Consider the following 113,213-nt stretch of genomic DNA (forward strand, 5'->3'; position numbering starts at 1 on the left):
CCTAACAAGTTACCGTCCTTATACAAATGGGTAATCTTCTCATAATTAAACGCCACTTCCTCCATATGCCCCGTCCCCGGACAGCCTCGGGTGTCGTACATGACTGGACTCAAAGAAATGACCTTAACGTTCTCGAGCGTGATTCGGTAATACTCCTCCTCTTGCCCGGAATAGTTAATATGGTAAAACCTGAATTCTGCCGTTTTAAGGGTCTGACCTGTTGCTGCCGCTTTGAACAGATAGGGCGAAGAGCTGTCCAGTTCCTTGGTAAACTGAAACGGCGAGTGTTGGCGAGTGCCGGTGACCTTTCCCGTTGCCGAATCGGTTGGCAGGCTGAGGTTATGCTGTAATCCTCTTAGCTCAATGCTTCCTTCCCTTTGTGCAACGTCACAAGAACCACAAATCATTGTGCCGCCGTCATTGGTTAAAAAGAGATGTACAGGTACGGCCATTCTATTGCTCCTTGCGTTTTAGTCGTATAACCATTTGCCCGCTTTTGCGGATTCGATAAGCATTCCAATGGTGAAATCGGGAACCATCACCACTGGGTATTTTTTGAATGGATTCCATGAAAAAGGCTCATCAGGGTAGTAGGTGTTTATGCTAAAATTCCCTCTATCAACATCAAATTCTTTAAAAAATTCTTCCATTAAATCTTCTGCTTCAGTGACATCAAGCTGCATGTCAGTATCCAAATCAGTTTTTGCATTCAGTAATTTCTGCTTCGCTTCGTTATTCATCAGATAAACGCCGTTATAGCGTCTGGCTAAGGCGTAGATGCGCTGCTCAATATCCTCTACCATAGTTTGTCACTGCCCCGCGCGATTCGATTATAATCACGTATTGCAGCATAGGTGATTAATGATACGTCAGCGACTAATATCACCATGCCAACTAATGGAATCGTTCTTCCGATAAAGGTACTGATTTGTGAAACCATCCTACAGCGTACAGTCCATGGCGTGTACCCGCCAATCCATGTCGGGAGTTTGATGCCATACGGGAACTTTGCTTGTTTAAAATAACGCCTCATGGCTTTCGAGGCTCGAGACGTACCTTCTTTAGCTCCCGCGGGTTTCTTTCTGGTCTTCTGATTATTAGCACCGCTGTATAGCGCAGTAATTCCAGCGACATCGTCAATGCCAAAATGATCGGCAATTGATTCGCAGTAAATCATAAAGAAAAGGCCGCCAGCTGTGAGGTTTGTTCTACCAGCATAAAAATACGTTCCATTTAGTTCTTCGGTTGTGTCCATTCTTCCTCCGATGATTGCTCCAGGAAGAGATAATAAAAGCTGATAAAAATATATTTTGAGAGGCATATCTTATTTTAAAAAAATATAAAACATTCATCTGAACACAACTATTCGTAGCTATTATTCATATTTATTATATTATACACAAAAAAAGGACTGTGGTGCCGGGTGCCTCCCGGTGAGCAAAGCCCGCATAATGACGTTAACCCATAAATTATGCCCCACCGCACAGGGGGATTCACCACAATAAAAAGTATATGAAAAGGGGAACGATAAAAAAGCGGTTCAATGAGTCGATAACGCATCGGTTATTGAACTACTTTGCCAAATAAGCGCCAGCAACTCCCGTTTATCATTTCAGCCTACCTTTATTATCCCCGCAAATACCGCAATCAATGCCATTTTATTTACCCATCAATGAGTTGATGTATTTTGGTTTTATGCCAGGCTTTTTGAGCGAATAATAATCCCTGACTCTGGGGCTATTTCCCTTTCAGCGTGATGATGAAAAAGGACAAGATATGAACACCCTACACGCATTTCCCTGGCAGCAGGTTGTCAGTGCTCAAGGCTACACCGCGGAATCAAAGGACCGTGTGTCCCACTTTAGCGACACGCTGTTCTGTATCGATGGCAGCGGCACCATTGTCGATATTATACAGGGTGACAATAGCGCGTTCAGGCCCGTGCGGGATGCGGCCCGTAAGGCAGGTAAGCTTACCGAGCTCTCTTCAGACCAGTATCTGCTGCCGGGGCTGATCGATCTGCATGTCCACGCTCCGCAGTGGCCGCAGATGGGCAAGGCTCTGGATAAGCCGCTGGAAGAGTGGCTGAATGACTATACGTTCCCGCTGGAGGCTAAGTTCGCCGACATCGCCTTTGCCCGCCGCCACTACACGGAACTGGTCAATGCGCTGCTGGCGAACGGCACCACCACCGCCGTCTACTTCGCTACCCTGCACACGGAAAGCAGCGTGGAGCTGGCCCGCATCTGTCTGGAGCAGGGTCAACGGGCACTGATTGGCCGGGTGGCGATGGACGATCCCTCCCAGTGCCCTGACTACTACCGGGACGAAAGCGCGGCGACGGCCCTTGCCGAAACCCGCGAGTTTATTCGTGCCGTTGCATCGCTTCCCGGCAACACGGCAAAACGCGTGCTCCCGGTCATCACTCCACGGTTTATTCCGTCCTGTACGGATGCTCTGCTGGAAGGTCTTGGAGAGATTGCCACGGAGACGGGCTGCCACGTGCAGACCCACTGTTCGGAAAGCGACTGGGAACACGCTTACGTTAAACAGCGTTTAGGTAAAACGGATACCACGGCGCTGCGGGACTTCGGCCTGCTGACCAGAAAGACCGTACTCGCGCATTCAAACCATATCGAAGATGATGATGCTGACCTGATTAAGGAAACCGGGGCGGGCGTCGCGCACTGCCCTCTGTCCAACTTCTACTTTGCCAATGCGGTCTTCCCCCTGCGCGTTATGCTGGACCGCGGGCTTAACGTCGGCTTAGGCACCGATATTGCGGGCGGCCACAGCCCTTCGGTATTTGATGCCTGCCGCCATGCCATGACCGCCAGTAAAGCCCTGAATGACGGCGTCGATGCCCGTATCGCCGCGGAACAGCGCGGCAGACCTGGCTCGGCAGTCAGCTTCCGGGAAGCGTTCTGGCTGGCGACCGGGGGTGCGGGAGAGGTGCTTGACCTGCGCGTGGGCAAACTGGCGGTCGGCTACCAGTTCGATGCCATTGTGATCGATACCCGAGCCGCCGGCAGCGACATTTATATTGATACGGCCGAGGACACACCGGAAGACCGGTTGCAGAAAATTATCTATAACGCCAGACGCAATAATATCAGCCGCGTCTGGGTAGACGGCAGAGCCGTCAATATCCAATAGTCCGTCCACATAATAACCCCGCCCCTGAGAAAACACCTGTATTTTCTCAGGGGAATTACATCAGCTTTAATAATTACTCATTTATGAAAGAACCGTTTTTTGCCAACGCGAATTAACTCAGATTTATCTTAAAAGGATAATACACAAACCCAGGCCTGAACGGTTTTTAGCAAAATAACGTCCATCAATCCGTGATTTTTATATTTGCCGCCCCCGATAACCAACTCTACTCTGTCTACGTCACACGGTTGCATGCCGTTGATATCAGATGCCTATGATGACGCAGGAAATTATTAAGCATGCTGAAATACAATACACTGACATCCGAAGGGAGATAGAACATGTCTACAAAAAGCGCATGGTCTGGCGCAATTGATTCAACAAAAGAACAAGGTATCAATACCGGTCTGAAGGTCAACCAAGGCGATAAGATCACCATTATCGCTACGGGCCTGATCAAATATGGCAAGGAAGATCACGCATGGGCTTACCCGGGCGGTAATATTGGTAAGAACGGGCAAAAAAAGGATATTGCCATCCTCAAGGCGCGTTTTAGCGATTCCGGCAAAAGCTACGATATCGGTACCGGTGTATATCAACTGGCCGCACAGGAAAGCGGTGAACTGAGATTATTCATTAGCGACTCGTCCCACAGCGATAATACCGGTTCATTCCATGCGGATGTTTATCTGGGGAGTGATGAAGAACACGCGACACAAGACCCCGTTCAGTGGAAGGGCCACATTCCTGCAACCAACAGTGAATGGGTGAAGACCGGGATCACCGTTCGCCTGGGCGACAGCATTCTGCTGGTTGCTGCGGGGCAGGCCCAGTATGACAGCCGCGGGCGCACCTTCGGACCGGATGGCGACAGCCAGCATCCTTCCGCTAAGGCGCCTGACCCGTCGTTTGTTCTGCCGGGCGCCATTGCAGGCGCGCTGTTGATTAAAATTGGCGATAAAATCTATTCGGTCGGTTCCGGCGGCAAGCCGTTGAAAGCCCAGACGGAGGGTGAAATCGCCTTTATTTTTAACGATACCAACAAGGCATCGGAATACGCCAATAACACGGGCGGTTATGACGTGAATCTGATCGTGACGCGCTAAAGTGATGCAGGGTGAAAATGAATGCAGATTCACTTTCACCCTGCCGGGAAGATGCTCATGAATCGATGAAAGAATGATAGAAAAATTCAGTGAACTATCTCATGCCCGTTTCAGGCTGCATATCTTTCGGATGACGAACATCAGTAGTGCGGTAACGACGACCATCATCCCACCCAACACCCACAGGAATGAGGGGTCAGCTTCACCATCAGCAAACCCCAGACCGGTGCGATTTAAAAAATCATTGCTGGCTTGAGATAAGTAATCGAGCCAGCCTCCCAGGGGGAACAGGACGATAAAGAAGGAGGCAACAAGGCATGCCAGGCCAATCAGGATATTATTTTTTAACTTTGCATGAAGCATAATCAGCCCTTCCTGTCACATCAATACGTCCGTATGCCATCAACCCTTTACCACCAGGAACACGAATCTTCTTACGTGCAAGCAAAGATTGTCTGACCAGTTGGAAATCAGGGATATTATAGAACGTTATGCATCCCCACGATTCTCCCTCACCATTCGGCCTCAACGGATGAAGTCGAAATGAACCTCTGTCGACCCCATTCACAAATACGTTATCAGCCATGGTCGAAGCATTAAACAAGCCGAACCATTCAGAATGATTGGTACCGTTCTTGAAGTCTTTTACAAAACGCTCGACCCGATTAGCAATACTGCCTTCCGGCGCATCAACGATCCAGTACGTACCCACAGGTAATGCTGCATTCCTGATAAAGGCGCACTCAGCAATATTGGTTACGGGTTCTATCCCTGAAAAAACGGGAAACGTCCCAACGCCATAAACGTGTAGTTTCAGCCTTCTTCCATCGATGGAGACATCGTTGTAATCCATCCTACAAATCTGCATAGCAATCCTCCCTGTCGCTTTGCGGAGAATGTTACATCCGATTTATTGGGTGCACCAGCAGAGTTAGATAATTCATAAAAAAACAAAAAAATACGGACATGTGTATTCACGTCCGTATTAACTCATCCTTTTACAGGATTAATGAAAGGAGATTTTAGATATTATTCCGCCCGACCAGTTCCGCGCTTCACCACAGGTATATCTCCCGTATCATTCAGCGCCCCCGGAAACGTTTTTAACCACTGGGCGACTTTCTGCTTATTTATATTCACCACGCTCATACCTTCCAGGCATCCCCATAATTCTCTTGTATGCTGTGGGGTAATCACAATGCAGTCTTTCATGGCGCGGATTTTCACCGGCATACCGTTGATAAAGCCTGCACGGTTTAACCAGTCTCCGCCCAGCAGAAGATATTTCATGTCTATGCGCGCGTACAGTTCGCAGCAGGCGGCGCTGTCTTGCGGCGTTTCCGCGCGAGGATGAATGGGTGCCGCGTTGGGCTGGTTGCCGTGAAGACGGCGGGCGCTGTTTTTGCGTACCAGCTCGCGGTTTTCAATCATGCCGGTGAAAGCGTCTGATTCTGTTTTGCAAACAGTAAACTCTGGCTTAAAATTCGTCGCAGCCATTTTCAACTCCTGATTAGTTGGTTGTGGTTAGCGGTATGGAGGTGTTGCAGCACCTTCATATCGCGAATTCTTCGTTAAATATTCTTCGATATATCCTTTGCCGTTCGGCGTAATTTCTGGTGCTCATTATACAGGGCTGAATATAAATACAGCGTGTTTGGTGTGGGGTAAATTTGGATTTTGCGAGGGGGATTCAGGAAATAGAGCCGGGTGCGGTAAGGTCATGTTTTTGTTGATTGTGGGTTGATTGGTCTGGGTTTTGCGAGCATCATCGCAATTATTTACCTTCTTCCGTAACGCGATGGCTTCCAGCAGAACTCTCGAACAGGCAATTGCCGATATCACCATCTGGCGCAAAGGCGAACAGCGCGCGCCGCATAAACCTTTATTGCTTCTGTACGTGCTGGCGAACTATCAGCAGGGGCATGCGCGACTGTTTGATTATGGAACCGAGGTCCACGAGCAGTTGCTTAGCCTGTTAGAACGCTTTGGCCCACAGCGGAAGGCGCATTACCCGAATATGCCTTTCTGGCGGCTTAAGGGGGATGGGTTCTGGGATCTTCAGAATACTGAGCTCTGTTCGACCACGGGTAGCAAACAGCCACCAGTAAAAGAACTTGTGGAACATAACGTAGCAGGCGGGTTTGATGAAGAACACTTTGCGTTGCTGAGTAAGAACAAAAACCTGATCGGCTCGCTGGCGCAGCAGATCCTTGAAGCGCATTTTCCTGAAAGCATTCAGGAAGAGATCGCGGATGAGATGGGTTTTGATATTCAACAGATCCGTAAGGTTCGCGATCCGCTGTTCCGCCAGCAGGTGCTGCGAGCTTATAACTATGAGTGTGCAATCTGCGGGTTTAATATGCGACATGATAACGCCTCTGTTGGACTTGAAGCCGCGCATATCAAGTGGAAGCAGTTTGGCGGACCGTGTGAGATTACCAATGGCCTGGCGCTGTGTGCGATTCATCATAAGGCGTTTGATAAAGGATCGATTGGGCTGGATGAGAGTATGCGGGTGCTGGTGTCTGAGGCAGTGAATGGGGGCGGGATTGTTGGGCGGCTGTTCTGGGATTTTGCTGGGAAGGAGATTGCATTGCCGATGGTGAAAGGGAATTATCCTGAGGAAGGGTTTGTGGAGTGGCATCGGAGGGAGGTGTTTAGAGGATGAGTGCGAAGGCCGGACTCGAACCTAACTCTCCGTAACCTGCTGTAATCGCGTGCCAGAGCATCAAATAGAATGCAATTGTAGGACGCTTTCGTAATAGATCGCGAGCTGGATTGTATGATGGAAGAAGAAAGTGCCGATCAGAGTTTCACTTTCTCCTGCCATGACCTAAAGCTATATCTTGGTTCGCTGTATCACTCGAACCATCTTGCCATCCTTATCAAACAAAACCGCGATATGCGCCCCTGAGCCGCCAATCAAAGATCCCCGAGAATATATCCATTGCAATAGAGTTCCCCCACCAGGAGCCGCCGAAACCGATGTTGGTTTGCCAAGTGAGGTTGATGCATCCTGGAGCGTTGTTACCCCCGGTTGCATCGAATCCACGACATTAGGATCAAACTTAGTGCCTGCGGTCATACAGGCTGTAAGCGTCAGAGAAAGGACAAACAGGACTGCAAATCTCTTGATCATCATTTTGGTTTTCCTATTAATGCCATAAATCAACGAACTCATTAGGATTCAAATCAGCCCAAATAAAACACCTTACATAGACTATGTCCCACCTGATTAGACGTTTCCCCTGCAATCGTAAGTGCAACGAGCTATAAAAATACCACCATAACGCCTACGTAACGCACCCGCATTTTGCTGTTTTACTCACTCTTATAGAAACAAAATGCTGATGGAATGGGAGGCTATCTACATCGCACGAATACTGTTCATCCACACAGTTATGAAATTCTTAACCTTACATTTACCTACTTCCGCAGTTTGTCCCATCGCACCGCTGACACAATACCCCAATTGCCGCTAGGGTTGGGCCTGCGCCACTTTGCCGTCTCCATGCTACGGAGATACTCAAGCGCTTCGGAAAACGTGCCAAAACGCTTCTGGGAGGTCTTATCGCCCACTCCAAAGGAGCCATCGCGACTACTCGCCAGTTCGGGATTAAAGCACGTCCCATCCGCCGCATAGGGAACCAGTAGTTCTGGGTCGTTTTCTTCGGATGAGTCGAATACTAACAACTGCCACGGTTCAACACTGAGAGCGCTAGCAAGCACCTCAATGGCATCGAGAGACGCGTTGGAGCCACCACGTTCAATACGACTCATATAACTACGAGCAAACCCACACCGATCAGCAAAAGCTTCTTGGCTCATTCCTGTGGCAATGCGCAGTTCTTTTACCCGCTCGCCAAACTGTATTCTCAAGGTCTTTTTCATGCACTGAATGTGCAGTTTTGACCACTGTAAGGCCACGCTCCATATGAGACATTTTGAATCTATTCTCGCGTCAGTAGCTTAGTCACTCGCATTAGTCGCCTGTCTCGTGACCTCCTCAAAAGATTCAAAATAAACTCCAATAGTGACATTTAAAATCTACAAAGTATGATGATAGTCTTCGGTTTGGCATCACCAGCGTTCGCTATCAGGCGCGCTCTGGTTTGGAAAATGAGGGAATCATGGCAGGAGCAGACTTTTTATTACCGATGTCAGCGGGAGCCGCGCTTAGCTGGGCCAGTTATGTTGTATCAAAGCAGCACATCAGCACGCTACGCGCAATTGTATGGGGGGCTCTGGGCACTCTCTCATTGGTGCTGGGCGTATGCGCCTTTTCTGCTGTAGGTGCTGAGCATCAGGCAGCACGAAAAGATATCGTATGTGCAGATGACAACCCGGAATGCTATGCGAAAACGCACCATAACCCGGTCAGGGAGTGCAAGCAGGTAATGGATGAGAAAGCGAAGTTTCACCATGTGTGGCTGGATAGCGAAGCGCAACCGATTTTCAGCACCTACCTCTGGCACAACGAAAACAAACGAACTATACAAATGTTCGGACAACAGGCTAAAGCGATTAATAGCTTGGGGATGCATACCCCTCTGCAATATTTTTGTGTTTTTAACGCCAACACCGGGAAGGTCATCGCGGCTTCATTTGAATAATGTAAGGCAACAGTAGTTGTTGTTAAAGCTATCGCACCTGCCCAATGCCAGTAGAGATGAACTGATTCGATAATGTATACTGTTCAAGTAAGAACACATTCAAAATGGAGTGATCATGAAAAACGAACCACAAATCATCTCAACACAACTTGCTATTTTTCTCGATTCTTTTATTAAGAGACCGGATCTATTCTTTAATAAATTAAATTCTGACTTAGGGGGCCTAATAGATGCCATGCCACAGGTTCTGCCTCTTCCACCAGAAGCACCAGCAGAAATCCCTCGGGTTATGGCTGCATCTTCATATAATAAAAACACTATAAATATTTCTCTCAATCGTGTGGACTTCATTAGGCAATACAATCCTGCTGAGGACATAGAGCAATCAATCAAAGAGTTCAAGGCATTATGTAAAAATTTTATATTGTCTATCATAAGTGAGTATAAAATATCCAGATTTGGTAATGTTGGTTCATTTTATGTTAAATCCAACAATCCAGAGAAAGAAATAAGCGATCTATTTATTAATAAAGACGCAGGTTCTTTTGATGAGATCTCGCTGAGATTAAATAAAACAACCATCGATAAAGGTATTACTTTCAATAATGTCATTAGTATAAACCAAGGGCATATTGAATCCCCCAATTACAACGGCAATGGTATTGTAATTCAATTAGATAACAACAGCATTGCAAGAGCTGAGGCATTAAAAGAAGAAGAATTACTATCATTATTTGAAATTAAAAGTAATGCATTTAACCCAACCTATGCAAAAGAGGTGGGCAAAAAATGAGTTTTTTTGGTTCAAATCAAGGTGCTAAAGATGAGCAAATAAAAGTAACATTCTCCTCCAGCAGTAGTGTTACTGCCGCACCATCTCCGAGCGATACCAACCCTAATACATATGTAATGTTTAGGGCTGAATTAGAAGATATGATTAAGCAACATCGGCCTAAAACCGAAAAAGAGATTAAGGCTGAAAGTGATTCATCGCTAAGAAAAATTGCATTGTATGGTTTATTTCTTTGTATTTTTATATTACTTTGCATAGTAATCTACTTCGGCGCTACAAAAGATGAACTCCCTGGTTTTGCACAAGGGTTCGCTTCATTAATTACAACGCTGGTCGGTGGGATTGGCGGTTTTATTTACGGCTCTAAAAAATGACATTTAAGTAGTCAACATTGGGTGTTGACTACTTACCAATGAATTATTTAAATGATATTATCATGAATGTTTTTGAGGTTTTTTTTTATAATCCGGCTAATAGTTGTTCTCGCTACATTTGTTGCTTTCTGGATTTCTGTGTATGACCAGCCAGCATCACGTAACTTCAGCACGCGCTCATGCAAGCCGGTATCAATCTGACGGCCTTTAAATTTTCCTTCGGCCTTCGCAAGTTTAATACCCTGTGCCTGACGGCGTTTGCGGTCTTGGTGATCCTTTCGGGCAATAGCAGCCAACATATCGAGCATCATACTGTTTAGCGCCTGCATCATGCGGGTGGTGAACTCGTCACCGGAGTTCACCATCATGTGCGACGTTGGCAGATCGAGAGCGACAACACGCACTCCTTTCCCCTTAATCATCCCAGTCAGCTTTTCCCAATCTTCCGCATTAAGGCGTGATAGGCGATCTACTTGTTCAACTAGCAGAACATCACCGCTTTGCGCTATATCGAGCAACTTCATCAACTCAGGGCGAGCCAGTGATGCACCAGACTCGTTCTCAATGAACCACGCAGAGATAGCAACGCCATTGCTGGTGGCGAACTCCTGCAAATCCTGACGCGCACGCTCAGCGTTTTGGTCTTTGGTGGAGGCACGAAGATAGGCGTAGATGCGGTTGCTGTTCATGTTTTATTTCCCGTTGCTGGTAGCATTTAAGCGGTTCATCGAAACCGGTAGCTTTTAGGCTGTATCACTGACGATGCAACCGGGGTTTATGGTGTGCTCTCAATGGTAGCAATTTAGTATATTCATAAGCTACCAAGTTAAGAAAAGATTACCCCAACACACCACATAACACAATATTTATGAATGCTTATACGTGTTTTTGAGTGTTCATGCTATAAAGTTCTCATTAGTGACAACCGGAGTTAAAGATGAAAAAGACCTTCAAGACACGCACAGCCGATCTAACTGGAGCAGGCAGGGCCACATTCCGGTTTGAAAATACCACCTGGGCGGCGATTGATATGTTGTCAGCAAAGCAGGGCATTCGCTGGCAGGATTGGGCACGTAACGTGTTAGCTTCACAGCCTGATGCACCAAACAGAACAGCACTGTTACGTGCTGCGCTGGCCGACGAATTAATGACCGAACAAATTTTTGCTCTTGGTGAAGCGGGGCCAGTGGAAGCGAATATCCATCATGAAATTATCGGCAACGGCTACTGGCGGATTAATGACGAGCAACTACAGACCGAGTTGGATGGCGCAACTATCGTCACCCGTGATAACTCATTTGCGGCGTTCACGTTATTGACTGGTTACAGAGGCAAAAGTTACGGCGGCTCACCATTCGTAATCATCCAGAATGAGCTACGCGGCCAGCTACATCTCATGATTGCTCCAGACGTTGATATTTATTAAGGGGGATGGGGGCAATGAAAGTTCAAACGATTTCAGCTAGTGAGACGGCTTTCTTTTTGAGAGTCAAACTGGGCGACGTCAGAGCATGGGATGATTTATTAGCGGATATGCGGCGCGGGAAGACTAGCTATCACGGTGAGGTCTTACTTCCTGTCGGAAGGTATTCCGCCACTCGCCACCCTCGCCCGGTTTATCTATTTAGTGAAGTATGTAAGTTCGTCGAAAAAGTCTCACGCCTTTGCCCTCCCCCCGCCAAGCCGCACATGCTGTCTATGCTTGAGGTTGACATTGACCTCACCGATAAGCGCCATTGGAGCGTTCGCCCTCTAATAGCGACGAGCTGAAAGGCTGGCAATGAACAACTATCAACAGACAGAGGATTCAGCCTTGAAGCAATTCAGGGCTACCGCCGTCATCGACTGGCTCGACGTTGAGATTCGCACCGAACGCCCAACACAACACCAACACATCCGCAGAGCGCTGAGAGAGATAACGAGCGTTAATCGCTGGTGGGTTGAGGCAATCGACATGCAGCCAGGTGATGTTACTGACACATTCAGCATTCGCTTTCATGACGAGCTGGCGAACAACTATCAGCAGCTCCGTGCTGCGCTCCATGCGTTAGCCAGACGGTTCACGTTTGCAACCGAACCGACTATTGCCGGGATAGAGATCAGTTGTGACTTCTGGCACAAACAACAGTCAGTTGAAGCAACACGCGCCCTCACATACCGTATGCAAACAAGCCTATTCGCTCCGGGCACCAATCATCGCCAATACAACGGCGACAACAGCAGTAACCAATTTCTTGATAAGCCCGGCAATCGTATAAACCCGGCGCATAACCTACGGATTGGTAACGAAGATGATGCCATTTCATGGCAGTGCTATCACAAACGCACCGACAAGAAGCAGCCGCTGCCGCTTCGCCAGCAACGTGCTCGCATAGAGGTGACATTGCAGGGTGACGCGCTACAGCAACACGGATTCGGTCTTCTCTCCGGGCTGCAACACTTCCCGTTTGAAACGCTCGCCAGTCTGTTCACGTTCCGCCGTCCGATAGCTACGGCACAGATGGCAAAGGGGGATCTGTTCCGACTCATTTCAATCAACTGGATACGCTCATACAGGGATGCAACGACGGAACGCGGCATTCACTCGTTCAGCACTGTAGGACAACGCGACAAGAAAGGCAGAACGCGGACAGAGAGTAGTCACCTGACAGCAGACAAAGAATTGAGTAACCGGGTTAGGGCAGCGTTGCGGAACCTACACCCGTGAATATCCATTCCAAAAAAGTGTGCGGATTTTGAAGCAGTGATCCGCTTGCTGGCTGGGCTGGCGCACAGTGACCTAATAACTTAAATACATACAACCGCTAACCAACTACGTTTACACAAAACAACAGGTAACAGGGAAAACCGGAAGTGAGAAGCGGAGCCGCGAACTTCACCAAGAAGCTGTCAGGGATATGACCGCTGAAAAGTAAATATCTTAGGATTTGATAGCCCCCTTCTTGGCGAAGCAGTTAAAAACTTCGGAGTTTGAAAAACAAAACCTTATACTTGGATTACTGGCAATTATTCTCAGCCAGACGCATCACTATAGCACCACGGCTTTTTTACCGTAAAATATGCCATCCTGATAAAAAAACTCGCCAGAGAGCCTTACAGCGCGTTTGAACCACATATCGCGGCTTCTGCTTACGAATAGCTGTCTGATTAGTAGTAGCTTCATGGTCCAGTCCGGTTTACTTTATATTGCTATCAACAAGGGAGCCGTCCAGAGGCGACGCGGAGATAATGCTTTGAGAACCGTCGCGATACTGCAATACACCTTGCACAAAGGCACCGGAACTGCTTTTCACACCATAATGCAGGTCATCAGCGTGCCCCTACACCAACGCCACGGGATCGATGTAGTATCGTTTGGTAACTCACTGCATGACACGGATTGCTATTACCTGATTCGCGCCTTTGACAGCGCTGAAAGCATGGCTGCGGTTCTCAATGCTTTTTACGCAAGCGCAGACTGGCGCAACGGCCCACGCGAAGACATCATTGGCAGCATAGAGACCAGCATTAAAACAGTAGTAAACCTGCCACCGGAAAGCGTGGAAGGGCTGCGGGTGCAGTCGTAGGTTAACTGACTTCACCAGACACGTTTTGAGCGCCGCCAAATTTCGCACCATAAAATCCACTACCCTCAATAAAAAATGCGCTAGGGAGCTTCCCTGCGCATTCAAACATCACTCAACTGAATAGTAACTGACTCAACCTGTTTGTTTGCCACGCTTCCTTCGAAGCGCATCTCTGACAGCATCCAACCCGTCAGCAATGTTGAATTTCGCTATAACAGGTAACGAAAAATCAATTTTCTCGACAATTTCAATCATATGAACCGGTTTGAGGTCTTTGCTATACCGCACTTCTGTTTCAGTTTCACCTCGCACATGTCCGACTAGCTGCGCACGTAGTTCCGGGCTGACACCCTTCTCTTTAAGTAAGGTTGAGACAGTGTGGCGAAACGAGTGAAAAGACTTGGTTCTATTCCTCTCAAGTTTCAATCGACGTGCCAACAGCGATTCATTGAACCATGCGGAAACCGGTCTACCATAGCCTTTAGTTTTATGCGGCTTGAGTTCGGGGAACAGGCGGACATACCCGGCATCTTTTAAGGCGTTCACGTAGTCTATAAAACCGAGATCAATAAGCGTGGAGTGAATCGGAATTTTGCGACGAGCATTAGCGTTTTTTAGTTTCTTGCCGTTTTCACTATCGCTTTCAAGGTTCAAGTAGTAAACACCGTCTTCTGCCAGAACATCCTCCAGCAGCAATTGCGCAATTTCATTAACTCGCGCCCCCGTCAGCACCCCCAGTAAAGGTGTCCAAAAGTGAAACGGGCAATATTGATGGAATCGCCCTTGCACGTTACGTTCACCGGTTCCAGCCACAAACCACGGAAGTGAAAAAATCGCCTTAATTTCATGCGGTTCAAACACGTCAGTATGATCCTGGTCTCGCTCGTCTTTATCATCGCGCGGGAAAAAGTTTTCGCATGGCGATTTCAGTAGCTTACCGTCAGCAACAGCCCACTTCATTGCACCATAAAGGCCGTTGATATACTTCCTGACTGATTCCTCAGTCATCGATTTATCGCCGCATTCCGCCGCTTTAGTGATTAACTCATCCAGCGTTTTCACTCCATATTTAGCTTTGACTAAATTACGGTTTGCCGGGATCGTGCGCAGTTTGCTCTCATAAGCCCGGAGGAAATCGCGATCAAAATCTTCCAACTGAATGTCGCCCATCGCTTCAATCATAAAACCGAAGTAGTTACGGATATCACTTATAGCCGACTCTGATACCTTGCCCTTGCACCGATGCTTTACATACTCAGAACATAACCACGACAGGCTCTTGGTGTAATACTTTCGATTAACATACTCGTTATCGATAGTGGGGACCGGAGCAGTAAGATGCACGGAAGGAGGAACGCTAACGGCTGGTGGTGTGGTCTTAGCCAGCCAATCAAGTCGGAGGCTTTCTGCATGGACCTTATTGATCAACAGCGTATCAGGTTTAATTACCGGACAACTGGAGGTGAAAAACCAACCGCCTTTAGCTTCACTTCCGGTAGTTTTGAACACCGAAGCTTCTGAATAACCGTCGCTGATAATGTTACGCAAATGCGCTGGCTGCGCTGTCAGTTGCAGATAACCTTTAGCAACCCCCTCAATACCCTGCTCTTCGCCATAGTTAAGCACGTAGCTGCCATCAAGAGGGTCTAACTCGGCCTCAGAGAGGGTCTCAACATAAAAGCCAGCCTGCCCCGTCGCCAGCCAAAATACGGGCAAGTTACGGTTTATCACCGCCTGAATTAACTGAGCAACGGGCAGTTCAATTGCTTGGGAGAAGTTTGAAAGCGAGATCATCCCCTCACCAGCAAGCAGCGGGGCGCTGTCACTTAAAGCCTGATAATCCATTAGTTCATACTCATGTAAGGTCTGATACCAGACCGCCAACAGGAGCGCGGACTTCTGCTTTGCTTCATGAAGATCGTGAGTGCCTGTTGAAGTGTGAATCTCACACTGTCCTGCATATCGACGAAAACGTTGGGGAACACTAATGCGGACAACATAAATGCCGCTAGTTCGACGATAGAGTTTATATCGCTGAGACATCGCCTCGTATAGCCTTTTGTAGTAGGGCTACGCGATTACGAGCAGAAATATGGAAAAAGTTATTTAAAAACAACTAATTAGATAAGTCTTGGTGCCGAAGGCCGGACTCGAACCGGCACGTATTTCTACGGTTGATTTTGAATCAACTGCGTCTACCGATTTCGCCACTTCGGCACTGAAGGGGATGCGGAAACGTTGTGGATTATACCTGTCGCGCGCCGCCATGCAAGCGACGACGCGCGAAACCCGCGCTAAGTGCCCAAAAAACCAGCGCTACCGTCAGTCCAGCTCAGACACCGCCAGCCGAATTACCCTCGCCGCCTTCTGCTCCGGCAGCGCCAGCACCTTCGCCCACATCTCCTGCACCATATCGCAGGAGAGCTTCTCTTTGCCCACCGCCTTCTCGGGTATCTGCAGCAGCTGGATATCCTCGCCGTACTTATCGGCAAGTTGCTTCATAATCGGTCGCACATCCTCGACGGCCGCCTCGCGTTCGGCGGGGGTCACAGTGTGGCTGTTTTTGCCATAGGCCGCGCGCATCATGTCGGCGTCGGCCTGCATGCGCCGGGCCATCATCTCTTTATCCAGCACCCGCATCGGGTTAACGCCCCCTTTCACCGCCGGGTAGAGGAAGCGGAAACAGGCGTCGTCGCTCACCTTCTGGATGGCGGCGGTCTGCTCCATGTTGGCCTTCATATAATCCACCACGTTGGCGTCCGGGGCGTGCTGCAGGCGCGACATCTGCAGGGTCAAAATCTGCGGCTGGATAACGTCGATGATGTGCTGTTCAGACTCGCCCGCTTTCTGCATGGTGAGGATCTGCTCGCGGATGCGTTTCTGGAACGCTGGTTCCTGCTCTTTTATCACCTGCCAGGCGGGCATCGTGTTGAGGGTGGTATCAAGCTGCTGTTCAGGGGTGCGCTGCATACGCTGTTTGTCGAAGTACACCCAGAACGCCACGGCGGCAGCCGCAATGACGACAATCACAATACGGGTCCACGTTTTATTCATCTCGCATCCTTATCCTTTCGCTATGCCGGTTTACACCGGCACGCCGCTGTGGAAGCGAAACTCGTTGTCCGGTGTCGAGATAAGTGTGGCTTCAATTTCGCCAAAAAGCTTTATCCGCGGTGAGATATCGTCGTCGCTCACCTGCTGAGCCAGCGTCAGGTAGTCCTGATAATGGCGCGCTTCCGAGCGCAGCAGCGAGAGATAAAACTTCTGCAGGTCGTCGTCGAGGAACGGGGCCAGCGCGGCGAAGCGTTCACAGGAGCGGGCTTCGATGTAGGCGCCGCAGATAAGCTTGTCGATAAGCGTCAGCGGCTCGTGGGTGCGCACCTCCTTCAGCATCCCTTTGGCGTAACGGCTGGCGGTGATTTTGACGTACGGAATGTCGCGGGCCAGCATCGCCTCGCGCACCTGCCAGAAGTGGTGCAGCTCCTCTTTAATCAACAGCACCATGCTGTCGATGAGCGCCTGGCCCCACGGGTCGTCGGTTTTGGGCATAACGCTTTTGCCAATCTGCCTGTGCAGGGCGATGAAGTCCGGCTCCGGGCCGTCGCGGAAGGTGAACTGTTCGTAGGGTTTGAGCCAGTCGAGCAGCGCGTCGGCACCGCTTTCGTCGGCGACGTATTTACGCACCAGCAGCAGCGCGGTCTGGGCGGCCTTGAGCTCGCATACCATGTGGTCGGTGAGCAGCAGCGGCAGGTTCGCCGGGTCGCGGGCTTTATCAATCCATGCTTGCGGGGTCGGGCACTGGAGGAAGTTGAGTACGGGGGCGAGTATCTGCGGGTAATCCATGGTTCTGCCTTGAAAAAGCGGTGGCGCGGGCCACCGCCTGAAACGCTTAGTGACGCACGCCGTCGTCGTCTTCGTCGATGTAATCTTCGTCGTCGCCTTCTTCGCCGTCTTCACCGTTCGGATCTTCGAAGTAGGTTCCCCAGCCGTCGTATTCCACGTCAAACTTCTCGGCCAGGTTCATCAGCTGTTCGACCTGCGCATCAATTAGCTCCGCCTTCAGCGCGCCTTCGCTCAGGATGTCGCAGCAGATGACGGTGTCGCCCTCTTCCACTTCCAGCTCTTCCGGCTCGGTCACTTCGTAACCCAGCTTGAAGGCCTCTACCGCCATTTTTTCCAGCGCGTCGAAATCATCCGCAGAGAAATGGTGCTCGATGGTGTACAGCGCGTCCGGATCGCTACCGTCTTCCAGCAGTTCTTCAATAATCAGACGCGTCTCTTCGCGTTGCTCTTCCAGGTGTTCCGGGTTTGCCATGGCTCAATCCTCTTTAAAGTGCGGCAGATACTTCTATTTTCACACACGGACGGGTTTGCCTCCACCTTTGTTGGAAAGATTTGTGAAACGGGGTTGCAAATGAATAATTACACATATAAAGTGAATTTTAATTCAATAAGTGGCGTTCGCCATGTGAGGATAAAATGTCTGATCTGTACAAGAAACACTTTCTGAAATTGCTCGACTTTACCCCTGCACAGTTCACTTCTCTGCTGACCCTTGCCGCACAGCTCAAAGCCGATAAAAAAAATGGCAAGGAAGTACAAAAGCTTACCGGTAAAAACATCGCGCTCATCTTCGAAAAAGACTCAACCCGCACACGATGCTCTTTCGAAGTTGCCGCATTTGACCAGGGCGCGCGCGTTACCTATTTAGGGCCGAGCGGCAGCCAGATTGGGCATAAAGAGTCAATTAAGGACACCGCGCGCGTGCTCGGGCGGATGTACGACGGCATTCAGTATCGCGGTCACGGCCAGGAAGTGGTCGAAACGCTGGCGCAGTACGCGGGCGTGCCGGTGTGGAACGGGCTGACCAACGAGTTCCACCCGACCCAGTTGCTGGCGGATCTGCTGACCATGCAGGAGCACCTGCCGGGCAAGGCGTTTAACGAGATGACGCTGGTCTACGCGGGCGACGCACGCAACAACATGGGCAACTCGATGCTGGAAGCGGCGGCGCTGACCGGGCTGGATCTGCGCCTGGTGGCCCCGAAAGCCTGCTGGCCGGAAGAGAGCCTGGTGGCGGAATGCAGCGCGCTGGCGGAGAAGCACGGCGGGAAGATCACCCTGACGGAAGACGTGGCGGCGGGCGTGAAAGGTGCGGACTTTATCTATACCGACGTGTGGGTGTCGATGGGTGAAGCCAAAGAGAAGTGGGCGGAGCGGATTGCGCTACTGCGTGGGTATCAGGTGAACGCGCAGATGATGGTGCTAACCGGCAACCCGGACGTGAAGTTCCTGCACTGTCTGCCGGCGTTCCATGACGACCAGACCACGCTCGGCAAGCAGATGGCGAAGGAGTTCGATCTGCACGGCGGGATGGAAGTAACGGACGAGGTGTTTGAGTCGGCGGCGAGCATTGTGTTCGACCAGGCGGAAAACCGGATGCATACGATTAAAGCGGTGATGGTGGCGACGCTTGGGGAGTGATCCTCTCTCCCAGTTTATTGATTCGGTGCGCTCTTCTTGCCGGGTGGCGCTGCGCTTACCCGGCCTACACGACCCGTAGGCCCGTGCAAGCGTAGCGCCGCCGGGCGGATCAGGCCGGCTCCATTTCATTGATTTTTCCCCCCGAAAAAGGTACGTTTTCGCCTTAATTCCAGCGTGGACATGCCAGCATTATGCCGATTATTCAGTCTGTTGAACGTGCGTTGCAGATCCTCGACCTGTTCAACGAGCAGGCCACCGAGCTTAAGATCACCGACATCAGCAAACTGATGGGGCTGAGCAAGAGTACCCTCCACTCTCTGCTGAAAACCCTGCAGCTTCACGGCTATATCGATCAGAACCCTGAGAACGGCAAATATCGCCTCGGCATGAAGCTGGTCGAGCGCGGTCATTTCGTCGTGGGCTCCATCGATATTCGTCAGAAGGCGAAAGGCTGGCTGACGGAGCTGTCCCAGCGGACCGGGCAGACCACCCATCTGGGGATCCTGGACGGGCGTGAAGGGGTCTATATCGAGAAGATTGAAGGCAAGCTGGCCGCCATCGCCTATTCGCGCATTGGCCGCCGCCTGCCGGTTCACGCCACCGCCATCGGCAAGGTGCTGATTGCCTGGCTGGGCGAGGCCGAGCTTAACGCCCTGCTGGAGGGCTATCAGTACACCACCTTTACTCCCGCCACCCTCTCCTCTCGCGAAGCGTTAATGGCTGCCCTGGCGCAGACCCGCGAGCAGGGTTACGCCCTGGATAGCGAAGAGAACGAGCAGGGCGTGCGCTGCGTGGCGGTGCCGGTGTGGAACCATGAGTCCCGCGTGATTGCCGCCCTGAGCCTGTCGACGCTGACCTCCCGCGTGGACGATGCCGGGCTGGCGAGTTTCCGCGAGCAGCTTCAGCAGGCCGGGCTCCAGCTCTCACGCGCGCTGGGCTACCCGGCCTGAGCCGTTAGGCCGGCTCGTAGGTGAAGTAGTCGAAGTCCGCGTGGCAGCCGTCGCCGCTGATATCCTCGCAGTGCAGTCCCACAAACGCGCCGGTGAAGAAACCGCGCCCGCCGATGTAGTCGTCCGATAGCTTCCATGCCTCATAGGTGACCGGCACGGTATGCCACGTCTCACCGTCGAACGAGTAGCTGTAGCGGTAGACCAGCTTATCCACGTCCACCCGCAGCCAGACGCTCTCCGCATGCTCCGGCACCGCAATGGGTTGCTCATGCAGCGGCCACGACGGCACGTTGTGGTCGAGCTGAATCACCTTAATGGTTCTCCCCTGCCCCTCCTCGTAGTCCACAAAGCAGTAGCTCCAGTTTTTGCTGTTGTAGTAGCAGGTCAGCCCCGCGCTCTGCTGGAAGTGGACCGGCGAGAACTGCATCCGCGTCTCGGCCCGGAAGGTGAAGTGCTGCCAGCGGCGCGCCACGGTTGACTGGGTGAAGGTCGAGTTGAGCGAGTCGTTGCCGTAGAGCCGTAAGAAGCCCGGGCGCGCGGTGAGCGAGCCGAGGGTGTCGTCGAACGGAATGCGCAGGGTCTGCAGTTCCGGGTCGAGCGAACTGGCGTCGAAATCCTCCCGCCAGCTACCCTGAACGGCGGCAGGCTGCTCGGCCACCTGCGGGCCTTTCACGGTCAGTTGCGCGTGCTTGCCGCCTTCCACATACGGCCAGCCGTCGCGCCACGCAATGCGGGCGATGCCGGTCTCGCGCCCCAGCGGGCAGTAGCCGCGCCCGCCGGAGGCCAGCAGCGGCACGCCGGGCAGGCGCAGCGGGCGGCTGGTGAGGTAGGCCATGTACCATTCTCCGGTATGGGTCTGCAGCAGCGAGCCGTGGCCGCTCTTCTGCAGCGGATTCTCCGGCAGGTGCCAGCTGGTCATCATCGTCACGTCCGGGTGCAGCTCGTACGGCCCGTCGATATTTTTGGAACGCAGCACCACCACGGCGTGCTCGTAGCTGGTGCCGCCCTCGGCCACCATCAGGTAGTACCATCCCGCGTGGCGATACAGGTGCGCGCCCTCGGTGTAACAGAGCGGCGTGCCGGTAAACAGCGTTTTGCGCTCGGGCGAGAGCGTGCCGGTCTGCGGATCGAATTCCTGCAGCACGATGGTGTTGTGCGGGTTGCTGTGGTGGCGCGGCCCCCACGGGCGGTAGAGGTAGTACTTGCGGCCATCGTCGTCGTGGAACAGGGACGGGTCAAACCCGCCGTTGCCCATCGGGATCGGCTCGCTCCACGGCCCCTCGATGGACGGCGCGGTGACGAGGAAGTTACGGCCGTTTTTCCACGGCGAGTCGACAATCTTCACGTCGGTATAGAGCAGCCAGAATTTGCCGTCGGCGTAGCTCAGGCACGGTGCCCAGATGCCGCCGGAGTCCGGGTTGCCCTTCATGTCCAGCATCGACAAGCGGTCCAGCGGGGTGCTGACCAGCGACCAGTTTTTCAGGTCGCGGGAGTGATAGATACGCACGCCGGGGAACCATTCGAAGGTCGAGGTGGCGATGTAGTAGTCCTCGCCCTGGCGGCACAGGGACGGGTCCGGGTTGAAGCCGGTCAGGATTGGGTTAGTGATTTCCATATTGCCTCCGGTTAATGGGATGCGGCTGTCGCAGCGTCGGGAACGGCATCGCCCTGCGCCGCGCGGTGCTTGATCAGCTGCTGGCTGATGGCCTCCACGCGGGCGTCGGTGAGCTTGTAGAACGACAGCATGATGAACATGCCCGCGTAGAGCACCACCGGCACCACGCAGAACAGAATTTTGATGGTGGTAAGAACCTCGACCGGCTGCACGCTGCTGCTGGCGGAATAGTTGACGTACGCCAGGATCCAGCCCACCACCGCCCCGCCAATCGCCAGGCCAATCTTCAGGCTGAACAGGTAGGTGGAGAACACCAGCCCGTCGAGGCGGCGCCCGCTGCGGCTCTCCTCGTAATCCACCACGTCAGAGGCCATCAGCCACTGCAGCGGCGTGGTGGTGTTAAAGACGAACAGGAACAGGATGTTGAGGGCGAAAATCAGCGCGATATGCTCCGCCGGGGTGACAAAAATCAGCAGGCTGATCAGCGAGTAAGCGACGATGATCCACTTAAAGGCGGTGACGCGGTCGAAGCGGCCCAGCAGGCGGGAGGAGCAGAGCGAGCCGAACATGGTGGCGAGGCTGCCGTAGAGTAAAAACTGGGTCGCCATCTCCGGATGATCCATCACGTATTTCACGAAGTAGAGCGTCGCCCCGCCGCGCACCACGTTGGAGCAGGTCGCCATCATCTTGAACGCGCACATGATGCGCCACTGGCCGTTGCCGAGCAGCAGTTTGAGATCTTTTGCCACCGACGAGCCCGGCTGCACCTCAAAGGTGTAGCGCTCTTTGGTGGTGAAGAAGCAGACGTAGAGCAGCACCACGCCGGTCAGGCCCAGCACGCACATGGCACCGAAATAGCCCACCTGCTCGTCCCCTTTGCCGATGATGCTCACCAGCGGCAGGGCGATGCCGCTGATGGCGAGCGAGCCCGCCGCCGCCAGGAAGAAGCGCCACGACTGCAGGGCGTGACGCTCTTTCGGGTCGGCGGTGATGACGCCCGGCATAGCGCAGTACGGTACGTTAACGAAGGTGTAGACCAGGGTCAGGAGAATATAGGTCACGCAGGCGTAGATGATTTTTCCCTGCGCGGAAAAGTCCGGCGTGTAGAAGGTCAGTACGCAGACGATGCCAAACGGGATGGCGCCCCACAGCAGGAACGGGCGGAACTGACCGTGCCGCGTGCGGGTGCGGTCCACCAGCAGCCCCATTAGCGGGTCGGTCACCGCATCCAGCACGCGGGAGATTAAAAACAGCGTGCCCATAATGCCCGCCGACAGGCCGAAGACGTCGGTGTAGAAATAGGCCAGCAGGAACATGGTGGCCTGCCAGACGAAGCCACAGGCGGTGTCACCCAGCCCGTAGCCAATTTTGTCTTTCATGGTTAATTGCGTCATCAGAATTACACCCTTATGTAGTGTGCTGAATTACAACATCGTGTTAATGGAGTGTAATGAGCTGCTTAATTAACCAGCAATGGTCATATCTTATTTCCGAATTACGTTATTTTGCTTTTGTGACGCCAACGATATATCGCAACTTATTGTTTAAATTATTAAATTACAGACAAGCGAAAACCGTCCGCGGAATATTTTCCGCAGACGGTTTCATCTAAAAAATAATTAAATGCCGAGCGCTTTTTTACCGGCGTTAATTACCTCGATAATTTTATCAGTGTCATAAATACAGCCTTTCCATGTGCCGCCGCTTACCGACTGCAGTGCCGCCCACAGCCGGGTATCGTCCGGCAAAAAGTCGTGGGCGTGCAGGTCCGGGTGCGTCTGTCTTACTGCCAGCTCGCGCGCGCCCTCTTCCGGCGTCAGCGGGTTTTCTGCCGTGCCGATAAAGTTGACGCTGCCCGTCAGGGTCAGGCGGTCGACCACAATCTCGATGATGTCATTGTCGCGCAGCTTGCCAATCGGCCCGCCCGCCAGCGCCTCCGGCGACACGTGGCCGAAGCAGGCACCTGTCGATACCCCCGAGAAGCGCGCATCGGTGATTAACGACACCGTTTTGCCCCACGAGATATGCTTCAGCGCGGAGGTAAGCTGGTAGGTCTCCTCCATGCCGGTGCCGGACGGCCCGCCGCCGATCACCACCATGATATCGCCCTGCTTAATCTCTTCCCGCTTGATGGCCTTAATCGCCTGCGCTTCCGAGACAAACACCCGCGCCCTGCCGGTGTGGCGGTAAACGCCATCGTCACCCACTACAGACGGATCAATAGCCGTGGCCTTGATCACCGACCCCTCCGGCGCGATGTTGCCCGTCGGGAAGCAGACCGTCGAGGTCAGCCCTTTCGCTTTTGCCTTCTCCGGCGGCAGGATCACGTCATCCGGATCCACGCCGTCCTGCGCGCGCAGGCACTGGCGGAAGCGCGCCCGGCGCTCGGACGCCTGCCACCAGTCGAGGTTCTCACCTACCGTCTGGCCGGTCACGGTCATGGCGTCCAGGTGCAGCAGGCCGAGATCGCGCAGGTGGAGCATCACCTCCGGCACGCCGCCGGCGAGGAACGCCCGCACGGTCGGATGGTAGTCCGGGCCGTTGGGCAGCACGCTCACCAGGCGCGGCACCTTACGGTTGATGCGCGTCCAGTGTTCAACATCCGGAATAGTGCAGCCCGCCGCGTGGGCGATGGCCGGAATGTGCAGCAGTAAATTGGTCGAGCCGCCGAACGCCGCGTGGATCACCATCGCATTTTCGATGGCTTTATCGGTGAGGATATCCCGCGTGGTGATGCCGCGGTTATCCAGCTCGCTCACCGCCCGCGCCGACTGGCGGGCGATCTCCAGCCACACCGCCTGTCCGGACGGCGCCAGCGCGGAGTGCGGCAGCGCCAGACCCAGCGCTTCCGCGACCACCTGCGAGGTGCCCGCCGTGCCGAGGAACTGGCAGCCGCCACCCGGCGACGCGCAGGCGCGACAGCCCAGCTCGGCGGCCTCCTGCAACGAGAGTTCATGGTTGGCGAAGCGCGCGCCGATGGTCTGCACCTTGCCCGCGTCTTCCCCCACGGTCGGCGGCAGCGTCGCCCCGCCCGGCACCAGAATGGTCGGCAGGTCGTGCATCGAGGCCAGGGCAATCATGGTGGCGGGCAGCCCTTTGTCGCAGGTTGCGACGCCAATCACCGCCCGGCGCGTCGGCAGGGAGCGGATCAGGCGGCGAAAGACGATCGCCGCGTCGTTGCGGTACGGCAGGGAGTCGAACATGCCGTGCGTGCCCTGTGAGCGCCCGTCGCACGGATCGCTGACGAAGGCCGCAAACGGGATCCCGCCGTTGCGGGTGATCTCCTTCGCCGCCGCCTGCATCTGCATACCGATCTCCCAGTGCCCGGTGTGGTAGCCCAGCGCGACCGGGCGTCCGTCTCCGGCGCGGATGCCGCCCTGGGTGCCGATAATCAACACCTCTTTACCGGTCAGCTTGTTGGCATCCCAGCCCATCCCGGCGTTCTGCGTCATGCCGAACAGGTTGCCGCTGGGGGATTCCATCAGCATCTGCGGGGTCAGCGGCAGCGCCCCCTGCGGCCCCGCCGCATGGGTGATCACCGCATAAAACGCATCATCCTGCGGGGTGAAAATTTTCTCGATGGTCATGGTTATCGTCCGGCTCAGCAGAGCTTGAGCTGTTGCAGCAGGGTTTTCAGCTGCGCCTTACGCGGCTCGTCCAGCGGTGACGCGGGCGGCAGCACGTGCGTGGAAATCGGGCGGCCGCAGAGCACGATCGCCTCTTTAATCACGTTCACAAACGGCGTATCCAGCTGATACATCTGCGGAATTTGCAGTAAGGTCTGATGATACTCAGCCGCCTTCGCCACGTCTTTATCCCGCCAGGCTTTCAGCAGATTTACCGACACCTGCGGAGCAAAATTGCCGCTCGCCGAGATCGCCCCGTCGCCGCCGAGCAGCAGGGTATTAAAGAGATGATCGTCGTAACCGCATAGCACGGAGAAGTGCGGATGCGCCGCTTTGACAGTGTGGATCATGCTGCGCAGGTGGGCGACGGAGTCGATGGTGTCTTTGATGCCGATAATATTGCTGCGCGAGTCGGCCAGGGTTTTCACCAGCGCCGGGGTCAGATCCTGCCCGGTCAGCGCCGGGAAGTTATAGAGTATCACCGGCAGCGTCACGCTGTCGGCCACCTGTTCGAAGTATCGAATCAGGTTCGCTTCCGACACTTTCCAGTAGTAGGGGTTGATCACCACGATGCCGTCCGCACCCGCCTGCTGGGCGTGCTGGCTCAGTTCAATGGTTTCCCGGGCGTTGGTGCCGCCGGTGCCGATCAGCACCGGCACGCGACGATCGACATGATCAATAGCGAAGCGGGCAATGGTTTTACGCTCTTCGGCGCTGAGCTGGGAGAATTCGCCGCCGCTGCCGAGGAAGAACAGGCCGTCAACGCCTGCGGCGATCAGATCGTCGATCAGTGCGGCGGTGCCCGGTTTATCGAGCTGGCCATCGGCGGTAAATATGGTGGAGACAGGGGGAATGATCCCCGTGAACAACGCGGACTGCGGCATGAGATCTCCTTGCTGAATCATTTTGTTCTACATTATAGAACAGTGTTCATTAATTTAACGATCATACTATGACGCAGAAAAAGCGCAGGTAAATGGGAAGGGTTGAGGGAGTGCGGGAAATTTAAGCTGGATCACATTATGCGAGGGGATATGCCCCAGCGCATGTTTATCGGGCGCGGTGTTAATTTGCTGTTAATCCCTCGCAGGCATTTATGCAGTAGTTATGCATAACCTCAGCGCGGCGTAATGACACCGTGGCGCTAAGTTGCTGATCGTACTGCTTTCATCATAAAACTCGCGGCAGCTTCACACTTTATCATTTTGATAATTTGCTAATAAATCCCATAATTATTTATTGATTTTTCTTAAGTCAAAAATAGTTAATTGAAAATTATGCATAGTCATTCCACTGAGATAATTAAATCATTTAAAATCAATCATATAACAAATTATGTCAAAGCATTAAATTCTACAAAATAATAACAAACCCAAATAATGCCAACGGATCCTGCTTAGCTATTCACCCGCCAACAATATCAAATTAATCATTATCTGATGCGAATCATGCAAATGAAAACAAATCCTCCGATCGCTAATTTCACGTGAGCAACATCACAATACGGTTTATTTAAGCGCCTACTATTGACCACGAAATCAATTGAGCTTAGCCGCCATGCAATTAAGCAAATATGGCGCATGCCCTTTTTATTCTGAAAAACAGTTAAAGGAATAATTATGGAAAAGCATTATGTCGGTTCTGAAATTGGTCAATTGCGTAGCGTTATGCTGCACCGCCCAAATTTAAGTCTGAAACGGTTAACGCCGTCGAATTGTCAGGAGCTGCTTTTCGATGACGTGCTCTCGGTTGAACGGGCGGGTGAAGAGCATGACATTTTCGCAAACACGCTGCGCGAGCAGGGTGTGGAAGTCCTGCTGTTGACCGACCTTCTGACGCAAACCCTTGATATCGCAGAGGCGAAAGCCTGGTTGCTGGAGACGCAAATCTCCGACTATCGCCTCGGCCCCACCTTTGCTGGCGACGTCCGCGGCTGGCTGGCGGATATGCCGCACCGCGAACTGGCGCGCAGATTAAGCGGCGGATTAACCTACGGTGAAATTCCGGCGGCCATTAAAAATATGGTCGTCGATACCCACACGCCGAATGATTTTATTATGAAGCCGCTGCCAAACCATTTATTTACTCGTGATACTTCGTGCTGGATTTATAACGGCGTGTCCATTAACCCGATGGCCAAACCGGCGCGTCAGCGTGAAACCAACAACCTGCGGGCAATATATCGCTGGCACCCGGCATTCGCCGATGGCGAATTTATTAAATATTTCGGCGACGAGAATATTAATTACGACCACGCCACTTTAGAAGGCGGTGACGTATTAGTGATTGGCCGCGGCGCGGTGTTGATCGGCATGTCCGAACGCACCACCCCGCAGGGGGTAGAGTTCCTCGCCAACAGCCTGTTCAAACACCGCCAGGCCGAGCGCGTGATCGCCGTTGAGCTGCCAAAACACCGCTCCTGCATGCACCTCGACACCGTGATGACCCACATCGATGTCGACACCTTCTCCGTCTACCCGGAAGTGGTGCGCAAAGACGCCCAGTGCTGGACGCTCACCCCAGACGGCCGCGGCGGCCTGCTGCGCACCCAGGAAACCGACCTGCTGCACGCCATTGAAAAAGCCCTCGGCATTAATCAGGTGCGTCTGATCACCACCGGCGGCGACGCCTTTGAGGCCGAACGCGAGCAGTGGAACGACGCCAATAACGTGCTGACCATTCGCCCGGGCGTGGTGATCGGCTACGAGCGCAACGTCTGGACCAACGAGAAGTACGACAAGGCCGGTATCACCGTGCTGCCCATCCCGGGCGACGAGCTGGGACGCGGGCGCGGCGGCGCGCGCTGCATGAGCTGCCCGCTGGAACGCGACGGAATTTAAGGAGCCATCATGGAACGAAAACCCACTCTGGTTGTGGCCCTGGGCGGCAACGCCCTGCTCAGGCGCGGCGAACCGTTAGAGGCCGACATCCAGCGCCAGAACATTGAGCTTGCCGCCCGTACCATCGCCGGGCTGACGGCACAGTGGCGCGTGGTGCTGGTGCACGGCAACGGGCCGCAGGTCGGGCTGCTGGCGCTGCAGAACAGCGCCTACGACAAAGTTGCCCCTTATCCACTGGACGTTCTCGGCGCGGAAAGCCAGGGGATGATCGGCTACATGCTCCAGCAGGCGCTGAAAAACAGCCTGCCCCAGCGCGAGGTGAGCGTCCTGCTTACTCAGGTGGAGGTGGACGCCGCCGACCCGGCCTTCAGCAACCCGACCAAGTACATCGGCCCGGTCTACAGCGAAGCGCAGGCAAAAACGCTGGCCGCGGAGAAAGGCTGGGTGTTCAGGGCCGACGGCGGCTATTTCCGCCGCGTGGTGCCCTCTCCACAGCCGAAGCGCATCGTTGAGCGCGACGCCATCTCGGCGCTTATCCAGCGCGACCACCTGGTGATCTGCAACGGCGGCGGCGGCGTGCCGGTGGTGGAAAACGCTAACGGCTATCGCGGGATTGAGGCAGTGATCGACAAAGACCTCTCCGCCGCCCTGCTGGCGCGCCAGATCGAGGCCGATGCCCTGCTGATCCTCACCGATGCCGACGCGGTGTACCTCGACTGGGGCAAACCGACCCAACGCCCGCTGGCGCAGGTGACGCCGGAACTGCTCAGAGGCATGCAGTTCGACGCCGGATCGATGGGGCCAAAGGTGGCCGCCTGTCGCGAGTTCGTTGAAGCCTGCAACGGGATTGCCGGCATTGGCGCGCTGGCCGACGGCGCGGAGATCCTGGCGGGCGAGAAAGGCACGTTGATTCGTAACTGAGCACACATTTTAAAAGGGATTAACCCATGACCATCAACCTGAAAAACCGCAACTTCCTCAAACTGCTGGACTACACCCCGGCAGAGATCCAGTACCTGATCGACCTCGCCATTGAGCTGAAGGCCGCCAAAAAAGCCGGGCGCGAGAAGCAAACCCTGGTCGGGAAAAACATCGCCCTGATCTTTGAAAAAACCTCCACCCGCACCCGCTGCGCCTTTGAAGTGGGCGCGTTCGACCAGGGCGCGCAGGTCACCTACCTCGGCCCAAGCGGCTCGCAGATCGGCCATAAAGAGTCGATGAAAGACACCGCCCGCGTCTTAGGCCGCATGTATGACGGCATCGAATACCGCGGCTATGGGCAGGCCATCGTCGAGGAGCTGGGCGAGTACGCGGGCGTGCCGGTGTGGAACGGCCTGACCGACGAATTCCACCCAACGCAAATCCTCGCCGACCTGATGACCATGCTTGAGCACTCGCCGGGTAAAACCCTGCCGGAGCTGAGCTTTGCCTATCTCGGCGACGCGCGAAACAACATGGGCAACTCGCTGATGGTCGGCGCGGCCAAAATGGGGATGGATATCCGCCTCGTCGCGCCGAAATCCTTCTGGCCGGAGGCGGGTCTGGTTGAGCAGTGCCGCGCCATCGCCAAAGAGACGGGCGCGCGCATCACCCTCACCGACGATGTGGAAGAGGGCGTGAAGGGAGCGGATTTCCTCTACACCGACGTGTGGGTCTCCATGGGCGAGCCGAAGGAGGCCTGGGCCGAGCGCGTCAGCCTGATGAAGCCGTATCAAATCAACGCGGACGTCATGAAGGCCACCGGCAACCCGAACGTCAAGTTTATGCACTGCCTGCCGGCGTTCCACAACGAGCACACCAAAGTGGGCCGTGAAATCGAGATGGCCTACGGCCTGAAGGGGCTGGAGGTGACGGAAGAGGTCTTTGAATCACCAAACTCCATCGTCTTCGACGAAGCTGAGAACCGCATGCACACCATTAAAGCGGTCATGGTGGCGACACTCGGCGACTAATCACCGCCCGGCGCGCCGCGGGGTGCGCCGGGTTTAAGGAGAACATCATGGGCAAGTTCAAGTTTCCCTCCGCTTACACCATTCTCTTCTTTCTAATTGCCGTCGTCGCCGCGCTGAGCTGGATCATCCCGGCCGGTCAGTACCAGATGGCAATGAACGAGGCATTAGGCAAAGAAGTGCCGGTTGCCGGTACCTATGCGCACGTGGCGGCACATCCGCAGGGCCTCGTTTCCGTCCTGATGGCGCCCATCGCCGGGCTATACGATCCGGTTTCCGGCCAGGCCGGGGCGATCGACGTGGCGCTGTTTATTCTGATCATCGGGGGATTTCTCGGGATCGTCACCAAAACCGGGGCGATTGACGCCGGGATCGAGCGCGTCACCACCCGGCTACGCGGACGCGAAGAGTGGATGATCCCGATCCTGATGGCGCTGTTTGCCGCAGGCGGCACGATTTACGGCATGGCCGAGGAGTCGCTGCCCTTCTACACCCTGCTGGTGCCGGTAATGCTGGCCGCCCGGTTCGACCCGGTTGTCGCCGCTTCCACCGTGCTGCTCGGCGCGGGGATCGGCACGCTCGGCTCCACCATTAACCCGTTTGCGACGGTGATCGCTGCCAACGCCGCCGGGATCCCCTTCACCAACGGCATCATGTTGCGCATCGCGCTGCTGGTGATTGGCTGGGTCATCTGCGTGGCGTGGGTGATGCGTTACGCCCGTAAGGTGCGTCAGGACCCGTCGCTGTCGATCGTCGCCGACAAGCAGGAGGAGAACCGCGCCCATTTCCTCGGCAACAAAGGGGTGCAGTCTCTGGAATTTACCCCGGTGCGCAAAATCATCCTCGTGATTTTTGCCCTCGCCTTCGCGGTGATGATTTACGGCGTGGCGGTGCTGGGCTGGTGGATGGCGGAGATCTCGGCGGTGTTTCTCGCCAGCGCCATCATCGTGGGGCTTATCGCCCGCATGAGCGAAGAGGAGCTGACCTCGACGTTTATCAACGGCGCACGAGATTTGCTGGGCGTCGCGCTGATTATCGGCATTGCGCGCGGTATCGTAGTCATCATGGATAAGGGCATGATTACCCACACCATTTTGCACAGCGCGGAAGGGCTGGTCAGCGGGTTGTCCACGGTGGCGTTTATCAACGTGATGTACTGGCTGGAGGTCGTGCTGTCATTTCTTGTGCCTTCTTCATCCGGCCTGGCCGTTCTGACGATGCCGATCATGGCACCGCTGGCCGATTTCGCTAACGTCAACCGCGACCTGGTGGTGACGGCTTACCAGTCTGCCTCCGGCATCGTTAACCTCGTCACGCCAACCTCAGCCGTGGTGATGGGCGGTCTGGCTATCGCCCGGGTGCCTTACGTGCGTTATCTGAAATGGGTGGCACCGCTGCTGGCGATCCTGACGGTGGTGATTATGGTGGCGTTAAGCCTGGGGGCGGTGTTGTGATGTATTGACGTTGTAGGCCCGGTAAGCGTAGCGCCACCGGGCGTTTTGTTTCAGCCACTTACATGGGAAATAGTTATGACGGAATATGGTGAATACTCTCCAAAAGAACAACTCCAGTTGACGGTCTGTCAGCGCCTGATTGCAGAAAAGAGCTATATCTCTCAGGAAGAGATCCGCCGTGACCTGCAGGAGAGAGGGTTTGACAGCATCAGCCAGTCGACCGTTTCGCGTCTGCTGAAGTTGCTCGGAGTCATAAAAATTCGAAATGCTAAAGGGCTAAAGATTTATTCGTTGAATCCTCAACTGCGCCCTGCTCCCGACGCCGCACGCACCGTTTCGGAAATGGTGGTGAGCGTCGAGCATAATAGCGAATTTATCCTTGTGCACACCGTGGCCGGATATGGCCGCGCGGTGGCGCGCATTCTGGATTATCACCAGCTTCCGGAGATTTTAGGCGTGGTGGCCGGCAGCAGTATCGTCTGGGTCGCCCCCCGGGTGGTGAAGCGCACCGCGCTGGTGCATAAGCAAATTAATTATTTACTCAGAACGAATTAATATTCACAAAGAACCGTTTGCATTGAGTAAAGCGTGCATTAAATCGCTTGATCCGCAAAGCGAGCTGCGTATAATGCCCCACAATTTGCCGGGAGGAAGCATGGTCAAGCGTGTACGACACAACGTCTTACCGCGTCTGAAATCAGACGCTGGCCTGCCGTTTTTCTTCCCGTTGCTCAATCTATTCCCAGAGCCCCTCATTTGAGGGGCTTTTTTTTGCCCGGCGTCAGGAGATAAACATGAATCCGCTTTATCAAAAACACATCATTTCCATAAACGACCTCAGCCGCGAAGAGCTGGAACTGGTTCTGGAAACCGCGGCAAAACTGAAGGCTAATCCGCAACCGGAGCTGCTGAAGCACAAGGTGATTGCGAGCTGCTTCTTTGAAGCCTCCACCCGCACCCGCCTCTCCTTTGAAACCTCGATGCACCGCCTGGGCGCGAGCGTGGTGGGCTTCTCGGACAGCAGCAACACGTCGCTGGGTAAGAAAGGCGAAACTCTGGCGGATACCATTTCAGTGATCAGCACCTATGTGGACGCGATCGTGATGCGTCACCCTCAAGAGGGCGCGGCGCGCCTGGCAACCGAGTTTTCCGGCGGCATTCCGGTGCTGAACGCCGGTGACGGCGCCAACCAGCACCCGACGCAGACCCTGCTGGATCTGTTCACCATTCAGGAAACTCAGGGCACGCTTGAGAACCTGAACATCGCCATGGTCGGCGACCTGAAATATGGTCGTACCGTCCACTCCCTGACCCAGGCGCTGGCGAAATTTAACGGTAACCGCTTCTTCTTCATCGCCCCGGATGCGCTCGCCATGCCGCAGTACATCCTCGATATGCTGGACGAAAAAGGCATTCAGTGGAGCCTGCATGCGAGCATCGAAGAGGTGATGAGCCACGTGGATATTCTGTACATGACCCGCGTGCAGAAAGAGCGTCTGGACCCGTCCGAATATGCCAACGTGAAGGCGCAGTTTGTGCTGCGCGCCAGCGACCTTGAGGGGGCGCGCGACAACATGAAGGTCCTGCACCCGCTGCCGCGCATCGATGAGATCACCACAGATGTGGATAAAACGCCGCACGCCTGGTACTTCCAGCAGGCCGGGAACGGCATCTTCGCCCGCCAGGCGTTACTGGCACTGGTTCTGAATCGCGAATTAGCTCTGTAAGGGGAGACGACCATGACACACGATAACAAACTCCAGGTTGAAGCCATCAAGCGTGGCACCGTGATTGACCACATCCCTGCGCAGGTGGGCTTTAAGCTGCTGACGCTGTTCAAACTGACCGAAACCGACCAGCGCATCACCATCGGCCTGAACCTGCCGTCGGGCGAGATGGGCCGCAAAGATCTGATCAAGATTGAGAATACCTTCCTGACCGACGAGCAGGTCAACCAGCTGTCGCTGTACGCGCCGGAGGCCACCGTCAACCGCATCGACGAGTATGAAGTGGTCGGCAAATCCCGTCCGAGCCTGCCGGAACGCATTGAGAGCGTGCTGGTCTGCCCGAACAGCAACTGCATCAGCCACGCTGAGCCGGTGTCCTCCAGCTTTGCAGTGAAAAAACGCGCCGATGACATCGCGCTCAAATGCAAATACTGCGAAAAAGAGTTTTCTCATTATGTGGTGCTGGCCAACTAATTGAGGTTGGTAATGAAATCCCGGCTGTTATAATGGCCGGGAACATTCTTAACGCTGTCATTCTGGAGAAAACATGAGCAAAGTACTCGCGACGGAAAATGCACCCGCGGCTATCGGCCCCTACGTTCAGGGCGTTGATCTGGGCAGCATGATCATCACTTCAGGTCAGATCCCGGTGAACCCGAAAACCGGCGCGGTGCCGGAAGACGTAGCGGCACAGGCGCGTCAGTCGCTGGAAAACGTGCAGGCTATCGTGGAATCTGCAGGCCTGAAAGTGGGCGATATTGTGAAAACTACCGTTTTCGTGAAAGATCTGAACGATTTCGCGACCGTTAACGCCACTTACGAAGCCTTCTTCACCGAGCACAACGCCACCTTCCCGGCGCGCTCCTGCGTGGAAGTGGCCCGTCTGCCAAAAGACGTGAAGATTGAAATCGAAGCGATTGCGGTACGTCGCTAAGCGGTTTCAACAGATCATGGGCGGCGTTGGCCGTCCATTTTTTTTGGCTATTTTTCCTCTCTCCACCGCATGACGTTCCCCGCTCGCCATTAATAACATCGCACTGCAGATTAATTATTAATGGACTAACAATGAAATTATCAAAAATTGCACTGGCGGTGGCGACCCTGACCGTTGCCTCCTCCGCACTGGCCCACGGTTATATTGAATCTCCTGCCAGCCGCGCTTATATGTGTAAGCTTGGGCAAAATATTGATTGCGGTTCCGTTCAGTATGAACCGCAGAGCGTGGAGAAAACCTCCGGCTTCCCGACCGGGGCGATGCCGCCTGACGGCCAGCTTGCCAGCGCGGGAATTGCGAATTACTCCCAGCTGGATAAACAGAGCCTGAACGCATGGACGAAAAGCCCCATGACCGCCGGCCCGCATGAATTTGTCTGGTATCACACCGCGCCGCACAAAACCACCAACTGGCGTTACTACATCACCAGACAAAACTGGGATCCGAATAAACCCCTGACCCGCGATCAGTTTGAATTAACCCCGTTCTGTACCGTGAATGGCAATGGCCAGGCCCCCGCGATGCGTAAAGCCATGACCTGCAATGTGCCGGCACGCACGGGTTATCAGGTGATTTATGGCGTCTGGGAAATAGCGGATACCTCGAACAGTTTCTACCAGGCCATTGACGTTGATTTCGGTAACGGCGGCAATGTTACCCCGGATGACGGTGCCGGCATCGAATCAGAGTGGAGCAAAGTCCTCAGCGGCCAGATTGCGGGAAATAACCTGAACGTCGGCGATAAGGTCATTGCCCGCTTCTTCGATGCGCACGGTGAAGTGACGTCCCTGCGCACGGAAATAACGATCGCCACGGCCGCGCAGGGGGATGCTAACCAGTGGTCTTACGATCTGGCGCAGAAAATTAACACCGCGCACCAGGACATTCGCGTTGGCATGAAGGATGAGGGCGGCGAGATTAGCCCGGTTCATGGCGCGAACAGCGTATTCGTCAAAGAGGGCAGCACCCTGCAGTCCGTTGCGATTTCGTACGAAGAGCAGAAGGCGGAGGTCAACGAAACTATCGCCGTCAGCAATTTGCACTATAGCAAAATCGAGAACGGCAATGCGACCATCACCTTCCACGTGAACACCCACGGTAACGTCGATTTCGAAGCCCACGTCATGAACCATCACGGCGCGGAAAAAGGCTATCTCAAGCAGACGATGAACAACGCGAATCAGGACGTCACCCTGACGCTGACCGACGTTGAAGCGGGCCATCACATGCTGAAGTACTACGCCACCAATCAGGACGGCACGCTGTTTGCGCAGGATGTACTGAACCTGATGCTGGAAGATGACGCGGCGGCGGACAACAGCCCCGGTCAGCATGACTACATCTTCCCGGACAATATCGCGTCGTATAAAGCGGGTACCGTGGTGCTGCAGCCGAAAGACGGTAAAACCTACCAGTGTAAGCCATTCCCGTACAGCGGCTACTGCGTGCAGTGGAGCAAGTATGCGACCCAGTTTGAGCCGGGCACAGGTTCACACTGGAAAGAGGCGTGGGTTCTGAAGCACTGAGTCGTCTGATTCCCTCACCCCGGCCCTCTCCCTTTGGGAGAGGGTTAGGGTGAGGGGGTCTATTGATTCCGCGTCGCTCTGAGCAGCGTCTCCAGCGGATAGACCGCCGCAATCACCACCTCGTCCTGCACCTTCGCCGCGTTATCCAGCTCGCCCTGAATCGAGGCTATTTCTTTATCGTCCAGCGTGCCCTGCCGCGCCACCAGGTCGGTGAGCCGCAGGCCAATCGACGCAAGCTTGTCGACCTCCTGAATCACCGGTTTGATCGCCTTCAGCTGATAGCTGTTTTCACTTAATGCCAGCGCGTCGCTGGTGTTGCTCTGCCAGCGGTTGAACACGTGGCGCAGCGCCTCGGCGCTTTCCGCATCTTCCGCGTCGCTCACCAGACGATCGGCCCATTTGTTCATCTGCCGCACGGTGGCGCTTTCGGCGTTCAGCGCATCCGCGAAGCGGTTGAGCGGCTCAAACTGATGGTAGTTTCCGGCCTGGAACTTGAGGTGCTGCCGAGTGTAGTACTGCGCCGGCTCAACGGCCTGGGCGAGGATTTGCAGCGGCAAGGTGTCGGCATTACCGGCAAGGCGCGTGAACTGCACCTGCTGCTGGGTGTGCTGCTGCAGCCCGACCGACACCGTCGACCAGCTGTCCATCGCCTGCAGGCGGGTGTACATGTTGTCGACGTCGTTGACGTCCTGCGCGGACCACAGGCGCTCCGCGACCGCAAACGTACGCGGCCACAGGCGGATATCGAGCACCGGCGCCACCACGTTTTCTGCCCACAGCGCGGCTTCACCGCCGAGCAGGTTAACCTGATGCGCGGCGTCCGGCACCACCGGCGGCGTCCCTTCAGGGACCTCGTCCAGACGCGTGCCGCTAATCGGATAACGGACGTTCCCCACCAGGAAGTAGCCGGTGAGCTTATCGTTATCCACCGATACCACCGGACGGGTTTCCCCCATCCAGGTGTCGACGGTAAAGGTCACCTGGTTGTCATCGCGCCAGGCAATGTCCTGTACCGCGCGGCGGGATTTGCCGGCAAAATCAATAAACCCGCGCCAGCCTGATTCCCCTTTCACCAGCGTGAAACTTCCCTCCACCGGCTTCCCCTTCAGGCGCGGCATAGAGAAGGCCCAGCTCTGGACGCTGTCGGTGTCTGCGATGACATCCACGCCGTTTAAGCCCTGCGGGACGATCTCGTTGCGGTAGTGGTAGGCGGTGGACTGCGGCTGATCGAGATAGAAGCCCGTGGAGAGGATCCCTTTATAGCCGTTCTGCGCCACCTGCCCCAGCGCGTCCTGCCCCTGCCAGGACTGGATCAGAATGCTTTTCGGCAGATCGGGATGGTAGATCTCGTCCCAGCCGACCATCTGCCGGTGATGCTTTTCAAGGATCGTTTCCAGCCTGCGGTTGAAGTAAGCCTGCAACGCGTGGCTGTCAGCAAGCTTCTTATCGCGCATAAACTGCTGAATGGCCGGGTTCGCTTTCCACTGGCTGTCGTCCACCTCGTCACCGCCGATATGCAGATACGGATCGGGGAAGATCGCCGCCAGTTCGCTGACCATCGCCTCAGCAAAGGTGTAAGTTGCCTCTTTGGTCGGGTCCAGCACCGGTTTGAGCACGCCCCAGTGGCGCTCCATCTGATACGCCCCCGGCGCGCTCATCAGCTCCGGGTAGGCCACGGCGATGGCCGAGGCGTGGCCCGGCATGTCGATTTCCGGCACCACGCGGATGCCGCGCTCGGTAGCGTAACGCACGACCTCGCGCATCTGTTCCGGGGTGTAGTACAGGCCATCGCTGGCAAGCCGGGTCAGTTTGGGATAGCGCGTCGAGCTGAAGCGCCAGCCCTGATCGTCGGTGAGATGCCAGTGCAGCACGTTTAGCTTGGCCGCGGCCATGCCGTCAATCTGGCGCTTGATATCCGGCAGCGGGATAAAGTGGCGCGCCGAGTCCAGCAGCAGCCCGCGCCACGGGAAGCGCGGGGAATCCTCAATCGACACCCACGGCAGGGAGGTGTTTTCCGCGCCGTTTTGTATCAGCTGGAGCAGGGTTTCCATGGCGCGTAGCGCGCCGAAGCGAGTGTTGGCGGAGATATCCACCCCGTTGGCATCCACCGTGAGCTTATAGCTTTCGTCGCTGTCCGGCAGCGGCTGCGGCTTCACTTTTTTGGCAATGGCAATGCGGATGGTCGGTTTTTCCGGCTTATCAGCATGCGGCTGCAGCGTCCAGCCGGTTTGCAGGGCGATACGCTGACGCAGACGGTTCACCGCATCACCGAGATCGTCCCCGCTGACGCTTACGGAAACGTTGTTGCTCAGCACCAGTGCGCCCTGGGTGGTTGGGCGTTCGACCTTCGCAGGCCAGGGCATCAACGGGAGATCCCCTGCCGGGGCGGCAAACGCCGACGCGCCGAGCAACAGACCGGCGGTTAAGAGGCTGTACCGTAACATGAATGTTCCTTATCTGACGGGCCAAATAAAGGCAAAACATTCTGTTAACATGCGCTCAATTTGTCGTCAAGCGAATGCGCCGACGGAGATCACAGGTTGTTGAATTTGGGAGGAAACGTATCCCCTCACCCCGGCCCTCTCCCCAAAGGGGCGAGGGGGTCATAGTCCCCTCTCCCTTTCAGGGAGAGGGTTAGGGTGAGGGTGTGTTTTTACTGCCACCCATACCGACGCGCATAGAACCCTTTCACCATCTGCGTCAGCACCATATAACCGGCGAGGATCGCCACCAGCCACGGGAAATAACTCAGCGGCAACGCCTGCAGCTGCAGGTAACCTGCGAGCGGTGAGAACGGCAGTGCGATACCCAGCGCCATCACAATCCCCGTCATCACAATCAGCGGCCACGCGGCATGGCTCTGGAGGAACGGAATGCGGCGGGTGCGGATCATATGCACAATCAGCGTCTGCGACAGCAGTCCCACCACGAACCAGCCGGACTGGAACAGGGTCTGGTGTTCCGGGGTGTTGGCGTGGAACACAAACCACATCAGGCAGAAGGTCAGGATGTCGAAGATGGAGCTGATGGGGCCAAAGAACAGCATAAAGCGCCCCAGATCCGCCGGGTTCCAGCGCTGTGGTTTCTGGATCTGCTCGTCGTCGACGTTATCAAACGGGATCGCCACCTGAGAGACATCGTACATCAGGTTCTGGATCAACAGATGCAGCGGCAGCATCGGCAGAAACGGCAGAAAGGCGCTCGCCACCAGCACGCTGAAGACGTTACCGAAGTTGGAGCTGGCGGTCATCTTGATGTACTTGAGCATGTTGGCGAAGGTGCGACGGCCTTCAATGACGCCCTCTTCCAGCACCATCAGGCTCTTTTCCAGCAGGATGATATCCGCCGCTTCGCGGGCGATATCCACCGCCCCGTCAACGGAGATACCAATATCCGCCGCACGCAGCGCGGGCGCGTCGTTGATGCCGTCACCCATAAAGCCCACCACGTGCCCTTCGCGGCGCAGCAGGGTAACAATGCGCTCTTTGTGCATCGGTGTCAGACGGGCAAACAGCGTGGTGCGCCGGGCAAGCTGAGCCAGCTCGTCATCGGAGAGCGGTTCAATGTCGCTCCCCACCACCACGTCACCCGCGTCCAGCCCCACTTCATGGCACACTTTCGCCGCCACCAGCTCGCTGTCGCCGGTGAGGATTTTCACGGTGATACCGCTCGCCTTCAGCGCTTTCAGCGCCGGGGCGGTGGTCTCTTTCGGCGGATCGAGGAAGGCGATGTAACCCTCGAGGATCAGATCGGATTCGTCGATTCGCTGATAGTCCCCCTCGCGCGCGGGCAGGAATTTGCTCGCCACCGCCACCACCCGCAGCCCCTGTCGGTTCAGGTTATCGGTGACGCGCCTGATGCGGCGCAGCATGGTGTCATCCAGCGGCACGATGTCGCCATTATAGCGCACCTGCGTCGACACGTTCAGGATCTCCTGCAGCGCCCCTTTGCAGATCAGCTGATGGACATCTGCCTGCTCGCTCACCACCACCGACATCCGGCGGCGCTCGAAATCGAACGGGATCTCATCCACCTTCTGCCAGCGGCCGGAGAGCGTGCGGGCAGCCTCCTCGTCCACCCCTTCCAGCACCGCCACGTCGAGCAGGTTTTTCAGCCCGGTCTGGTAGTGGCTGTTCAGCCAGGCGCTGTGCAGCACGCGCTCGCTGGTTTTGCCGGAAATATCGGTGTGGTTCTCCAGCACGATTTTGTCCTGCGTCAGGGTGCCGGTTTTATCGGTGCAGAGAATGTCCATCGCGCCAAAGTTCTGAATGGCGTCGAGGTGTTTGACGATCACTTTCTGTTTAGAGAGCTTCACCGCCCCGCGCGCCAGCGTGGAGGTGACGATCATCGGCAGCATTTCCGGGGTTAAGCCGACGGCCACGGAGAGCGCAAACAGCGCCGCTTCCCACCAGTCGCCTTTGGTGTAGCCGTTGATCAGCAGCACGATCGGCGTCATCACCATCATAAAGCGGATCAGCAGCATGCTGACGCGGCCAATTCCTTTCTGGAAAGCATTCGGTTCGCTCTCCTGCTCGCTGACGCGCCCGGCAAGCTGACCAAACCAGGTGTTGCCTCCGGTGGCGGTGACGATCGCCTGCGCCGTACCGCTGACCACCGTGGTGCCCATAAAGCACAGGGTGTCGCACTCAAGCGGGTTCATCTGCTGCGGGTCGCGGCTGCGCGCCACCTTTTCAACGGGCAGGGACTCCCCGGTCAGGGAGGCCTGCGCCACGAACAGATCCCGTGCCTGAATGATACGTAAATCCGCCGGGATCATATCCCCCGCGGCCAGCTTCACCAGATCGCCCGGCACCAGCTGGTCAATGGGCAGTTCAACCCAGGCGTTTTCACCGAGATCGTTGATCACGCGCGAGACGGTTGCGGTGTTGCTGACCATCGCCTTCAGGGCGTCCGCCGCTTTGGTGGAGCGGGCTTCCTGTATAAAGTTCAGCAGCGTGGAGATCCCCACCATCAGGGCGATCACGCCTGCGGCAAACAGATCTTCAGTGGCGTAAGAGATCGCGCCAAGTACCGTCAGCAGTAAATTAAACGGGTTGCGGTAGCAGAGCCACAGATGCACCCACCACGGAGACGGCTTTTGCGCCGGGATCTGATTATCACCGTGCACGGCGCGGATTTTTTCCACTTCTGCCGCGTTCAGCCCTTCCGGATGCCCACCAAACGCGCGCCAGACTTCGTTTTCATCCATCGCCGCCACGTTCAGGCAGCGTTCGGTCAGGGACGCGGGGATCGCGGCGCCCGCCATGTTTTTGGCCGTGGGCAGCGGGTCGCGCTGAACAAGACGGTGTGGCAGGTGGCGGCTCAGCAGGGCCTGCAGCTGCCGGGTGATATTTTTAAACATAGTCATTCCTCCGCATCCGCAAGCGCGGACGCAGCTTTTCCTTCAGGCGTGGCAAAGCCGTACCTGAGCGGCACTCAATTTTTCAAGCAGGAACGTGTATGACGCTGCTGCCTCACATCACCGGTGAGTCAGCAACGGGCTGGCTTACCGGAAAGAACGTCTTCTCCCGTTCAGGAGAGGTGTGGGATCGGGATCCATAAAGCCTCCGGTAAGTAAAAATAAGGGGTACGCCGCGCAGTATAAGGATTTAACCGTACCCTAAGCGACGCTTCGGGCGGTATTATACCCCCCCTCAAATAAACCGAACGTAAACCAGACTTTGCCCATAGCGAATTGGCGCTATAGCATTAGGCTCATTTGACACCGTTATCGTTGTTACAGGGAATACAGCATGCAGAACCGCCTTACGATTAAAGACATCGCGCGTTTAAGCGGCGTGGGAAAATCCACCGTGTCGCGCGTGCTGAACAACGAAAGTGGGGTCAGCGAACGCACCCGCGAACGCGTTGAGGCGGTCATGAACCAGCACGGCTTTTCCCCTTCCCGCTCCGCGCGCGCCATGCGCGGACAGAGTGACAAAGTGGTGGCGATCATTGTCTCTCGTCTGGATTCGCTCTCTGAAAACCTCGCCGTGCAGACTATGCTGCCCGCCTTCTATGAGCAGGGCTATGACCCGATCATGATGGAGAGCCAGTTCTCTGTGCAGCTGGTTGAAGAGCACCTGGGTATGCTTCAGCGGCGCAACATTGACGGCGTGGTGCTGTTTGGCTTTACCGGCATCAAAGAGGAGATGCTGAAACCCTGGCAGCCGTCGCTGGTGCTGCTGGCGCGCGATGCCCACGGTTTTGCGTCTGTCTGCTATGACGACGAAGGGGCGATTATTACCCTGATGCAGCGCCTGTATGACAAAGGCCATCGCCACATCAGCTACCTCGGCGTTCCCCATGCGGACGTCACCACCGGCAAGCGTCGTCATGAAGCCTACCTGGCCTTTTGCAAAAAACACAATCTCTCCGCCGTGGCCTCCCTGCCGGGGCTCGGCATGAAGCAAGGCTACGAGCAGGTCGCCAGCGTCCTGACGCCGCAAACCACCGCGCTGGTGTGCGCCACGGATACCCTGGCGCTGGGTGCGAGCAAGTATTTACAGGAACAACGCATCGATAACCTGCAGGTGGCGAGCGTGGGCAGCACACCGCTGATGAAGTTTTTACACCCGGAAATTATCACCGTCGATCCGGGCTACGCCGAGTCCGGCAGGCAGGCTGCCGCACAGCTGATCGAGCAGATCAACGGACGCGCTGAGCCGCGTCAGATTGTTATTCCCGCCCACCTTTCATAACCCACATAAATCGGTTTATTGTGATCTTCGCCCGATTTCGGGAACGTTCCCATTTTCGCCGTCACGCTGAAGGAGTAGGCTTGCGCTCAGGTCATTACACCCCTCCCATCTGTCATGAGGTTTCATGATGAGTAAAGTCAAACAAGCAGATATTGATCAGTTGATCGTCCTGGTCGGCGGCCGCGAAAACATTGCCACCGTCAGCCATTGCATTACCCGCCTGCGCTTCGTGCTGAACGATCCGGCTAAAGCCAACCCGAAAGCCATTGAAGAGCTCCCGATGGTGAAAGGCTGCTTTACCAACGCCGGACAGTTCCAGGTGGTTATCGGTACCGAAGTGGGCGATTACTATCAGGCTCTGCTGGCGACGACGGGGCACTCCTCCGCCGATAAAGAGCAGGCCAAGAAAGCCGCACGTCAGAATATGAAATGGCACGAGCAGCTGATCTCTCACTTCGCGGAGATCTTCTTCCCGCTGCTGCCGGCGCTGATCAGCGGAGGCTTGATTTTAGGCTTCCGCAACGTCATCGGTGATGTGCCGATGAGCGACGGCAAAACCCTGGCGCAGATCTATCCGGCGCTGAAAACCGTATACGACTTCCTGTGGCTGATTGGCGAAGCGATCTTCTTCTATCTGCCGGTGGGGATTTGCTGGTCCGCGGTGCGCAAGATGGGCGGTACCCCGATTCTGGGTATCGTGCTGGGCGTCACGCTGGTCTCTCCGCAGTTAATGAACGCTTACTTACTTGGTCAGCAGGTCCCGGAAGTGTGGAACTTTGGCCTGTTTACCATCGCCAAAGTGGGCTATCAGGCTCAGGTCATTCCGGCCCTGCTGGCCGGTCTGGCGCTGGGCTTTATTGAAACGCGTCTGAAGCGCATCGTGCCGGATTATCTCTATCTGGTGGTGGTGCCGGTCTGCTCGCTGATTCTGGCCGTGTTCCTGGCGCACGCCTTTATCGGTCCGTTTGGCCGCATGATTGGCGACGGCGTGGCCTTCGCGGTCCGTCATCTGATGACCGGCAGCTTTGCGCCGATTGGGGCCGCGCTGTTTGGCTTCCTGTACGCCCCGCTGGTGATCACCGGTGTGCATCAGACCACGCTGGCCATTGATATGCAGATGATCCAGAGCCTTGGCGGAACGCCGGTCTGGCCGATTATCGCCCTGTCTAACATCGCTCAGGCATCGGCGGTCACGGGCATTATCCTTGTCAGCCGTAAGCATAACGAGCGTGAGATCTCCGTTCCGGCCGCCATCTCCGCTTACCTCGGCGTCACCGAACCGGCCATGTACGGCATCAACCTGAAATACCGCTTCCCGATGCTCTGCGCGATGATCGGTTCCGGTCTGGCAGGCCTGGTGTGTGGTCTGAACGGCGTGATGGCGAACGGGATCGGCGTCGGGGGTCTGCCGGGCATCCTCTCTATTCAGCCCGCTTACTGGCAGGTGTTTGCCCTCGCGATGGCCATTGCGATCATCGTCCCCATGGCGCTCACCACCGTGGTTTATCAGCGTAAGTTCCGTCAGGGCGCGCTGCAGATTGTTTAACATTATCTTTCGGGGCGCAGTTGCGCCCCTTCGCATTTGCAGGAACGCATTATGAATACCCTTCCTCACTGGTGGCAGAACGGCGTCATCTATCAGATTTACCCAAAGAGTTTTCAGGACACCACCGGCAGCGGCACCGGTGATTTACGCGGCGTGACGCAGCGGCTGGACTACCTCAAAACCCTCGGCATCGATGCCATCTGGCTGACGCCGTTCTATATCTCCCCGCAGGTGGATAACGGCTACGACGTGGCGAACTACACCGCCATCGACCCGGCCTACGGCACGCTGGATGATTTTGACGCGCTGGTTGCAGGTGCGCACGCGCGCGGCATTCGCATCGTGCTGGATATGGTGTTTAACCACACCTCCACGCAGCACGCCTGGTTCCGGGAATCGCTGAACAAAGCCAGTCCGTACCGCCAGTTTTACATCTGGCGCGACGGCACGCCGGAGCAGCTTCCTAACAACTGGCGCTCCAAGTTCGGCGGCAACGCCTGGCGCTGGCACGCCGAGAGCGAGCAGTATTATCTGCACCTGTTTGCCCCGGAGCAGGCGGATCTTAACTGGGAGAATCCGGACGTGCGCGCCGAGCTGAAAAAAGTGTGCGAGTTCTGGGCCGACAGGGGCGTGGATGGCCTGCGTCTCGACGTCATTAACCTGATTTCGAAAGATCAGGATTTCCCGAATGACGAAACCGGTGACGGCCGCCGTTTCTACACTGACGGGCCGCGCATCCACGAGTATCTGCAGGAGATGAGCCGCGACGTCTTTACCCCGCGTAATTTGATGACGGTGGGCGAGATGTCCTCGACCTCGCTGGAGAACTGCCAGCAGTATGCTTCTCTCGATGGCCGCGAGCTGTCGATGACCTTTAACTTCCACCACCTTAAGGTCGATTATCCCGGCGGTGAAAAATGGACGAAGGCGAAGCCGGACTTCGTGGCGCTTAAAGCCCTCTTCCGTCACTGGCAGCAGGGGATGCACAACAAAGCCTGGAACGCGCTGTTCTGGTGTAACCACGACCAGCCGCGCATTGTGTCGCGCTTCGGTGACGAAGGAGAATACCGCGTTCACGCCGCGAAGATGCTCGGCATGGTGCTGCACGGCATGCAGGGCACGCCGTATATCTACCAGGGTGAAGAGCTGGGGATGACCAACCCGCATTTCAGCCGCATCACCGATTATCGCGACGTGGAAAGTCTGAATATGTTCGCCGAACTGCGGGCCAACGGTCGCGATCCGGACGAATTACTGGCGATCCTGGCGAGTAAGTCCCGCGACAACGGCCGCACGCCGATGCAGTGGGATGCCTCGCACAACGCGGGGTTTAGCGAGGGCGAGCCGTGGATTGGCGTCTGCGATAACTACGAAACCGTCAACGTCCGCGCGGCGCTGGATGACCCGGAGTCGGTGTTTTACACCTACCAGTCTCTCATCAGCCTGCGCAAAACCCTGCCGGTGCTGACGTGGGGGGATTATGAGGATCTGCTGCCGGAGCACCCATCCCTGTGGTGCTATCGCCGCCAGTGGCAGGGGCAGACGCTGATGGTAGTGGCGAACCTGAGCGATAAACCTCATGAATGGACGACTGACCTCCTGAGCGGCGCGTGGCAAACGGTGATAAGCAACTACCCGTCGCCGCAGAAAACGACGCTGCGTCCGTTTGAGGCCGTCTGGTGGCTACAGGCGTAATACCTTCACCGGGCGCATCCGTTGCGCCCGGTGTACTTTACTGTTTTTGTTGAATAATTAATCAGATTTTTCCTTTCCGCATTTACAATCGCTACAGCGCCCGCCGTTTGTACTCTCGTCTTTTTACTTTGTTCTGAATCAAATAAATCGCAAACATGTTTGATGCAAATCACTATATGTAGCACTTAAAATGCACGCCGACCCAACATCTTGTATTAATCGTCTACTATTCCAACAACAAGACGGCGACTCCGCTCTCCGGAATTGTGGATAACAAGGGTCAGAAACGAGGGAAGTGACTGGCCGGTCTCAGGATCTGTCCGGTGAATACTTCTCCGCCTCTGTGGATAACCTGTTTTTAAAAAATGGAGTGATCATGACACCGCATGTGATGAAACGTGATGGCTGTAAAGTGCCGTTTAAATCAGAGCGCATTCAGGAAGCCATTCTGCGTGCAGCTAAAGCAGCGGGAGTCGATGACGCAGATTACTGCGCCACCGTCGCAGACGTCGTTAGCCGCCAGATGAATGAACGCAGCCAGGTCGATATTAACGAGATCCAGACCGCGGTTGAGAACCAGCTGATGGCGGGGCCCTACAAACAGCTGGCGCGTGCTTACATTGAGTACCGCCACGATCGTGACGTACAGCGTGAGAAGCGCGGCCGCCTGAACCAGGAGATCCGTGGCCTGGTGGAGCAGACCAACTCCGCCCTGCTCAATGAAAACGCCAACAAAGACAGCAAGGTTATCCCTACCCAGCGCGATCTGCTGGCCGGTATCGTGGCGAAACACTATGCCCGTCAGCATCTGCTGCCGCGCGACGTGGTGTCGGCGCACGAGCGCGGTGAGATCCACTACCACGATCTCGACTACTCGCCCTTCTTCCCGATGTTCAACTGCATGCTGATCGACCTGAAAGGCATGCTGACCCACGGCTTTAAAATGGGTAATGCCGAGATTGAGCCGCCGAAGTCGATCTCCACAGCGACGGCTGTTACCGCCCAGATCATCGCGCAGGTCGCGAGCCATATTTACGGTGGGACCACCATTAATCGTATCGACGAAGTGCTGGCCCCGTTCGTGACGGCAAGCTTCAATAAACACCGTAAAACGGCCGAAGAGTGGCAAATCCCGGACGCCGACGGCTACGCGCACTCCCGTACCGAGAAAGAGTGCTATGACGCGTTCCAGTCTCTCGAGTATGAGGTGAATACCCTGCATACCGCCAACGGCCAGACGCCGTTTGTGACCTTCGGTTTTGGTCTGGGCACCAGCTGGGAATCGCGTCTTATCCAGCAGTCCATTCTGCGCAACCGTATCTCCGGGCTCGGCAAAAACCGCAAAACCGCCGTGTTCCCGAAACTGGTGTTCGCCATCCGCGACGGCCTGAACCACAAATCTGGCGATCCGAATTACGACATCAAACAGCTGGCGCTGGAGTGCGCGAGCAAGCGTATGTACCCGGACATTCTGAACTACGACCAGGTGGTGAAGGTCACCGGTTCATTTAAAACGCCGATGGGCTGCCGCAGCTTCCTCGGCGTGTACGAAGACGAAAACGGTGAGCAGATCCACGACGGGCGCAACAACCTGGGCGTTATCAGTCTGAACCTGCCGCGCATCGCGCTGGAAGCGAAAGGTAACGAAGACGCCTTCTGGACGCTGCTGGACGAGCGTCTGCAGCTGGCGCGTAAAGCGCTGATGACCCGCATTGCGCGTCTCGAAGGGGTCAAAGCCCGTGTCGCCCCTATTCTCTATATGGAAGGGGCCTGCGGCGTGCGTCTGAAAGCGGACGATGACGTGTCTGAGATCTTCAAAAACGGTCGCGCGTCAATTTCGCTGGGCTATATCGGTATCCACGAGACCATCAATGCGCTGTTTGGCGATACGCATATGTACGACAGCGCCGCGCTGCGTGAGAAAGGCATCGCTATCGTCCAGCGTCTGCGCGACGCGGTGGACCAGTGGAAAGAGGAGACCGGCTATGGCTTCAGCCTCTACAGCACGCCAAGCGAAAACCTGTGCGACCGCTTCTGCCGTCTGGACACCGCCGAGTTTGGCATTGTCGAAGGCGTAACCGACAAAGGGTACTACACCAACAGCTTCCACCTCGACGTGGAGAAAAAGGTGAACCCGTACGACAAGATTGACTTCGAAGCGGCGTATCCACCTATCGCCAGCGGCGGCTTCATTTGCTACGGCGAGTATCCGAACATTCAGCACAACCTGAAGGCGCTGGAAGACGTGTGGGATTATAGCTACCAGCACGTGCCGTATTACGGGACCAACACGCCGATAGACGAATGCTACGAGTGCGGTTTTACCGGAGAGTTTGAATGTACGAGTAAAGGCTTCACCTGCCCGAAATGTGGCAATCACGATGCGGCTCGCGTTTCCGTGACCCGCCGCGTGTGCGGCTACCTCGGCAGCCCGGACGCGCGTCCGTTTAACGCCGGTAAGCAGGAAGAGGTGAAGCGCCGCGTGAAGCATCTGGGGAATGGGCAGATCGGTTGAGTTCTTCGCCAGGTTCTCCCCCTCACCCTACCCCTCTCCCTCAAGGGAGAGGGAACCGATCGAGCACATTGCTAAGCCTGACGCCGGTTTTCTCCCTCTCCCTGTGGGAGAGGGCCGGGGTGAGGGCATCAGGTTAACGTTATGAACTATCACCAGTACTACCCCGTCGACATCGTTAACGGCCCCGGCACCCGCTGCACCCTGTTCGTTTCCGGCTGCGTGCACGAGTGCCCCGGCTGCTATAACAAAAGCACCTGGCGCCTCAATTCCGGCATACCGTTTACCGCTGAGATGGCAGACAGGATCATCAACGACCTGAACGACACACGCATCAAACGCCAGGGGATTTCGCTCTCCGGCGGCGATCCGCTGCATCCGCAAAACGTGCCGGATATTCTGAAGCTGGTGAAACGCATTCGCCGCGAATGTGCGGGAAAAGACATCTGGGTCTGGACGGGCTATAAGCTGGATGAACTGAATGCGGCTCAGAGGGAGGTCGTGGACCTGATTAACGTGCTGGTCGACGGCAAGTTTATGCAGGATTTAAAAGACCCGTCGCTTATCTGGCGAGGCAGCAGTAACCAGGTCGTGCATCATCTGCGTTGAATGAAGGCGGATATCCTCTGTCCGCCTGAACGTCAAAACCGACTCAAACTCTCCATCGCCACCGCCTTAAACCCGGCAAAATCCCCACAGCTACAGAGCCGCGACATCGCCCGTTCACGCAGGAAGGTGACGAAGATATCGTAAATCGCCATCGCCTCTTCGTACTCGCTTTTGCTGATGGCGAGCAGGAAGATGACGTGCGCGGTTTCGTCACCCCACGGGATGCCCTGCGGGGCGAGGACGGTATAGACCACCGTTTTCTGCGCCAGCAGGCCGAGGGAGTGCGGCAGCGCGATGCCGTCCCCGAGCATGGTGCTGACGATGGCCTCACGCTCAACGACCGACTCCAGAAAGGCTTCCCCCACAAATCCCTCTTCTTCAAGCTGTTCGCACAGCTCCCGGAACAGGGTCTGCTGGTCAACAGGCGTGTTAATAATGCGGAAATGGGCTGCGTCAAAGTATTTATCCAGCATCCACGGGCGGGTGCGGTCCACCAGCACCAGCTTGCCGATCTGCTCCAGCTGGTAATCCGTCGGGAACGGGGCGATCATCACCACCGGTTTCGACTTTTCACTGACGCGGACGGTGGAAATAACAAAATCTTCGCTGATGGATTCGGTCAGCTCGTACTCGCGCAGGGTGAGGGTGCGCGTCATCTCAATTTGCGGGTATTTGCGCTGCAGCACCGCCTCAATCATGCGCACCATGGCGTTACCGGCGTCACACACCAGCAGCACGCGCGGCTGGCGCTGGTAGCCGATGTTGTAGTGGCGCTCCAGCCCGACGCCGATGTGCAGCACCAGGAAGCCAATCTCGTTTTCGCTGATCACATACGGCGTATATTTGCCCCAGCTCGACACCGCCGCCAGGGTCATATCCCACGCCATCGGGTAGTGCTGCTTGATGTTATCCAGCAGCGGATTCGGGATCATGATTTGATACCGCACGCGGGTGATCATGGTTTTGATGTGCGTGAGCAGATCCGCATGCAGCTGTTCGTCGCTGAGCAGGTTGTAGTTATAGTGGGTGTTAATGTAGCGCAGGATATAGTTAACCAGCGCTTCGTCGTCGTCGGCATTTATGGCGCTGGGCGCAATCTCCTGGATCTGCCGCGCGGCGATGTGAACGCACAGCCAGCTCTCCTCCGAAGGTGAAAGCGCTTTGCCCGCCAGCTGCTGGAGGGTCACGGCGATATCTTTCGCCGCCTCGCGCACGTTCTCTTCCACGTCTTCGGCATGGAATTCCGGCAGCGGGTAACCTTCGCTGATGCGGCGCACCGACACCGCGCAGTAGAGGCGCAGGAACAGCTCGCCTTCGTCGGTCAGGCGGATGTGATGATGCGTCAGTGCGTCGTGCAGCACCGGTACCATCTGCTCCGCCACGCCCGCATTCAGCGCAACCTCCGTCACCAGTGGATTCAGGCTGTCCTGCTGGGCCAGCTCCCAGAGCAGATCGGTCAGGCACGCGCGGATCGCCATCTCGCTGCCAAACAGCTTCATCCCGTGGCGAGGACGGGTTTCCAGCGTCAGGTTATAGCGGTGGAACCACTCGCGCACCTCGGCCATGTCGCTCTGCAGCGTGGCGCGGCTGACGAACCACTCGTCCGCCAGATCCTCAAGCTTGAGGGAAAAGGCCGAGGTCAGAAAACGCACCACCAGATAGTCCACGCGCTCCGGCCCGGTCCGCGGAATGCGCAGCGCACGCGGGTGGGAGGCCTGCAGCTGCTGATAGCGCTCGGCATCCTCAATTTTGAGCTGGTAGCCGTTGCCCCGGCTCAGAATGAACTGCGCGCCGTGGCCTGCCAGCAGCGCGTTGAGGGCGGTGATATCCGCACGGACGGTTCGCGTGGAGACCGACAGCCGCTGCGCCAGCTCGTCCTGTGGCAGCGTCTCGTTTTGCAACAGATCGAAAAGTTGCGCTAAACGTTGGTTCGGGAATCGCACGTCGTTGTCCTCTTACGGCTTAAGGTGAAATAACCATCTGGGATGGGCTGCCGACCGGGGTATAGTCTGGCTCAACGCTTAGCCTGCCGTCCTGACCGACGCGGAAACGGGTAATGTTGTCGCTGCGCTGGTTCATAACGTACAGCCAGCGGCCCTGTTTATCGAGCGTCAGGGTGCGCGGGTAATCGCCTCGCGTCCAGACATCATCCTGATGCGTCAGCGTGCCCTCCGCTGTTACGGTAAAGTGCCCGATGCTGTTATGCAAACGGTTAGCCACATACAGCTGTTTACCATCGGCGCTTAACGCCAGCCCCGCCGCAAAACTGGTGCCTTTGTACCCTTCCGGCAGGGCAGACACCGTTTTGCCCTCTTTCAACGTACCGTTGGCCTGCACGGCATAGTGGGTGAGCGTCGACGCCTCTTCGTTAATCAGCCACAGGGCGTCCCCCTTCGGCGTGAAGACAAAATGGCGCGGTCCGGCCCCTTTTGAGGAGGCGCGAATAAACGGCGGATCGTTTGGTGTCAGCGTGCCGGTTCGCTCGTCCAGGCGGTACTGGTAGATGCGATCTAACCCCAGATCGGTGGAAAACACGTATTTCCCGCTGGGATCGGTGGCGATCATGTGCGCATGAGGTCCGTTGTGATCGCTGATGGCAAAACTGCCTTCAGCGGCCGCTTCCGGTTTTGCCGCGCCCGGTTCGCCCTGATCCTGATGGGTGTCCGTGGCATCCCCCAGGCTGCCGTCTGCCTTAACCGGCAGAACGGCAATCGACCCGCTGACGTAGTTGGCCACCAGCAGATGCTGGCAATTTGGCGTCAGCGAAAGATAAACCGGCCCGGCCCCGCCGGACGCCACCTGATTGAGCTCGCTCAGCTCACCCTTATCGCCGATGCGCAGCGCCTGCACCACGCCCTGCTCCACTTCGCTTGCCAGATAGAGCGTTTTGCCGTCGGGCGAGACGGTCAGCTGCGCGGCGTTCGGCAGTTTGCTCACCAGCGTTTTATTGCCGAGCGCGCCGGTTTGCGGGTCAACGGTAAAGCGGTACAGCCCTTCCCCGTTAGGGTTATAGGTACCCACCCAGGCGTACTGCGTCTGGGCGACAGCGGCGCTGGCAAGTAAAGAGAGTGAAGCGACAAGCAGGTTACGGGTGTGCATGGTGGCTCCTGTTGAAGGTATTACTTAACGAGTTTCTTCGTCATTTCAAGCAACGTACGCACATCTTCCGGACGCGTATCGCCGCTGGCTTTGTCGATAATCGAGCTGTAGATATGCGGGATGATTTTGCTCACGCCTGCGTCCAGGGCGATCTGCAGGATCTCCTCAAAATTCTCCAGATCGATTCCCCCTGTCGGCTCCAGCCAGAAGTCGTGACGGGCGCAGGCTACTGCTACAGCCTGATATTCGTCACGGCACTTGAGGCCGCCCATCGGGAAGTATTTGATTGAGCTGCCGCCAAAATCTTTCAGCAGGGCAATCGCGGTTTCCACCGGCACAATGCCGTCCGGTGCTGCGCTGCTCAGCGGGCCGGTGGAGATTTTCACCATGCCGACAGTGCCGGTCGGTGAGACCAGACCGTTGACTACGGAGTCGTTCTGTCCCAGCAGCGCGCGGCTGGTGGCGACGCCGGTAAAGACCTGATTGACGTGCTGCGGTTGCACCTGGCGGGCGATTTCGCTCACCATCGCCGACTGGTTCGGGTCGCCTGCGCCAAGTCCTACCGAGAGCGCGTTGTCAATCAGCACCGCGTACTCACGCATATCAGCGACCGCGCTGGCTACGTCCGGATAATTTTTGGAGAGCACGCCCAACAGCACATGACCTTCCGCCGCCTCGTAAATGGCGCTGGCGTTAGCCTTCGAACCTGCCAGCACGTTCAGACAGACGCGGTCACGGTAAAAATTGGGGGTCAGTTTCATGCCTTATTCTCCTGTCCTAACACTTCACTAATGCGACGGTACACAATGTTCAACTGGTCAGCATTCACACTGCGCACGTCCGCTTCGATGATCCCTTCGTTGGCCTTGTAGCCACGGAAGTAAATGGCGTATTCGCCCTGCTTCAGAGCATTCACCAGCTCGCCGGTGCCGATGCCGGTAATGGCTTCGTCGAACTTAATCTCGGTGCGCGCGATATCGCGACCCGCGCTGTCCCAGACCACGCGCGCCGTGACGCCGGTGAGGGTGTTGAGTGCGTCGATAAACGGCGTCATCTTCGCCACCATTTCCGCACCGCTCTCTTTGGTCGCCGTCAGGTAGTGTTCGATGGCGCAGGTCAGGCCGAGGATCCCCTCTTTGCCGACCTTCATCGCGCGGCCAATGCCCGCCGTCTGGCGCTTCACCCACTCGACGTAGCGGGTCTTGCCGATCACCAGCCCGCTGGTAGGCCCTTCAATCGCCTTCGCGCCGCTGTAGATCACCAGATCGGCCCCGGATCGGTAGTAGGTATGCAGATCTTCTTCCGCTGCCGCGTCGACGATCAGCGGAAGATCGTGTTTACGCGCCACCACCGCTGCCTGCTCAACGCTGAGCATGCTTTTCTGCACGCAGTGGTGCGATTTGATGTACAGGATCGCCGCGGTGCGTGGGGTGATTGCCGCCGCCAGCTGATCGGCGGAACATTCGTTGGCATAGCCCGCTTCCACCACCCTGCCGCCGCCCAGCGCCACCATGGTGCCCACCGGTGCGCCGAAGTTAACGTTGTGCCCTTTCGGCAAGACGATCTCGTTGTTCTCAACGGGCGTCACGTGCAGGTTTTCCAGCAGCCAGTCACTGTCTTTCACCAGCACCGCCGCCACCGACTGGGCAATGCCCGCCGAGGCGCAGGAGACCACCGTCGCCCCTTCAACGTCCAGCAGCTTCGCGATGTATTCCCCGGTTTTGTTAACCAGATCCTTCATCTCGAAATAGTGATTCATGCCGTCCATCGCCGCCTGAACCACTTCCGGGCGCGGCGTGGAGACGCCCAGCGCCGTCATGCGGCCGGAGGTGTTGATGACCTGCTTTAAGTTGTATTTCTCATAAATTGAAGGCATGTTCCGTGCTCCCTTGTTCGGTCATGTAGCCCTTGCCCGCGCGGATCGCGGCAAGCGGCACCAGAATGTGTTCAGCCTGCAGGCTGTCGTTTTCGGCATCCGTCAGCACCGTCGGCTGACGTTTAACGGTGAACAGCGTCAGGTCGGCGTCAAGGCCGGGCTGAATGCGCCCTTTGCGCGCCAGTCGCAGGCCATCAGCCGCGTTCGCGGTCACGCAGTCAATCACCTGCGGCAATGACATGCCGATGGCGAGGAATTTAGACATCACGCTCGCCAGCGACCCGACCGGGCCATTGATGCGGTTGCGGCAGTAGATATCCGAGCTGATGGTGTGGGGCAGAATGCCCATCGCGATGGCACGTTTTGCCACCTCAAAGCTGAAGCTCGCCGTACCGTGGCCAACGTCCAGCCGTACGCCGAGCTTCAGCGCAGACGTAATGGACGCACGCAGCTCGCCGGAAGGCGTCAGAATGCGGTTGGGTTTGCCGTTATAGCAGTGGGTGATGATGTCGCCCGAGCTCAGCAATTCGGCGATTTCGTCGAGGTTTGGCGGGTTATTGCCGATGTGCACCATCAGCGGCAGGTCGCCGTTCTCTTTCTGGATGGCTTTCGCACGCGCAAGCGGCGTAATGCCGTTGTCACCGACCACGCTGCTGCTCATGCGCGCCTTCAGGCCGACGATAAAATCAGGGTGGCGTTTTACCGCCTGCTTCACCGCGTCGGCGTCAACATTGGCCATATTGGCCAGCTCGTTCTGGGCAATCAGCCCTACGCGGGAGATGTTCAGCAGCGCGAACACCTCGGTGGTGGCTTTGCGGGTAATTTCATAGAAGTCGTCCACGTCGTCTGCCCCGGTACTGCCCGCATCCACCACGCTGGTGACGCCGGTGGCAATCCCGACGCTGTCCGGTTCGTCGTGGTAAATCGGGGAGTTCGGGTAGCAGTGAACGTGCGAGTCGATCCAGCCTGCGCTGACGAACACGTCACCGTTCAGCTCAACCGTCTTATGTGCGGGAGCATCAATCTCGCCCTGCGCCGCGATCGAACCGTCCTGAATGGCGATATCGGTCAGGGTATCGTCGGCAAGGCGCGCGCGGCGCAGGAGTAAATCAAACATGGGGTTCTCCTGATAAGGCGGGCGCCAGCGCGCCCGCAGGTATTAAAGGGCGACCGGGAACAGCCAGCCTAAAATCATTGCACCCAGAATGGCGCCACCGGTAATGGGCTTCTGCCAGATGTAGAACAGCAGCGCGCCCAGCAGGGAGCCCACGCCAATCGGGATGGAGGCGGTCATGGCGCTGAGGATAATCAACGGCCCCAGGAAGCGGCCGGAGGCGTTACCTGCGCCCATCATGACGTCTGCGCCGTAAGTGGAGTTGCTCTGGTTGATGGTGAACTTACGCGCCAGGATGATGACGTAGCCAATCGCCAGACCAATCACCAGGCCGGTGATCAGCGCGGCAATAAAGTTGGTCACCGGGAACATGATGCCCGCCCCCAGCAGCAGTGCCGGAACCCCCAGCCCCACGCCGGTCTGGATGGCGCCGCCGATGTCGAGAATACCGACCAGCGACCCTTCGATAATACGGGCGAACAGGAAGCTCGCGCCAAACGCCGCCACAGCGCCGTAGACGCCGGTATCAATCCCGGCTTTCAGCATCGCCACGAAAGCCACTTCGTTAAACGCGCCGATGCCATAGAGGTAGTACATGTGCGTCCCGGCGAACACACCGGAGGAGAGCAGGCCAACGAAGATCGGGAACGACCAGTCGGCATACCAAAAACCTTTATTCTGTTCCATTGCAGGCTCCTGTTATTTACCGCTGAGCGAGTTGTGGATCATGTCGAGCCAGTTCGGCACGGTCAGATGGAAGGATTCGATCATCTTCATGTCGAAGCCGCGGAAGAAGCCGCTCAGCACGAAGAGCAGGACGATCGCCGCCATCATCACTTTGGTGACGTGGTTCCAGCCGCTCTCTTCCACGCCTTTACCGATCAGGATCCCCAGTACCAGGCCCGGTACGGCGTTGCCCATAATCAGCTGCGCTGCGCCGCCGAAGATGGTGGCCCAGAAGCCCGATTTTTTACCTGCGTCGATGGCCGCCAGCCAGAAAATCACCGGCATCACGGTGTTGACCAGCAGGTTCGCCGCCGGCACCAGCACCTTCACGGCGGTGACCTGCAGTGCGGCAGGGACCGAGGAGGCGGTCAGGTTCAGGAAGGTCACGACGACCATGCCGATCACGCCGCAGGCAATCGCCATTTTGCGCGGGTCGTGCAGCGTTTCGCCGACGTTGCGGTTTTTGATCATCAGTGCAGCCGCACCCCAGTTCGGGATGATGCGGTGGTCAACGTCCTGTGTGAAAGCCCCTGCGGCCACGGAAGAGGCCCAGGCGTTAAAGAAGAAACCTAACCCAAAGGAGAAGTGAGACGCCGGATCCCCTTCGCAGGAGTTCAGCTCCCCCAACGTACGAAACGCGCCCATCCCCTGTGTGGTAGGCGCATGAAACATGCGTGCAGCACCGGCTCCGACACCGACGCCTACCAGGCCGCCGATGATGAGCGATTTTATTAATATAATTAAGAACATCAGTCTGCCCTTTTATGAATAATCAGCGTTGCGTGACGAAATCCACCTGGTCAAGATTGATGGCGGTCACGTTGACGGTCACATCCAGCTCCACGCTGTAGGTGCGTCTTTCCCGGCGCAGAAAGAAGAACAGAAAGGCTTCTTTTCGCACCGCTTCTTGCGCCTGAACGACCTGCACATCCTGTGGCTCAATACGCAGTAAGATATGCGGTGAGGCTTTCATCACCGCGGCCTGAACGTGGTTGAGCGCGTCGGCAAAGGCGCGCGCTTTGGCATCGCCTTTGCCCTTCACTCTCACCGTGGTTGTGAACTGTTCTTTCATGCTTATGCGCCGTATTTTTTCTGCCACGCCTGCACCAGACGCTCGCCCAGCTCTTCTTTATCCATAAAGCCAAAGCCCAGCACGTTGCAGCCTTCGTTGATGGCAGTCACACCTTCATCCACGGAACGCATACCGTATTTGGCTTTGTAGCCATATTTGGTCTGGGCGGTGATGGCGCCCGCGCCGCCGCTACCGCAGAAGGAGATACCGAAGGTGGCGTTTTCCGCTTTCATCACGTTGCCCAGCTTCATATCCGCGGCCATGCCCGGCACAACCACCGCGCGTCCACCCGCTTTTTCCACACCAGCGGCCACTTTCTGACCTTTACCCAGGCGATCGCCAATCACGACTGTAATCTGTTCCATGTGTTGCTCCTTAAAGGTTGTCTTTCGCGACTTCAAAGTGAACGGAGAGCAGCCAGGCCTCTTCATCAGGAAGGTTGCCAAACTGCGCCACCACTTCACGTGCCAGCCGCATTGAATCCGGTGAAATTTCGTCGAACAGCTCCGCTTCAACCTCCGGCAGCGGCTCGCCGGTCACGGACCGGTGCGCCATCGCACGAACGTGGGAGGTGAGCATTTGCTCCTGTACCGCATTGGGGATGATGTTGTGCCGGGCCAGCAGGGCGTAAACCTGCTGCAGCATCGTGTTCGCAAGCTGCTCTGTTTGCACTGCCTGTTCCCCAATGTCGTTCATTACCGCTCCGTTACTCACTGGTCTTACCCCGTTAATGGCTCTGTAAGTAAACTAACGGCGGGGGGAAAGGGTTTGTAGCGAGTTGTTTTCCACTTCGAAGTGGAAAGGCGGGCCGCAGCAGTGATCTGTGCCACATAAATGCGCTGAATCTGGATAAACCGCTGTATTTACGTGATGAATATCACGCTATTACGCGGCAAGGAACAGGTCAGCGAAGTGGAAAAGATTACGAGTCGGCTCGTAGAAATGTGATGTAGATAAGGTTTTCTTATGGGGATTCGCTAGAGTGGCGACGGGTGCTTGAGACTGACCGTCTCAGGCAAGGGACGGAAAGTGGAAAGCCCCGCCTGATAAAAAATCAGGGCGGGGGCTCGAAACAACACGTCACGACCGTGGAGTTCGCTACCTCGCCCGCTTTAAAGCAAGGAGGCATCCATGAAACGCCAATCCCCAATTATCCGGGTTTTGATGATTGTTGCTTTGACAATAATCATCTTAACGCTGGTGACGAGGAAAACACTGTGCGAGATCCGTTTTCGAAACGGCTCGCTTGAAGTGATAGCGCGGATGGATTGTCGCTCCGGCAAGTAGGGAGCAAATTTGTGGAGGCGCGCAGTGCGCCTCCGCATACAGGGAAAGGACGTACAGCTCAGGCACCCAATTAACGGTACTTTTTATGATACGTGTTGCGCGTCGTCACAAACTGCTCGGCCGCCGCCTGGGCTTCTTTCACTTTGCCTTCGTTGGCGAGTTTCAGCGCACCGTCGATTTGCCCTACCAGCACGTCAAAGCCGTGACGGTAGTCTTTCATCTCGGCACTGTCTGCCGCTTTGTTTTCAAGCTTAGGCGGTGTTGCTTTCTGGGCATCCAGCGCCGCTTCACGCATTTTGGTCAGCGCGTCTTTCATTTCCGCCGCATTGTCCGCTTTCTGCACCACCTTCAGGTTTTGCCCGAGGATGCCCATGTCGTCTTCAAGATCGGCAGCAAACGCAGAAGAGCCAAGAACCAGCGTTGAAGCCGCGACGATCGCTAACAGATGTTTACGCATTGCTCACTTCCTTTTTATTATTAACAAAACGCTATCTTTATTGACCCGCAATTTTCATTTCGGGCAGAAGAACTGAACCACACTGTATATTGCTACGTGTTTCAATATCGTTACCGACCGTAACGATGTTGCGCCACATGTCCTTCAGGTTGCCGGCAATGGTAATTTCGCTCACCGGATACTGGATTTCTCCATTTTCAACCCAGAAGCCCGCCGCACCACGAGAGTAATCCCCGGTGATGCCGCTCACGCCCTGGCCCATCAGCTCTGTGACGACCAGCCCGGTGCCCATCTCTTTCAGCATCTGCTCGAAGCTCAGGCCCTGTCCGGCGATGCGCCAGTTATGGATACCGCCTGCGTGCCCGGTGCTTTTCAGCCCCAGCTTGCGCGCGGAGTAGTTGGTCAGCAGCCACTGGGTCAGCACGCCGTCTTTGACGATATCACGACGTTCGGTACGCACGCCTTCGCTGTCGAACGGTGTGGAGGCGAGGCCTTTCAGCAGGTGCGGATGCTCTTCGATGGTCAGCCAGTCCGGCAGGATCTGCTTGCCCAGCGAGTCGAGCAGGAAGGTCGATTTACGGTACACGGAGCCGCCCGCGATAGCGCCCACCAGATGGCCAAACAGTCCGGTCGCCACTTCATTGGCAAAAATGACCGGGGCCTTCATGGTGGAGAGTTTACGCGGTGACAGGCGCGACAGCGTGCGTTCGGCGCATTCTTTACCGACCCACTCCGGAGACTGTAAATCCCCCAGCGCGCGGCCAATGGTGTAGGCGTAGTCGCGCTCCATGTCGCCGTTCTCTTCGGCGATCACGCAGCTGGAGAGCGAATGACGGGTGGAGCAGTAGCCCTGCAGCATGCCGTGGCTGTTGCCGAACACTTTGATGCCGTAATGGCTGTTGAAGCTGCCGCCTTCGGTATTGGTAATACGTTTATCGGCCTGCAGGGAAGCCTGCTCAGCGCGGGCTGCCAGTTCAATGGCTTCGTCCGGGGTGACGTCCGCCGGGTGGAAAAGGTCGAGATCCGGGGCATCAAAGGCCAGCAGCTCTTTATCCGCCACGCCAGCGTAAGGGTCTGGCGAGGTATAACGGGCGATATCCAGCGCCGCCTGCACCGTACGGGCAATGGCATCCGGGCTGAGGTCGGTCGAGGAGGCACTGCCTTTGCGATTCTGGTGATACACCGTGATCCCCAGCGCGCCATCGCTGTTGAATTCTACATTTTCCACTTCGCCATAGCGGGTACTCACGCTAATACCGGTGGTTTTGCTGACCGCCACTTCGGCGCCATCTGATTTACCTGAAGCGAGCGTCAGCGCGGTGGAGACGGCTTCTTCCAGAATCTTACGCTGCGCTTCAACTTGTGAGGTTACTTTCATCGCAAATGCCATACTGTAAGAGAGAGTTAACTGAAGTCTAACAGAGAACCGTTTTTCAGTGCGCGTCTTAACTGGTAACATTAGCCTCTTTTTTTAAGGAGCCTGACATGACTAAGCAGCCCGAAGACTGGCTCGACGACGTTCCCGGTGATGACATCGAAGACGAAGATGATGAGATCATCTGGGTCAGTAAAAGTGAAATTAAACGCGACGCCGAAGAGTTAAAACAGCTTGGCGCAGAAATGGTGGAACTGGGTAAAAACGCGCTGGATAAGATCCCGCTCGACCAGGATCTGCGTGATGCCATTGAACTGGCACAGAAAATCAAAAAAGAAGGCCGTCGTCGCCAGCTTCAGCTTATCGGTAAAATGCTGCGTCAGCGCGACGTTGATCCGATCCGCCAGGCGCTGGACAAGCTGAAAAACCGCCATAACCAGCAGGTTGCGCTGTTCCATAAGCTGGAGCAGATCCGCGATCGTCTGATTGAACAGGGTGATGACGCCGTACCGGAAGTCCTGAACCTGTGGCCGGATGCCGACCGCCAGCAGCTGCGTTCATTGATCCGTAACGCGAAGAAAGAGAAAGAAGGGAATAAGCCGCCGAAGTCTGCGCGCCTGATTTTCCAGTATCTGCGTGAGCTGTCTGAGAACGAAGAGTAATCCGTGCGTTTTGCGCCGGATGGCGGCGTAAACGCCTTATCCGGCCTACAAGGTCGTGCAAAATCCAGGCCCGGTAAGCGCAAGCGCCACCGGGCTTTTTTTTACACGTCGGCGGCCACTTCCGCTTTTTTCGCCAGACCGTCCAGCAGCTTCTGATGGATCCCACCAAAACCGCCGTTACTCATCACCAGAATATGGTCGCCCGGCTGGGCCGCTTTCACCACCATCTCCGCCAGCGTATCCACATCCGCGCTCCAGTGCGCCGGCTGGATGCAGGCATCGGCCACTTCCGCCACCTGCCACGGAATATGCTGCGGCTGCAGCAGGAAGACCTCATCGGCACGCCCTAAAGAGGGCGCGAGATCGTCTTTGCAGATCCCCATCTTCATGGTGTTCGAACGCGGTTCCAGCACCGCCAGAATGCGCGCGGTACCGCCGACTTTGCCGCGCAGGGCCGCAAGCGTCGCCAGAATCGCCGTTGGATGGTGTGCGAAATCGTCATACACCGTGACGCCGTGGGCTTCACCGCGCAGCTCCAGACGGCGACGGGCATTGATAAACGAGCCCAGTGCGTTCGCCGCATCCGCAGGCTGAACGCCCACATGGCGTGCGGCCGCGATCGCCATCAGGCCGTTGTGCATGTTGTGTTCACCCACCAGGCCCCACTTCACCTCACCCACTTTTTCACCGTCGAGCAGCACTTCCCACTCCGAGGCATCCGCGTTGAGTTTCTTCGCCTGCCAGTGGCCCTGCTCGCCCACCAGCTCCTGCTCGCTCCAGCAGCCCATTGCCAGGGTCTGTTTCAGGTTGATGTCGTTTTCCGGCAGGATGATGCGGCCCTGGCCCGGCACGATGCGCACCAGATGGTGGAACTGCTTCTGAATGGCTTTCAGATCGTCAAAGATATCCGCATGGTCGAACTCAAGATTATTGAGGATCAGCGTCCGCGGGCAGTAATGGACAAATTTGGAACGTTTGTCGAAGAAGGCGCAGTCATACTCGTCGGCTTCGATAACAAAGAACGGGCTGTCACCCAGGCGCGCAGAGACGTCGAAATTACCCGGTACGCCGCCAATCACGAAGCCCGGTTTATAGCCGCAGGCTTCAAGGATCCACGTCGCCATCCCGGCGGTGGTCGTTTTGCCGTGGGTCCCGGCAACGGCAACCACCCAGCGGTCACGCAGCACGAAATCATGCAGCCACTGCGGGCCGGACATGAACGGAATATTGCGTTCCAGTACCGCCTCAACGCACGGGTTGCCGCGGGTCATCGCGTTGCCAATGATGACCAGATCCGGCTCGGGATCCAGCTGGCTGGCATCGTAGCCCTGAATCAACGCGATGCCCTGTTTCTCCAGAAGCGTGCTCATTGGCGGATACACATTGGCGTCCGAACCTGTCACTTCATGGCCCAGCGAGCGCGCCAGCATTGCCAGTCCGCCCATGAAAGTGCCACAAATCCCCAATATATGAATGCGCATACGTCACTATCCTTCTTCAATGTGGCGCACATTTTACTCACATGTTAGCGGCTGTGAAACGCATTTCAGGAAAATCCGTATCCTGCTGGCGCGATTCACCTCTGCGCTACTATTTGAATCTTTGTTAAGATTGTTGGGCTTTAGTCGTTTTAGTGAACATACAATCGCTTTACTCACAAAGATGCAGGGAAAGTGTTATGAAAACGTTAGGTGAATTTATTGTCGAAAAGCAGCACGAGTTCTCTCATGCTACCGGTGAACTCACTGCTTTGCTGTCGGCAATAAAGCTGGGCGCTAAGATCATCCACCGTGATATCAACAAGGCCGGTCTGGTCGATATCCTGGGTGCCAGCGGTGCCGAGAACGTTCAGGGCGAGGTTCAGCAGAAACTCGATCTGTTCGCAAATGAAAAACTGAAAGCTGCACTGCGCGCGCGCGACATCGTTGCGGGTATCGCCTCCGAAGAAGAAGATGAAATTGTTGTTTTCGAAGGGTGTGAACACGCGAAATACGTTGTTCTGATGGATCCGCTCGACGGCTCCTCCAACATCGACGTTAACGTTTCTGTCGGTACCATTTTCTCCATCTACCGCCGCGTCACGCCTGTTGGCACGCCGGTGACCGAAGAAGATTTCCTGCAGCCGGGCAATAAGCAGGTTGCTGCCGGTTACGTCGTGTATGGCTCCTCCACCATGCTGGTGTATACCACCGGGTGCGGGGTTCACGCCTTTACGTACGATCCTTCCCTGGGCGTCTTCTGCCTGTGTCAGGAACGTATGCGCTTCCCGGAAAAGGGCAGTACCTACTCCATCAACGAAGGAAACTACATCAAGTTCCCGAACGGTGTGAAGAAGTACATCAAATTCTGCCAGGAAGAAGATAAAGCGACGCAGCGCCCGTACACGTCCCGCTATATTGGCTCTCTGGTTGCGGACTTCCACCGTAACCTGCTGAAAGGCGGTATCTACCTCTATCCAAGCACCGCAAGCCACCCGGACGGGAAACTGCGTCTGCTGTATGAATGCAACCCAATGGCGTTCCTGGCCGAACAGGCGGGCGGCAAGGCGAGCGACGGTAAAGAGCGTATTCTGGATATCGTGCCGGAAAGCCTGCACCAGCGTCGTTCATTCTTCGTCGGCAACAACCACATGGTTGAAGACGTTGAACGTTTTATCCGTGAGTATCCGGACGCGTAATACCTTTCTTCAGGGGAGCCCGTCTGGCTCCCCTGCTCATTTATATATTTTACCGTATAAGTGTTTATAAAAAACACGCTTTAATCCTGAGCACTGCTCCTGCATTATTTCCATAACAGTTTGACAGATATTTCGTGGAGCAGAATCGCAATGAAAAATTATTCTCGTGCTAATACCGGTATTGATTTAAATCTTATCCCTGTTTTTATTGAGATCGTCCGCTGCGGCAGCATGGCAAAGGCGGCGGTGCGTCTCGACATGTCCCGCCCCGCGGTGAGTCTGGCACTGAAACGTTTTAATCAACTGTTTGATGAGCCGCTATTTTTCCGCAAAGGTTTATATCTCGAGCCGACGGAAAAAGCATTAGCCCTAACCAGTTCGCTGGAAATATTAATGGGCGATATTCACGATAATATCGCTGCAGTCAATTCTGCGAGAAATAAAACCCCGACACAAAACGTACCGGGGCTGGGCAATATTATGCCGCGTTCTGAGTCGTCACTTTGAATGAGGACATGGCGTCCATCAGCTGACGCGACTGCTCCTCAAGGGAGCGGGTCGCGGCGGAGGATTGCTGCACCAGCGCCGCATTCTGCTGCGCGGTTTCGTCCATCTGATTCACCGCAATATTCACCTGCTCAATGCCGCGGCTCTGCTCCTGGGACGCGGTGGCAATTTCGCGCATCAGTTTCGTCATGCGCAGCACTTCGGTTGCGATCTCATCCATTGTTTCACCTGCCTGCTGAGCCAGCTCGCTGCCCTCGTTAACATGGGTCTGCGAATCACTGATAAGTGAGCGGATCTCTTTCGCCGCGTCGGCGCTACGGCTGGCAAGGTTTCGCACTTCGCCCGCAACGACGGCAAACCCGCGCCCCTGCTCGCCCGCGCGCGCCGCTTCCACGGAGGCGTTAAGCGCCAGAATATTGGTCTGGAAGGCAATGCCGTCAATCACGCTCAGAATGTCGGCGATACGCGCCGAGCTGCCGGAGATATCCCGCATTTTTTCAATCACATAGCAGACCATTTCGCTGCCATGATCCGCAGTATCAGACACCGATTTCGCCAGCTGGTGCGCCTGCTCGGCGTTATCGGCGTTGAGTTTCACCGTGGCGGTGATCTCTTCCATGCTGGCGGCCGTCTGTTCCAGCGACGTGGCGGTGGATTCAGTGCGCTCGGCCAAATCCCGGTTCCCCGCCGTCAGTTCGCGGCTGCCGGTGTCAATTTGCGCGCTGGCATCACGTACCCGCAGCACCGAGTTCATCAGCGACTGACGCATCTCCTCTATGGCGGCATTGAGACGGTTAAATTCCTGGCTCGCGGGCGCATTTAGCGTATGGGTTAAATCACCCGCCGCCACGTTCTCCAGCTGAGCGATTGACGCCGAGAGCGGCTTGAGCAGCATATGGCGCAACACCAGCCAGGCCAGCACGATAATGCCTGCCGTCAGCAGCGCTGCGACGATAATCAGGATCAGTACGCGGGTTTTACTCGCCTGCACGGCACTGACTTCTGCCTGGCCTCGCGCTTCACTCCATTTCTGAAACGCCTGCATAGCGTTATCAAATTGCTTCGCCACCGGGATCAGGGCGTTTTCCAGCAGATCGTAGTAATTGTCAGCGCTCTGGTCATTCAAGGCTTTCAGCATCGGGTTGATCCCCTGCTGGTTATACGCCGCCAGCGTGGTCGCCACATTATTGAGAAGCTGTTGCCCCTGTTCGTCAGCCACGCCGCCGTCGATCACGCCTTTCAGCGTTTTCTGGGCCAGGGCGACTTCCTGATTGATATTTTTTACCGCTCTGGAGGCATCGTCCAGCATACCGATTTCCATCATCCGGACGGCCTGGCCCGCTTCATTGCGCGCACGCAGGATCAGCGTATAGCCAGAATTAAGCTGCACCATCTGCTCACCCTGAAGGTGGTTGATACGCTGCAGTGAAGAAGAACTCTGTGTGAGGGCATAAATGCCAATGCCGCTGACAATCAGCAGCAGAAGGGTCATAACGGCCAGTAAAGAGAGCAAGCCGGTACGAATCGATAGCGTTTTAAGCATGATATTATTTCCGGTAGCGAGATATTTCTGGGCATAAAAAAAGAGTATCGGCCGCTACCGGAAAATGTTTAGACTTTAAGCAAATTCAGCATGTTATCGCTCTGTTACCGACGTGTTTACGCGGGTAACAGGTGAGCTTTGGCGGTTTTCCCAGAGCACCGTCAGACCGCGCTGCAGGGCAATAAAGATAAACAGCAATATGCCGATGGCGATCTTCGTCCACCAGGAGCTGAGCGTACCGTCAAAGTTGATATAGGTCTGGATCAGCCCCTGGATGGCCACGCCGAACAGCGTTCCCAGCACCGTTCCCACTCCACCGCTGAGCAGTGTGCCGCCGATGACCACCGAGGCAATGGCATCCAGCTCGACGCCCACCCCTGCCAGCGCGTAGCCCGCCTGGGTATAAACCGAGAAGACAATGCCTGCCAGCGTCGCCAGCCCGGTCGAGAGCATATAGATGCGAATGGTGGTGCTGCGGGTGGAGATCCCCATCAGGTTTGCCGAGGTGGCGTTACCGCCAATGGCGTAAACCTGGTTGCCAAACCGGGTACGGTGGGCAAGGAAGATGCCAATGACCACCACGCCCAGCATCAGAAGCCCCATCGCGCTCAGACGACCGCCGCCGGGGATTTTCCACGCCAGGCTTGAGAGCGTGTCGTACACCGGATGGTTAATCGGAATTGACTCTTCCGACACCAGATAGCTCACCCCGCGCAGGAAGAACATGCCCGCGAGGGTAATGATAAAGGCCGGGATCTTTAACGCGTCGATCAACAGCCCCATAAAGGCACCAAACGCGCAGCCCATCACCAGCACCAGCGGGAAGGCCACCAGAGGAGAGATCCCCCAGAAACCGATCGCCTTCGCGAGGAACACGCCGGTGAAAGCGATCACCGAGCCGACGGAGAGATCGATCCCACCGGAGAGGATCACAAACGTCATGCCGACGGCGATAATCCCTAAAAAGGCGTTATCGGTCAGGATGTTGCAAATCACACGCGTCGAGGCAAAACCCGGGAACTGGGTCAGGCAGTAGAGATACCCCAGCACAAACACGCCCAGGGTGATCATTAACGGTAAATTACGTTTTATCATGGCCACGGATCCCCTTAATGATGCTGACAAAGCGCGGTGACTGGACGATCAACACGCAGAGCACGACCACCGCTTTTACCACCTGGTTGAGTTCCGGCTGGAAACCGGAAAGCAGGATCCCGGTGTTCATCCCCTGAATGATCAGCGCGCCAATCACCGAGAGCAGCAGGTTAAAGCGCCCGCCCATCAGCGACCCGCCGCCGATCACCACTGCCAGGATCGCATCCAGCTCCAGCCAGAGTCCGGCGTTGTTGGCATCGGCCCCGCGAATATCTGCCGCGACGATAACCCCGGCGATGGCGGCACACACACCGCTAAGCACGTAGGTCAGCATCACCATCAGCCGCGTATTGACCCCGGCGTTGCGTGCCGCGCGAATATTGATCCCGACGGCTTCAATGAACATCCCCAGCGCCGTTTTGCGGGTGAAGAGCCAGAACACCACCAGCGTGACCAGAGCAATGATCACCGGCGTGGGGAAGAACAGCAGCTTGCCGCTGCCGAGCCACGCCAGGTTCGGCGAGTTGAAGGTGACAATCTGTCCGGAAGTAATGAGCTGTGCCACACCGCGCCCGGCGACCATCAAAATGAGCGTGGCGACAAAGGGCTGAATCTTCAGCACCGCCACCAGAATGCCGTTCCATAATCCTGCCAGCACGCCAGTGCCTAATGCCGCCAACAGGACGACCGGCAGGCTGTGCCCGGCCACGGTCATCGAGGCTGCCGTGGCCCCGGCGATGGCCATCACCGCGCCGACGGAGAGATCGATCCCGCCGGTGGCAATGACCAGCGTCATCCCGATGGCCAGCAGCGCCACGGGCGCAGCCCGGTTCAGGATGTCTATCGGGCTGCCAAACAGGCGACCATCCTGAACAATAATCTGGAAGAAATGCGGTGCGACAAGGCTATCAACCAGCAGTACCACCAGCAGCGCCGCGATTTGTGGCGTGCCGGTTGGCCAGTTGAAGCGGCGCTTTGTTTCGCCAGTTTGCGAAAGCGAACGGGACATCACGATTCACTCCTTATGCCGCAATGGCATTCATGATCGCCGGAACGGACAGCTTATCCAGCGGGATCTCTGCCACCTGTTTGCGATCGCGCATGATAATGACGCGATCGGCATAGCCCACCAACTCTTCCAGCTCAGACGAAATAACCAGCAGCGCCAGGCCGTCCGCACACAGCGTTTCAATAAGGCGGATAATTTCGGCGTGCGCCCCCACGTCAATGCCGCGGGTCGGTTCATCGAGGATCAGGAACTGCGGTTTGGTCAGCAGCCAGCGTGACAGCAGTACTTTTTGCTGGTTGCCGCCGGAGAGAAACTCAATGGGCTGTTCCGCGCTCGGGGTGCGGATGCCGAGCTGGCGGATAAAGCGCTCCGCAATCGCGTTCTGCTCTTTGCGGGGGATTGGCCGCAGCCAGCCGCGCTGCGCCTGCAGGGCCAGAATGATATTTTCACGCACCGAGGCCGCGGCAATGATGCCATCCGTTTTCCGGTCTTCCGGGCAGAAACCAACGCCAAGACAGGAGGCCTGATGCGGCGATCGCAGGGTTTGCGGTTTACCCTTGATCAGCGCAGTGCCGCTGTCCGCAGGTTTGATCCCGAAGATCACTTCGGCGGTTTCGGTGCGTCCGGAGCCCAGCAAGCCCGCCAGGCCGACAATTTCGCCCGGGCGGACTTCCAGGTTAAACGGCGAGATCACCCCTTTTTTGCCATAATCGCTGAAGGCGGCGACCGGTTTTTCGCTCAGCAGCGTGCGGCCTGCACGCTGAAGGGCGTTGGTTTCAAGTTCACGCCCCAGCATCATTTTGACCAGTTCGATCTGCGGCAGCTCGCGGGTTTCACGGCAGCCGACAAAGCTACCGTTACGCAGCACCGTAATGCGATCGCTCACCTCGTACACCTGATCGAGGAAGTGGGTGACGAAGATCAGGCTGACCCCCTGATCGCGCAGCTGGCGCATCAGGGTAAAGAGCATCTCCACTTCCTGGGTGTCAAGGCTGGCGGTGGGTTCATCAAGGATCAGCACTTTTGCGGAGAGATCGATGGCGCGACAGATGGCGACTATCTGCTGCATCGCCACGGAAAAACGGTTTAGCGGCTCGCGAACGTCGAGGGAGAAGCCGTATGATTCCATCAGCTTCGTGGCACGCGCCTCCATCTCTTTGCGGCGCAGCAGGCCAAAGCGTCGTGGCTCCCGGCCAATAAACAGGTTGTCCGCCACCGACATATTCGGCAGCAGGTTCACCTCCTGGTACACCGTCCCGATCCCCAGCTGTTGGGCATGAGCGGTGTTTTTCGGTGAAATGGCGTGACCTTCCAGCCAGATGGTGCCGCGATCGGCGTGGTAAACGCCGGTCAGGGCTTTAATCAGCGTTGATTTTCCCGCCCCGTTTTCCCCCAGCAGCGCCATGATTTCACCGCGCCGCAGGCTGAAATCAACGTTATCCAGCGCTTTTACGCCGGGAAAAAATTTACTCAAGCCCTCTGTGCGGAGGATTGCCTGGTGTTGTTCAGTGGTCATGGTTTTCCCCCTCACCCTGACCCTCTCCCCGGAGGGGAGAGGGGACTATGTCGTGCCCGTCTTTAATTTTCTGCCCAACCCGCCCTTTTCCCTCTCCCCTCCGGGGAGAGGGCTAGGGTGAGGGGGCAAGAGCTTAGTAGCCCATATTTTTCTTCTTCTCTAACTCTTCTTTCGCCGTGCCCGGCAGGTAGAGCGTGGATTTGGTGACCGTCACCTTCTCAGGCATCGTGCCGTCCTTCTTGAATTTCTCCAGCGCATCGAATGCCGGGCCGGCCATGTTTGGCGTGAGTTCCACGCTGGCGTTGGCTTCGCCGTCGATCATCGCTTTATAGATGTCCGGCACGCCGTCGATCGAACCGGTGAGGATATCTTTGCCCGGCTTCAGGCCCGCTTCTTTAATGGCCTGAATCGCCCCGATCACCATGTCATCGTTATGGGCATAAACCATGCAGATGTTCTTGCCGTTGTTTTCGGCCTTAATGAAGCTCTCCATAACTTCTTTACCTTTACTGCGGGTAAAATCGCCGGACTGAGAGCGGATAATCTTGATGTTTGGCGCTTTGGCAATCGCCTCAGCAAAGCCTTTCTTACGGTCAATGGCCACGCTCGCGCCGACCGTGCCCTGCAGCTCCACGACGTTACACGGCTTGCCATCCACCTGCTTCACCAGCCAGTCGCCAATTAATTGCCCTTCAAGCACGTTGTTGGCGGTCACGGTGGTCATATAGAGAGATTTGTCTTTTACATCGATGGAACGATCGAGCAGGAAGACCGGAATTTCAGCGTCTTTCGCTTCTTTCAGGACGGGTTCCCAGCCGGTTGCCACCACAGGCGCAATGAAGATGGCATCCACGCCCTGAGCGATGAATGAACGCACGGCTTTAATCTGGTTCTCCTGCTTTTGCTGACCATCGGCGATTTTCAGCGTAATGCCGCGTTTCTGGGCCTCGCTTTTCGCCACGTTGGTTTCTGCCGCACGCCAGCCCGATTCAGAGCCGACCTGCGAAAATCCTACGGTTAAGGGTGCGGCCATCGCCATAGACGACATGGCTGCCGAAACTGCTGTGACAAGAAGTAAGCGCTTCTACATATGAGCGTCCTCGTAGGGTGAGTTATTGTTGGTTAAAAGATGTTCTGCGAAATGACTATAGCCAATGAAATATGTAACGAATTGCGTTACATCACACTTCAGAAAAGTGAATAAAACGTTAATCACAAGTTTGTAATCGCTTTCATTTCTCCATGAAAAATGCGGCTGAGTTTATGGATTTTTCTGTCATGGAATCGGTCTGAAAAGTGGGAAGGAGAGGGAGAGAAGGCGAAAACAGGCAGAGACATTCAGTGCGAGTTGGCTATAATACCTGCCACTTGTTTACCATCCATTTTAAAGGACACCGACATGAGCTTACTCAACGTCCCTGCGGGTAAAGAACTGCCAGAAGACATCTACGTAGTTATCGAAATCCCGGCTAACGCAGATCCTATCAAATACGAAGTGGACAAAGAGAGCGGCGCCCTGTTCGTAGACCGTTTCATGTCTACCGCGATGTTCTATCCGTGCAACTACGGTTACATCAACCACACCCTGTCTCTGGACGGTGACCCGGTTGACGTGCTGGTCCCAACGCCATATCCGCTGCAGCCAGGCGCCGTCATTCGCTGCCGTCCAGTGGGCGTGCTGAAAATGACCGACGAATCCGGTGAAGATGCGAAGCTGGTTGCGGTACCACACACCAAACTGAGCAAAGAGTACGATCACATCAAAGATGTGAACGACCTGCCAGAGCTGCTGAAAGCGCAGATCACTCACTTCTTCGAGCACTACAAAGACCTCGAAAAAGGCAAGTGGGTTAAAGTTGACGGCTGGGACAACGCAGAAGCGGCGAAAGCAGAAATCATCGCCTCTTTCGAACGCGCGGCGAAGAAGTAATTCTTACGGCCTGCCGATAAAGCCCCGCTGGTCGGGGCTTTTTTTTGCCATTGAATCACAAGAACACTCCTGACCGTCGCGATCGTGAGCGCTATACATGCTAAGTTTCTTTCTTCAAAGCATAAAAATGGGCTACATAAAGGCGTTTGACTGTTACGGCAAAGACAGCAAATGGCAGTATCTCTGCATCATGACATTCCAGCTTGCCTGGTTTTTGTTTTACTTATGGATCCCTTATCGAAGCGATTATGCGATTCTGCTGTTTTTACTGTTTTTCCTGCCCGTCATTTCAAGTAATACACGGTGCATAAACTACTATGGCCGTTCACGCGCTTTGTGTTTGTTATGGCTCATTGCCCCCTACATCATGCTGTTCGTTCCTCTGTTTTTAACCCGGCGCCGGGATACAGAAGAGAATTGAAAGAGTAAAAAAAACAACGCCACCTCACGGTGGCGTTGTCGTTTTTCAGTACTGGTCTCTGTCTAACCAGTTACCGCTTACAATCCGCGTTAACCCTTCGACCGGACGCTGGTAGACGTACATCCACGCGCTTCCGTACGGCGTCTGGATCAACTGGCGCGCGTATTCACCGCCCCTGGTGCGCAAGGCATCAAGTTCGGCAAGTGTCGCGTTATCAATACGATAAACCTCACCCTGTACCGTTCCCTCCCCGGGAACCGCGCCTGGATAGTGGCCCAGGCTGTACAACTGGTAGTTCTCGATATTGTAATTCCCCAGTAGCTGGGCATTGGTCATCCAGTGACTGTTGCCTTGCCTGGTTCTTAAACTGCCGTAGACAAATATTCGCATTGCTAAAACTCAAACTGATAGAGCAGATCAAGTGCCTGGTCTACGCCGGACACTGCTTCCAGATATAGCTTAGGCATCAGGCGATAGCGTAGCGTGAGTGTTGCCAGTGAGTCAAAGATCCCCACACCATATTTTACCTGCAGACCCGGCAGTACATAGCCGCTGACCACCACCTGCGAGGAGTCACCCACGCCCTGGGTGTCCAGCGCCAGATTGCTTACGCCGAACGTCTCACCGATTTTACCCACAACCTGCCCACTTTGTGCAACCCCCAGGCCCACTAACATCGAGGTCATCGCCGCACTGTCGCTCTGACCGCTGTCCAGACCTTGTCCACGCAGCAGGTATGAGAGAGCTTCCTGCTGCGACATCGCCGGGTCAGAGAAGATCTCCGCCTTCGGTTCGTCAGCGGAACCCGTAACGCGCACGCCTGCAATAACGTCGTTTTCCGTTGCTTCCGGGTTACGAATCGCTTCGATGTTAAGCAGAGGCTGATCCGGTGGACCGGAGAACAGCAGCTCACCTTTGCGGACAATCAGATCCTGGCCATAGGCATGGAAACGTCCTTCAGGAATATTGATTTGTCCGTTCAGGCCAAGCCCTTGTTTATCCTGCGCCACTTTCAGGTCGCCCGTCAGTCGCGCCTTCAGCCCAAACGCATCCAGCCGCACGTTATTCCCCACGTGCACGATAAGGTTACTGTTGATGGGTATGCCCGCGCTCTTCTGTTCGACAGGTTTCAGATTGTCATCGAGCATCACTTCATCACTTGAGACGCCGACCGCGCTTTCCGGCACGTCGTGGACCACGATGCGTGCCCACGGCACGTCGACGCGTCCGTCAAGCGTGAAGAGGCTTGGCGTGGCTTCAAAGACCACATCAGGCGAGACGTCCAGTCGCACCATAGGCGGTACGGTGATGCGCACCTTGCTGCCTTTCGCCGCAATACGGGCCCGCCAGTTATCGAGCTGGCTCCAGTCCGCGTCGCCGCTGAGGTTGATTTGCCCCTGCTGGGTTAACACCGAGCCGCTCAGCGTCGAGCTCATGCCGTTGAAGTTCATCGCGAGCTGGCTGGGCTGCATGTCAAACGGCATAAAGTTACCGTCGATATCCACCCCGCTGAGCCGCATCTGGCCGAACAGCTGCGGGCTTTGGGCGTTGCCGGCCAGACGCAGGTTGGCATTGAGCATCCCTTCTGCTTTTTCCCCGCGGGCGAAAATCGGGTTCACCATCGCCAGGTTGAAGTTGCGGATAGTGACGTTGCCGCCCAGATTGCGCCGTCCCTGTGGATCGGTAATCTGAACCTTCCCGTCAAACTGGCCGTTGTTGGTAAGACGAATCAGCCACCCCAGCTCCGCACGGTTGTTATGCAGGTCCGCGCTCAGGTTCAGGGTGTCGAAAGCCACAGGCAGCGGCGCATCGTTGACCTCCTGCGTCACCTTCACGTTACGTCCGGAAAGCGTGACGCTGCCCTGTGGCAGCCCCTCTTTGGTGGTGTCCCAGGCGACATCGGCTTTCCCGCTGAAGACGCCGCTCGCCTGTGTAGTATCCGGCATAAACGGTTTCAGCATCGCCAGATCGAAGCGATTGAGGTTGATCTGTGCGCGCCCTTCCGCCCCCGCATCGATGGTCTGCGGTACGCACAGTTCCGCATTCGGGTTGGTCCAGCAGTGTGGCCCGATGCTGATCTTCTGCTCGGCGTTGCGGTAGTCCAGCGCGATAGCGCGCGACAGCGCCAGCGGTCCTACCGGGGTGTTGAAGCGGGTGTTGTCCAGCGTCCCTTTCCAGCGCTCTTCCTTGCTGTCGAAGCTGCCGGTCAGGTGAAGCTGACCGGAGACCGGCTCGCCCTGCACCCGCAGCTGGAGGTCGTGCTGCTTCTCGTTCCCTTTGGCGTCCAGGGTGACCAGGTTAATGTTGACGTCCGGCTGAGAAATGCGCTCCACGCGCAGGTTCAGGTTACCGCCGATCTGATCGGTGGATTTCACATCCCCTTCCACGCGGACGCGGGCGACGCTCAGTTCCTGCCAGCGCAGGTTACTGGCGGTGATATCCGCCAGCAGCTGCGGCGCGTCGACCGTGCCGCGCACTTTCACTAGCCCTTTCGCCGTACCGCCAAGGCCCGGCAGCGCGTTATCCAGATTCGGCGCGTCGATGGTGGCATCCAGATTGAGATCTTTCACCCCCAGCTCGCCTTTGATATCCGCCGTGTTGCGACCCAGCGCCACGTGCAGACCCGGGATAATCCACTGCAGATAGCTGTTGCCTTTGACCGAGCCCTCAACGTTAACCTTGTTCTGCTTCACGTTACCGGTGAGCTTAATCTCCGGCACGTCCATCTGCCACGTTCCACCGTACAGGCTGCCGCGGGTTTTAATCAGACCATCCAGTTTCGACGGCCAGTCCGGCACCTCTTTGGCGGTGTTAATGCCCGTCAGCTTCAGCTCGCCGCGCCAGCTGATCGCCTGCTGCCAGTCGAGCAGCGCGGTCAGCTCGGTTTTGCCTTCCAGCGCCGCGACGGTCAGCTTATCGAGGTTGACCTGCTGTTCGTTGCCCTTCGCATCCAGCGTGATGTTTGCAGGCGGTACACCCTGCCCCTTCACCGCGGTACGGAACGACAACGTATAATCGGTCATCTTGCCGCTCAGCTTCAGCTTCAGGTCATCGGCCTGGAACTGCTTTTCGCCGGTGAACGGCCAGGAAAGCTGCTTGCTGACGACCTCAAGATTCAGCGGCAGCCCGGCTTCCGCCAGCTGGGTTTGCGCACGCAGAACCATGTCCACCGGGCCGGAGAGATTCACGCCGACGTCCAGCTTGTCGCGCAGCGCCCCGCCCACGTTGACCTTCACCTTTTCGCCTTTCAGCGGATCGATGTTGAGCGCGCTGTTCAGCGTGATATCCACCGGCCAGTTGTCGCGCAGCAGGGCATTCCCTGACGCGTTCACCGAGCCCTGATTGGTGTCGATATCCAGCGCGTCGAGTTTCATGTTGCCGTCAATGCTGCTGACCTTCAGCAGCATGTTAAAGACCGTCAGGTCGGTATCGCCGGTCAGACGCAGCTGCTCGCCTTTGAACTCTTCAATGTTGAGGTTCAGCGGCAGGTGAACGTCGGTCATCTCCGGCAGGACTGGCTTAGAGAACAGATCTTTCAGCGTTTCGCCCAGCGGCTTCTCTTCCGGCTGCGGGTTCTGGATCTTCGGCTCGACGATCTCTTCCTGCGCCACGTCCGCCACTTTCGGCAGCGCGATCAGTAAACCCTGCAGGGAGGTGGGCGTCAGGGTCAGGTTTTTCTCCTGCCAGCGCAGGCCGGAGGTGAAATCCATCACCGACACGGTGGTGTCGTCGATTTTGATATTGACGTTATCCAGCGCCACCCGATAAAGCGCAATCGGGTACGGCGTGGAGAGATTCAGCGGACCGCTCTCCTCTTCTTCCACCGGCGCAGACTTCGGCATTTTTTTCGTATCTATCGCCACATTGACATCTTTTAGCGACAGATCGTTGATGCAGAGCTTGCTGTCGCGCAGACAGCCCAGCTTCACTGCGAGGTGGAATTCACCGGCGTTCACCGCCACGCCCGGCTGTTCATAGCGGATGTTTTTCAGACGCAGGTCGCGCCAGCCGCCCGTCACCTGGCCGATTTCCAGCCCGGGCACCCAGCGGTTCGCGGCGTTAAACAGCAGATGCAGCCCGCTCGTCGTGCCCACCAGAAATGCCACCGTACCGAGCAGCAGCACGATAAAAATCAGTACCCCGAGGCTTATCTTCTTCCATAAACTCATAATTCAGGCCCCAGACCGATGTAAAACTGTAATCCGTGTTCTTCTTTGTCGCCCACCGGAACGGCGAAATCGAGCTTGATGGGCCCGACGGGTGACTGCCAGCGCACGCCTACGCCCGCGCCGGTTTTAAAATCGCTGCGGCGAATATCGCTCACCGCTTCGCCGCCGTCGACGAACATCGCCCCCCACCATTTCCCGCTGACGTTGTATTGATACTCCAGCGAGCCGGTGGCCAGCTTGGAAGCACCAATCAGCTTGCCGTCATCATCTTTTGGCGCGATAGACTTGTATTTGTAGCCGCGGATACTGCGGTCACCCCCGGCGAAGAAGCGCAGGTCCGGCGGGACTTTCTCGAAGTCGCCGGTTTCGATCCAGCCGAGGTTACCGCGCATCACAAAGCGGTGTTTATCATACAGCGTGCGGATCCAGACGTTTTGCGCCTGAATCACCGAGAAATCCACATCGGAACCCCACATGGTGTTGGAGTAATCGATAGAGTAGCGCTGGGAATCTCCCCAGGTGGGCATCAGGCCGCCGCGCGAGCGGGTGCGGCTGATCATCACCCCAGGATAAAGCAGCATGGTGGTGTTGGTGACGTTGGCCTGAGTAAAGTGGTCCAGACTCCAGCGCAGGTTAATGGCGCGCTGCCAGCCGCTGGAGAGATCCCAGTAACGTGACACGGCAAGCGTGGTGGAATCTGACTCGGTATCGTTCAGGTCGGTTCGCTTAAAGCCCCCCTGAACCAGGTAGTACTGCTCGAGCGGGTTTTTCAGCAACGGCATTTTGTAGCTGAAATCGAGCTGCTGTTCCGGGGCAGAGATACTGGCGCTGGTGGTCAGGCTGTGGCCCCAGGAGTTCATCCACGGCTTTTTCCAGGTGGCCTTCACGCGCGGGCCGACGTCCGTCGAATAGCCCACACCGGTTTCAATGGTGTTCTCGGTGCGCGGCGAGACAACGCCATGCAGCGGCAACACCTTGGTTTTGCGAGACTTATCAAATTCCGGCGCGACAATCACGGAGTTAAACCAGCCGGTGGCAGAGAGGCGTCGGTTCAGCTCTCCCAGATCGCTCGACTGGTAGTAATCCCCTTTTTTGAAAGGCACGAGGTTTTGCAGGTACTCTTCACGAATTTGCGAACCTTCGAACGTCACATCGCCAAAGCGATAACGTTCCCCGCTGTCGTAGTCGATATCCCAGAAGGCCTGACGTCGCGCCAGCGCAATACCGAGCTGGCTTTTGTTGAACTGGCTGTCAAAGTAGCCCTTACGCAGGGACACGCTCGTCAGCTCTTTTTTGAAATGGTCGTAGTCACCGTGGTTGAGCACGGTGCCGATTTTCGGCCGCGTGCTGAGCAGATCCAGATAGTCCCGGTCGGTACGCGCCCCGCCGCGCAGGATAACGTTGGTGCCGCCAATCAATACGGGCTCACCCGGCGAAACGCGGGCAATAAGCACCTGCCGCCCCTTCTTTGGCGGCGGACGGAGGTCAAAATCAATCGTGGGCTCGTAATACCCCAGCGCTTTCAGCCCTTCACGGATGGCATCATCCACGCGCGCGCGAAAACGCCGGTCCGGCGTCACCTCATCACTCTGGATGGTCGATAACTGCGCACGCACGTTTTTTTGTAGCGCCCCGGATAACCCCTCAACCTGCAAACGGACATTCGCCGCGCTGGCAATCCCGCTTGTCAGCAACATACTGACCAAACATAACTGGCGGATTTTTGTCACGTTCTCTCCTGAATATCCCTGTTTCCACCCTGGAAGCAAATGAAGTGCCGCTCCGCGGCAAAATACGGCCTGTTGGCCAAAAACCCACATCGCGGGTTGAAAATGGGTATAACACCCAAATATTTCTTATGATTAAATCTAGACTCATTCAGCGCATTTATTGTGTTCAATTAAACGCTTCGTGACAACCTTAACCGAAACATCGCACCCCGGGAGGCCCCATCGTGAGTTTATTCGACAAAAAGCATCTGGTTTCACAAGCTGATGCATTACCGGGACGCAACACCCCTATGCCTGTGGCGACCTTACACGCCGTCAATGGCCATTCCATGACCAATGTTCCTGAAGGTATGGAAATCGCCCTGTTTGCCATGGGCTGCTTCTGGGGCGTTGAACGCCTCTTCTGGCAACTGCCTGGCGTTTACAGTACGGCAGCCGGCTATACGGGCGGTTACACGCCAAACCCAACCTACCGCGAAGTCTGCTCCGGCGAAACCGGCCATGCGGAAGCGGTGCGCGTGGTGTATGACCCCGCGGTGATTAGCTACGAGCAGCTCCTGCAGGTCTTCTGGGAAAACCACGACCCGGCGCAGGGCATGCGTCAGGGCAATGACCACGGCACCCAGTACCGCTCGGCCATTTATCCGCTCACCCCGGAGCAGGACGCCGCGGCGCGCGCCAGCCTTGAACGCTTCCAGCAGGCCATGCGTGAAGCGGGGGATACGCGCGAGGTGACCACGGAAATCGCGACGGCAAAACCGTTCTACTATGCCGAGGACGATCACCAGCAGTATCTGCATAAAAACCCCTATGGCTACTGCGGTATCGGGGGCATCGGCGTCTGCCTGCCGCCACAGCTGGCCTGATTACTGATCCAGCGCCACGCGAGCCGCGTGGCGCGTAGCATTGCTGACCGAACCGTAATCCATCACTTTGCCCTGCAGCAGCAGGTTAAAGACCGGCGCCTGCGGTCGGTTCAGCCGCGTCTGCAGCAGGTGCACAGCCTCAATCCCCAATTCCCGGCAGGGCACCGTGACGCCCGTGACCGGCCTTTCCAGACGGTGCGCCAGATTCCAGGCAAAATCGGTGGTAATGAGCGAAATATCTTCCGGGATACGCAGCCCGTGGCGCGTTAACGCCCTGACCACCCCTTCGGTCATGCTGGTGCTGTTGGGGAAAATGACCTCCGGCCACTGGGATCGGTCATGGCTTAACAGCCACGCATCGAGCGCCTGCTCGGCCTCGTCTGCCGTAAACCACTCCGTGACTAACAAATCGCGCTGGGGATCAAAGGCAACGTGAAAATGGCGGTATGCCTCTTTAATGCCGTCCAGACGCGCATACAGCGTATCCCGTCGCAGACAGGTGAGCGTAAGCACGCGGCGGTGCCCCTGCTCAAAGAGATATTGTATGGCGGTGAAGCCGATCACCCGATGGTCGGGTGACACGGAATCCAGCACCCGATCCCGGTCGACAGAGTTGATTAAAACGCAGGGTTTATTGAGCGTGCTGGCCAGTTTAAATATGGTGGCATCATCCGTGCCGATGATAATTATCGCATTGATATTTTTATGGCTGGCCTTTTCCATAAATAATTTCACATCCGCGTGTTGCTCTTCTAATGCGCAACAACTGACCCACACATTGTGTCGCGAGCAGGCTTCGGCAATGCCTTTGGTCACTTCCAGATAAAAAATATCACCGCGTCCCTGAAAGGTTCTTTCCGGTGCAAAAACCGCGATGCCGTTAATTAACAGCCGTCCGCTCGCCATTGACTCCAGAACACCTAATTCTCGCGCGGTGCGAACGATCGCGTCCCTGGCTTTATCGCTGGTATAAGACTTGCCGCTTAATACCCGCGAAACCGTGCTAACGGAATAGCCCGTCAGGGACGCGATCTCCTCCATTTTTAATCTGCCCGGCATAGTGTGACCTCGCTCTCAATCAGTTTTTGCAAATATTTGCAGAAACAGCACGTTGATTTTAAAACCAAATTTCAGAAAGCCTGGAGATTACTTAATCACCTTGCGAGTATTCTCACAAAAACACATTGTCGCTGTGGCTCCCCTTTCCTATTTTCCGGTCATCACTCATTTCAACTGAAATTAAGGTGTGACATGGAGAAGGTACGTTTTGGCATTATTGGAATAGGTAATATCGGTACGGTCCACGCGCGTTATTTACTGGCGGGTACGGTCAGTGACGCCTGCCTGACGGCGGTTTGCGATAATGCGCCGGAAAAGCATCCGGCCATTCGTCAGCTGGTCGGCTCCATCCCTCTCTTCAGCGACGCGCAGGAGATGCTCCAGAGCGGGCTTATCGACGCGGTGATTGTCGCGACGCCCCATTATGACCATCCACGCCTGTCGATGCTGGCGATGCGCCACGGCATCCATACCTTGTGTGAAAAACCGGCGGGCGTGTATACCGCCCAGGTTCAGGAGATGAACGCCTGCGCTCAGGAGTGCGATGTGGTGTTTGGCATCATGTACAACCAGCGCCCGAACCCGCTCTACCAGAAGGTGAAGGATCTGATCGACAGCGGCGAGCTGGGTGAGATCCGCCGGTCGAACTGGATCATCACCAACTGGTATCGCTCGCAGAGCTACTACAACTCCGGCGGCTGGCGCGCCACCTGGAAAGGCGAAGGCGGCGGCGTTCTGCTCAATCAGGACCCGCATCAGCTCGATCTCTGGCAGTGGCTGGTCGGCATGCCTGTTCGTCTGCGCGCGTTTTGCCAGTTCGGCAAACATCGCGATATTGAAGTGGAAGATGAGGTCACCGCTTATGCCGAGTATGCCAACGGCGCGACCGGCGTGTTTATTACCACCGTCGCGGAAACGCCGGGGACCAACCGGCTGGAAATCACAGGCGATCGCGGCAAGGTAGTCGTCGAAGAAGGCAAGCTGCGCTACTGGCGACTGCGAGAATCCGAAACCGCCTTCAACGCCCGCTGGCAAAACGGCTTTGGCGAACCCGAATGCTGGGAGGTCACCCTTCCCGTCGCCCCGGAGTGCAGCGAACACCACGTCATTACCGCCAATTTCTGTGCCGCCATCCTGCGCGGCGAGCCGCTTATTGCACCGGGCCTGGAAGGCATTCGCGGGCTGACGCTCTCCAACGCCATGCACCTTTCCACCTGGACCGACGACTGGGTCGACCTGCCGCTCAACGAGAAACAGTATCTGCGCCTGCTGCAGCAACGTATCAGCACCTCAGTGGCTAAAGAGACAGCCAGCGTCACGCTGGATGCTTCCGGCACCTGGTAACTCCGGAGAAGAAACGATGTTAAATGTCGCTATCGTGGGAACAGGGAATATCTCGCATAACCATATTCAGGGCTATTTGCAGTTTGGCCAGCGCTGTCGGATCGTCGCGCTGGTGGATATCTACCCGGAAAAAGCGCACGAGAAAAAAACGCGCTACGGCCTGACGGACGCCCGCGTGTATGAAAGCCACCAGCAGATGCTGGCGTCAGAGCCGGAGATCGACATCGTGGATGTCTGCACCCCGCCCTACGTCCATGCAGAGATCAGCATTGATGCCCTCAATGCCGGTTGCCATGTGCTGTGCGAAAAACCGATGGCCGCCTCGCTGGAGGAGTGCGACGCGATGATCGCCGCACAAAAGGCCAGTGGCAAAATCCTCTCCATTATTGCCCAGAATCGCTTTACCGACGCCTTCTGGCGTCTGAAAGCGGCGCTGGATTCCGGTCTTGCCGGCAAGATCTGTCATGCCCAGGTGGATTCGTTCTGGTGGCGCGGACACTGCTACTACGACCTGTGGTGGCGCGGCACCTGGGAAAAAGAGGGGGGCGGCTGCACCCTTAACCACGCGGTTCACCACATCGACGCCATTCAGTGGATGCTGGGCTTCCCGTCCGAGGTGGTGGCGATGATGACCAACGTGGCGCACGACAATGCCGAAGTGGAGGACCTCAGCGCCGCGATATTTAAATACCCCAGCGGCGCGCTCACCCAGCTGACCGCCTCCGTCGTGCACCACGGGGAAGATCAGAAAATCATTATCCAGGGTGAAAAGGCGCGCATCTCCGCGCCATGGCAGGCCTTTGCCAGCGTCAGTGCGGACAACGGTTTCCCGCAGGAAACCCACGACCAGCAGCGAGAAGCGCAGCTCGACGCCGTGTTTCAGGAGACGCCGAAGCTCGACTGGACGCTGCACACCGGGCAGATTAACGATCTGCTTGACGCCATCGGGCACGGCACGGCGCCGTTAGTCGATGGTCTGCAGGGCAAACGCTCTCTGGAGCTGATTACCGCGATTTATAAATCCGCCATTACCCGCAGCGTGGTCTCGCTGCCGATTCAGCGCGACGACCCGTTTTACCGCACAGGTGGGACGAACAGCCTCGCCCCCCGTTTTTATGAAAAATCCGCAAACGTCGCCAACTTCAGTGAAGTCGGCGCCATCCCTCTGGGCAAAGATCTGGATCGAGGACTCTAACCATGAACAAAAATGACGGAATGAACTACGCGCCGGTCGGTAAACCACAGCCGGTGGTGAAGGAAGGCGAATTTGTCTTTGCCGCCGCCGCGCTCGACCACGGCCATATCTACGGCATGAGTAACGGGCTGATTGAAGCCGGGGCCACGCTGAAGTGGGTGTACGATCCTGACCCGGCAAAAGTGGATAAATTCATCCAGCAGTATCCGCAGGCACGCGTCGCCGCGTCGCTGGAGCAGATCCTCGCCGACGATGAGGTACGCCTGGTGGCAGGCGCCGCCATTCCCTCCGAGCGCTGCGCGCTGGGGCTGAAAACGATGGCCGCCGGCAAGGACTACTTCACGGATAAAGCGCCACTCACCACCCTTGAGCAACTGGAAGACGCCAAAGCCATGGTGGAAAAAACGGGCCGCAAATACGCGGTGTATTACAGCGAACGCCTGCATGTGGAGAGCGCGGTCTTTGCCGGACAGCTGGTGCAACAAGGGGCCATTGGCCGCGTCGTACAAACGCTGGGGACAGGCCCGCACCGGGAAGGCACCGGGCGCCCGGACTGGTTCTACGATCGTCGTTATTTCGGCGGGATTCTGTGCGATATCGGCAGCCATCAGATTGAACAGTTCCTTTTTTACACCGGCAACCGCGACGCCTCCGTGGTGGCAAGCCAGGTCCGCAACGTCAAACACCCACAGTATCCCGCCTTCGAAGATTTTGGTGATGCCATGTTGAAAGGGGAAAACGGCGCCAGCGGCTATTTCCGCTGCGACTGGTTTACCCCTGACGGGCTTTCTACGTGGGGCGATGGCCGCCTGACGCTGCTCGGCACCGACGGGTATATCGAGATCCGCAAATATGTCGATCTCACCCGCGGCGAGCAGGACGTGGTGTACCTCGTCAATAAAGAGGGAGAGTTCCGCTATCCGGTCGCCGGCCAGGTCGGCTTCCCGTTCTTTGGCGAACTGATCCTCGACTGTTTGCATCGTACTGAAAACGCCATGACCCAGGCCCACGCCTTCAAGGCAGCGGAGCTTTGCGTGAAGGCACAGATGCTGGCCAACGCGACGGAATAACGGGGGGCGACGATGACGATCCTGAACACGGCGGTGATCGGTGCCGGGGCGATCCACGGTTGCCATATCAATGCATTGCGCCAGATCCCCGGCGTCGCGCTGCGCGCGCTGGTCGATACCGAAAGCGTGAAAGGGCTGAAGCTGGCAATGGGCTATCAGTGCCGCTTTTATCAGGATTACCGGGAAATGCTGCTGGATGACGCCATCGACGTGGTGCATATCTGCACGCCGCATGTCGAGCATAAGCCCATGATCCTGGCGGCGCTCGCCGCCGGGAAGCATGTGTTCTGCGAAAAACCGGTGGGCATGAACCGCAGTGAACTGGTGGATATCACCCGCGCCGCTGAACAGGCATCGGGTCTGCTCGGCGTGTGTTATCAGAACCGCTACAATCCCACCAGCCTGCGCATTCGCCAGGCGCTGGACGATAGCGAACTGGGGAAAATGCTCAGCATCAAAGCGGTGCTGACATGGTCACGCTCGGGGACGTATTACACCGAAAGTCCCTGGCGCGGGCGGCTGGCAACGGAAGGTGGCAGCCTGCTGATCAACCAGGCCATTCATACCCTCGACCTGATGCAGTGGTTCGCCGGCGGGGTAACGCGTGTGAAAGGCGTGGTGGATAGCGGTGAGCTGGCGGCGGTAACCGAAGGCGAAGACAGCGCGATGGCCACCCTGCACTTTGCCAACGGCGCGCGCGGCCTGTTTTACGCCAGCAACTGCAATACCACCGATTCCCCGCTCCTGATGGAGATCCACTGTGAGCGGGGCTCGCTGCTGCTGAACGACAACACGCTCTGGCGCGTGACGTCGGGGGAGCGTGTTACCCTCGCGAGCGACGACTCCCCGGATGGCTCGGTCAAAAGTTACTGGGGGCTCGGGCATCAGCAGGCGATCCGCCGTTTTTATCATGCGATTACCCACCCGGGCTATGCGGACTACACCGACATCCGTGAAGCCGGAAAATCACTCACTCTTGTGGAGGCTATTTACCGCTCATCTCAATTAAGGCAATGGATAGATATCAATAACTAGAACGTAATTTGTATTCCAGCAGTAAATAAAAAACGACCCAAATATGGGTTTATAGTTACCCTACACTGGATATTATTATGGTCAAACCAACTGAACGTAGAGTGGGTTATGGCGTGGCGCTCGGCTACGGCATAACCGATCTGTTTGGCGGCGGCGCTTTCGCCATTATCGGCACCTGGCTGTTATTTTTTTACACCACCTATTGCGGCCTCTCGGTGATTGAAGCGGGGTCTATATTCGCAATTGCCCGCGTTATCGATGCGTTATTAAGTCCGATTATGGGGTATATCACCGATAATTTCGGCGACACCTGGCTCGGGCGTAAATTTGGTCGTCGTCGCTTCTTTTTATTACTCAGTTCACCGTTAATGTTTTTATATGCTCTGCTGTGGTTAACGGACATGGGTTACTGGTATTACCTGGGCACATATCTTTCGATTGAGCTGCTGTCGGCGATGGTGCTGGTGCCCTGGGAAACCCTGGCGGCAGAGATGACAAACCGGTATGAGGAGCGTAGCCGCCTCTCCGGCGTACGCATGATCTGCTCCCAGCTGGGTGGTTTTCTTGCGGTTTCCGTTCCCGGCGTGATTATGCAGTTCACAGGGAAAGATAATCCGTTTACCTATACCCTCACCGGGCTGATCTTCTCCTGTGTATTCTGCATCGCGGTATTTATTACCTGGTACATCACCTGGGAAGCGAAGGATGTGCAACAGGAATCCACGTTTAAAGTGGAGAATCATCGCAGCAGCGGGATACTCAATCACCTGAAATATCTGGTACTGGATCTCTTTTCCTCTTTCCGAATCCGCGCGTTTCGCCTGCACATTATTATTTATATCTTTTCCTTTACGGCGATGGACGTATTCGGGTCGGTCTTTACCTATTATGTCGTTTATTGCCTGAGCCAGGATGCGGCGGCGGTGTCAGGCTGGCTGAGCATTGCGGCATTCGCCTCGGTACCCGGCACGTATGGATTTATGTTGCTGCTGAACAGGCTGAATATCACCCCTTCCGCCGCGTTGCGCCTCTCCTACAGCTGCATTTTCCTGGTGCTGGCTTTCCTGTTTGCGATCTACCTGACCAAAACCCAGGTGCCGACGCTGCTGTTCTCGGCGGTCTTTATCCTGCTCGGAGCCGCCCGCTCAGGCCTCTATTACATACCGTGGAACATCTACAGCTTCATTCCGGATATCGACGAGATAGTGACGCAGCAGCGCCGTGAAGGCATTTTTGCCGGCGTCATGGTTCTGACCCGCAAGAGCACCGTGGCGATGGCCATCATGATTATTGGCCTGGTGCTGCAGGAGGCCGGTTTTGTGAAAGGCAGCGGCGTGCAGCCTGAAAGCGCGCTGGGGGCGATAATGGGTCTGATGATTTTCGCGACGTCAGCCCTGCTGGCGGTCAGCTTCTTCACTACCTACATGTTTAAGCTCACCCGCGAGACGCATAAGCTGCTCCTCAAAGAGATTGCGCGCCGTAAGCTCGGCGGAGATTACCGCGACTGCGACGCCAGGACGCGCGTGGTGATCAAACAGCCCACCGGCTATGAGTATGATCAGGTCTGGGGCGGTGATGCGACACGTCGGGCGGTGGGCAATGTCCGCCTGTCTACCGTGAAATAACGCGATGTACCGGACAGCGCCCGCTGTCCGGTCTGTTTTATGCCAAAAATGTGACCTCTGGCAGATTTACATCTCTTTACGCTCTACCCAAAAGAGATTTTCAATCGTTCAGATTTTAGGCGATACCGAGTTAATGAAAAGTTCGGCACTGAGATCTGAGTACACGGCATTTTGTCGACGAGGCTGAACCTGATTAGGCGAACGAGATTTTAAATCAGGCGGAAAAAACTGACTGTACTTATACCTCAGTAAACGATCCCTTTAGATTTTCTGTCAAAAATCGGGATGCCAGGGATTTGATTATTTTGTGTTCTTAAGGCCAGTACCTAAGCGGATTTTCGTATTCACATACAAGAAAAGCCGCTTTCGCGGCTGTTCTCAGAAAACTAAAAAGCGTATGTTTTTACATGATAAATCAGCCAGTTATCAGTTATACTACAAAGGGCTAGGCTCTATCTGACAGTACATTAATCTGGTTTTAGTTTAAGCACAATCAACAGACAGATGAAACTTAACAATCCGATAACCAATGCAATATACTTGATATAAAACCAAGATATTTCACTGGTTTTTAGATTTTTAAAGAATAAAATTTCTTCTTCTGTCAGTGTCTTTTTTGTCGCTGGAAATTTAGGAAATATAAGAGCACTCATAAGATAAGATTCTTTATATCCCCAGAAGAAAACGCCACCACCTTTACCAACAGTCATGGAGAATGGTGTATATCCAAATTGCTGTTTAAACTTAGCTGCAATAAGATCGAATTTGAGTTCTGTAAACTTCCCATAGATAAGATAAAATATCAGTGAAGCTACAAATATTGCAGCCAAACATATTATGATCAGATCCAATGAATTCATTTTGAACCTTCTATAACATTATAAAGGGTGTTTCCTACCTTTTCTCCCCCCCCAGCCGCCAGCTTCCCCACCAACATAACCTAAAGTCCCTCCAGCGATAACAGCACAAACTAACCCACCTGTACCAGCAGTACCAACGCCAATGGCTATACAAAGTGGAACAGCCATACCGCCTGCAAGAATACCGCCACCAGTGCTACCGGCAAAACTCCCTATTTCAGTATATTTCTTTTTAGTACATTCGTCTTCACGACCAACAGAACAAGCCTCATTTATTTCATTGATTGAATGCAGGGCACTAAAGCCGATCCCTACATAGCCAACATATCGCATAGCTGCTACATATTTTGCTGCTCGTTCTATATGCGTAGCATAACCTTCAATATCACTTATTCCTGTCTCATTCCATTTATGAGTAATTGAACTTGTTGACAAGCCAAGAGCATTTTTTATTTTGGTGTACTCGCCAAATTTCATAGCCTTGTTTAGGAAGCCTACTTTTAATTCTCTTTCAAGTTCTTTAAACAATTGTGCACGTCTTACATAGAACTGTTCACCAATCAAAGCCCCTCTTGTCATGTATGTATTCTTATATGTCTCCTGAATTTCTTTCAGGATCTTTTCTATATTCTCGAAGTACTTTCCGACAGGATCGGCAGCAAGGCCTATGCCTTTATCAGCTATATTACTAAAGTTAGCAATTGTGCCATAGTGATTGTGTAAGAAGTTAGCTTCTTGATGTGTAAGCGGTTCTAATGCTGTATCAATACGCTGTTTAGCAGACTGCATATGTGCTATCTGTTCATCATCCTGCTTTTCAGGATCAACAAGAAGCATAATAGAACCTGCTTTATATTCCTTACCTTCCCCATTTAGTGAACGGTAAAGCTCCTTTGTTCCTGCTGGTGAACTACCTTCGAATAAGTATCGCTCATAAGCACCAGTTTCAGCACCGTAAGGAAGTACACAGAAGCCAGCATCTACTGGTTCACGTTTAGTTTCTTCCTTATGTGGTTTTTTAGCTGTCTGGGCGTGCTGTACGGGTTCTTCCGCTTTTGTTGGTACAGGAGCAGCTAAAGGGGCGGCAGTAACTACAGGGACAGCCTTAACAGCTTTCTTCTCCTCGACCCAATAGGAAGCATTTGGGAATGACGAAATGAAACTTGCGTTACAGGGGCATGTACTGCGGCTATGCAAAGTACCTGCTGCGGCAACTCCATGAATCGAGTAAGTGGGGATACCACCTGCGATATGGTATGCCTTGCCATCTTTACCACAAGAGACAGAATCGCCATTTCTCGCGGTCGCAATCCCTTCAAAGCTGTGATTTGGGGAACCTGAAAGAATACTACCGCCGCACGTTGTTTTGTCGCCAATCCTCAGAAAATGACCAGTAGCCATAGAATCATCCTTAATGAAGTTTGTTAGCAGGTTTAGAACCATTCACTGCCAGAGAAGATACGATCCACATTTGCTTTTCGATGGAATAGGTGGATACACAGTATTGCGTTGCCGGGCTGATCATCGGTGTTGCGGTGACAAGTGCCGTTGATACAGCATTCTGGGCATGTTCTTTTATGAAGTTGAGAGGTTGAGAGTTCAGGATCTCCATTGATTCACAGTAGCTGGTAAACTCTTCATGCCAGTAACCATTCATCCCCTCGAACAGAGATTCATCGAATTTCAGGATTACCTTGTTTGTGATGGGATCTAAGCCGTCACCGATTGGGAATGATTCAGGGAATTGCAGAGTTCGGTATAGATCAGATTGCAGTATAAGGTTTCTGAAATCGTCGATTGAGAACCCAAACACAAGCATCATGTCGTAATGTGATTTATGGGCTTTCGTGTTAATCATCATTTCTGTAATGTTCAGATCAGAGAATGGGTAAACCTTCCATTCCGACAGGGTTTCTGCCTGATTCAGTACTTCAGCAGCAATTGCCGCATCAAGAATCGAAGTGTAAAGAGCCATCCCCTGAAAATTGCCACCGCCAACCCACTGAGTCTCTAACCACTGAATCCCGTCATCATTTACCGTCATCCGGGCAACTGAGAAAAGTAAAGTTGGGCTGATGTAATCGTTTGTACCAGGTGCATAAAAATGAATCTTTTTGGTCATAACGTCCTGTTCTCGTGTTGTTTTTTTAGACTCTAATTCTCACATGAACATTACGGTTTTGTACAGAGATTGAACTATTAACCTCATGCTTTTGCCACAAATACATAAAACAGAATGTATTTACATATCATCTAATTGCCATTAAAAACGATTGCTTTCGCTACCTTGTGCCAGTACAAACAGTTATTGAGATTGATCGAGCAACCTATACGCTGGCTGGCACATGCAACCCTGATTTCACGCGGTTGATCTTAGTGATCGACATTAACGATCTATTGCTTACCCATCCCTGGCCTTTAGGAACATTTTTCGTATTCGCCATTAGCTGGAAGAGACTTATAAAGACCTAATTGAGCTTTATGGCGCGATACTGAGCAACAGTTTTGTCATGAGTCCGTAGACTGCTCCGAGAAGTTTCCCAGTTAATCGACGTTGCCACATAAAAAAGCATTCAGAGTAAGCGGTTCTGTCTAAGAAACGAACATTTCGCTGTATAAAGATTGGATAAAGATCCGGTAAAGATTGCATGAAAACTCTTTTTAAATGAGAATAGTTATCATAACTTTCCAAACACAACATCAAGCGGTACTCAAGCGCCAAAATGTGACCTCTGGCAGATTTACATCTCTTTACGCTATACTACCCGCTGAAATAATCGGCTCAACGCTACGAGCTGACGTTCAATGTGTTTCCACACAAATGGTATCAACTCCCCTTCTGAGGATCTGGCGAGAAGCCGGATAAACTATGTTAAACAGTATTTTAGTAATACTTTGTCTTATTGCCGTCAGTGCATTTTTCTCGATATCGGAGATCTCGCTGGCCGCGTCCCGTAAAATCAAACTGAAGCTGCTTGCTGACGAAGGCAATATCAACGCCTCCCGCATTCTCAAAATGCAGGAGAACCCCGGTACGTTCTTCACCGTGGTGCAAATTGGCCTGAACGCGGTCGCCATCCTGGGCGGTATTGTGGGCGATGCGGCGTTTTCCCCGGCATTTTATAGCCTCTTTGTGCAGTACATGTCTGCCGAACTGGCCGAGCAGCTGAGCTTTATTCTCTCCTTCTCGCTGGTGACCGGGCTGTTCATCCTCTTCGCTGACCTGACCCCGAAACGCATCGGTATGATTGCGCCAGAAGCTGTAGCTTTGCGTATCATCAACCCGATGCGCTTCTGTCTGTACGTGTTTCGTCCGCTGGTGTGGTTCTTCAACGGCCTGGCGAACGTGATTTTCCGCATCTTTAAACTGCCAATGGTACGTAAAGACGACATCACCTCTGACGATATTTATGCGGTCGTGGAAGCCGGTGCGCTGGCCGGGGTGCTGCGTAAGCAGGAACACGAGCTGATTGAGAACGTATTCGAACTGGAATCCCGTACCGTTCCCTCTTCCATGACGGGCCGTGAAAGCATTATCTGGTTCGATTTACATGAAGATGAGCAGAGCCTGAAGAACAAAGTGGCGCAGCATCCGCACTCTAAGTTCCTGGTCTGTAATGAAGACATCGACCACATCATCGGTTACGTCGACTCGAAAGATCTGCTGAACCGCGTGCTGGCGAACCAGAGCCTGGCGCTCAACAGCGGCGTGCAGATCCGCAATACCCTGATTGTGCCGGACACCCTGACGCTTTCAGAAGCGCTGGAAAGCTTTAAAACCGCCGGGGAAGACTTCGCGGTGATCATGAATGAATACGCTCTGGTGGTGGGTATCATTACCCTCAACGACGTCATGACCACCCTGATGGGCGACCTGGTTGGCCAGGGGCTGGAAGAGCAGATTGTTCAGCGTGACGATAACTCATGGCTGATTGATGGCGGCACACCGATTGAAGACGTGATGCGCGTGCTGGATATCGACGAGTTCCCGCAGTCCGGAAATTACGAGACCATCGGCGGCTTTATGATGTTTATGCTGCGTAAAATCCCAAAACGTACCGACTCGGTGAAGTTCTCCGGCTACAAGTTTGAGGTGGTGGATATTGATAACTACCGCATCGACCAGCTGCTGGTGACGCGTATCGATAACAAACCGACCGTGCTGGTACCGAAGTTGCCAGATGCGGAAGAGAAGGTGTCGGCGTAAGGTTCCTGCCCCAGAAACATCAACGGCTCCCATCGGGAGCCGTTTGTTTAACTACTGCATAGCACGTTGGTTAAGCCATCTCAGTTTGCAGACGCATAACCTGACGGTTGACTTCGGACATCACAGACAGGTGCTGTTTGTCCTTCACTTTTGGGATAAGGATCTTGCCCTTATCAAACTCAAAAGCGCCAACATCCTTGATATACAACCGTCCACGGAACAGGATCTTCACGTACTTCGCCACCTGAAGCGGGTTGTAGCGTTGGAAAATTTTCATTCTTGTATCTCCTGCGAATCATACGCTCTTGCGGTGCCACAATCGGCCCGACTGTCCTGAGCGCAAATTTTAATGCCCAATGACTATAGACCAGAACTACGTTGTTACCCAGTGTGCATAAGTTTATTTACCGTTTGATTACAATTATTCAGAATAATCTTTGCAAACCGCCACTGAGGGCAGTATAAGCCGTCGTTTTTTCGTGGATATGTGCGTTGACCCGCAAACTGGCATCGCGATTGCGGGAAAACCACATTGATCGCACTTATCATTAAAAGCGCATGACCAAGTGGTCGGATCACCTGCAAACAATAAGGAAACGCCATGACCCTACGTACTATCCTTGCCGCAGCTTGCCTGCTGCTGCCTCTGTGGGCTTGCGCTCACAACATTGAAAAAGGACAACGTGTACCGCCAGTCGGCATTGCTGACCGGGGAGAATTGATTCTCGACAATGATAAGTTTAGCTATAAACCCTGGAATAGCGCGCAGCTCGCGGGCAAAGTGAGAGTTGTACAACATATTGCCGGTCGTACATCTGCAAAAGAGAAAAATGCCAACCTCGTGGAAGCGATCAAAGCCGCAAAATTCCCTCATGACCGCTACCAGACCACCACCATTGTGAATACCGATGACGCCATTCCAGGCTCCGGGATGTTTGTGCGCTCAAGCCTTGAGAGTAATAAAAAGCTCTACCCGTGGTCGCAGTTTATCGTCGACAGCAACGGCGTGACGCGTAAGGCATGGCAGCTTGAGGAAGAGAGCTCTGCGATTATCGTGCTGGATAAAGAGGGCCGCGTAGAGTGGGTAAAAGACGGGGCATTGACCCAGGAAGAGGTGCAGCAGGTTGTCGACCTGCTGCATAAGCTGCTGACTCAATAAATAGAGACGCGGAAGCCGGGGTTGAGGAACGATTCGCGTGGGGTATAGTCCAGCGGTTTGCCCTGCCAGTCATGAACATGCGCCCCGGCAGCCGCGGCCACGGCATGCCCGGCCGCGGTATCCCAGATGTTGGTTGGCCCAAAGCGTGGGTACAGCTGCGCATGCCCCTCCGCCACCAGGCAGAATTTCAGCGATGAGCCAATCGAGGTGGTCTGGTGTTCACCCAGCTGTTGCAGATACTCCTGCAGCTCGCTGTCGCTGTGCGAGCGGCTAATCACCACCAGCGGTGGACGCGCATCGCGCACCTGGATCTGCTTACGTACGCCGCACTCTTCCTTCCAGGCCTTCCCGTCTGCGGCGCTGTACATCACTTTCAACACCGGCGCGTAGACCACGCCCAGCACCGCTTTGCCTTTCTCAATCAGGGCAATGTTGACGGTGAACTCACCGTTGCGCTTGATGAACTCTTTCGTCCCGTCCAGCGGGTCTACCAGCCAGTAACGCTGCCAGTGCTGACGCTCTTCCCAGCTTTGCGGCGCTTCTTCAGAGAGCACAGGGATGTCCGGCGTTAAGGCCTGTAAACCCTGCAGGATCACCTTATGCGCCGCGATATCCGCTGCCGTGACCGGAGAATCATCTGCTTTGCTGACAACCTCCATGGGTTTACTACCGTCATACACCTGCATGATGGCTTCCCCCGCATCCCGTGCGAGCTGACAAATCTTATCTAGCATTTTCCACCTCTTTGTTAACGCAGTGAGGTTAACTCTTTGTTTTAGTTATATCGTAATGTGAACAATTCCGCTATCTGTGAAGCAATTCCGGTTTCAGGTTACTTTTTTCTGTCAGGATTCACATTTCTGTAAGCAACACGTTATAGATACATACTCTTTTGTGGCCTGGATCGAAAAAAGGACTCCTCTGATGATTAAGTTTAGCGCAACGCTCCTGGCGACGCTGATTGCAGCGAGCGTGCAGGCGGCGACGGTTGATCTGCGTATTCTGGAAACAACCGACCTGCACAGCAACATGATGGACTTCGATTACTACAAAGATACCCCGACGGAAAAATTCGGTCTGGTACGTACGGCAAGTTTGATCAACGCCGCGCGCGGTGAAGTGAAAAACAGCGTGCTGGTCGATAACGGCGATCTCATTCAGGGCAGCCCGCTCGGCGATTACATGGCGGCGAAGGGACTGAAAAAAGGCGAGATCCACCCTGTGTATAAAGCGATGAACACGCTGGACTACACCGTCGGCAACCTCGGCAACCACGAATTCAACTACGGCCTGAAATATCTGCATGATGCGCTGGCAGGGGCCAAATTCCCGTACGTTAACGCCAATATCATCGACGTTAAGACCCAAAAGCCGCTCTTTACCCCTTACCTGATTAAAGAGACAGAGGTGGTCGACCAGGACGGTAACAAGCAGACGCTTAAAATCGGCTACATCGGTTTTGTGCCGCCGCAAATCATGACGTGGGATAAGGCGAATCTCAGCGGCAAAGTCACCGTTAACGACATTACCGAGACCGCGCGTAAATACGTGCCGGAGATGCGCGAGAAAGGGGCGGATTTGGTTGTCGTGGTCGCCCATTCCGGCCTCTCGGCCGATCCGTACCAGGCCATGGCAGAAAACTCCGTGTACTATCTGAGTGAAGTTCCGGGCGTCGACGCGATCCTCTTCGGCCACGCTCACGCGGTCTTCCCGGGCAACGATTTTGCCAGCATCAAAGGAGCGGACATCGAGAAAGGGACGCTCAACGGTGTGCCATCGGTGATGCCAGGCATGTGGGGCGACCATCTCGGCGTGGTGGATCTGGTGCTGAATAACGACGGCGGCAGCTGGAAGGTCACGCAGTCAAAAGCTGAAGCGCGCCCGATTTACGACGCGGCAGCGAAAAAGTCACTGGCGGCGGAAGATAAAAAGCTGGTCGACGTGCTGAAGCACGATCACGACGCCACCCGTGAATTCGTCAGCAAACCGATCGGCAGATCCGCCGACAATATGTACAGCTTCCTGGCGCTGGTGCAGGATGACCCGACCGTCCAGGTGGTCAACATGGCTCAGAAAGCCTATGCCGAACACTTTATTCAGGGCGATCCGGATCTGGCAAAACTGCCGGTCCTCTCCGCCGCGGCACCGTTCAAAGTGGGCGGGCGTAAGAACGATCCGGCAAGCTATGTGGAGGTTGAAAAGGGCCAGTTGACCTTCCGTAACGCCGCCGATCTCTATCTCTACCCGAACACCCTGGTGGTAGTAAAAGCGACCGGTCAGGAGGTAAAAGAGTGGCTGGAGTGCTCCGCCGGGCAGTTTAACCAGATTGATCCGCACAGCAGTAAGCCGCAGTCGCTGATTAACTGGGACGGTTTCCGCACCTACAACTTCGACGTGATCGACGGTGTGAATTACCAGATTGACGTGACCCAACCGGCGAAGTATGACGGCGAGTGTCAGACGATTAACCCGCAGGCAGAGCGCATCAAAAACCTGACCTTCAACGGCAAAGCGATTGATCCCAAAGCCACCTTCCTGGTGGTGACCAATAACTATCGCGCCTACGGCGGCAAATTTGCCGGTACGGGGGACAGCCACATCGCCTTTGCCTCGCCGGACGAAAACCGCGCGGTGCTGGCCGCCTGGATCGGCGCGGAGTCGAAAAAGCGTGGAGAAATTCACCCGGCGGTGGATAACAACTGGCGTCTGGCGCCGATCCACAGCGCGACGCCGCTGGACATCCGCGTTGAAACCTCACCGTCCGATAAGGCAGCCGCGTTTATTAAGGATAAGGCGCAGTATCCGATGAAACAGGTGGCGACAGATGATATTGGGTTCGCCATTTATCAGCTTGACCTGAGCAAGTAAAAGAAAAACTTCCCTCTCCCTGTGGGAGAGGGTCAGGGTGAGGGCATCAGGCCGCACATTCCTGCCTTTTACGCCGCCCGCTCGTCCCGATTCGCCATCACCTTCGGCGTATTCACCTCGATCCAGTCCGCCAGCGCGGCGACTTTCTCGCTCACCTCTACGCCAAGCGGCGTCAGGCTATACTCTACGTGCGGCGGCACAACCGGATACGACACGCGATCGACAAACCCGTCCATCTCCAGCGCCTGGAGTGACTGGGACAGCATCTTTTCACTTACGCCGCCCATTTTACGGCGCAGATCGCTAAAGCGGTGCGTTCCCTCACGCAGGGCCAGCAGAATCAGTACCCCCCAGCGGCTGGTCACGTGTTTGAGTACCTCCCGCGAAGGACACTGTTCCGCGAAAAGATTGCCATCGCGCATTTGTTCGCTGAGCGTCGGGATCGTTGTTTTCATACTTACCTTTTTGTACGTACTTACTAAAAGTTAGCTATGGTGCTAGTGTGCCACAACACCAGACAAACACGAAGGAGATTCATCATGATCGCGATTACCGGCGCTACCGGCCAGCTTGGCCATCTTGTTATCGAACAGCTGCTAAAAACCGTCCCGGCCGGCCAGATTGTAGCCATCGTACGTAACCCGGCGAAAGCGCAAGCCTTGAGCCAGCAGGGGATTGTGGTGCGTCAGGCTGACTACACCAACGAAGCCGCCTTCACCGCTGCGCTGAATGGCGTGGATAAGCTGCTGCTGATCTCGTCCAGCGAAGTCGGCCAGCGCGCGACACAGCACCAGAACGTGATTAACGCCGCCAAAGCCGCTGGCGTGAAATTTATCGCCTACACCAGCCTGCTGCATGCGGATACCTCTCCGCTGGGTCTGCACATTGAGCACGTTGCCACGGAAAACGCGCTGGCGGCGTCCGGCATTCCTTATGCCCTGCTGCGCAACGGCTGGTATACCGAAAACTATCTGGCAAGCGCGCCGCCTGCGCTGGAGCATGGCGTCTTTATTGGTGCAGCCGGTGACGGCAAGATTGCCTCTGCCACCCGCGCAGACTATGCCGCAGCGGCGGCCAAAGTGATTGCTGAAGAGGGTCATGCGGGCAAGGTCTACGAACTGGCAGGCGACCACGGCTGGACGCTGAGCGAACTGGCGGCTGAACTCAGCAAACAGAGCGGGAAGCCGGTCACCTATCAGAACCTCAGTGAGGCGGATTTTGCCGCCGCGCTGAAGGGGGTTGGTCTGCCGGCAGGGCTGGCGGATATGCTGGCGGACTCCGATGTGGGCGCGTCGAAAGGCGGCCTGTACGACGACAGCCGTACCCTGAGCAAACTGATCGGCCGCCCGACCACGCCGCTGGCGGAGAGCGTCAAAGCCATCCTGTAATTGTTAAGAACTGGTTATTTTTTGTGGCATCCCCTCGGGTCATCTTTGATAATGGAGAGATGACCCATGAGGAGGCTCCCCGTGCAAGGCGTACCGGAACAGTTCATTGATGAGAGAGACCACGCGCGCTTTCGCCATCTGGCACAGGTGCCGGGCATCGAACTCTATCACGCGCATATTTCCCGCTATGCCTTTGAGCCTCACACTCACGAAGCCTTCGGAATCGGCACCATTGAAACCGGTGCCGAGCGTTTTCGCTATCGCGGCACCCAGCATCTCGCCCCTGAAAAATCCGTTGTGACCATGAACCCGGACGAGATCCATACAGGTGAATCCGCCACCGAAGACGGCTGGCGCTACCGGATGGTGTACATCGAACCCGATCTGCTGGAAGAGGTTACCGGCCTCCGGCACTGGTGGTTTAGCGATGTGACCCGTTATGACCCGCTGCGCTCGCAGCAAATCGGCAGACTCATTTATGGTTTGTGGCACACGGACGACCCGCTGGCGCAAAAAGGGCTGCTGCTGGATCTGATTGAGACCTTCCAGCCGTTAGCCCACCACGCGCCGGTTATTCACGAAGGGGCACACCGGTTCGAACGGGTGCGTGAGTATCTGCACGATAACTATATGCACGCCCTGACGCTGGACGAGCTGGCCAGCGTGGTCTCGCTGAGCCCGTACCATTTCCAGCGCCAGTTCAAAGCCCATTTTCATGTGACGCCGCATCAGATGCTGATGGCCATCCGCCTGTGGCGCGCCAAGGCGTTCCTCACGCACGGCATGCCCGCAGCAGAAGTCGCCGCCGCAACCGGGCTGACCGACCAGTCGCATTTAACCCGCGCGTTTACCCGCCGCTACGGTATTACCCCCGTGCGCTATCAGAAGCAGGTCGCCCGGCGCTAATGCGCAATCTCATACAATACGGCCCCCTTTGCCCCGCCTACACTGATCGCAACGTGAATCAATGTGGATGGAAAAATGATTAGTGGTGTGTTGTATGCCCTGCTGGCCGGGATGATGTGGGGGCTGATTTTTGTCGGTCCGCTGATCGTGCCCGAATACCCGGCACTGCTGCAGTCGACAGGACGTTATCTGGCGCTGGGGCTGATTGCCCTCCCCCTGGCGTGGCTGGGACGCGCGCGCTTGCGTCAGCTTAGCCGTCAGGACTGGGGCACCGCGCTGGCGCTGACCATGATGGGTAATCTTATCTATTACGTGTGCCTCGCCAGCGCCATCCAGCGTACCGGCGCGCCGGTGTCGACCATGATTATCGGCACGCTGCCGGTCGTCATCCCCGTCTTTGCGAACCTGCTCTACAGCCAGCGAGATGGCAAACTGGCGTGGTCAAAAATGGCGCCAGCGCTGATCTGCACCGCCGTGGGTCTGGTATGCGTCAATATTGCCGAACTGCGTCATGGGCGGGTGGACTTCAGCCTCTGGCGTTACGGCTCGGGGATCGGCCTAGCGTTTATTTCTGTCGCATGCTGGGCCTGGTATGCCCTGCGCAATGCGCGCTGGCTGCGGGAGAACCCGGATAAACATCCAATGATGTGGGCAACGGCGCAGGCGCTGGTGACGCTGCCGGTCTCACTGGCGGGATATGTTGGGGCGTGTATCTGGTTAAGCCATCAACAGCCGGACTTCCCCCAGCCCTTCGGACCGCGACCGTGGGTCTTTGTCGGGCTGATGATCGCCATTGCCGTCCTCTGCTCCTGGGTGGGCGCGCTGTGCTGGAACATTGCCAGCCAGAAGCTGCCGACGGTGATCTTAGGTCCGCTGATCGTCTTCGAAACCCTGGCCGGGCTGCTGTATACCTTCCTGATGCGCCAGAGCGTGCCGCCGCTGTTAACGGCCTGCGGGATCGCGTTGCTGGTAGTAGGGGTGGTGATGGCCGTTAAAGCAAAGCCGGAAAAACCGAGGGTCGTTCCGGCGTCGGAGATGTGATTTTTGCCGGGTGGCGGCTACGCCTTACCCGGCATGATATTAAAACGTTTCCCAGTTCGCTTCAGACGCAGCCGCGACGGGCTGCGCTTTAGGCACGTAGGTTTTTACCGGTGCCGTTTTGACCGCCTGGTTGCGGATGATTTTAAACACCGCCACCGCATCGTTCAGACGAGCAGCCTGGTCTTCCAGCGCGGCAGCCGCGGCCGCAGACTCTTCCACCAGCGAGGCGTTCTGCTGGGTCACGCGGTCCATCTCGGCTACCGCCTGGCCCACCTGGTCGATACCGCGGCTCTGCTCGTCAGAAGCCGAGGCAATTTCACCCATGATGTCGGTCACGCGGGTAACCGCATTAACGATCTCAGCCATCGTGGCTCCGGCTTCATTAACCAGCTGCGAGCCGGCGTTTACCCGCTCGCCGGAATCATCGATCAGCGCTTTGATCTCTTTCGCCGCCTGGGCGCTGCGCTGAGCCAGGGTACGCACTTCACCGGCCACCACCGCAAAGCCACGCCCCTGCTCACCTGCTCGCGCCGCTTCCACCGCCGCGTTAAGCGCCAGGATATTAGTCTGGAAGGCAATACCGTCGATCACGTTGGTAATTTGCGCGATTTTAGTGGAGCTGGTGGCGATCTCTTCCATTGTACGCACAACGCCTTCGACCACGTTTCCGCCCTTCTTCGCCGTTGAAGAGGCATCCAGCGCCAGACGGGAAGCCTGACGCGCGTTATCGGCGTTCTGCTTCACGGTTGCCGTCAGCTGTTCCATGCTGGCTGCCGTCTCTTCCAGGGAAGCAGCCTGCTGTTCGGTACGGGAAGAGAGATCGTTACTGCCGGCAGAAATTTCACCGGCACCAGTGTAAATGGTATCGGCCCCTTCTCGCACCACGCCCACGGTGTTCGCCAGCGAGGTTTGCATCTCCTGCACGTTGCGCGCCAGGATCGCCATTTCATTGTTACCGTCTGCCTGAATCGGCTGGGTCAAATCCCCTGCCGCAATGGCACGGATATGGTTGATGACCTCTTCCAGCGGCAGCAGCAGCACGCGGCGCATGGCTATCCAGCTGGAAATAATCACCACAATCACCAGCAACATCACCGCAGAGAGGATCCACAGGATGCGCTTGTAATCACTTTCATTATCCTGAATGCCTTTATCTGTCAGCGCAGCCTGCGCTTCACGCCATTCACGATAAACCGTCTGCATCGCGTTTTGTTTTTGCTCCGCATTCTGCTTAAACATATCTTCCAGATTGCCCTGGCTCAGCAGAACGTTCATTTGCGTCAGCGTCGCGGAGTATATGCGGTACTGCTCTTCAAGCCGGTTCGCCAGGTTTTCATCCAGCCCCGGGGTATTCGGCAAGGCATAATATTTATCGTAATGGACCTGCGCTTCCGCCAGCAGGTTTTTCGCCGTGTTCACCAGCTCATTTAACTGGCCGCCGTTAATCTGCGAGGCCATGCTGCTTTGCAGGCGCAGCATCCCGCGGTTCAGGGTGACGCGCGCCTGGTTCAGGCTGATCCACGCGTCGGTAAACTCCGCCACATTTTTGCTGGAAAGCTGCGACACGGTGAAGTTGTCTTTATCGTTATTCAGCGCGTTGATAAAGATACCGGCGGAAATCACTTGCATGATGCCGAGCACAAGCAGCACCGAAATGAGAAGGGTAATGACTTTTATACGTTTAAACATGCGTTGCCTTTGTTATATGCAGGTTTGTCTGACGTGGATCTATCGGCAGGCGCGGCGGGTTGTTTACTGTTTCTCCACTTTTAAAAAGTTTCTAAAGGATTTTCCCGAGCCCATTCAGGGAGTTAAAAGAGCTATTTTTTTGTGATCTGCATCGCATTTTCACCCTTCCCTCCTAAGGGTTATAGCATCACCATAAAGATGCATTTAATATGCAATTTATATTATTGATGACGAGGTAACTGCTATGGCCTTACGCGACCAACCCCTTGGCGAGCTGGCGCTCTCCATTCCTCGCGCTTCTGCGCTGTTCCGTAAATACGATATGGATTACTGCTGCGGTGGTAAACAAACCCTGGCGCGTGCGGCTTCGCGCAAGGCGCTGGACGTTGAGGTAATTGAAGCAGAGCTGACACAGCTGGCCGAGCAGCCTGTCGACAAGGACTGGCGCGCCGCCCCGCTTGCGGAAATCATTGACCATATCATCAAACGTTACCATGACCGTCATCGCGAACAACTGCCGGAACTGATCCTGCAGGCGACCAAAGTGGAACGCGTTCATGCCGACAAACCTTCCGTACCCCGCGGCCTGGCGAAATACCTGACCCTGCTGCACGAAGAGCTCTCCAGCCACATGATGAAAGAGGAGCAGATCCTCTTCCCGATGATAAAACAGGGAATGGGCAGTCAGGCGATGGGGCCCATCAGCGTAATGGAAAGCGAACATGATGAGGCGGGCGAACTGCTGGAGGTGATCAAGCACACCACCCACAACGTCACCCCGCCACCGGAAGCGTGCACCACATGGAAAGCGATGTATAACGGCATTAACGAGATGATCGATGACCTGATGGAGCACATCAGTCTGGAGAATAACGTTCTGTTCCCGCGGGCATTAGCGGGGGAATAAAAAGCCCGGTGCAGCGTGATGCCCTCACCCCGGCCCTCTCCCACGGGGAAGGGTGCAAAGACTAAAAACGGCAACCGAAGTTGCCGTTTTGCTTTTACCGCATGCCTGCCATCCGTTTCTTACCGATAAACATCCAGCCCAGCCCCAGCGCGATAAACCACAGCGGCGTGACGATCAGTGCCTGACGGGTGTCATCTTCCAGCGTCAGCAGAACCAGTACGAACACGAAGAACGCCATGCACACCCAGCACATCAGCTTGCCCAGCGGCATTTTGTAGATCGATTTTTCATGCAGGTGTGGACGCTGCTTGCGGTACACCAGATATGAACACAGGATGATGGTCCAGACGAACATGAACAGAATCGCAGAGACCGTGGTGATCATGGTAAACGCGCCAATCACGCTTGGGTTCACATAGAGCATTACCACGCCGCCCAGCAGGCACATGCAGGAGAAGGTCAGCCCTTTCGCCGGTACGGCACGTTTAGACAGCTTAGCAAACGCGCTCGGCGCCACGCCTTCCTGCGCCAGACCAAACAGCATACGGCTGGTAGAGAACACGCCGCTGTTGGCCGACGAGGCCGCAGAAGTCAGCACCACGAAGTTAATCAGGCTCGCGGCAGCAGGCAGACCCACCAGCACGAACAGCTCAACGAACGGGCTCTTGCTTGGCACCACTGAACTCCACGGCGTCACAGACATAATGATGATCAGCGCGAAGACATAGAACATGATGATACGCACCGGAATGGAGTTGATTGCGCGCGGCAGTGATTTCTCCGGATCTTTGGTTTCCGCAGCGGTCGTACCGACAAGCTCAATCCCCACAAAGGCGAACACCGCGATCTGGAAGCCCGCAAAGAAGCCACTGATGCCTTTCGGGAACCAGCCCCCGTCATTCCACAGATGGGTGAACGATGCCTGAACACCGGTTGGGGACTGGAAGTGCGTCAGCACCATAACCAGACCCACCACGATGAGTCCGACAATCGCCACGATCTTAATCATCGCGAACCAGAACTCCATCTCACCGAACATTTTAACGGTGGCCAGGTTGAGGCTCAGCAGCAGCACAATGACCGCCAGCGAGGCCACCCAGTCCGACAGTCCCGGGAACCAGAACTGCGCGTAAGCCGTGATCGCCACGACATCCGCCATACCGGTCACCACCCAGCAGAACCAGTAGGTCCAGCCCGTGAAATAGCCTGCCCACGGCCCGAGCAGGTCAGAAGCAAAGTCGCTGAAGGATTTGTATTCGAGGTTCGAGAGCAGCAATTCACCCATTGCACGCATCACGAAGAACAGCATAAAACCGATAATCATATACACAAATATGATTGACGGTCCGGCGAGACTGATGGTTTTGCCTGACCCCATAAACAGCCCGGTACCGATGGCACCCCCAATGGCAATAAGCTGAATATGACGGTTTGTGAGATTGCGCCGTAGCGACTGTTCAGACGACGCCTCTTCGTCGGCGACGACTTTGACCTGATCTACCATGTGATATTTTCCTGTTTATGCCTGTCTGTGTTGTTAAGGCTCTTCTGGCCTTTAAATACGTCAAAAGATGACGTTCCCCGTGTAAGGGCTAATCGATATTAGGTAAGAATCGGCGGGATGAACACTATGATTTAGATATTATGTTAACAATATGTTGAAAGTGAGTGTCATATCACTCATACAGCGCGAAACAGCTCACAAAAATACACGCAACAGTTTCGTTTGCAAGATAAAATATTGATTACGTCGTAACTATAGGTTTTAACACTATTTTCCCCTCCCCAACCGGGGAGAGGAAATAAGAAAAGTCGATTACAGAATTTCCAGCAGCTCGACTTCAAATACCAGGGTGCTGAATGGCGGAATGGACGCGCCAGCGCCACGTTCACCGTAAGCCAGGTTATGCGGGATAGTCAGTTCCCATTTGGAACCGACTGGCATCAGGGTCAGCGCTTCGATCCAGCCCGCGATAACGCCGTTCACCGGGAACTCAGCCGGTTCGCCGCGCGCGACGGAGCTGTCGAAGACGGTACCGTCGATCAGTTTACCGGTGTAGTGGACGCGAACGTGGTCGGTACGCGCCGGGATTGCGCCGTCGCCCTGATTGATCACGCGGAACTGCAGACCGGACTCGGTGCTGTTCACGCCTTCACGCTCACGGTTCTCTTCGAGATATTTCACACCTTCGGCTGCCATCTCTTCAAAGCGCGCACGACGCACGGCGTCAGCACGTTCGTGGATTTCACGCAGCGCACGGTGTACGACATCGACCGGAACGGCAGGCTGTTTGCCTTCCAGCGCGTCAGCAATACCCGCCACCAGCGCTTCTGGTAACAGACCTTCCAGGCCGGATTCGCTCAGTTGCTGTCCTACCTGCAAGCCGATACCGTAACTTGCCTGCGCTTCGATAGTGTCAAAAGTCGGGGTGGTCATGGGTTTTCCTTCCATCACATTTAAAGTAGCGGGCAGCATATCAGCCATGCCCTTATGGGTAAAACTTTGTCTGAAGTTAAGGTGACAAACCGCGACGAAACAGAAACAATAGAGAGAACCAGGATTAATCCCGAACTGATGTCACGGATGTCGGGTTTGCTACGTCGTTCAGGCAGTTAGCAAACTATACTTCGGAGCACAGGATAAAAAAGACGCGGAGCAGGAGGAGTGCCATGCCCGGGCGATTTGAACTGAAACCTACCCTGGCGAAAATCTGGCAGGCGCCGGACAATTTTCGCATCATGGATCCGCTGCCGCCTCTGCATCGCAGAGGGATCATCATTGGCGCGTTGATGGTGATCGTGGGCTTCCTGCTTCCTTCCGGTGGCGATGATGTCGATACCGCGCCCGTCACCCGCAACGCTCAGTTGGACATTCAGTCGCAAACGCGACCGCAGCCTGACGCACAACCCATCCAGACGCAACTCGTCACCCCGTCGAACGATCCGGGTCAGGTCGCGCCGGTTGAGCCGGAGCCCATTCAGGATGAACAGCCGCAGGAGCAGGCCGCCACCCCGTCTGCGCCACCGGCACAACAACCCACCGGTATTGAACAGCAGTGGCGTTCCTATCGCGTGGAGCCGGGCAAAACCCTGGCGCAGCTGTTCCGCGACCACAACCTGCCGCCGACCGACGTCTATGCCATGGCGCAAGTGGAAGGCGCGGGTAAGCCGCTCAGTAACCTGCAGAACGGGCAGATGGTGCAGATTCGCCAGAATGCCAGCGGTGTGGTGACAGGATTAACGATTGATACCGGCAATGGTCAGCAGGTGCTGTTTACTCGCCAGCCTGACGGCAGTTTTATCCGGGCGCGTTAAAAACCGGTTTCTTTAAAAAGCAAAACGCCGGCGCAAGGCCGGCGTTTCAACGTGAGCAGAGTAAAAAATTACTCAGCTACAACGTTAACAACCAGTTTAGCGAACACTTCGCTGTGAACCTGGAAGTCAACTTCGTGCTCACCAGTGGTACGCAGAACGCCGTTCGGCAGACGAACTTCGCTCTTAGCCACTTTAACGCCTGCTGCAGTAACTGCATCAGCGATATCGCGGGTACCGATGGAACCGAACAGTTTACCTTCGTCGCCAGCTTTGGAAGCGATGGTAACAGTGCCCAGTGCGTTGATTGCTTCAGCGCGAGCATTAGCAGCCGCCAGAACGTCAGCCAGTTTGGCTTCCAGTTCAGCGCGACGTGCTTCGAAAAACTCTACGTTTTTCTTGGTAGCTGGAACAGCTTTACCCTGTGGAACCAGGAAGTTACGAGCGTAGCCCGCTTTAACGTTTACCTGATCACCCAGGCTGCCCAGGTTTGCTACTTTATCAAGCAGAATAACTTGCATTACCTTATCCTCTTAAAGTCGTATTAATGGACCGTGCCCGATTACTGATGACGATCAGTGTACGGCAGCAGGGACAGGTAGCGAGCGCGTTTGATAGCGCGAGCCAGCTGACGCTGATATTTTGCACGAGTACCGGTGATACGGCTTGGGACAATCTTACCGCTTTCGGTGATGTAGTTTTTCAGCGTTGCGATATCTTTATAGTCGATCTCTTGAACGCCTTCCGCGGTGAAACGGCAGAACTTGCGACGACGGAAATAACGTGCCATATGGCTAGTCTCCAGAATCTATCAAATCAATCTGCTCGGCATGCAGAACCATTTTGCTCAGACCGTTCTTTGCCTTGTGGCAAGAAATGAACCCCTGAACGATTACTGCACTACCGACCGTTAAACTGTGAGTAATGGCCTGGTTTTCGTGTCCGCTAACAATAACGGGCATTTGGCACCACGCCTGCCGGTGAAACCCGGCTTCCTCTTGCACAGAACGATGCTCAAGCACGAACTGGCAATGCGGAATTCCTGATGGACTGACCTTTCGAAGGGGAGCCCTGCATACGATGCCGGACAACGCCAGACGGTTGGTCATCAGAAATTACTCTTCAGAATCCCCAGCATCAGAATCATCTGCGGTTTCGTTTGCGAAATCATCGCGACGCTCACGGCGCTCGTCTTTCGCTTTAACCATCGGAGATGCTTCGGTAACTGCGTGTTTAGTACGCATAACCATGCTGCGGATAACGGCATCGTTGAAGCGGAAGTTAGTTTCCAGCTCATCGATCACTTCCTGCGGCGCTTCAACGTTCATCAGAACGTAGTGAGCTTTGTGCAGTTTGTTGATCGGGTAAGCCAGCTGACGGCGGCCCCAGTCTTCCAGACGGTGGATCGTGCCCGCTGCTGCAGTGATTGCACCAGTGTAGCGCTCGATCATACCCGGAACCTGTTCGCTCTGGTCAGGATGGACCATAAAAACGATTTCGTAATGACGCATCGAATTGCTCCTTACGGATTATTCAGCCTCCTGTCTGGGTCAGCCGAGGCCCGGGGAGGCAAGGAACGTGTTAAAGGTCGGCTGAAAAATTGACGCGTCATAATACTTGCGCGCCCCCGGAAACTCAAGCTGATTGCACAAATAATTCGCACAAAGCGTAAAGCTGGTCTAAGTGGGTGATTTAAAATTAATCGCATCAGGAAGCGGTGTTTTTTTGAACAACTGCATCAGAAATGGTCACGCATCCCCGCCGGATGAGTGATTACACTTTAATCAGAGATCACCTGAATTAAAGAAGGAGCATCCCCCTCTCACAGCACGCAGTCGTGGAGCGCAAATCATGAAAAAAATCGCATTAGCCATTATGGCGGCGCTTTTGCTCAGTGCAAACGCGATGGCAGCCATCAAAATAGACGGCCGGCAGGCCAGGAACATGGATGATGTGCAAAGCTTGGGCGTAATCTACATTAATCATAATTTCGCCACTGAAAGTGAAGCAGATCAGGCGCTTAATGAAGAAACCGATGCACAGGGCGCAACCTACTATCACGTCGTTCTGACGCGTGAGCCCGGCAGCAACGGCAATATGCACGCCAGTGCAGATATTTACCGATAACGCTTTAACGCTAGCACCAGGAAAGCCAACAACGAGAACATAGCCATAGTTTACGTTGCCCCCTGCCCGGGGGCTTTTTTTTGTGAATGGCTCTGAAATACCACCGGTTACAACTGTTTTCGGTATTCCAGAGCACTTATTCACTTCTGCCCGTAATAGGCATTCGGGCCGTGCTTGCGCATGAAATGCTTGTTCATCAGGTAATCATCAATGCCCTGAAGCTGTGGGTTGATGCCGCGGGCAATCCACGCCATGCGTGCCACCTCCTCCATCACGACAGCATTATGTACCGCGTCGTGAGCATCTTTTCCCCAGGCGAACGGACCGTGCTGATAGACCACAATACCCGGCGTATGCAACGGTTCAGTTTCACCCAGCGTATCGATAATCACCTTCCCGGTATTGAGTTCGTACTCCCCTTCCACTTCAGCCTGCGTTAACGCGCGGGTGCAGGGAATGTCGCCAAAGAAGTAGTCCGCATGAGTCGTGCCCAGCGCCGGAATAGCCAGCCCCGCCTGCGCCCAGGCCGTGGCATGGGTCGAGTGGGTATGCACGACGCCGCCCAGTGATGGATAGCGTCGGTACAGCGCCAGATGCGTGGCCGTATCTGAAGAGGGACGCCATTTTCCCTCCACAACCTGTCCGTTGAGATCCACCACCACCATATCGTCAACGGTCATGGTGTCATACGCTACGCCGCTCGGTTTGATCACCACCCGCCCCTGCTCGCGATCGATAGCGCTGACATTGCCCCAGGTGAACGTAACCAGTCCGTAACGCGGGAGATCCATATTGGCCTCAAAGACTTGCTGCTTGAGCTTAAGCATATTCAGCCTCCAGTAACCCCGCCTGCGCCATGCGCTCGCGCACCCAGTCCCGGGCTTTTGCCACTTCCGCGGCCGGGTCGTCCGACGTTTCACTCCACATCTCAATCAGGTACGGCCCGCAGTAGCCTGTCTGTTTGAGCGTCTGGAAGCACCGTTCAAAATCCACCACCCCGGTGCCGAACGGAACATTTTTGAATACGCCAGGACGGGTATCTTTGACGTGAACCGCCACGATATGCCCGATCCCCGCCTGCAGCTCCATTTGTACGTCGTTATCCCACGCCGACAGATTGCCGATATCAGGATAGAGCTGGAACCACGGGTTGTTCAGGTAGTGCGCGTAGCCCAGCGCCTTACTGATGGAGTTCATCAACGGATAATCCATGATCTCCATCGCCAGCGTCACCTGCGCGCGGCTGGCCATCTCGACGCTCTCTTTCAGGCCGTCACGAAAACGACGGCGCGTTTCATCATTAGCTTCCTGGTAGTAAACGTCATACCCGGCGAGCTGAATCACGCGAATGCCAACATCCTGCGCAAAACGAATGGCTTTACGCATGATCGCCAGCCCCTGCGCGCGCACAGCATCATCTTCGCTGCCAAGCGGAAAACGACGGTGGGCGCTGAGGCACATGGAAGGCACGCGCACGCCCGTTTCCGCGATAGCGCTCACCAGCGCCAGACGCTGTTCGCGGCTCCAGTCGAGGCGAGAGAGACGCGCATCCGTCTCATCCACTGACATTTCGACAAAATCGAAATCCAGCTGTTTTGCCAGCTGCAACCGCTCCAGCCAGCACTCCCCCGCAGGGAGTGCCTTTTCATAGATGCCAAGCGGGACCTGTTTTGACAACATACCCGCTCCTTAGCCCCAAAGCTGAGCGATTGAGCGTTTGAACTGACGCGCGGCTTCCACCGGAGAGGCCGCATCACGAATGCTACGCCCCGCAATAAAGACGTGAATCGGGATGCCCTTGAACAGCGGCAGATCTTCCAGCGCCAGACCACCGGTAACGGTCACTTTAAAGCCCATATCCGCCAGGCGTTTAATCGCGCTGATATCCGCATCGCTCCACGCCACGCCTGCGGCCTGGGCATCACGGCTGCGGTGATAAACCACCTGCTGAATGCCAGCCTCGCGCCACGCCTGTGCCTGCTCCCAGGTCCAGAAACCGGTCAGTTCTATCTGCACATCGCCGTTGAACTCTTTTGCCACATCCAGCGCACCTTTCGCGGTGTTGATATCCGCACAGCAGATCACGGTGACCCAGTCAGCGTTAGCTTCGAAGCACATGCGGGAGAGAATTTTTCCGGCGTCAGCAATTTTGGCATCCGCCAGCACGATTTTGTGTGGATAGAGCGCTTTCAGGTCGCGAACGGCGCGAACGCCCTCGCCTACGCACAGAATGGTGCCCACCTCGATGATGTCCACTTCTTCGGCGATCAGACGGGTGGTTTCGTAAGCGTGGGACAACGTCTGGTTATCCAGCGCAACCTGCAACATCGGTAATGACATTTTCAATTCCTCTTAAACGGCCGCCGCTGTGGCGTTATCAATTAAATCCAGAACGTCCTGCGCAGTGCGGCAGGCGCGTAAACGGTCAAAATTCACTTCGTCATCAAACAGATTAACGATCTGCATGATGCCGACCTCCTGATGGGTGTTGGCATCCACGGCCGCCATGGTGATTAGAATGTCGACCGGGTCGTTATCTTCATGGTTAAACACCAGCGGGGTTTTCAGCGTCACCAGCGCGAAGCCGGTTTTCTTCACCCCCTCTTCCGGACGTCCATGCGGCATGGCCAGGCCTGGCGCAATGACAAAGTAAGGGCCGTGCTGTTCCACGCCATCAAGAATGGCCTGGTAATAACGCGGCTCGACCACGTCAGCCTTAACCAGTAAGTCCACGCTCAGCTTGACCGCTTCCTGCCAGGTGCTGGCCTCAGCCTGTAAAAGGATGGAGTTATTCTCCGCCAGCGAATCACGTAGTTTCATTGGGCGTCCTTACTTCACGTCTTGTGGAAAGTGTTCTTTGATCACGTCCAGCAGCTTGGGGCCAAAATCCGCTGGCGACAGCATGTTGCGGACGCCCACCACAAATTTATTGCCTGACACACTAATTTCACCGGCGATATGGGTAGAGGCGATGATGATATCCGCGCCGTTCAGCTCGCTTTTGTATTCGCCCACTGCACAGCTGTTTACCGTGTGGTCAATGTTGGACTGGGTTAAAAACTGGTCCACTTTCATCTTCATGATCATGGAGCTACCTTGCCCATTGCCACAGACAGCCAGAATACGTACGGTCATAATCGAAACTCCTTAATGAGCAGAAACTTCTGCTGTTTGTTTTTCCGCATCTTCTTCAGCGCGCAGCGCGCGACTCGCGAAGAACATATAAGCCAGAGCAATCAGGATAATGACGGCCATAAAGACCAGTCCGACGGAGGCGAAGCCCTGCATCATCGGTGGGGCCAGAATTGACCAGTCCGCCATGCCCATCCAGGCGCTCATACCGGTGAGCTTGACCGCCCACACGCAACCGAAGATTTCCACCATGCCCATCACCAGGCAGATCTTGAGCGCTGCGCGCCAGCCGCCAAAGTGGTTCGCAAAGACGCCGATGGTGGCGTTGGAGAAGAACATCGGGATAAAGCCTGGAATGATCAGAATGGACGAGCCGCAGCCCACCAGGATGCCCACCGCAATCAGCTGGCCGATGGTGCCCCACATAAAGCCCCAGACCACCGCGTTTGGCGCGAAGCTGTAGATAGCGGCGCAGTCGATGGCCAGCACCGCGCCGGGAATCAGGCGCTGGGAGATCCCGTTGAAGGCTTCGGAGAGCTCAGCAACGAACATACGGACGCCCTGAGTAATGATGAAAATCGCCACCGCGAAGGAGAAACCGGTCTGCAGGATATAGACCGTCCAGTGGGTTTTCCCCGCCATCGCCTGCACCACGTCAATACCGAAGGAGAGCAGAATGGCCCCGAAGAAAATGGTCATCACAATGGCGGTTGAGACGATGTTGTCGTGGAAAATATTCAGCCAGCCCGGCAGCTTAAGATCTTCAACGCTGTCCTCTTTTTTTCCCAGGTACGGAGCAACTTTGTAAGCAATCCAGGAGGCAAACTGCTGCTGATGGCCGATGGAGAAGCCACAGCCGTCAGTGACGTCTTGCGTCGGCTTGTACATCATGTTGGAGGTGATCCCCCAGTAGAGCGATACCAGCACGGCCGTGCAGATAATCGTGGTCCACATGGGGTAACCGAAGATATAGAGAGACACCGCGATCAGCCCCGCCTGCTGGAACATGATGTGCCCCGTCAGCATGATGGTGCGAATACCGGTAATGCGGCGCAGCAGAACGTAAAGGATATTCAGCGCCAGCGCGAGCAGAACCGCGTAACCCACCCAGCTGTAGGCATCCCCCATACGATCGATGGTGGCCATCATTGAGGCATAGGTATCAGAGATCGCGCCGTTGATACCATACACTTCCGACATTTTCGCCACGACCGGCTTAAAGGTGCTGGTCAGGATGCCAGACCCTGCCTGCAACAGCATGAAGCCGATAATGGTCTTAATCGTGCCTTTGATAATCACGCTCACGCTTTTACGCAGCAGGATATAACCCAGGCACGTCACAATCCCCAGCAGCAGCGGGGCGTTAGTCATTACCTGATTAAAGAAAACGGTAAAGACGTTGTAGAGGATCTCCATAACTCTCTCCAGCAATGAGAACACAAGGGGCAATCCCTGTGAGGTTGGTGTCATCACTCTATTAATCACAAATAATCACCACAAGATTGCATTTGATTATTTGTGACGTATCCCGCAAATTATTTCCATGCAGTTAGTAATGGCTTTTTCATTCGCATCGAAAAATCAAATTAACCAATATAATTCAATCGATTAATTTTTATCACGAACTCGTTTAACAAGGTGAAAGCGGCAAAACCGTGAAGTAGAACAGATAAAGTTCCGCATTTTCACCATTGCAAAGTGCGTAAAAGGATGCCAGCATTAATCACAACAAATCACAATATGATTACTTTTGATTAAAGCAGGAGTGAAAACGATGAGTAAAGTGAACACCATCACCCGTGAATCATGGATTCTGAGCACCTTCCCGGAATGGGGTAGCTGGCTGAATGAAGAGATCGAGCAGGAAAACGTGGCTCCTGGTACCTTTGCAATGTGGTGGTTGGGTTGCACCGGCATCTGGCTGAAATCAGAGGGTGGCGCGAATATCTGTGTCGATTTCTGGTGCGGCACGGGCAAACAGAGCCACGGCAACCCGCTGATGAAAAAAGGGCATCAGATGCAGCGCATGGCGGGTGTCGAAAAACTACAGCCGAACCTGCGTACGACACCGTTTGTGCTTGATCCCTTTGCGATTCGCCAGATCGATGCCGTGCTCTCCACTCACGATCATAACGATCATATCGACGTCAACGTGGCGGCAGCTGTGATGCAAAACTGCCCTGACAACGTGCCGTTTATCGGGCCGCAGACCTGCGTGGATTTATGGGTCGGCTGGGGAGTGCCAAAAGAGCGTTGCATCGTGATGAAGCCAGGCGACGTGGTGAAAATCAAAGACATTGAAATCCATGCGCTGGATGCCTTTGACCGTACCGCATTGATTACCCTGCCAGCCGATCAAAAGGCCGCGGGCGTTTTGCCAGACGGTATGGATGAGCGTGCAGTCAACTATCTGTTTAAAACCCCTGGCGGTTCCCTCTACCACAGCGGTGACTCTCACTACTCTAATTACTATGCGAAGCACGGTAACGAACATCAGATTGATGTGGCGCTGGGCTCCTACGGCGAGAACCCGCGCGGTATTACTGACAAGATGACCAGCGCCGATATGCTGCGCATGGCGGAAGCACTGAACACCAAAGTGGTGATCCCGTTCCACCATGATATCTGGTCGAATTTCCAGGCCGATCCGCAGGAAATCCGCGTATTGTGGGAGATGAAGAAAGATCGCCTGAAGTATGGCTTCAAGCCGTTCATCTGGCAGGTCGGCGGCAAATTCACCTGGCCGCTGGACAAAGATAATCTCGAATATCACTACCCGCGTGGTTTCGATGATTGCTTCACCATTGAGCCTGACCTGCCATTCAAGTCCTTCCTCTGATTGTGCAGCCGCCTCGCCAGACAGGATGCCTGGCGAGGTCATATTTCTTTTAGTATTTTCAGGCTATTTCAAATATTATCTTTTCAAATCAATTCTTATCGGAATAGCTCATGACGGAAGCGCAACGGCATCAAATTCTCCTGGAACTCCTGGCGCAAACAGGGTTCGTCACCGTCGAGAAAGTGATCGAACGTTTAGGGATCTCCCCGGCAACGGCGCGGCGGGATATCAACAAGCTGGACGAAAGCGGCAAACTGAAAAAAGTCCGCAACGGGGCAGAGGCCATCAGCCAGCAGCGCCCTCGCTGGACCCCGATGAATATCCATCAGGCACAAAATCATGATGAAAAAGTGCGAATTGCCAGAGCCGCGTCACAGCTGGTGAATCCCGGCGAGAGTGTGGTCATCAACTGCGGCTCCACGGCGTTTCTGCTGGGTCGCGAAATGTGCGGCAAGCCGGTGCAAATCATCACTAACTACTTACCGCTCGCTAACTATCTGATCGATCAGGAGCACGAGAGCGTGGTGATCATGGGCGGCCAGTACAACAAGAGTCAGTCCATTACGCTCAGCCCGCAGGACAGCGAAAACAGTCTCTATGCCGGACACTGGATGTTTACCAGCGGCAAAGGCCTGACCGCGGATGGCCTGTATAAAACCGATATGTTGACCGCCATGGCGGAACAAAACATGCTCAACGTCGTGGGCAAGCTCGTGGTGCTGGTCGACAGCAGCAAAGTGGGCGAGCGCGCAGGGATGTTATTCAGCCGCGCCGAACAGATCGACATGGTGATCACCGGCAAAGGCGCCAACCCGGAAATCCTCCAGAAGCTGGAGGATCAGGGCGTAAAAATCCTGCGCGTTTAAAGGTGCTGGCGGAAAAACGCTACCGTGGCGTCCAGCGCCGTTGGCGTGATGCGGTGGCGGACGCCCGCTTCCCACAGGCACGTCAGATTACCGTCCCGTCCTTCATGCTTTAACGCCTGCTGTAGACGGAAAGTGCCTTCGGGTGGTACCACATCATCCGCATCACCGTGCCACAGCAGCAGCGGGCGATCGGCCAGACGTGGCAATGCCCGGGTCACCTCCCACTCTGCCAGCTTCGCCGTCACTTCCGCGACATCCTGAGGGGGGAAAAGGGTCTTCGCCAGCGACGTAAAATAGCCCGAGCCCATCAAACAGGCGACGGACGTCACGTCAGGATGATGCGTCATAATCCCCAGCGCGGCCATCCCCCCCATCGACGCCCCGGCCACGGCCAGTCGATTGTCGGCCACCAGCCCGGCCGCATAAAGCGCATCACGCAACCCGGCAAACTCGGTCAAACTGCCGTGCAGAATGTACCAGAACCGCCCAAGCCGCGCCTGTTCATCGCCCGTGAAGCGTGCGCCGTGGTCGGGAGCATCCGGCATCACTACCCGAAACCCCGCCTGCGCCAGCGCCACTGCAAAATAACTGTAAACCAGTTTTGATGACGTAAACCC

At 55.5% G+C, this 113,213-nt stretch carries 108 protein-coding genes, 1 tRNA gene and 2 pseudogenes (1 of these 111 running past the window's edge); 49 read left to right on the forward strand and 62 right to left on the reverse strand.

The window, feature by feature from the left end; all coding sequences use genetic code 11:
• From C5687_RS03670 to C5687_RS03680, 3 genes are all read right to left on the reverse strand, one after another.
• Positions 1–452 (reverse strand): Hcp family type VI secretion system effector (locus C5687_RS03670; RefSeq protein ID WP_104556425.1); only part of this gene is annotated, 452 nt, incomplete at its 3' end.
• Positions 453–470: 18 nt separating this feature from the next.
• Entirely contained in the window at positions 471–803 is a 333-nt protein-coding gene (locus C5687_RS03675; protein WP_104556426.1) for a DUF1493 family protein, read from the reverse strand.
• Positions 797–1,255 (reverse strand): STM2901 family protein, encoded by a 459-nt coding sequence (locus C5687_RS03680; protein ID WP_104556427.1) that lies wholly within the window; start codon positions 1,253–1,255, stop codon positions 797–799. The genes C5687_RS03675 and C5687_RS03680 overlap by 7 nt, the downstream gene beginning before the upstream one ends.
• Before the next feature lie 521 nt (positions 1,256–1,776).
• Between C5687_RS03680 and guaD the strand changes: the two genes are divergently transcribed.
• Positions 1,777–3,156: a guanine deaminase gene (gene guaD / locus C5687_RS03685; RefSeq protein WP_104556428.1), complete on the forward strand. Its 1,380-nt coding sequence runs from the start codon at positions 1,777–1,779 to the stop codon at positions 3,154–3,156.
• 341 nt (positions 3,157–3,497) lie between these two features.
• Positions 3,498–4,262 carry a LecA/PA-IL family lectin gene (locus C5687_RS03690; RefSeq protein ID WP_104556429.1) on the forward strand — a complete coding sequence of 255 codons (765 nt, stop codon included), beginning with the start codon at positions 3,498–3,500 and terminating at the stop codon, positions 4,260–4,262.
• A 99-nt stretch (positions 4,263–4,361) separates the two neighbouring features.
• Here the strand turns inward: C5687_RS03690 and C5687_RS03695 are convergent, their stop codons facing one another.
• The 3 genes from C5687_RS03695 to C5687_RS03705 form a co-directional block, all read right to left on the reverse strand.
• Positions 4,362–4,625 (reverse strand): hypothetical protein, encoded by a 264-nt coding sequence (locus tag C5687_RS03695; RefSeq protein ID WP_104556430.1) that lies wholly within the window; start codon positions 4,623–4,625, stop codon positions 4,362–4,364.
• Complete coding sequence (locus tag C5687_RS03700) at positions 4,600–5,130, reverse strand: DUF2778 domain-containing protein (RefSeq protein WP_095441784.1); 531 nt, start codon at positions 5,128–5,130, stop codon at positions 4,600–4,602. Before C5687_RS03700 ends, C5687_RS03695 begins: the two co-directional genes overlap by 26 nt.
• A 161-nt stretch (positions 5,131–5,291) precedes the next feature.
• Positions 5,292–5,759: a SymE family type I addiction module toxin gene (locus C5687_RS03705; protein WP_104556431.1), complete on the reverse strand. Its 468-nt coding sequence runs from the start codon at positions 5,757–5,759 to the stop codon at positions 5,292–5,294.
• A 301-nt stretch (positions 5,760–6,060) separates the two neighbouring features.
• Between C5687_RS03705 and C5687_RS03710 the strand changes: the two genes are divergently transcribed.
• Complete coding sequence (locus C5687_RS03710; RefSeq protein WP_104556432.1) at positions 6,061–6,930, forward strand: phosphorothioated DNA-binding restriction endonuclease; 870 nt, start codon at positions 6,061–6,063, stop codon at positions 6,928–6,930.
• Positions 6,931–7,688: 758 nt separating this feature from the next.
• Here C5687_RS03710 and C5687_RS03720 read toward each other — a convergent pair.
• Positions 7,689–8,153, reverse strand: a complete 465-nt coding sequence (locus tag C5687_RS03720) for a helix-turn-helix domain-containing protein (protein WP_104556485.1) — start codon at positions 8,151–8,153, stop codon at positions 7,689–7,691.
• A gap of 239 nt (positions 8,154–8,392) precedes the next feature.
• On the opposite strand from C5687_RS03720, the gene C5687_RS03725 reads away from it, so the two are divergent.
• From C5687_RS03725 to C5687_RS03735, 3 genes are all read left to right on the forward strand, one after another.
• On the forward strand, positions 8,393–8,875 hold the full coding sequence (locus tag C5687_RS03725) for a hypothetical protein (protein WP_104556433.1): 483 nt from the start codon (positions 8,393–8,395) through the stop codon (positions 8,873–8,875).
• A gap of 115 nt (positions 8,876–8,990) precedes the next feature.
• Positions 8,991–9,668 carry a hypothetical protein gene (locus C5687_RS03730; protein WP_104556434.1) on the forward strand — a complete coding sequence of 226 codons (678 nt, stop codon included), beginning with the start codon at positions 8,991–8,993 and terminating at the stop codon, positions 9,666–9,668.
• Positions 9,665–10,042, forward strand: a complete 378-nt coding sequence (locus C5687_RS03735; RefSeq protein WP_032671964.1) for a hypothetical protein — start codon at positions 9,665–9,667, stop codon at positions 10,040–10,042. Before C5687_RS03730 ends, C5687_RS03735 begins: the two co-directional genes overlap by 4 nt.
• A 47-nt stretch (positions 10,043–10,089) precedes the next feature.
• On the opposite strand, the gene C5687_RS03740 is transcribed toward C5687_RS03735, so the two are convergent.
• Positions 10,090–10,731 (reverse strand): recombinase family protein, encoded by a 642-nt coding sequence (locus C5687_RS03740; protein ID WP_104556435.1) that lies wholly within the window; start codon positions 10,729–10,731, stop codon positions 10,090–10,092.
• Positions 10,732–10,979: 248 nt separating this feature from the next.
• Here C5687_RS03740 and C5687_RS24985 point away from each other — a divergent pair, with 248 nt between their 5' ends.
• From C5687_RS24985 to C5687_RS03760, 3 genes are all read left to right on the forward strand, one after another.
• Positions 10,980–11,468, forward strand: coding sequence for a hypothetical protein (locus C5687_RS24985; protein WP_238380445.1), 489 nt, complete (start codon positions 10,980–10,982; stop codon positions 11,466–11,468).
• A gap of 354 nt (positions 11,469–11,822) precedes the next feature.
• On the forward strand, positions 11,823–12,749 hold the full coding sequence (locus tag C5687_RS03755; protein ID WP_104556437.1) for a hypothetical protein: 927 nt from the start codon (positions 11,823–11,825) through the stop codon (positions 12,747–12,749).
• Positions 12,750–13,275: 526 nt separating this feature from the next.
• Complete coding sequence (locus C5687_RS03760; RefSeq protein ID WP_104556438.1) at positions 13,276–13,608, forward strand: NIPSNAP family protein; 333 nt, start codon at positions 13,276–13,278, stop codon at positions 13,606–13,608.
• A 132-nt stretch (positions 13,609–13,740) separates the two neighbouring features.
• Here the strand turns inward: C5687_RS03760 and C5687_RS03765 are convergent, their stop codons facing one another.
• From C5687_RS03765 to rraB, 5 genes are all read right to left on the reverse strand, one after another.
• Positions 13,741–15,651: a site-specific integrase gene (locus tag C5687_RS03765; RefSeq protein ID WP_104556439.1), complete on the reverse strand. Its 1,911-nt coding sequence runs from the start codon at positions 15,649–15,651 to the stop codon at positions 13,741–13,743.
• An 89-nt stretch (positions 15,652–15,740) separates the two neighbouring features.
• A tRNA-Leu gene (locus C5687_RS03770) sits at positions 15,741–15,825 on the reverse strand.
• Positions 15,826–15,930: 105 nt separating this feature from the next.
• Positions 15,931–16,662: a topoisomerase II gene (locus C5687_RS03775; protein ID WP_095449576.1), complete on the reverse strand. Its 732-nt coding sequence runs from the start codon at positions 16,660–16,662 to the stop codon at positions 15,931–15,933.
• Positions 16,663–16,692: 30 nt separating this feature from the next.
• Positions 16,693–17,451, reverse strand: coding sequence for a tRNA isopentenyl-2-thiomethyl-A-37 hydroxylase MiaE (gene miaE, locus C5687_RS03780; RefSeq protein ID WP_003862942.1), 759 nt, complete (start codon positions 17,449–17,451; stop codon positions 16,693–16,695).
• 46 nt (positions 17,452–17,497) lie between these two features.
• On the reverse strand, positions 17,498–17,923 hold the full coding sequence (rraB, locus tag C5687_RS03785) for a ribonuclease E inhibitor RraB (RefSeq protein WP_025759886.1): 426 nt from the start codon (positions 17,921–17,923) through the stop codon (positions 17,498–17,500).
• Between the two features lie 99 nt (positions 17,924–18,022).
• Here rraB and argL point away from each other — a divergent pair, with 99 nt between their 5' ends.
• The 3 genes from argL to xynR all read left to right on the forward strand — a co-directional run bounded on the left by argL (position 18,023) and on the right by xynR (position 20,042).
• Positions 18,023–18,118 carry a putative translational regulatory protein ArgL gene (gene argL, locus C5687_RS24990; protein WP_213014347.1) on the forward strand — a complete coding sequence of 32 codons (96 nt, stop codon included), beginning with the start codon at positions 18,023–18,025 and terminating at the stop codon, positions 18,116–18,118.
• Complete coding sequence (gene argF / locus C5687_RS03790; protein ID WP_104556440.1) at positions 18,088–19,092, forward strand: ornithine carbamoyltransferase; 1,005 nt, start codon at positions 18,088–18,090, stop codon at positions 19,090–19,092. Before argL ends, argF (C5687_RS03790) begins: the two co-directional genes overlap by 31 nt.
• Positions 19,093–19,283: 191 nt before the next feature.
• Positions 19,284–20,042 (forward strand): DNA-binding transcriptional repressor XynR, encoded by a 759-nt coding sequence (xynR, locus tag C5687_RS03795; protein WP_047957644.1) that lies wholly within the window; start codon positions 19,284–19,286, stop codon positions 20,040–20,042.
• Between the two features lie 4 nt (positions 20,043–20,046).
• On the opposite strand, the gene C5687_RS03800 is transcribed toward xynR, so the two are convergent.
• The 4 genes from C5687_RS03800 to yagE form a co-directional block, all read right to left on the reverse strand.
• Complete coding sequence (locus tag C5687_RS03800; RefSeq protein ID WP_104556441.1) at positions 20,047–21,657, reverse strand: glycoside hydrolase family 43 protein; 1,611 nt, start codon at positions 21,655–21,657, stop codon at positions 20,047–20,049.
• An 11-nt stretch (positions 21,658–21,668) separates the two neighbouring features.
• The gene (locus tag C5687_RS03805) at positions 21,669–23,051 is read right to left on the reverse strand and encodes an MFS transporter (protein WP_059385687.1); all 1,383 of its coding nucleotides are present in this window, start codon (positions 23,049–23,051) and stop codon (positions 21,669–21,671) included.
• A 225-nt stretch (positions 23,052–23,276) separates the two neighbouring features.
• On the reverse strand, positions 23,277–25,244 hold the full coding sequence (gene yagF, locus C5687_RS03810; protein ID WP_104556442.1) for a xylonate dehydratase YagF: 1,968 nt from the start codon (positions 25,242–25,244) through the stop codon (positions 23,277–23,279).
• Between the two features lie 14 nt (positions 25,245–25,258).
• Positions 25,259–26,167, reverse strand: a complete 909-nt coding sequence (gene yagE, locus C5687_RS03815) for a 2-keto-3-deoxygluconate aldolase (RefSeq protein ID WP_104556443.1) — start codon at positions 26,165–26,167, stop codon at positions 25,259–25,261.
• Between the two features lie 735 nt (positions 26,168–26,902).
• On the opposite strand from yagE, the gene arcA reads away from it, so the two are divergent.
• The 5 genes from arcA to C5687_RS03840 all read left to right on the forward strand — a co-directional run bounded on the left by arcA (position 26,903) and on the right by C5687_RS03840 (position 32,081).
• Entirely contained in the window at positions 26,903–28,123 is a 1,221-nt protein-coding gene (gene arcA, locus C5687_RS03820) for an arginine deiminase (RefSeq protein ID WP_104556444.1), read from the forward strand.
• 9 nt (positions 28,124–28,132) lie between these two features.
• The gene (arcC, locus tag C5687_RS03825) at positions 28,133–29,044 is read left to right on the forward strand and encodes a carbamate kinase (protein ID WP_045284457.1); all 912 of its coding nucleotides are present in this window, start codon (positions 28,133–28,135) and stop codon (positions 29,042–29,044) included.
• Between the two features lie 26 nt (positions 29,045–29,070).
• A complete protein-coding gene (gene argF / locus C5687_RS03830; RefSeq protein WP_059385683.1) occupies positions 29,071–30,075 on the forward strand; it encodes an ornithine carbamoyltransferase in 1,005 nt (334 codons plus the stop codon).
• Positions 30,076–30,122: 47 nt separating this feature from the next.
• On the forward strand, positions 30,123–31,526 hold the full coding sequence (locus tag C5687_RS03835; protein ID WP_104556445.1) for a YfcC family protein: 1,404 nt from the start codon (positions 30,123–30,125) through the stop codon (positions 31,524–31,526).
• Positions 31,527–31,601: 75 nt separating this feature from the next.
• Complete coding sequence (locus C5687_RS03840; protein WP_104556446.1) at positions 31,602–32,081, forward strand: arginine repressor; 480 nt, start codon at positions 31,602–31,604, stop codon at positions 32,079–32,081.
• A gap of 3 nt (positions 32,082–32,084) precedes the next feature.
• Here C5687_RS03840 and C5687_RS25325 read toward each other — a convergent pair.
• Positions 32,085–32,202 (reverse strand): annotated as a pseudogene (locus C5687_RS25325) (hypothetical protein).
• Here C5687_RS25325 and C5687_RS03845 point away from each other — a divergent pair.
• The 5 genes from C5687_RS03845 to gbpA all read left to right on the forward strand — a co-directional run bounded on the left by C5687_RS03845 (position 32,182) and on the right by gbpA (position 35,773).
• Complete coding sequence (locus C5687_RS03845; protein WP_022646880.1) at positions 32,182–32,286, forward strand: pyrBI operon leader peptide; 105 nt, start codon at positions 32,182–32,184, stop codon at positions 32,284–32,286. The pseudogene C5687_RS25325 and the gene C5687_RS03845 sit on opposite strands and share 21 nt — an antisense overlap.
• Positions 32,287–32,320: 34 nt before the next feature.
• The gene (gene pyrB / locus C5687_RS03850) at positions 32,321–33,253 is read left to right on the forward strand and encodes an aspartate carbamoyltransferase (protein WP_025759900.1); all 933 of its coding nucleotides are present in this window, start codon (positions 32,321–32,323) and stop codon (positions 33,251–33,253) included.
• A 12-nt stretch (positions 33,254–33,265) separates the two neighbouring features.
• Complete coding sequence (gene pyrI / locus C5687_RS03855; protein WP_025759901.1) at positions 33,266–33,727, forward strand: aspartate carbamoyltransferase regulatory subunit; 462 nt, start codon at positions 33,266–33,268, stop codon at positions 33,725–33,727.
• A 73-nt stretch (positions 33,728–33,800) separates the two neighbouring features.
• Entirely contained in the window at positions 33,801–34,187 is a 387-nt protein-coding gene (ridA, locus tag C5687_RS03860) for a 2-iminobutanoate/2-iminopropanoate deaminase (RefSeq protein WP_008501391.1), read from the forward strand.
• A 131-nt stretch (positions 34,188–34,318) separates the two neighbouring features.
• Positions 34,319–35,773 carry an N-acetylglucosamine-binding protein GbpA gene (gene gbpA / locus C5687_RS03865; protein WP_104556447.1) on the forward strand — a complete coding sequence of 485 codons (1,455 nt, stop codon included), beginning with the start codon at positions 34,319–34,321 and terminating at the stop codon, positions 35,771–35,773.
• Positions 35,774–35,832: 59 nt separating this feature from the next.
• On the opposite strand, the gene C5687_RS03870 is transcribed toward gbpA, so the two are convergent.
• Positions 35,833–38,217, reverse strand: coding sequence for a beta-N-acetylhexosaminidase (locus C5687_RS03870; protein ID WP_104556448.1), 2,385 nt, complete (start codon positions 38,215–38,217; stop codon positions 35,833–35,835).
• A gap of 209 nt (positions 38,218–38,426) precedes the next feature.
• Positions 38,427–41,135 carry a magnesium-translocating P-type ATPase gene (gene mgtA, locus C5687_RS03875; protein WP_088244059.1) on the reverse strand — a complete coding sequence of 903 codons (2,709 nt, stop codon included), beginning with the start codon at positions 41,133–41,135 and terminating at the stop codon, positions 38,427–38,429.
• 391 nt (positions 41,136–41,526) lie between these two features.
• On the opposite strand from mgtA, the gene treR reads away from it, so the two are divergent.
• The 5 genes from treR to nrdG all read left to right on the forward strand — a co-directional run bounded on the left by treR (position 41,527) and on the right by nrdG (position 48,836).
• Positions 41,527–42,474, forward strand: a complete 948-nt coding sequence (treR, locus tag C5687_RS03880; protein ID WP_025759097.1) for a trehalose operon repressor TreR — start codon at positions 41,527–41,529, stop codon at positions 42,472–42,474.
• A 127-nt stretch (positions 42,475–42,601) separates the two neighbouring features.
• Positions 42,602–44,020 (forward strand): PTS trehalose transporter subunit IIBC, encoded by a 1,419-nt coding sequence (treB, locus tag C5687_RS03885; RefSeq protein WP_095441983.1) that lies wholly within the window; start codon positions 42,602–42,604, stop codon positions 44,018–44,020.
• A gap of 51 nt (positions 44,021–44,071) precedes the next feature.
• Positions 44,072–45,715 carry an alpha,alpha-phosphotrehalase gene (gene treC, locus C5687_RS03890; RefSeq protein ID WP_104556449.1) on the forward strand — a complete coding sequence of 548 codons (1,644 nt, stop codon included), beginning with the start codon at positions 44,072–44,074 and terminating at the stop codon, positions 45,713–45,715.
• Between the two features lie 376 nt (positions 45,716–46,091).
• Positions 46,092–48,230, forward strand: coding sequence for an anaerobic ribonucleoside-triphosphate reductase (nrdD, locus tag C5687_RS03895; RefSeq protein ID WP_025759092.1), 2,139 nt, complete (start codon positions 46,092–46,094; stop codon positions 48,228–48,230).
• Positions 48,231–48,371: 141 nt separating this feature from the next.
• Positions 48,372–48,836 carry an anaerobic ribonucleoside-triphosphate reductase-activating protein gene (gene nrdG, locus C5687_RS03900; protein WP_047957633.1) on the forward strand — a complete coding sequence of 155 codons (465 nt, stop codon included), beginning with the start codon at positions 48,372–48,374 and terminating at the stop codon, positions 48,834–48,836.
• 32 nt (positions 48,837–48,868) lie between these two features.
• Here the strand turns inward: nrdG and C5687_RS03905 are convergent, their stop codons facing one another.
• The 10 genes from C5687_RS03905 to C5687_RS03950 are packed head-to-tail and all read right to left on the reverse strand — an operon-like array spanning position 48,869 to position 57,437.
• On the reverse strand, positions 48,869–50,779 hold the full coding sequence (locus C5687_RS03905) for a BglG family transcription antiterminator (RefSeq protein ID WP_104556450.1): 1,911 nt from the start codon (positions 50,777–50,779) through the stop codon (positions 48,869–48,871).
• Between the two features lie 19 nt (positions 50,780–50,798).
• Positions 50,799–51,935 (reverse strand): lactonase family protein, encoded by a 1,137-nt coding sequence (locus C5687_RS03910; RefSeq protein ID WP_104556451.1) that lies wholly within the window; start codon positions 51,933–51,935, stop codon positions 50,799–50,801.
• 20 nt (positions 51,936–51,955) lie between these two features.
• On the reverse strand, positions 51,956–52,696 hold the full coding sequence (dagF, locus tag C5687_RS03915) for a 2-dehydro-3-deoxy-phosphogluconate aldolase (RefSeq protein ID WP_104556452.1): 741 nt from the start codon (positions 52,694–52,696) through the stop codon (positions 51,956–51,958).
• Complete coding sequence (locus tag C5687_RS03920) at positions 52,693–53,811, reverse strand: DgaE family pyridoxal phosphate-dependent ammonia lyase (RefSeq protein WP_104556453.1); 1,119 nt, start codon at positions 53,809–53,811, stop codon at positions 52,693–52,695. Before C5687_RS03920 ends, dagF begins: the two co-directional genes overlap by 4 nt.
• Entirely contained in the window at positions 53,795–54,928 is a 1,134-nt protein-coding gene (locus tag C5687_RS03925) for an amidohydrolase/deacetylase family metallohydrolase (protein WP_104556454.1), read from the reverse strand. The genes C5687_RS03920 and C5687_RS03925 overlap by 17 nt, the downstream gene beginning before the upstream one ends.
• Before the next feature lie 42 nt (positions 54,929–54,970).
• Positions 54,971–55,612: a DUF4310 family protein gene (locus tag C5687_RS03930; protein WP_008501407.1), complete on the reverse strand. Its 642-nt coding sequence runs from the start codon at positions 55,610–55,612 to the stop codon at positions 54,971–54,973.
• Positions 55,613–55,624: 12 nt separating this feature from the next.
• Positions 55,625–56,401 (reverse strand): DUF4311 domain-containing protein, encoded by a 777-nt coding sequence (locus tag C5687_RS03935; RefSeq protein ID WP_025759080.1) that lies wholly within the window; start codon positions 56,399–56,401, stop codon positions 55,625–55,627.
• 22 nt (positions 56,402–56,423) lie between these two features.
• The gene (locus C5687_RS03940) at positions 56,424–56,723 is read right to left on the reverse strand and encodes a DUF4312 family protein (RefSeq protein WP_006810338.1); all 300 of its coding nucleotides are present in this window, start codon (positions 56,721–56,723) and stop codon (positions 56,424–56,426) included.
• Between the two features lie 2 nt (positions 56,724–56,725).
• On the reverse strand, positions 56,726–57,088 hold the full coding sequence (locus C5687_RS03945; protein ID WP_104556455.1) for an SFCGS family glycine-rich protein: 363 nt from the start codon (positions 57,086–57,088) through the stop codon (positions 56,726–56,728).
• Between the two features lie 10 nt (positions 57,089–57,098).
• Positions 57,099–57,437, reverse strand: coding sequence for a glycine dehydrogenase (locus C5687_RS03950; protein ID WP_095441974.1), 339 nt, complete (start codon positions 57,435–57,437; stop codon positions 57,099–57,101).
• A gap of 450 nt (positions 57,438–57,887) precedes the next feature.
• On the opposite strand from C5687_RS03950, the gene C5687_RS03955 reads away from it, so the two are divergent.
• On the forward strand, positions 57,888–58,010 hold the full coding sequence (locus C5687_RS03955) for a Hok/Gef family protein (protein ID WP_238380447.1): 123 nt from the start codon (positions 57,888–57,890) through the stop codon (positions 58,008–58,010).
• Between the two features lie 70 nt (positions 58,011–58,080).
• Here the strand turns inward: C5687_RS03955 and cybC are convergent, their stop codons facing one another.
• Positions 58,081–58,467, reverse strand: a complete 387-nt coding sequence (cybC, locus tag C5687_RS03960) for a cytochrome b562 (RefSeq protein ID WP_104556456.1) — start codon at positions 58,465–58,467, stop codon at positions 58,081–58,083.
• A gap of 37 nt (positions 58,468–58,504) precedes the next feature.
• Positions 58,505–59,857 (reverse strand): metalloprotease PmbA, encoded by a 1,353-nt coding sequence (gene pmbA, locus C5687_RS03965; RefSeq protein ID WP_032672597.1) that lies wholly within the window; start codon positions 59,855–59,857, stop codon positions 58,505–58,507.
• A gap of 95 nt (positions 59,858–59,952) precedes the next feature.
• Between pmbA and yjgA the strand changes: the two genes are divergently transcribed.
• On the forward strand, positions 59,953–60,504 hold the full coding sequence (yjgA, locus tag C5687_RS03970) for a ribosome biogenesis factor YjgA (RefSeq protein ID WP_008501414.1): 552 nt from the start codon (positions 59,953–59,955) through the stop codon (positions 60,502–60,504).
• 101 nt (positions 60,505–60,605) lie between these two features.
• On the opposite strand, the gene mpl is transcribed toward yjgA, so the two are convergent.
• Positions 60,606–61,985: a UDP-N-acetylmuramate:L-alanyl-gamma-D-glutamyl-meso-diaminopimelate ligase gene (gene mpl, locus C5687_RS03975; protein ID WP_045284444.1), complete on the reverse strand. Its 1,380-nt coding sequence runs from the start codon at positions 61,983–61,985 to the stop codon at positions 60,606–60,608.
• Positions 61,986–62,182: 197 nt separating this feature from the next.
• Between mpl and fbp the strand changes: the two genes are divergently transcribed.
• Both fbp and C5687_RS03985 read left to right on the forward strand, forming a co-directional pair.
• A complete protein-coding gene (gene fbp / locus C5687_RS03980; protein WP_025759072.1) occupies positions 62,183–63,181 on the forward strand; it encodes a class 1 fructose-bisphosphatase in 999 nt (332 codons plus the stop codon).
• A 150-nt stretch (positions 63,182–63,331) separates the two neighbouring features.
• Positions 63,332–63,688, forward strand: coding sequence for a helix-turn-helix domain-containing protein (locus C5687_RS03985; RefSeq protein ID WP_059385672.1), 357 nt, complete (start codon positions 63,332–63,334; stop codon positions 63,686–63,688).
• On the opposite strand, the gene C5687_RS03990 is transcribed toward C5687_RS03985, so the two are convergent.
• The 5 genes and pseudogenes from C5687_RS03990 to ytfQ all read right to left on the reverse strand — a co-directional run.
• The gene (locus C5687_RS03990) at positions 63,660–65,231 is read right to left on the reverse strand and encodes a methyl-accepting chemotaxis protein (RefSeq protein WP_045284442.1); all 1,572 of its coding nucleotides are present in this window, start codon (positions 65,229–65,231) and stop codon (positions 63,660–63,662) included. The genes C5687_RS03985 and C5687_RS03990 overlap by 29 nt on opposite strands.
• Positions 65,232–65,324: 93 nt before the next feature.
• Positions 65,325–66,326 carry a galactofuranose ABC transporter, permease protein YjfF gene (gene yjfF, locus C5687_RS03995; protein ID WP_021240694.1) on the reverse strand — a complete coding sequence of 334 codons (1,002 nt, stop codon included), beginning with the start codon at positions 66,324–66,326 and terminating at the stop codon, positions 65,325–65,327.
• Positions 66,313–67,338, reverse strand: a complete 1,026-nt coding sequence (gene ytfT, locus C5687_RS04000; protein ID WP_014830435.1) for a galactofuranose ABC transporter, ATP-binding protein YtfT — start codon at positions 67,336–67,338, stop codon at positions 66,313–66,315. The genes yjfF and ytfT overlap by 14 nt, the downstream gene beginning before the upstream one ends.
• Positions 67,339–67,348: 10 nt before the next feature.
• The gene (gene ytfR / locus C5687_RS04005) at positions 67,349–68,851 is read right to left on the reverse strand and encodes a galactofuranose ABC transporter, ATP-binding protein YtfR (protein ID WP_045284441.1); all 1,503 of its coding nucleotides are present in this window, start codon (positions 68,849–68,851) and stop codon (positions 67,349–67,351) included.
• Positions 68,852–68,984: 133 nt separating this feature from the next.
• A pseudogene (gene ytfQ, locus C5687_RS04010) lies at positions 68,985–69,935 on the reverse strand (galactofuranose ABC transporter, galactofuranose-binding protein YtfQ); the annotation flags it as partial.
• A 315-nt stretch (positions 69,936–70,250) separates the two neighbouring features.
• On the opposite strand from ytfQ, the gene ppa reads away from it, so the two are divergent.
• Positions 70,251–70,781: an inorganic diphosphatase gene (gene ppa / locus C5687_RS04020; protein ID WP_008501423.1), complete on the forward strand. Its 531-nt coding sequence runs from the start codon at positions 70,251–70,253 to the stop codon at positions 70,779–70,781.
• 466 nt (positions 70,782–71,247) lie between these two features.
• Here the strand turns inward: ppa and C5687_RS04030 are convergent, their stop codons facing one another.
• The 3 genes from C5687_RS04030 to tamA are packed head-to-tail and all read right to left on the reverse strand — an operon-like array spanning position 71,248 to position 77,101.
• Positions 71,248–71,592 (reverse strand): gamma-glutamylcyclotransferase family protein, encoded by a 345-nt coding sequence (locus C5687_RS04030; protein ID WP_025759063.1) that lies wholly within the window; start codon positions 71,590–71,592, stop codon positions 71,248–71,250.
• Between the two features lie 2 nt (positions 71,593–71,594).
• Positions 71,595–75,371, reverse strand: coding sequence for an autotransporter assembly complex protein TamB (gene tamB / locus C5687_RS04035; protein WP_104556458.1), 3,777 nt, complete (start codon positions 75,369–75,371; stop codon positions 71,595–71,597).
• A complete protein-coding gene (tamA, locus tag C5687_RS04040; protein WP_025759061.1) occupies positions 75,368–77,101 on the reverse strand; it encodes an autotransporter assembly complex protein TamA in 1,734 nt (577 codons plus the stop codon). The genes tamB and tamA overlap by 4 nt, the downstream gene beginning before the upstream one ends.
• Before the next feature lie 224 nt (positions 77,102–77,325).
• Here tamA and msrA point away from each other — a divergent pair, with 224 nt between their 5' ends.
• Complete coding sequence (gene msrA / locus C5687_RS04045) at positions 77,326–77,967, forward strand: peptide-methionine (S)-S-oxide reductase MsrA (protein ID WP_025759060.1); 642 nt, start codon at positions 77,326–77,328, stop codon at positions 77,965–77,967.
• On the opposite strand, the gene C5687_RS04050 is transcribed toward msrA, so the two are convergent.
• On the reverse strand, positions 77,968–79,026 hold the full coding sequence (locus C5687_RS04050; protein WP_104556459.1) for a LacI family DNA-binding transcriptional regulator: 1,059 nt from the start codon (positions 79,024–79,026) through the stop codon (positions 77,968–77,970).
• A gap of 192 nt (positions 79,027–79,218) precedes the next feature.
• Between C5687_RS04050 and C5687_RS04055 the strand changes: the two genes are divergently transcribed.
• The 5 genes from C5687_RS04055 to C5687_RS04075 all read left to right on the forward strand — a co-directional run bounded on the left by C5687_RS04055 (position 79,219) and on the right by C5687_RS04075 (position 85,295).
• On the forward strand, positions 79,219–80,370 hold the full coding sequence (locus tag C5687_RS04055) for a Gfo/Idh/MocA family protein (RefSeq protein ID WP_047957617.1): 1,152 nt from the start codon (positions 79,219–79,221) through the stop codon (positions 80,368–80,370).
• A 16-nt stretch (positions 80,371–80,386) separates the two neighbouring features.
• Positions 80,387–81,565, forward strand: coding sequence for a Gfo/Idh/MocA family protein (locus tag C5687_RS04060; protein WP_104556460.1), 1,179 nt, complete (start codon positions 80,387–80,389; stop codon positions 81,563–81,565).
• 2 nt (positions 81,566–81,567) lie between these two features.
• Complete coding sequence (locus tag C5687_RS04065; RefSeq protein WP_104556461.1) at positions 81,568–82,635, forward strand: Gfo/Idh/MocA family protein; 1,068 nt, start codon at positions 81,568–81,570, stop codon at positions 82,633–82,635.
• 12 nt (positions 82,636–82,647) lie between these two features.
• On the forward strand, positions 82,648–83,670 hold the full coding sequence (locus C5687_RS04070; RefSeq protein ID WP_104556462.1) for a Gfo/Idh/MocA family protein: 1,023 nt from the start codon (positions 82,648–82,650) through the stop codon (positions 83,668–83,670).
• 77 nt (positions 83,671–83,747) lie between these two features.
• Positions 83,748–85,295 (forward strand): MFS transporter, encoded by a 1,548-nt coding sequence (locus C5687_RS04075; RefSeq protein ID WP_104556463.1) that lies wholly within the window; start codon positions 83,748–83,750, stop codon positions 85,293–85,295.
• 467 nt (positions 85,296–85,762) lie between these two features.
• Here the strand turns inward: C5687_RS04075 and C5687_RS24995 are convergent, their stop codons facing one another.
• From C5687_RS24995 to C5687_RS04095, 3 genes are read right to left on the reverse strand one after another with little or no spacing between them, the layout of a single operon-like run.
• Entirely contained in the window at positions 85,763–86,155 is a 393-nt protein-coding gene (locus C5687_RS24995) for a hypothetical protein (protein ID WP_238380446.1), read from the reverse strand.
• A gap of 18 nt (positions 86,156–86,173) precedes the next feature.
• Positions 86,174–87,556 (reverse strand): PAAR domain-containing protein, encoded by a 1,383-nt coding sequence (locus tag C5687_RS04090; RefSeq protein ID WP_104556464.1) that lies wholly within the window; start codon positions 87,554–87,556, stop codon positions 86,174–86,176.
• A gap of 10 nt (positions 87,557–87,566) precedes the next feature.
• Positions 87,567–88,277 (reverse strand): hypothetical protein, encoded by a 711-nt coding sequence (locus tag C5687_RS04095; RefSeq protein ID WP_104556465.1) that lies wholly within the window; start codon positions 88,275–88,277, stop codon positions 87,567–87,569.
• A 747-nt stretch (positions 88,278–89,024) separates the two neighbouring features.
• Between C5687_RS04095 and paeA the strand changes: the two genes are divergently transcribed.
• Entirely contained in the window at positions 89,025–90,362 is a 1,338-nt protein-coding gene (gene paeA, locus C5687_RS04100) for a polyamine export protein PaeA (protein ID WP_025758299.1), read from the forward strand.
• 70 nt (positions 90,363–90,432) lie between these two features.
• Here paeA and C5687_RS04105 read toward each other — a convergent pair whose 3' ends face one another.
• Positions 90,433–90,639, reverse strand: coding sequence for a DUF1107 domain-containing protein (locus tag C5687_RS04105; protein WP_003856054.1), 207 nt, complete (start codon positions 90,637–90,639; stop codon positions 90,433–90,435).
• A 324-nt stretch (positions 90,640–90,963) separates the two neighbouring features.
• Here C5687_RS04105 and C5687_RS04110 point away from each other — a divergent pair, with 324 nt between their 5' ends.
• Positions 90,964–91,521 (forward strand): YtfJ family protein, encoded by a 558-nt coding sequence (locus tag C5687_RS04110; protein ID WP_047957610.1) that lies wholly within the window; start codon positions 90,964–90,966, stop codon positions 91,519–91,521.
• Here C5687_RS04110 and cysQ read toward each other — a convergent pair.
• On the reverse strand, positions 91,515–92,255 hold the full coding sequence (gene cysQ / locus C5687_RS04115) for a 3'(2'),5'-bisphosphate nucleotidase CysQ (RefSeq protein ID WP_025758296.1): 741 nt from the start codon (positions 92,253–92,255) through the stop codon (positions 91,515–91,517). The genes C5687_RS04110 and cysQ overlap by 7 nt on opposite strands.
• Positions 92,256–92,445: 190 nt before the next feature.
• On the opposite strand from cysQ, the gene C5687_RS04120 reads away from it, so the two are divergent.
• Positions 92,446–94,389 (forward strand): bifunctional 2',3'-cyclic-nucleotide 2'-phosphodiesterase/3'-nucleotidase, encoded by a 1,944-nt coding sequence (locus C5687_RS04120; protein ID WP_104556466.1) that lies wholly within the window; start codon positions 92,446–92,448, stop codon positions 94,387–94,389.
• Between the two features lie 68 nt (positions 94,390–94,457).
• Here C5687_RS04120 and C5687_RS04125 read toward each other — a convergent pair whose 3' ends face one another.
• Complete coding sequence (locus C5687_RS04125) at positions 94,458–94,844, reverse strand: winged helix-turn-helix transcriptional regulator (RefSeq protein WP_025758293.1); 387 nt, start codon at positions 94,842–94,844, stop codon at positions 94,458–94,460.
• 84 nt (positions 94,845–94,928) lie between these two features.
• On the opposite strand from C5687_RS04125, the gene C5687_RS04130 reads away from it, so the two are divergent.
• The 3 genes from C5687_RS04130 (at position 94,929) to C5687_RS04140 (ending at position 97,724) form a co-directional block, all read left to right on the forward strand.
• A complete protein-coding gene (locus tag C5687_RS04130; RefSeq protein ID WP_104556467.1) occupies positions 94,929–95,777 on the forward strand; it encodes an SDR family oxidoreductase in 849 nt (282 codons plus the stop codon).
• A gap of 81 nt (positions 95,778–95,858) precedes the next feature.
• The gene (locus C5687_RS04135) at positions 95,859–96,683 is read left to right on the forward strand and encodes an AraC family transcriptional regulator (protein WP_025758291.1); all 825 of its coding nucleotides are present in this window, start codon (positions 95,859–95,861) and stop codon (positions 96,681–96,683) included.
• A 75-nt stretch (positions 96,684–96,758) separates the two neighbouring features.
• Positions 96,759–97,724 carry a DMT family transporter gene (locus tag C5687_RS04140; RefSeq protein WP_104556468.1) on the forward strand — a complete coding sequence of 322 codons (966 nt, stop codon included), beginning with the start codon at positions 96,759–96,761 and terminating at the stop codon, positions 97,722–97,724.
• 39 nt (positions 97,725–97,763) lie between these two features.
• Here the strand turns inward: C5687_RS04140 and C5687_RS04145 are convergent, their stop codons facing one another.
• Positions 97,764–99,413 carry a methyl-accepting chemotaxis protein gene (locus tag C5687_RS04145; protein WP_104556469.1) on the reverse strand — a complete coding sequence of 550 codons (1,650 nt, stop codon included), beginning with the start codon at positions 99,411–99,413 and terminating at the stop codon, positions 97,764–97,766.
• Positions 99,414–99,657: 244 nt separating this feature from the next.
• On the opposite strand from C5687_RS04145, the gene ytfE reads away from it, so the two are divergent.
• A complete protein-coding gene (ytfE, locus tag C5687_RS04150) occupies positions 99,658–100,320 on the forward strand; it encodes an iron-sulfur cluster repair protein YtfE (RefSeq protein ID WP_104556470.1) in 663 nt (220 codons plus the stop codon).
• 94 nt (positions 100,321–100,414) lie between these two features.
• Here ytfE and cycA read toward each other — a convergent pair whose 3' ends face one another.
• Both cycA and fklB read right to left on the reverse strand, forming a co-directional pair.
• Positions 100,415–101,824, reverse strand: coding sequence for a D-serine/D-alanine/glycine transporter (gene cycA, locus C5687_RS04155; RefSeq protein ID WP_008502891.1), 1,410 nt, complete (start codon positions 101,822–101,824; stop codon positions 100,415–100,417).
• Positions 101,825–102,136: 312 nt separating this feature from the next.
• Positions 102,137–102,757 (reverse strand): BamJ family beta-barrel-assembly machinery protein, encoded by a 621-nt coding sequence (gene fklB, locus C5687_RS04160; protein WP_008502892.1) that lies wholly within the window; start codon positions 102,755–102,757, stop codon positions 102,137–102,139.
• A gap of 233 nt (positions 102,758–102,990) precedes the next feature.
• Here fklB and C5687_RS04165 point away from each other — a divergent pair, with 233 nt between their 5' ends.
• Positions 102,991–103,635 (forward strand): OapA family protein, encoded by a 645-nt coding sequence (locus tag C5687_RS04165; protein ID WP_095452387.1) that lies wholly within the window; start codon positions 102,991–102,993, stop codon positions 103,633–103,635.
• 68 nt (positions 103,636–103,703) lie between these two features.
• Here C5687_RS04165 and rplI read toward each other — a convergent pair whose 3' ends face one another.
• The 4 genes from rplI to rpsF are packed head-to-tail and all read right to left on the reverse strand — an operon-like array spanning position 103,704 to position 105,143.
• The gene (gene rplI / locus C5687_RS04170; protein ID WP_003856039.1) at positions 103,704–104,153 is read right to left on the reverse strand and encodes a 50S ribosomal protein L9; all 450 of its coding nucleotides are present in this window, start codon (positions 104,151–104,153) and stop codon (positions 103,704–103,706) included.
• A gap of 41 nt (positions 104,154–104,194) precedes the next feature.
• A complete protein-coding gene (rpsR, locus tag C5687_RS04175) occupies positions 104,195–104,422 on the reverse strand; it encodes a 30S ribosomal protein S18 (RefSeq protein ID WP_000135199.1) in 228 nt (75 codons plus the stop codon).
• A 4-nt stretch (positions 104,423–104,426) separates the two neighbouring features.
• Positions 104,427–104,741 (reverse strand): primosomal replication protein N, encoded by a 315-nt coding sequence (priB, locus tag C5687_RS04180; RefSeq protein WP_025758284.1) that lies wholly within the window; start codon positions 104,739–104,741, stop codon positions 104,427–104,429.
• Positions 104,742–104,747: 6 nt separating this feature from the next.
• The gene (gene rpsF, locus C5687_RS04185) at positions 104,748–105,143 is read right to left on the reverse strand and encodes a 30S ribosomal protein S6 (RefSeq protein ID WP_025758283.1); all 396 of its coding nucleotides are present in this window, start codon (positions 105,141–105,143) and stop codon (positions 104,748–104,750) included.
• Positions 105,144–105,483: 340 nt separating this feature from the next.
• Here rpsF and yjfY point away from each other — a divergent pair, with 340 nt between their 5' ends.
• Positions 105,484–105,759 (forward strand): DUF1471 family protein YjfY, encoded by a 276-nt coding sequence (gene yjfY / locus C5687_RS04190; RefSeq protein WP_025758282.1) that lies wholly within the window; start codon positions 105,484–105,486, stop codon positions 105,757–105,759.
• A gap of 140 nt (positions 105,760–105,899) precedes the next feature.
• Here the strand turns inward: yjfY and C5687_RS04195 are convergent, their stop codons facing one another.
• From C5687_RS04195 to ulaA, 6 genes are read right to left on the reverse strand one after another with little or no spacing between them, the layout of a single operon-like run.
• The gene (locus C5687_RS04195) at positions 105,900–106,586 is read right to left on the reverse strand and encodes an L-ribulose-5-phosphate 4-epimerase (protein WP_059385657.1); all 687 of its coding nucleotides are present in this window, start codon (positions 106,584–106,586) and stop codon (positions 105,900–105,902) included.
• The gene (locus C5687_RS04200; RefSeq protein ID WP_059385656.1) at positions 106,579–107,439 is read right to left on the reverse strand and encodes an L-ribulose-5-phosphate 3-epimerase; all 861 of its coding nucleotides are present in this window, start codon (positions 107,437–107,439) and stop codon (positions 106,579–106,581) included. The genes C5687_RS04195 and C5687_RS04200 overlap by 8 nt, the downstream gene beginning before the upstream one ends.
• A gap of 9 nt (positions 107,440–107,448) precedes the next feature.
• Positions 107,449–108,099 (reverse strand): 3-keto-L-gulonate-6-phosphate decarboxylase UlaD, encoded by a 651-nt coding sequence (gene ulaD / locus C5687_RS04205; RefSeq protein ID WP_025758278.1) that lies wholly within the window; start codon positions 108,097–108,099, stop codon positions 107,449–107,451.
• Between the two features lie 12 nt (positions 108,100–108,111).
• The gene (ulaC, locus tag C5687_RS04210) at positions 108,112–108,579 is read right to left on the reverse strand and encodes a PTS ascorbate transporter subunit IIA (protein ID WP_104556471.1); all 468 of its coding nucleotides are present in this window, start codon (positions 108,577–108,579) and stop codon (positions 108,112–108,114) included.
• 9 nt (positions 108,580–108,588) lie between these two features.
• The gene (ulaB, locus tag C5687_RS04215) at positions 108,589–108,894 is read right to left on the reverse strand and encodes a PTS ascorbate transporter subunit IIB (protein WP_104556472.1); all 306 of its coding nucleotides are present in this window, start codon (positions 108,892–108,894) and stop codon (positions 108,589–108,591) included.
• A 12-nt stretch (positions 108,895–108,906) separates the two neighbouring features.
• Positions 108,907–110,307: a PTS ascorbate transporter subunit IIC gene (ulaA, locus tag C5687_RS04220; RefSeq protein ID WP_104556473.1), complete on the reverse strand. Its 1,401-nt coding sequence runs from the start codon at positions 110,305–110,307 to the stop codon at positions 108,907–108,909.
• A 358-nt stretch (positions 110,308–110,665) separates the two neighbouring features.
• On the opposite strand from ulaA, the gene ulaG reads away from it, so the two are divergent.
• Positions 110,666–111,730, forward strand: coding sequence for an L-ascorbate 6-phosphate lactonase (gene ulaG, locus C5687_RS04225; protein WP_047957597.1), 1,065 nt, complete (start codon positions 110,666–110,668; stop codon positions 111,728–111,730).
• Positions 111,731–111,840: 110 nt separating this feature from the next.
• Positions 111,841–112,596: an HTH-type transcriptional regulator UlaR gene (ulaR, locus tag C5687_RS04230; RefSeq protein ID WP_045284422.1), complete on the forward strand. Its 756-nt coding sequence runs from the start codon at positions 111,841–111,843 to the stop codon at positions 112,594–112,596.
• Here ulaR and yjfP read toward each other — a convergent pair.
• Positions 112,593–113,213, reverse strand: partial view of an esterase gene (gene yjfP, locus C5687_RS04235; protein WP_104556474.1) — the 3' portion only. 102 nt of this gene lie beyond the right edge of the window; 621 of the gene's 723 nt are visible here — the last part of the coding sequence; its start codon lies off the right edge, out of view; its stop codon occupies positions 112,593–112,595. The two genes, ulaR and yjfP, sit on opposite strands and share 4 nt — an antisense overlap.

This window comes from Enterobacter sichuanensis (assembly GCF_002939185.1).
Taxonomy (GTDB): domain Bacteria; phylum Pseudomonadota; class Gammaproteobacteria; order Enterobacterales; family Enterobacteriaceae; genus Enterobacter; species Enterobacter sichuanensis.

What these genes read in the sequence shown, in the direction of transcription:
- C5687_RS03675 (WP_104556426.1), bottom strand. Translation starts at nt 803, where the DNA reads ATGGTAGAGGATATTGAGCAGCGCATCTACGCCTTAGCCAGACGCTAT.
- C5687_RS03680 (WP_104556427.1), bottom strand. Translation starts at nt 1,255, where the DNA reads ATGGACACAACCGAAGAACTAAATGGAACGTATTTTTATGCTGGTAGA.
- guaD (WP_104556428.1), top strand. Translation starts at nt 1,777, where the DNA reads ATGAACACCCTACACGCATTTCCCTGGCAGCAGGTTGTCAGTGCTCAA.
- C5687_RS03690 (WP_104556429.1), top strand. Translation starts at nt 3,498, where the DNA reads ATGTCTACAAAAAGCGCATGGTCTGGCGCAATTGATTCAACAAAAGAA.
- C5687_RS03695 (WP_104556430.1), bottom strand. Translation starts at nt 4,625, where the DNA reads ATGCTTCATGCAAAGTTAAAAAATAATATCCTGATTGGCCTGGCATGC.
- C5687_RS03700 (WP_095441784.1), bottom strand. Translation starts at nt 5,130, where the DNA reads ATGCAGATTTGTAGGATGGATTACAACGATGTCTCCATCGATGGAAGA.
- C5687_RS03705 (WP_104556431.1), bottom strand. Translation starts at nt 5,759, where the DNA reads ATGGCTGCGACGAATTTTAAGCCAGAGTTTACTGTTTGCAAAACAGAA.
- C5687_RS03710 (WP_104556432.1), top strand. Translation starts at nt 6,061, where the DNA reads ATGGCTTCCAGCAGAACTCTCGAACAGGCAATTGCCGATATCACCATC.
- C5687_RS03720 (WP_104556485.1), bottom strand. Translation starts at nt 8,153, where the DNA reads ATGAAAAAGACCTTGAGAATACAGTTTGGCGAGCGGGTAAAAGAACTG.
- C5687_RS03725 (WP_104556433.1), top strand. Translation starts at nt 8,393, where the DNA reads ATGGCAGGAGCAGACTTTTTATTACCGATGTCAGCGGGAGCCGCGCTT.
- C5687_RS03730 (WP_104556434.1), top strand. Translation starts at nt 8,991, where the DNA reads ATGAAAAACGAACCACAAATCATCTCAACACAACTTGCTATTTTTCTC.
- C5687_RS03735 (WP_032671964.1), top strand. Translation starts at nt 9,665, where the DNA reads ATGAGTTTTTTTGGTTCAAATCAAGGTGCTAAAGATGAGCAAATAAAA.
- C5687_RS03740 (WP_104556435.1), bottom strand. Translation starts at nt 10,731, where the DNA reads ATGAACAGCAACCGCATCTACGCCTATCTTCGTGCCTCCACCAAAGAC.
- C5687_RS24985 (WP_238380445.1), top strand. Translation starts at nt 10,980, where the DNA reads ATGAAAAAGACCTTCAAGACACGCACAGCCGATCTAACTGGAGCAGGC.
- C5687_RS03755 (WP_104556437.1), top strand. Translation starts at nt 11,823, where the DNA reads ATGAACAACTATCAACAGACAGAGGATTCAGCCTTGAAGCAATTCAGG.
- C5687_RS03765 (WP_104556439.1), bottom strand. Translation starts at nt 15,651, where the DNA reads ATGTCTCAGCGATATAAACTCTATCGTCGAACTAGCGGCATTTATGTT.
- C5687_RS03775 (WP_095449576.1), bottom strand. Translation starts at nt 16,662, where the DNA reads ATGAATAAAACGTGGACCCGTATTGTGATTGTCGTCATTGCGGCTGCC.
- miaE (WP_003862942.1), bottom strand. Translation starts at nt 17,451, where the DNA reads ATGGATTACCCGCAGATACTCGCCCCCGTACTCAACTTCCTCCAGTGC.
- rraB (WP_025759886.1), bottom strand. Translation starts at nt 17,923, where the DNA reads ATGGCAAACCCGGAACACCTGGAAGAGCAACGCGAAGAGACGCGTCTG.
- argL (WP_213014347.1), top strand. Translation starts at nt 18,023, where the DNA reads ATGAATAATTACACATATAAAGTGAATTTTAATTCAATAAGTGGCGTT.
- argF (WP_104556440.1), top strand. Translation starts at nt 18,088, where the DNA reads ATGTCTGATCTGTACAAGAAACACTTTCTGAAATTGCTCGACTTTACC.
- xynR (WP_047957644.1), top strand. Translation starts at nt 19,284, where the DNA reads ATGCCGATTATTCAGTCTGTTGAACGTGCGTTGCAGATCCTCGACCTG.
- C5687_RS03800 (WP_104556441.1), bottom strand. Translation starts at nt 21,657, where the DNA reads ATGGAAATCACTAACCCAATCCTGACCGGCTTCAACCCGGACCCGTCC.
- C5687_RS03805 (WP_059385687.1), bottom strand. Translation starts at nt 23,051, where the DNA reads ATGACGCAATTAACCATGAAAGACAAAATTGGCTACGGGCTGGGTGAC.
- yagF (WP_104556442.1), bottom strand. Translation starts at nt 25,244, where the DNA reads ATGACCATCGAGAAAATTTTCACCCCGCAGGATGATGCGTTTTATGCG.
- yagE (WP_104556443.1), bottom strand. Translation starts at nt 26,167, where the DNA reads ATGCCGCAGTCCGCGTTGTTCACGGGGATCATTCCCCCTGTCTCCACC.
- arcA (WP_104556444.1), top strand. Translation starts at nt 26,903, where the DNA reads ATGGAAAAGCATTATGTCGGTTCTGAAATTGGTCAATTGCGTAGCGTT.
- arcC (WP_045284457.1), top strand. Translation starts at nt 28,133, where the DNA reads ATGGAACGAAAACCCACTCTGGTTGTGGCCCTGGGCGGCAACGCCCTG.
- argF (WP_059385683.1), top strand. Translation starts at nt 29,071, where the DNA reads ATGACCATCAACCTGAAAAACCGCAACTTCCTCAAACTGCTGGACTAC.
- C5687_RS03835 (WP_104556445.1), top strand. Translation starts at nt 30,123, where the DNA reads ATGGGCAAGTTCAAGTTTCCCTCCGCTTACACCATTCTCTTCTTTCTA.
- C5687_RS03840 (WP_104556446.1), top strand. Translation starts at nt 31,602, where the DNA reads ATGACGGAATATGGTGAATACTCTCCAAAAGAACAACTCCAGTTGACG.
- C5687_RS03845 (WP_022646880.1), top strand. Translation starts at nt 32,182, where the DNA reads ATGGTCAAGCGTGTACGACACAACGTCTTACCGCGTCTGAAATCAGAC.
- pyrB (WP_025759900.1), top strand. Translation starts at nt 32,321, where the DNA reads ATGAATCCGCTTTATCAAAAACACATCATTTCCATAAACGACCTCAGC.
- pyrI (WP_025759901.1), top strand. Translation starts at nt 33,266, where the DNA reads ATGACACACGATAACAAACTCCAGGTTGAAGCCATCAAGCGTGGCACC.
- ridA (WP_008501391.1), top strand. Translation starts at nt 33,801, where the DNA reads ATGAGCAAAGTACTCGCGACGGAAAATGCACCCGCGGCTATCGGCCCC.
- gbpA (WP_104556447.1), top strand. Translation starts at nt 34,319, where the DNA reads ATGAAATTATCAAAAATTGCACTGGCGGTGGCGACCCTGACCGTTGCC.
- C5687_RS03870 (WP_104556448.1), bottom strand. Translation starts at nt 38,217, where the DNA reads ATGTTACGGTACAGCCTCTTAACCGCCGGTCTGTTGCTCGGCGCGTCG.
- mgtA (WP_088244059.1), bottom strand. Translation starts at nt 41,135, where the DNA reads ATGTTTAAAAATATCACCCGGCAGCTGCAGGCCCTGCTGAGCCGCCAC.
- treR (WP_025759097.1), top strand. Translation starts at nt 41,527, where the DNA reads ATGCAGAACCGCCTTACGATTAAAGACATCGCGCGTTTAAGCGGCGTG.
- treB (WP_095441983.1), top strand. Translation starts at nt 42,602, where the DNA reads ATGAGTAAAGTCAAACAAGCAGATATTGATCAGTTGATCGTCCTGGTC.
- treC (WP_104556449.1), top strand. Translation starts at nt 44,072, where the DNA reads ATGAATACCCTTCCTCACTGGTGGCAGAACGGCGTCATCTATCAGATT.
- nrdD (WP_025759092.1), top strand. Translation starts at nt 46,092, where the DNA reads ATGACACCGCATGTGATGAAACGTGATGGCTGTAAAGTGCCGTTTAAA.
- nrdG (WP_047957633.1), top strand. Translation starts at nt 48,372, where the DNA reads ATGAACTATCACCAGTACTACCCCGTCGACATCGTTAACGGCCCCGGC.
- C5687_RS03910 (WP_104556451.1), bottom strand. Translation starts at nt 51,935, where the DNA reads ATGCACACCCGTAACCTGCTTGTCGCTTCACTCTCTTTACTTGCCAGC.
- dagF (WP_104556452.1), bottom strand. Translation starts at nt 52,696, where the DNA reads ATGAAACTGACCCCCAATTTTTACCGTGACCGCGTCTGTCTGAACGTG.
- C5687_RS03920 (WP_104556453.1), bottom strand. Translation starts at nt 53,811, where the DNA reads ATGCCTTCAATTTATGAGAAATACAACTTAAAGCAGGTCATCAACACC.
- C5687_RS03925 (WP_104556454.1), bottom strand. Translation starts at nt 54,928, where the DNA reads ATGTTTGATTTACTCCTGCGCCGCGCGCGCCTTGCCGACGATACCCTG.
- C5687_RS03930 (WP_008501407.1), bottom strand. Translation starts at nt 55,612, where the DNA reads ATGGAACAGAATAAAGGTTTTTGGTATGCCGACTGGTCGTTCCCGATC.
- C5687_RS03935 (WP_025759080.1), bottom strand. Translation starts at nt 56,401, where the DNA reads ATGTTCTTAATTATATTAATAAAATCGCTCATCATCGGCGGCCTGGTA.
- C5687_RS03940 (WP_006810338.1), bottom strand. Translation starts at nt 56,723, where the DNA reads ATGAAAGAACAGTTCACAACCACGGTGAGAGTGAAGGGCAAAGGCGAT.
- C5687_RS03945 (WP_104556455.1), bottom strand. Translation starts at nt 57,088, where the DNA reads ATGGAACAGATTACAGTCGTGATTGGCGATCGCCTGGGTAAAGGTCAG.
- C5687_RS03955 (WP_238380447.1), top strand. Translation starts at nt 57,888, where the DNA reads ATGATTGTTGCTTTGACAATAATCATCTTAACGCTGGTGACGAGGAAA.
- cybC (WP_104556456.1), bottom strand. Translation starts at nt 58,467, where the DNA reads ATGCGTAAACATCTGTTAGCGATCGTCGCGGCTTCAACGCTGGTTCTT.
- pmbA (WP_032672597.1), bottom strand. Translation starts at nt 59,857, where the DNA reads ATGGCATTTGCGATGAAAGTAACCTCACAAGTTGAAGCGCAGCGTAAG.
- yjgA (WP_008501414.1), top strand. Translation starts at nt 59,953, where the DNA reads ATGACTAAGCAGCCCGAAGACTGGCTCGACGACGTTCCCGGTGATGAC.
- mpl (WP_045284444.1), bottom strand. Translation starts at nt 61,985, where the DNA reads ATGCGCATTCATATATTGGGGATTTGTGGCACTTTCATGGGCGGACTG.
- fbp (WP_025759072.1), top strand. Translation starts at nt 62,183, where the DNA reads ATGAAAACGTTAGGTGAATTTATTGTCGAAAAGCAGCACGAGTTCTCT.
- C5687_RS03985 (WP_059385672.1), top strand. Translation starts at nt 63,332, where the DNA reads ATGAAAAATTATTCTCGTGCTAATACCGGTATTGATTTAAATCTTATC.
- C5687_RS03990 (WP_045284442.1), bottom strand. Translation starts at nt 65,231, where the DNA reads ATGCTTAAAACGCTATCGATTCGTACCGGCTTGCTCTCTTTACTGGCC.
- yjfF (WP_021240694.1), bottom strand. Translation starts at nt 66,326, where the DNA reads ATGATAAAACGTAATTTACCGTTAATGATCACCCTGGGCGTGTTTGTG.
- ytfR (WP_045284441.1), bottom strand. Translation starts at nt 68,851, where the DNA reads ATGACCACTGAACAACACCAGGCAATCCTCCGCACAGAGGGCTTGAGT.
- ppa (WP_008501423.1), top strand. Translation starts at nt 70,251, where the DNA reads ATGAGCTTACTCAACGTCCCTGCGGGTAAAGAACTGCCAGAAGACATC.
- C5687_RS04030 (WP_025759063.1), bottom strand. Translation starts at nt 71,592, where the DNA reads ATGCGAATATTTGTCTACGGCAGTTTAAGAACCAGGCAAGGCAACAGT.
- tamB (WP_104556458.1), bottom strand. Translation starts at nt 75,371, where the DNA reads ATGAGTTTATGGAAGAAGATAAGCCTCGGGGTACTGATTTTTATCGTG.
- C5687_RS04050 (WP_104556459.1), bottom strand. Translation starts at nt 79,026, where the DNA reads ATGCCGGGCAGATTAAAAATGGAGGAGATCGCGTCCCTGACGGGCTAT.
- C5687_RS04055 (WP_047957617.1), top strand. Translation starts at nt 79,219, where the DNA reads ATGGAGAAGGTACGTTTTGGCATTATTGGAATAGGTAATATCGGTACG.
- C5687_RS04060 (WP_104556460.1), top strand. Translation starts at nt 80,387, where the DNA reads ATGTTAAATGTCGCTATCGTGGGAACAGGGAATATCTCGCATAACCAT.
- C5687_RS04065 (WP_104556461.1), top strand. Translation starts at nt 81,568, where the DNA reads ATGAACAAAAATGACGGAATGAACTACGCGCCGGTCGGTAAACCACAG.
- C5687_RS04070 (WP_104556462.1), top strand. Translation starts at nt 82,648, where the DNA reads ATGACGATCCTGAACACGGCGGTGATCGGTGCCGGGGCGATCCACGGT.
- C5687_RS04075 (WP_104556463.1), top strand. Translation starts at nt 83,748, where the DNA reads ATGGTCAAACCAACTGAACGTAGAGTGGGTTATGGCGTGGCGCTCGGC.
- C5687_RS24995 (WP_238380446.1), bottom strand. Translation starts at nt 86,155, where the DNA reads ATGAATTCATTGGATCTGATCATAATATGTTTGGCTGCAATATTTGTA.
- C5687_RS04090 (WP_104556464.1), bottom strand. Translation starts at nt 87,556, where the DNA reads ATGGCTACTGGTCATTTTCTGAGGATTGGCGACAAAACAACGTGCGGC.
- C5687_RS04095 (WP_104556465.1), bottom strand. Translation starts at nt 88,277, where the DNA reads ATGACCAAAAAGATTCATTTTTATGCACCTGGTACAAACGATTACATC.
- paeA (WP_025758299.1), top strand. Translation starts at nt 89,025, where the DNA reads ATGTTAAACAGTATTTTAGTAATACTTTGTCTTATTGCCGTCAGTGCA.
- C5687_RS04105 (WP_003856054.1), bottom strand. Translation starts at nt 90,639, where the DNA reads ATGAAAATTTTCCAACGCTACAACCCGCTTCAGGTGGCGAAGTACGTG.
- C5687_RS04110 (WP_047957610.1), top strand. Translation starts at nt 90,964, where the DNA reads ATGACCCTACGTACTATCCTTGCCGCAGCTTGCCTGCTGCTGCCTCTG.
- cysQ (WP_025758296.1), bottom strand. Translation starts at nt 92,255, where the DNA reads ATGCTAGATAAGATTTGTCAGCTCGCACGGGATGCGGGGGAAGCCATC.
- C5687_RS04120 (WP_104556466.1), top strand. Translation starts at nt 92,446, where the DNA reads ATGATTAAGTTTAGCGCAACGCTCCTGGCGACGCTGATTGCAGCGAGC.
- C5687_RS04125 (WP_025758293.1), bottom strand. Translation starts at nt 94,844, where the DNA reads ATGAAAACAACGATCCCGACGCTCAGCGAACAAATGCGCGATGGCAAT.
- C5687_RS04130 (WP_104556467.1), top strand. Translation starts at nt 94,929, where the DNA reads ATGATCGCGATTACCGGCGCTACCGGCCAGCTTGGCCATCTTGTTATC.
- C5687_RS04140 (WP_104556468.1), top strand. Translation starts at nt 96,759, where the DNA reads ATGATTAGTGGTGTGTTGTATGCCCTGCTGGCCGGGATGATGTGGGGG.
- C5687_RS04145 (WP_104556469.1), bottom strand. Translation starts at nt 99,413, where the DNA reads ATGTTTAAACGTATAAAAGTCATTACCCTTCTCATTTCGGTGCTGCTT.
- ytfE (WP_104556470.1), top strand. Translation starts at nt 99,658, where the DNA reads ATGGCCTTACGCGACCAACCCCTTGGCGAGCTGGCGCTCTCCATTCCT.
- cycA (WP_008502891.1), bottom strand. Translation starts at nt 101,824, where the DNA reads ATGGTAGATCAGGTCAAAGTCGTCGCCGACGAAGAGGCGTCGTCTGAA.
- fklB (WP_008502892.1), bottom strand. Translation starts at nt 102,757, where the DNA reads ATGACCACCCCGACTTTTGACACTATCGAAGCGCAGGCAAGTTACGGT.
- C5687_RS04165 (WP_095452387.1), top strand. Translation starts at nt 102,991, where the DNA reads ATGCCCGGGCGATTTGAACTGAAACCTACCCTGGCGAAAATCTGGCAG.
- rplI (WP_003856039.1), bottom strand. Translation starts at nt 104,153, where the DNA reads ATGCAAGTTATTCTGCTTGATAAAGTAGCAAACCTGGGCAGCCTGGGT.
- rpsR (WP_000135199.1), bottom strand. Translation starts at nt 104,422, where the DNA reads ATGGCACGTTATTTCCGTCGTCGCAAGTTCTGCCGTTTCACCGCGGAA.
- priB (WP_025758284.1), bottom strand. Translation starts at nt 104,741, where the DNA reads ATGACCAACCGTCTGGCGTTGTCCGGCATCGTATGCAGGGCTCCCCTT.
- rpsF (WP_025758283.1), bottom strand. Translation starts at nt 105,143, where the DNA reads ATGCGTCATTACGAAATCGTTTTTATGGTCCATCCTGACCAGAGCGAA.
- yjfY (WP_025758282.1), top strand. Translation starts at nt 105,484, where the DNA reads ATGAAAAAAATCGCATTAGCCATTATGGCGGCGCTTTTGCTCAGTGCA.
- C5687_RS04195 (WP_059385657.1), bottom strand. Translation starts at nt 106,586, where the DNA reads ATGCTTAAGCTCAAGCAGCAAGTCTTTGAGGCCAATATGGATCTCCCG.
- C5687_RS04200 (WP_059385656.1), bottom strand. Translation starts at nt 107,439, where the DNA reads ATGTTGTCAAAACAGGTCCCGCTTGGCATCTATGAAAAGGCACTCCCT.
- ulaD (WP_025758278.1), bottom strand. Translation starts at nt 108,099, where the DNA reads ATGTCATTACCGATGTTGCAGGTTGCGCTGGATAACCAGACGTTGTCC.
- ulaC (WP_104556471.1), bottom strand. Translation starts at nt 108,579, where the DNA reads ATGAAACTACGTGATTCGCTGGCGGAGAATAACTCCATCCTTTTACAG.
- ulaB (WP_104556472.1), bottom strand. Translation starts at nt 108,894, where the DNA reads ATGACCGTACGTATTCTGGCTGTCTGTGGCAATGGGCAAGGTAGCTCC.
- ulaA (WP_104556473.1), bottom strand. Translation starts at nt 110,307, where the DNA reads ATGGAGATCCTCTACAACGTCTTTACCGTTTTCTTTAATCAGGTAATG.
- ulaG (WP_047957597.1), top strand. Translation starts at nt 110,666, where the DNA reads ATGAGTAAAGTGAACACCATCACCCGTGAATCATGGATTCTGAGCACC.
- ulaR (WP_045284422.1), top strand. Translation starts at nt 111,841, where the DNA reads ATGACGGAAGCGCAACGGCATCAAATTCTCCTGGAACTCCTGGCGCAA.